The 114461-nt window shown below is 72.3% G+C and carries 106 protein-coding genes, 1 tRNA gene and 1 pseudogene (2 of these 108 cut by a window edge); 50 read left to right on the forward strand and 58 right to left on the reverse strand.

Annotation, left to right across the window (positions count from 1 at the left end):
* Nucleotides 1-145, forward strand: the final stretch of a protein-coding gene (locus KYT88_RS08555; protein WP_043586849.1) for a DNA gyrase/topoisomerase IV subunit B. Its footprint begins 1934 nt before the window's first position; 145 of the gene's 2079 nt are visible here — the last part of the coding sequence; its start codon lies off the left edge, out of view; the stop codon is at nt 143-145.
* Between the two features lie 81 nt (nt 146-226).
* Here KYT88_RS08555 and KYT88_RS08560 read toward each other — a convergent pair whose 3' ends face one another.
* Complete coding sequence (locus KYT88_RS08560; RefSeq protein WP_043586847.1) at nt 227-2773, reverse strand: DNA gyrase/topoisomerase IV subunit A; 2547 nt, start codon at nt 2771-2773, stop codon at nt 227-229.
* 84 nt (nt 2774-2857) lie between these two features.
* On the opposite strand from KYT88_RS08560, the gene KYT88_RS08565 reads away from it, so the two are divergent.
* A complete protein-coding gene (locus KYT88_RS08565) occupies nt 2858-3997 on the forward strand; it encodes an alkaline phosphatase family protein (protein WP_043586845.1) in 1140 nt (379 codons plus the stop codon).
* 54 nt (nt 3998-4051) lie between these two features.
* Here KYT88_RS08565 and sepH read toward each other — a convergent pair whose 3' ends face one another.
* Nucleotides 4052-5242: a septation protein SepH gene (sepH, locus tag KYT88_RS08570; protein ID WP_043586843.1), complete on the reverse strand. Its 1191-nt coding sequence runs from the start codon at nt 5240-5242 to the stop codon at nt 4052-4054.
* A gap of 325 nt (nt 5243-5567) precedes the next feature.
* Here sepH and KYT88_RS08575 point away from each other — a divergent pair, with 325 nt between their 5' ends.
* Entirely contained in the window at nt 5568-5861 is a 294-nt protein-coding gene (locus KYT88_RS08575) for a DUF4193 domain-containing protein (protein ID WP_012038342.1), read from the forward strand.
* Nucleotides 5862-5910: 49 nt separating this feature from the next.
* On the opposite strand, the gene KYT88_RS08580 is transcribed toward KYT88_RS08575, so the two are convergent.
* Entirely contained in the window at nt 5911-6360 is a 450-nt protein-coding gene (locus KYT88_RS08580; protein WP_043586842.1) for a DUF3093 domain-containing protein, read from the reverse strand.
* 38 nt (nt 6361-6398) lie between these two features.
* Between KYT88_RS08580 and dut the strand changes: the two genes are divergently transcribed.
* The 5 genes from dut (at nt 6399) to dxs (ending at nt 13480) form a co-directional block, all read left to right on the forward strand.
* On the forward strand, nt 6399-6869 hold the full coding sequence (gene dut, locus KYT88_RS08585) for a dUTP diphosphatase (protein ID WP_043586840.1): 471 nt from the start codon (nt 6399-6401) through the stop codon (nt 6867-6869).
* Nucleotides 6866-7558, forward strand: coding sequence for a DUF3710 domain-containing protein (locus KYT88_RS08590; protein WP_043586839.1), 693 nt, complete (start codon nt 6866-6868; stop codon nt 7556-7558). The genes dut and KYT88_RS08590 overlap by 4 nt, the downstream gene beginning before the upstream one ends.
* A 2-nt stretch (nt 7559-7560) precedes the next feature.
* Nucleotides 7561-8364: a DUF3159 domain-containing protein gene (locus KYT88_RS08595; RefSeq protein WP_043586838.1), complete on the forward strand. Its 804-nt coding sequence runs from the start codon at nt 7561-7563 to the stop codon at nt 8362-8364.
* A gap of 235 nt (nt 8365-8599) precedes the next feature.
* A complete protein-coding gene (gene acnA / locus KYT88_RS08600) occupies nt 8600-11413 on the forward strand; it encodes an aconitate hydratase AcnA (protein ID WP_043586835.1) in 2814 nt (937 codons plus the stop codon).
* A 114-nt stretch (nt 11414-11527) separates the two neighbouring features.
* Nucleotides 11528-13480, forward strand: coding sequence for a 1-deoxy-D-xylulose-5-phosphate synthase (gene dxs, locus KYT88_RS08605; protein ID WP_043586832.1), 1953 nt, complete (start codon nt 11528-11530; stop codon nt 13478-13480).
* Between the two features lie 63 nt (nt 13481-13543).
* On the opposite strand, the gene KYT88_RS08610 is transcribed toward dxs, so the two are convergent.
* The 7 genes from KYT88_RS08610 to KYT88_RS08640 form a co-directional block, all read right to left on the reverse strand.
* The gene (locus KYT88_RS08610) at nt 13544-15673 is read right to left on the reverse strand and encodes a 3-hydroxyacyl-CoA dehydrogenase NAD-binding domain-containing protein (RefSeq protein ID WP_043586829.1); all 2130 of its coding nucleotides are present in this window, start codon (nt 15671-15673) and stop codon (nt 13544-13546) included.
* Entirely contained in the window at nt 15670-16878 is a 1209-nt protein-coding gene (locus tag KYT88_RS08615) for a thiolase family protein (protein ID WP_043586827.1), read from the reverse strand. The genes KYT88_RS08610 and KYT88_RS08615 overlap by 4 nt, the downstream gene beginning before the upstream one ends.
* A 71-nt stretch (nt 16879-16949) precedes the next feature.
* Nucleotides 16950-18452 (reverse strand): ribonuclease D, encoded by a 1503-nt coding sequence (locus tag KYT88_RS08620; RefSeq protein ID WP_200871155.1) that lies wholly within the window; start codon nt 18450-18452, stop codon nt 16950-16952.
* Nucleotides 18449-19045, reverse strand: a complete 597-nt coding sequence (locus KYT88_RS08625; protein WP_043586826.1) for a DUF3000 domain-containing protein — start codon at nt 19043-19045, stop codon at nt 18449-18451. Before KYT88_RS08625 ends, KYT88_RS08620 begins: the two co-directional genes overlap by 4 nt.
* 94 nt (nt 19046-19139) lie before the next feature.
* Nucleotides 19140-19886, reverse strand: coding sequence for a dihydrofolate reductase family protein (locus KYT88_RS08630; RefSeq protein WP_051629372.1), 747 nt, complete (start codon nt 19884-19886; stop codon nt 19140-19142).
* Nucleotides 19883-20323: a SufE family protein gene (locus tag KYT88_RS08635; protein ID WP_043586825.1), complete on the reverse strand. Its 441-nt coding sequence runs from the start codon at nt 20321-20323 to the stop codon at nt 19883-19885. Before KYT88_RS08635 ends, KYT88_RS08630 begins: the two co-directional genes overlap by 4 nt.
* Nucleotides 20320-21231, reverse strand: coding sequence for a sulfurtransferase (locus tag KYT88_RS08640; RefSeq protein ID WP_043586823.1), 912 nt, complete (start codon nt 21229-21231; stop codon nt 20320-20322). Before KYT88_RS08640 ends, KYT88_RS08635 begins: the two co-directional genes overlap by 4 nt.
* Before the next feature lie 168 nt (nt 21232-21399).
* Here KYT88_RS08640 and zapE point away from each other — a divergent pair, with 168 nt between their 5' ends.
* The 7 genes from zapE (at nt 21400) to KYT88_RS08675 (ending at nt 30207) form a co-directional block, all read left to right on the forward strand.
* Entirely contained in the window at nt 21400-22464 is a 1065-nt protein-coding gene (gene zapE / locus KYT88_RS08645; RefSeq protein WP_043586821.1) for a cell division protein ZapE, read from the forward strand.
* Between the two features lie 252 nt (nt 22465-22716).
* The gene (locus KYT88_RS08650; RefSeq protein ID WP_043586819.1) at nt 22717-24003 is read left to right on the forward strand and encodes an ammonium transporter; all 1287 of its coding nucleotides are present in this window, start codon (nt 22717-22719) and stop codon (nt 24001-24003) included.
* A gap of 208 nt (nt 24004-24211) precedes the next feature.
* Nucleotides 24212-25051 carry an aldo/keto reductase gene (locus tag KYT88_RS08655; RefSeq protein WP_043586816.1) on the forward strand — a complete coding sequence of 280 codons (840 nt, stop codon included), beginning with the start codon at nt 24212-24214 and terminating at the stop codon, nt 25049-25051.
* A gap of 208 nt (nt 25052-25259) precedes the next feature.
* Entirely contained in the window at nt 25260-25691 is a 432-nt protein-coding gene (locus KYT88_RS08660) for a winged helix DNA-binding protein (RefSeq protein WP_043586814.1), read from the forward strand.
* A 68-nt stretch (nt 25692-25759) separates the two neighbouring features.
* On the forward strand, nt 25760-26590 hold the full coding sequence (locus KYT88_RS08665; protein ID WP_237583623.1) for a putative protein N(5)-glutamine methyltransferase: 831 nt from the start codon (nt 25760-25762) through the stop codon (nt 26588-26590).
* Nucleotides 26591-26731: 141 nt separating this feature from the next.
* Nucleotides 26732-28027: an endo-1,4-beta-xylanase gene (locus tag KYT88_RS08670; RefSeq protein ID WP_043586810.1), complete on the forward strand. Its 1296-nt coding sequence runs from the start codon at nt 26732-26734 to the stop codon at nt 28025-28027.
* 170 nt (nt 28028-28197) lie between these two features.
* Nucleotides 28198-30207: an endo-1,4-beta-xylanase gene (locus KYT88_RS08675; protein ID WP_043586808.1), complete on the forward strand. Its 2010-nt coding sequence runs from the start codon at nt 28198-28200 to the stop codon at nt 30205-30207.
* 52 nt (nt 30208-30259) lie between these two features.
* On the opposite strand, the gene KYT88_RS08680 is transcribed toward KYT88_RS08675, so the two are convergent.
* Together KYT88_RS08680 and KYT88_RS08685 are read right to left on the reverse strand one after the other, a co-directional pair.
* Nucleotides 30260-30766: a hypothetical protein gene (locus tag KYT88_RS08680; RefSeq protein WP_043586805.1), complete on the reverse strand. Its 507-nt coding sequence runs from the start codon at nt 30764-30766 to the stop codon at nt 30260-30262.
* Nucleotides 30766-31140, reverse strand: a complete 375-nt coding sequence (locus KYT88_RS08685; RefSeq protein WP_051629370.1) for a PadR family transcriptional regulator — start codon at nt 31138-31140, stop codon at nt 30766-30768. The genes KYT88_RS08680 and KYT88_RS08685 overlap by 1 nt, the downstream gene beginning before the upstream one ends.
* Before the next feature lie 299 nt (nt 31141-31439).
* Here KYT88_RS08685 and KYT88_RS08690 point away from each other — a divergent pair, with 299 nt between their 5' ends.
* From KYT88_RS08690 to ccmA, 7 genes are all read left to right on the forward strand, one after another.
* Nucleotides 31440-31745 (forward strand): hypothetical protein, encoded by a 306-nt coding sequence (locus tag KYT88_RS08690; RefSeq protein WP_043586803.1) that lies wholly within the window; start codon nt 31440-31442, stop codon nt 31743-31745.
* Between the two features lie 80 nt (nt 31746-31825).
* Complete coding sequence (locus tag KYT88_RS08695; RefSeq protein ID WP_043586800.1) at nt 31826-32353, forward strand: hypothetical protein; 528 nt, start codon at nt 31826-31828, stop codon at nt 32351-32353.
* Between the two features lie 32 nt (nt 32354-32385).
* Complete coding sequence (locus KYT88_RS08700; protein WP_156032222.1) at nt 32386-32961, forward strand: hypothetical protein; 576 nt, start codon at nt 32386-32388, stop codon at nt 32959-32961.
* Complete coding sequence (locus KYT88_RS08705) at nt 32958-33887, forward strand: ATP-binding cassette domain-containing protein (RefSeq protein ID WP_051629369.1); 930 nt, start codon at nt 32958-32960, stop codon at nt 33885-33887. Before KYT88_RS08700 ends, KYT88_RS08705 begins: the two co-directional genes overlap by 4 nt.
* Entirely contained in the window at nt 33884-34756 is an 873-nt protein-coding gene (locus tag KYT88_RS08710; RefSeq protein ID WP_043586795.1) for a hypothetical protein, read from the forward strand. Before KYT88_RS08705 ends, KYT88_RS08710 begins: the two co-directional genes overlap by 4 nt.
* A complete protein-coding gene (locus KYT88_RS08715; protein WP_043586792.1) occupies nt 34753-36327 on the forward strand; it encodes a hypothetical protein in 1575 nt (524 codons plus the stop codon). Before KYT88_RS08710 ends, KYT88_RS08715 begins: the two co-directional genes overlap by 4 nt.
* Nucleotides 36314-36964, forward strand: coding sequence for a heme ABC exporter ATP-binding protein CcmA (gene ccmA / locus KYT88_RS08720; RefSeq protein ID WP_051629368.1), 651 nt, complete (start codon nt 36314-36316; stop codon nt 36962-36964). The genes KYT88_RS08715 and ccmA overlap by 14 nt, the downstream gene beginning before the upstream one ends.
* Before the next feature lie 111 nt (nt 36965-37075).
* Here ccmA and KYT88_RS08725 read toward each other — a convergent pair whose 3' ends face one another.
* From KYT88_RS08725 to KYT88_RS08735, 3 genes are read right to left on the reverse strand one after another with little or no spacing between them, the layout of a single operon-like run.
* A complete protein-coding gene (locus KYT88_RS08725) occupies nt 37076-37549 on the reverse strand; it encodes an NUDIX hydrolase (RefSeq protein ID WP_051629411.1) in 474 nt (157 codons plus the stop codon).
* Complete coding sequence (locus tag KYT88_RS08730; protein ID WP_043586790.1) at nt 37546-39633, reverse strand: S9 family peptidase; 2088 nt, start codon at nt 39631-39633, stop codon at nt 37546-37548. Before KYT88_RS08730 ends, KYT88_RS08725 begins: the two co-directional genes overlap by 4 nt.
* Before the next feature lie 39 nt (nt 39634-39672).
* Nucleotides 39673-40452 (reverse strand): SDR family oxidoreductase, encoded by a 780-nt coding sequence (locus tag KYT88_RS08735; protein ID WP_043586788.1) that lies wholly within the window; start codon nt 40450-40452, stop codon nt 39673-39675.
* Between the two features lie 178 nt (nt 40453-40630).
* Here KYT88_RS08735 and KYT88_RS08740 point away from each other — a divergent pair, with 178 nt between their 5' ends.
* From KYT88_RS08740 to KYT88_RS08750, 3 genes are read left to right on the forward strand one after another with little or no spacing between them, the layout of a single operon-like run.
* Entirely contained in the window at nt 40631-40948 is a 318-nt protein-coding gene (locus tag KYT88_RS08740) for a hypothetical protein (protein WP_043586787.1), read from the forward strand.
* On the forward strand, nt 40945-41733 hold the full coding sequence (locus KYT88_RS08745; protein ID WP_043586786.1) for a glycerophosphodiester phosphodiesterase family protein: 789 nt from the start codon (nt 40945-40947) through the stop codon (nt 41731-41733). The genes KYT88_RS08740 and KYT88_RS08745 overlap by 4 nt, the downstream gene beginning before the upstream one ends.
* Nucleotides 41734-41793: 60 nt before the next feature.
* Nucleotides 41794-42159, forward strand: coding sequence for an RNA polymerase-binding protein RbpA (locus KYT88_RS08750; RefSeq protein ID WP_012038371.1), 366 nt, complete (start codon nt 41794-41796; stop codon nt 42157-42159).
* Nucleotides 42160-42246: 87 nt separating this feature from the next.
* Here KYT88_RS08750 and lnt read toward each other — a convergent pair whose 3' ends face one another.
* The 9 genes from lnt to KYT88_RS08795 form a co-directional block, all read right to left on the reverse strand.
* Nucleotides 42247-43749 (reverse strand): apolipoprotein N-acyltransferase, encoded by a 1503-nt coding sequence (gene lnt / locus KYT88_RS08755; protein ID WP_043586785.1) that lies wholly within the window; start codon nt 43747-43749, stop codon nt 42247-42249.
* An 80-nt stretch (nt 43750-43829) separates the two neighbouring features.
* On the reverse strand, nt 43830-46301 hold the full coding sequence (locus KYT88_RS08760) for a DEAD/DEAH box helicase (protein ID WP_043586783.1): 2472 nt from the start codon (nt 46299-46301) through the stop codon (nt 43830-43832).
* A gap of 94 nt (nt 46302-46395) precedes the next feature.
* Nucleotides 46396-47148 (reverse strand): twin-arginine translocase subunit TatC, encoded by a 753-nt coding sequence (gene tatC / locus KYT88_RS08765; protein ID WP_043587860.1) that lies wholly within the window; start codon nt 47146-47148, stop codon nt 46396-46398.
* 54 nt (nt 47149-47202) lie between these two features.
* Complete coding sequence (gene tatA, locus KYT88_RS08770) at nt 47203-47547, reverse strand: Sec-independent protein translocase subunit TatA (protein ID WP_043586780.1); 345 nt, start codon at nt 47545-47547, stop codon at nt 47203-47205.
* 198 nt (nt 47548-47745) lie between these two features.
* Nucleotides 47746-48735 (reverse strand): helix-turn-helix transcriptional regulator, encoded by a 990-nt coding sequence (locus KYT88_RS08775; protein ID WP_043586777.1) that lies wholly within the window; start codon nt 48733-48735, stop codon nt 47746-47748.
* Nucleotides 48732-49739 carry a helix-turn-helix transcriptional regulator gene (locus KYT88_RS08780; RefSeq protein ID WP_043586775.1) on the reverse strand — a complete coding sequence of 336 codons (1008 nt, stop codon included), beginning with the start codon at nt 49737-49739 and terminating at the stop codon, nt 48732-48734. The genes KYT88_RS08775 and KYT88_RS08780 overlap by 4 nt, the downstream gene beginning before the upstream one ends.
* Nucleotides 49740-49787: 48 nt before the next feature.
* Complete coding sequence (locus KYT88_RS08785) at nt 49788-50831, reverse strand: FKBP-type peptidyl-prolyl cis-trans isomerase (RefSeq protein ID WP_043586773.1); 1044 nt, start codon at nt 50829-50831, stop codon at nt 49788-49790.
* Between the two features lie 61 nt (nt 50832-50892).
* Nucleotides 50893-51966, reverse strand: coding sequence for a tRNA (adenine-N1)-methyltransferase (locus tag KYT88_RS08790; protein WP_043586771.1), 1074 nt, complete (start codon nt 51964-51966; stop codon nt 50893-50895).
* Nucleotides 51963-52658, reverse strand: a complete 696-nt coding sequence (locus tag KYT88_RS08795; protein ID WP_043586769.1) for an HAD family hydrolase — start codon at nt 52656-52658, stop codon at nt 51963-51965. The genes KYT88_RS08790 and KYT88_RS08795 overlap by 4 nt, the downstream gene beginning before the upstream one ends.
* Before the next feature lie 92 nt (nt 52659-52750).
* On the opposite strand from KYT88_RS08795, the gene KYT88_RS08800 reads away from it, so the two are divergent.
* Nucleotides 52751-53710, forward strand: a complete 960-nt coding sequence (locus tag KYT88_RS08800) for a PAC2 family protein (RefSeq protein WP_043586768.1) — start codon at nt 52751-52753, stop codon at nt 53708-53710.
* 14 nt (nt 53711-53724) lie between these two features.
* On the opposite strand, the gene mshC is transcribed toward KYT88_RS08800, so the two are convergent.
* From mshC to KYT88_RS08815, 3 genes are read right to left on the reverse strand one after another with little or no spacing between them, the layout of a single operon-like run.
* Nucleotides 53725-55008, reverse strand: a complete 1284-nt coding sequence (gene mshC, locus KYT88_RS08805; protein ID WP_043586766.1) for a cysteine--1-D-myo-inosityl 2-amino-2-deoxy-alpha-D-glucopyranoside ligase — start codon at nt 55006-55008, stop codon at nt 53725-53727.
* Nucleotides 55009-55012: 4 nt separating this feature from the next.
* Nucleotides 55013-55831 carry an undecaprenyl-diphosphate phosphatase gene (locus tag KYT88_RS08810; RefSeq protein WP_043586764.1) on the reverse strand — a complete coding sequence of 273 codons (819 nt, stop codon included), beginning with the start codon at nt 55829-55831 and terminating at the stop codon, nt 55013-55015.
* Between the two features lie 42 nt (nt 55832-55873).
* Nucleotides 55874-57184 carry a M20/M25/M40 family metallo-hydrolase gene (locus KYT88_RS08815; protein WP_043586760.1) on the reverse strand — a complete coding sequence of 437 codons (1311 nt, stop codon included), beginning with the start codon at nt 57182-57184 and terminating at the stop codon, nt 55874-55876.
* Between the two features lie 114 nt (nt 57185-57298).
* Here KYT88_RS08815 and KYT88_RS08820 point away from each other — a divergent pair.
* The 3 genes and pseudogenes from KYT88_RS08820 (at nt 57299) to KYT88_RS08830 (ending at nt 59550) form a co-directional block, all read left to right on the forward strand.
* Nucleotides 57299-57384 (forward strand) — tRNA-Leu (locus KYT88_RS08820).
* A 138-nt stretch (nt 57385-57522) separates the two neighbouring features.
* The gene (locus KYT88_RS08825) at nt 57523-58539 is read left to right on the forward strand and encodes a magnesium and cobalt transport protein CorA (RefSeq protein WP_043586758.1); all 1017 of its coding nucleotides are present in this window, start codon (nt 57523-57525) and stop codon (nt 58537-58539) included.
* Between the two features lie 44 nt (nt 58540-58583).
* Nucleotides 58584-59550: pseudogene (locus KYT88_RS08830) on the forward strand (NAD-dependent epimerase/dehydratase family protein).
* A gap of 8 nt (nt 59551-59558) precedes the next feature.
* On the opposite strand, the gene KYT88_RS08835 reads toward KYT88_RS08830, so the two are convergent.
* On the reverse strand, nt 59559-60899 hold the full coding sequence (locus tag KYT88_RS08835; protein ID WP_043586756.1) for a J domain-containing protein: 1341 nt from the start codon (nt 60897-60899) through the stop codon (nt 59559-59561).
* 250 nt (nt 60900-61149) lie between these two features.
* Here KYT88_RS08835 and KYT88_RS08840 point away from each other — a divergent pair, with 250 nt between their 5' ends.
* Genes KYT88_RS08840 through KYT88_RS08855 form a run of 4 tightly spaced genes read left to right on the forward strand, consistent with a single transcriptional unit; the run spans nt 61150 to nt 64847 of the window.
* Nucleotides 61150-61791, forward strand: a complete 642-nt coding sequence (locus KYT88_RS08840; protein WP_043586755.1) for an ABC transporter permease — start codon at nt 61150-61152, stop codon at nt 61789-61791.
* A complete protein-coding gene (locus tag KYT88_RS08845; protein WP_043586754.1) occupies nt 61784-63073 on the forward strand; it encodes an ABC transporter ATP-binding protein in 1290 nt (429 codons plus the stop codon). The genes KYT88_RS08840 and KYT88_RS08845 overlap by 8 nt, the downstream gene beginning before the upstream one ends.
* A complete protein-coding gene (locus KYT88_RS08850) occupies nt 63070-63837 on the forward strand; it encodes an ABC transporter permease (protein ID WP_043586751.1) in 768 nt (255 codons plus the stop codon). The genes KYT88_RS08845 and KYT88_RS08850 overlap by 4 nt, the downstream gene beginning before the upstream one ends.
* Before the next feature lie 2 nt (nt 63838-63839).
* On the forward strand, nt 63840-64847 hold the full coding sequence (locus tag KYT88_RS08855; protein ID WP_043586745.1) for a glycine betaine ABC transporter substrate-binding protein: 1008 nt from the start codon (nt 63840-63842) through the stop codon (nt 64845-64847).
* Here the strand turns inward: KYT88_RS08855 and KYT88_RS08860 are convergent.
* The 4 genes from KYT88_RS08860 to KYT88_RS08875 all read right to left on the reverse strand — a co-directional run bounded on the left by KYT88_RS08860 (nt 64834) and on the right by KYT88_RS08875 (nt 69614).
* Nucleotides 64834-65328: an HIT family protein gene (locus KYT88_RS08860; protein ID WP_043586744.1), complete on the reverse strand. Its 495-nt coding sequence runs from the start codon at nt 65326-65328 to the stop codon at nt 64834-64836. The genes KYT88_RS08855 and KYT88_RS08860 overlap by 14 nt on opposite strands.
* Nucleotides 65329-65502: 174 nt before the next feature.
* Nucleotides 65503-67311 carry a DEAD/DEAH box helicase gene (locus tag KYT88_RS08865; RefSeq protein WP_043586743.1) on the reverse strand — a complete coding sequence of 603 codons (1809 nt, stop codon included), beginning with the start codon at nt 67309-67311 and terminating at the stop codon, nt 65503-65505.
* 200 nt (nt 67312-67511) lie between these two features.
* Entirely contained in the window at nt 67512-68711 is a 1200-nt protein-coding gene (locus KYT88_RS08870) for an acyl-CoA dehydrogenase family protein (protein ID WP_051629367.1), read from the reverse strand.
* A gap of 51 nt (nt 68712-68762) precedes the next feature.
* Nucleotides 68763-69614, reverse strand: a complete 852-nt coding sequence (locus KYT88_RS08875) for a VOC family protein (protein WP_043586740.1) — start codon at nt 69612-69614, stop codon at nt 68763-68765.
* A 125-nt stretch (nt 69615-69739) separates the two neighbouring features.
* Here KYT88_RS08875 and KYT88_RS08880 point away from each other — a divergent pair, with 125 nt between their 5' ends.
* Nucleotides 69740-70531 carry an SGNH/GDSL hydrolase family protein gene (locus KYT88_RS08880; RefSeq protein ID WP_043586739.1) on the forward strand — a complete coding sequence of 264 codons (792 nt, stop codon included), beginning with the start codon at nt 69740-69742 and terminating at the stop codon, nt 70529-70531.
* A 16-nt stretch (nt 70532-70547) separates the two neighbouring features.
* On the opposite strand, the gene KYT88_RS08885 is transcribed toward KYT88_RS08880, so the two are convergent.
* Together KYT88_RS08885 and KYT88_RS08890 are read right to left on the reverse strand one after the other, a co-directional pair.
* Nucleotides 70548-71762 (reverse strand): D-alanyl-D-alanine carboxypeptidase family protein, encoded by a 1215-nt coding sequence (locus KYT88_RS08885; RefSeq protein ID WP_043586735.1) that lies wholly within the window; start codon nt 71760-71762, stop codon nt 70548-70550.
* The gene (locus KYT88_RS08890) at nt 71759-72568 is read right to left on the reverse strand and encodes a TrmH family RNA methyltransferase (protein ID WP_043586732.1); all 810 of its coding nucleotides are present in this window, start codon (nt 72566-72568) and stop codon (nt 71759-71761) included. The genes KYT88_RS08885 and KYT88_RS08890 overlap by 4 nt, the downstream gene beginning before the upstream one ends.
* A 154-nt stretch (nt 72569-72722) precedes the next feature.
* Between KYT88_RS08890 and KYT88_RS08895 the strand changes: the two genes are divergently transcribed.
* Both KYT88_RS08895 and KYT88_RS08900 read left to right on the forward strand, forming a co-directional pair.
* Nucleotides 72723-73577 (forward strand): Sir2 family NAD-dependent protein deacetylase, encoded by an 855-nt coding sequence (locus KYT88_RS08895; RefSeq protein ID WP_043586729.1) that lies wholly within the window; start codon nt 72723-72725, stop codon nt 73575-73577.
* Nucleotides 73574-74209 carry a histidine phosphatase family protein gene (locus KYT88_RS08900; RefSeq protein WP_043586727.1) on the forward strand — a complete coding sequence of 212 codons (636 nt, stop codon included), beginning with the start codon at nt 73574-73576 and terminating at the stop codon, nt 74207-74209. Before KYT88_RS08895 ends, KYT88_RS08900 begins: the two co-directional genes overlap by 4 nt.
* Before the next feature lie 53 nt (nt 74210-74262).
* On the opposite strand, the gene KYT88_RS08905 is transcribed toward KYT88_RS08900, so the two are convergent.
* Together KYT88_RS08905 and KYT88_RS08910 are read right to left on the reverse strand one after the other, a co-directional pair.
* Nucleotides 74263-75357, reverse strand: coding sequence for a glycosyltransferase family 4 protein (locus tag KYT88_RS08905; RefSeq protein ID WP_043586725.1), 1095 nt, complete (start codon nt 75355-75357; stop codon nt 74263-74265).
* The gene (locus KYT88_RS08910) at nt 75354-76250 is read right to left on the reverse strand and encodes an alpha/beta fold hydrolase (protein ID WP_043586724.1); all 897 of its coding nucleotides are present in this window, start codon (nt 76248-76250) and stop codon (nt 75354-75356) included. The genes KYT88_RS08905 and KYT88_RS08910 overlap by 4 nt, the downstream gene beginning before the upstream one ends.
* Nucleotides 76251-76375: 125 nt before the next feature.
* Here KYT88_RS08910 and treS point away from each other — a divergent pair, with 125 nt between their 5' ends.
* On the forward strand, nt 76376-78109 hold the full coding sequence (gene treS, locus KYT88_RS08915) for a maltose alpha-D-glucosyltransferase (RefSeq protein WP_174239530.1): 1734 nt from the start codon (nt 76376-76378) through the stop codon (nt 78107-78109).
* Nucleotides 78110-78119: 10 nt separating this feature from the next.
* The gene (locus KYT88_RS08920; protein ID WP_043586722.1) at nt 78120-78821 is read left to right on the forward strand and encodes a 3'-5' exonuclease; all 702 of its coding nucleotides are present in this window, start codon (nt 78120-78122) and stop codon (nt 78819-78821) included.
* Between the two features lie 75 nt (nt 78822-78896).
* Here KYT88_RS08920 and KYT88_RS08925 read toward each other — a convergent pair whose 3' ends face one another.
* The 3 genes from KYT88_RS08925 to glgA all read right to left on the reverse strand — a co-directional run bounded on the left by KYT88_RS08925 (nt 78897) and on the right by glgA (nt 81347).
* Nucleotides 78897-79154 carry a type B 50S ribosomal protein L31 gene (locus KYT88_RS08925; RefSeq protein ID WP_043586721.1) on the reverse strand — a complete coding sequence of 86 codons (258 nt, stop codon included), beginning with the start codon at nt 79152-79154 and terminating at the stop codon, nt 78897-78899.
* Between the two features lie 132 nt (nt 79155-79286).
* Nucleotides 79287-80075: an ABC transporter ATP-binding protein gene (locus KYT88_RS08930; RefSeq protein WP_043586720.1), complete on the reverse strand. Its 789-nt coding sequence runs from the start codon at nt 80073-80075 to the stop codon at nt 79287-79289.
* 87 nt (nt 80076-80162) lie between these two features.
* Complete coding sequence (gene glgA, locus KYT88_RS08935; protein ID WP_043586717.1) at nt 80163-81347, reverse strand: glycogen synthase; 1185 nt, start codon at nt 81345-81347, stop codon at nt 80163-80165.
* Between the two features lie 46 nt (nt 81348-81393).
* Between glgA and KYT88_RS08940 the strand changes: the two genes are divergently transcribed.
* A complete protein-coding gene (locus KYT88_RS08940) occupies nt 81394-82635 on the forward strand; it encodes a glucose-1-phosphate adenylyltransferase (RefSeq protein WP_043586716.1) in 1242 nt (413 codons plus the stop codon).
* Complete coding sequence (gene serB / locus KYT88_RS08945; RefSeq protein ID WP_182480715.1) at nt 82632-83330, forward strand: phosphoserine phosphatase SerB; 699 nt, start codon at nt 82632-82634, stop codon at nt 83328-83330. Before KYT88_RS08940 ends, serB begins: the two co-directional genes overlap by 4 nt.
* 21 nt (nt 83331-83351) lie before the next feature.
* On the opposite strand, the gene KYT88_RS08950 is transcribed toward serB, so the two are convergent.
* Together KYT88_RS08950 and fabG are read right to left on the reverse strand one after the other, a co-directional pair.
* A complete protein-coding gene (locus KYT88_RS08950; RefSeq protein WP_043586713.1) occupies nt 83352-84308 on the reverse strand; it encodes a phosphotransferase enzyme family protein in 957 nt (318 codons plus the stop codon).
* Nucleotides 84309-84331: 23 nt separating this feature from the next.
* Nucleotides 84332-85042 carry a 3-oxoacyl-ACP reductase FabG gene (fabG, locus tag KYT88_RS08955; RefSeq protein WP_043586711.1) on the reverse strand — a complete coding sequence of 237 codons (711 nt, stop codon included), beginning with the start codon at nt 85040-85042 and terminating at the stop codon, nt 84332-84334.
* A gap of 119 nt (nt 85043-85161) precedes the next feature.
* Here fabG and KYT88_RS08960 point away from each other — a divergent pair, with 119 nt between their 5' ends.
* The 3 genes from KYT88_RS08960 to KYT88_RS08970 are packed head-to-tail and all read left to right on the forward strand — an operon-like array spanning nt 85162 to nt 86713.
* Nucleotides 85162-85617, forward strand: coding sequence for a DUF3099 domain-containing protein (locus KYT88_RS08960; protein WP_051629365.1), 456 nt, complete (start codon nt 85162-85164; stop codon nt 85615-85617).
* Nucleotides 85614-85871 carry a hypothetical protein gene (locus KYT88_RS08965; RefSeq protein WP_043586706.1) on the forward strand — a complete coding sequence of 86 codons (258 nt, stop codon included), beginning with the start codon at nt 85614-85616 and terminating at the stop codon, nt 85869-85871. The genes KYT88_RS08960 and KYT88_RS08965 overlap by 4 nt, the downstream gene beginning before the upstream one ends.
* Nucleotides 85868-86713 (forward strand): SURF1 family cytochrome oxidase biogenesis protein, encoded by an 846-nt coding sequence (locus tag KYT88_RS08970; RefSeq protein ID WP_043586703.1) that lies wholly within the window; start codon nt 85868-85870, stop codon nt 86711-86713. The genes KYT88_RS08965 and KYT88_RS08970 overlap by 4 nt, the downstream gene beginning before the upstream one ends.
* Nucleotides 86714-86779: 66 nt before the next feature.
* Here KYT88_RS08970 and KYT88_RS08975 read toward each other — a convergent pair whose 3' ends face one another.
* The 6 genes from KYT88_RS08975 to sufB all read right to left on the reverse strand — a co-directional run bounded on the left by KYT88_RS08975 (nt 86780) and on the right by sufB (nt 92678).
* Nucleotides 86780-88378 carry an ABC-F family ATP-binding cassette domain-containing protein gene (locus KYT88_RS08975; protein ID WP_043586702.1) on the reverse strand — a complete coding sequence of 533 codons (1599 nt, stop codon included), beginning with the start codon at nt 88376-88378 and terminating at the stop codon, nt 86780-86782.
* Nucleotides 88379-88602: 224 nt separating this feature from the next.
* Nucleotides 88603-88938, reverse strand: coding sequence for a metal-sulfur cluster assembly factor (locus KYT88_RS08980; protein ID WP_012038415.1), 336 nt, complete (start codon nt 88936-88938; stop codon nt 88603-88605).
* Nucleotides 88935-89705 carry a Fe-S cluster assembly ATPase SufC gene (sufC, locus tag KYT88_RS08985; RefSeq protein WP_043586699.1) on the reverse strand — a complete coding sequence of 257 codons (771 nt, stop codon included), beginning with the start codon at nt 89703-89705 and terminating at the stop codon, nt 88935-88937. Before sufC ends, KYT88_RS08980 begins: the two co-directional genes overlap by 4 nt.
* 13 nt (nt 89706-89718) lie before the next feature.
* Nucleotides 89719-90039: a non-heme iron oxygenase ferredoxin subunit gene (locus tag KYT88_RS08990; protein ID WP_043586697.1), complete on the reverse strand. Its 321-nt coding sequence runs from the start codon at nt 90037-90039 to the stop codon at nt 89719-89721.
* Nucleotides 90036-91259 carry a Fe-S cluster assembly protein SufD gene (gene sufD / locus KYT88_RS08995; protein WP_043586696.1) on the reverse strand — a complete coding sequence of 408 codons (1224 nt, stop codon included), beginning with the start codon at nt 91257-91259 and terminating at the stop codon, nt 90036-90038. Before sufD ends, KYT88_RS08990 begins: the two co-directional genes overlap by 4 nt.
* On the reverse strand, nt 91260-92678 hold the full coding sequence (gene sufB, locus KYT88_RS09000) for a Fe-S cluster assembly protein SufB (RefSeq protein WP_012038419.1): 1419 nt from the start codon (nt 92676-92678) through the stop codon (nt 91260-91262). It lies immediately after the preceding gene.
* Between the two features lie 266 nt (nt 92679-92944).
* Here sufB and KYT88_RS09005 point away from each other — a divergent pair, with 266 nt between their 5' ends.
* A complete protein-coding gene (locus KYT88_RS09005; protein WP_043586694.1) occupies nt 92945-93955 on the forward strand; it encodes a COX15/CtaA family protein in 1011 nt (336 codons plus the stop codon).
* Between the two features lie 207 nt (nt 93956-94162).
* Here KYT88_RS09005 and KYT88_RS09010 read toward each other — a convergent pair whose 3' ends face one another.
* Nucleotides 94163-95083, reverse strand: a complete 921-nt coding sequence (locus KYT88_RS09010; RefSeq protein ID WP_012038421.1) for a heme o synthase — start codon at nt 95081-95083, stop codon at nt 94163-94165.
* Between the two features lie 173 nt (nt 95084-95256).
* Here KYT88_RS09010 and tkt point away from each other — a divergent pair, with 173 nt between their 5' ends.
* The 6 genes from tkt (at nt 95257) to pgl (ending at nt 103550) form a co-directional block, all read left to right on the forward strand.
* Entirely contained in the window at nt 95257-97347 is a 2091-nt protein-coding gene (tkt, locus tag KYT88_RS09015) for a transketolase (protein WP_043586691.1), read from the forward strand.
* A gap of 153 nt (nt 97348-97500) precedes the next feature.
* On the forward strand, nt 97501-98616 hold the full coding sequence (gene tal / locus KYT88_RS09020) for a transaldolase (RefSeq protein ID WP_043586690.1): 1116 nt from the start codon (nt 97501-97503) through the stop codon (nt 98614-98616).
* Nucleotides 98613-100208 (forward strand): glucose-6-phosphate isomerase, encoded by a 1596-nt coding sequence (locus KYT88_RS09025; RefSeq protein ID WP_043586689.1) that lies wholly within the window; start codon nt 98613-98615, stop codon nt 100206-100208. Before tal ends, KYT88_RS09025 begins: the two co-directional genes overlap by 4 nt.
* Nucleotides 100209-100246: 38 nt before the next feature.
* Entirely contained in the window at nt 100247-101788 is a 1542-nt protein-coding gene (gene zwf / locus KYT88_RS09030) for a glucose-6-phosphate dehydrogenase (RefSeq protein ID WP_012299309.1), read from the forward strand.
* Nucleotides 101785-102783, forward strand: a complete 999-nt coding sequence (locus KYT88_RS09035; protein ID WP_043586688.1) for a glucose-6-phosphate dehydrogenase assembly protein OpcA — start codon at nt 101785-101787, stop codon at nt 102781-102783. Before zwf ends, KYT88_RS09035 begins: the two co-directional genes overlap by 4 nt.
* Entirely contained in the window at nt 102780-103550 is a 771-nt protein-coding gene (gene pgl / locus KYT88_RS09040) for a 6-phosphogluconolactonase (protein WP_043586686.1), read from the forward strand. Before KYT88_RS09035 ends, pgl begins: the two co-directional genes overlap by 4 nt.
* A 192-nt stretch (nt 103551-103742) precedes the next feature.
* On the opposite strand, the gene KYT88_RS09045 is transcribed toward pgl, so the two are convergent.
* The 10 genes from KYT88_RS09045 to uvrA form a co-directional block, all read right to left on the reverse strand.
* A complete protein-coding gene (locus KYT88_RS09045; protein ID WP_012038428.1) occupies nt 103743-104111 on the reverse strand; it encodes an RNA polymerase-binding protein RbpA in 369 nt (122 codons plus the stop codon).
* Nucleotides 104112-104122: 11 nt separating this feature from the next.
* Nucleotides 104123-104374 (reverse strand): preprotein translocase subunit SecG, encoded by a 252-nt coding sequence (gene secG / locus KYT88_RS09050; RefSeq protein ID WP_012299313.1) that lies wholly within the window; start codon nt 104372-104374, stop codon nt 104123-104125.
* 142 nt (nt 104375-104516) lie between these two features.
* On the reverse strand, nt 104517-105320 hold the full coding sequence (tpiA, locus tag KYT88_RS09055; protein ID WP_043586680.1) for a triose-phosphate isomerase: 804 nt from the start codon (nt 105318-105320) through the stop codon (nt 104517-104519).
* Nucleotides 105311-106525, reverse strand: a complete 1215-nt coding sequence (locus KYT88_RS09060) for a phosphoglycerate kinase (RefSeq protein WP_043586678.1) — start codon at nt 106523-106525, stop codon at nt 105311-105313. The genes tpiA and KYT88_RS09060 overlap by 10 nt, the downstream gene beginning before the upstream one ends.
* 6 nt (nt 106526-106531) lie before the next feature.
* Nucleotides 106532-107539, reverse strand: coding sequence for a type I glyceraldehyde-3-phosphate dehydrogenase (gap, locus tag KYT88_RS09065; RefSeq protein WP_012038432.1), 1008 nt, complete (start codon nt 107537-107539; stop codon nt 106532-106534).
* A 127-nt stretch (nt 107540-107666) separates the two neighbouring features.
* Nucleotides 107667-108293 (reverse strand): superoxide dismutase, encoded by a 627-nt coding sequence (locus tag KYT88_RS09070; protein WP_012038433.1) that lies wholly within the window; start codon nt 108291-108293, stop codon nt 107667-107669.
* 168 nt (nt 108294-108461) lie between these two features.
* A complete protein-coding gene (whiA, locus tag KYT88_RS09075) occupies nt 108462-109442 on the reverse strand; it encodes a DNA-binding protein WhiA (RefSeq protein WP_012038434.1) in 981 nt (326 codons plus the stop codon).
* A gap of 29 nt (nt 109443-109471) precedes the next feature.
* Nucleotides 109472-110347: an RNase adapter RapZ gene (gene rapZ, locus KYT88_RS09080; protein WP_012038435.1), complete on the reverse strand. Its 876-nt coding sequence runs from the start codon at nt 110345-110347 to the stop codon at nt 109472-109474.
* Nucleotides 110348-110422: 75 nt separating this feature from the next.
* Nucleotides 110423-112351 carry an excinuclease ABC subunit UvrC gene (gene uvrC / locus KYT88_RS09085; protein WP_043586674.1) on the reverse strand — a complete coding sequence of 643 codons (1929 nt, stop codon included), beginning with the start codon at nt 112349-112351 and terminating at the stop codon, nt 110423-110425.
* Nucleotides 112351-114461, reverse strand: partial view of an excinuclease ABC subunit UvrA gene (uvrA, locus tag KYT88_RS09090; protein ID WP_043586673.1) — the 3' portion only. 811 nt of this gene lie beyond the right edge of the window; the window shows 2111 of its 2922 coding nt (coding positions 812-2922); its start codon lies off the right edge, out of view; its stop codon occupies nt 112351-112353. The genes uvrC and uvrA overlap by 1 nt, the downstream gene beginning before the upstream one ends.

Genomic DNA, 114461 nt, shown 5'->3' on the forward strand with positions numbered 1-114461 from the left:
CAACCGCACGCTCCGCCGCGTGCGCGTCGACGACGCCGAGGCCGCCACGCGCATGTTCGAGCTGCTCATGGGCAACGACGTCGCGCCGCGCAAGGAGTTCATCATCGACGGCGCCGGATCCGTGCGGGACCGCATCGACGTGTGATCCACCGCCCCCGTGCCGGATGCGCGGACGGCCGCGGGCCCGACGGGTCCGCGGCCGTCCGCGTGCGTGGCGCCGATGCGCCTACGTCTCGAGCGGAGCCGAGCCGTCCTCGGCCGACGGCTCGACGACGCCCGCGGCCGCGCCGGACGCCGCATCCGGCGCCTCGGCCGGGGTGACCGCCTGGCCGACGCTCCCGATCGCCTTCTCGAGCGGGATGCCCGAGCCGTCGCGCTTCATGCCTGTGGGCGGCAGCTGCCTGACCTCGCCGGCCGGCCCGACCGCGAGAGCGGGCCCGGGGCCGACCCAGGCGAGGGCGAGGTGGTCCTCGCCCTTCAGGTACGCGTGCGCGCGGACCCCTCCCGTCGCGCGTCCCTTGCGCGGGAAGTCGCCGAACGCGCTGACCTTCGCCCGGCCGGGATCCACGCCCGCGATGGTGGCGGACGACGCCGAGACCGTCACGACCTGGGCGCCCTCGGGGGCGACGGAGGAGAAGAACAGCACGCGTGCACCGGCGGCCAGGTTGACGCCGGCGACGCCCCCCGCCTGCACGCCCTGCGGCCGCACGGACACGGCGGGGAAGTGCAGCAGCTGCGCCTCGCTGGTGACGAAGACGAGCTCGTCCGTCTCCGCGCCCTGCCGCGCGCCGACGACCTCGTCGCCCTTCTTCAGCGCGATGACCTCGAACTCGGGCTTCGCGGGCAGCGCCGACGGAGCGATTCGCTTGACGACGCCCTGGCGCGTGCCGAGGGCGATGGCCTCGTCCGTGCCGAGCGCCACGAGCGCGACGACGCGCTCCTTCTTGTCCGTGAGGCCGAGGTAGTCGCGGATCCGGACGCCGGCACCCAGCTGCACGCTCGCGACCGGGACCACGGGGAGGTCGACGGGCGTCATGGTGATGAGCCGGCCGGTGTTCGTGATCGCGCCGATGCGCGTGCGGCTCGTGGTCTCGATCGCCGTGAGCACCGCGTCGTGGGAGCTGCGGCGGACCATCTGGAGGGGCGTGCCCGGCGCGTCGGACGGCAGGTCGACGCGGACCGCGCGGCCCGTCGTCGACAGCAGCACCCGGCAGGGCACGTCCGCGATCTCGAGCACGGGCGCGGCACGGCGGCTCGACGCCCCGGCGACGCTCGGCGCGGCCTCGGTGAGCAGGGTGCGGCGCGGCGTGCCGAAGCGGTCGGCGACCTCCTGAAGCTCGGTCGAGACGAGGGCCCGGAGCCGGCGCGGGTCGGCGAGGATCGCCTCGAGCTCGGCGATCTCGGCCTGGAGCCTGTCCCGCTCCTCCTCGAGCTCGATGCGGCTGAACCGCGTGAGCCGGCGGAGGCGGAGCTCCAGGATGTAGTCGGCCTGCAGCGTCGACAGGTCGAACACGTCCATGAGCCGGGCGCGCGCCTGCTCGGTGTCGTCGCTGCCGCGGATGACCTGGATCACCTCGTCGATGTCGAGGATCGCGATCAGCAGCCCGAGCACGAGGTGCAGCCGCTCCTGCCGGCGGGCGAGCCGGTAGCGCGTGCGGCGCGTCACCACCTCGAGCCGGTGCGCCACGTAGACCTGCAGCAGCTCCTTCAGCCCGAGCGTCTGCGGGCTGCCGTCGACGAGCGCGACGTTGTTGATGCTGAAGCCGTCCTCGAGCGGCGTGTAGCGGTACAGCTGCTCGAGCACGGCCTCGGGGTTGAAGCCCGTCTTGATCTCGATCACGAGCCGGAGCCCGTGCGTGCGGTCGGTCAGGTCGGTGACGTTGGTGATGCCCGACAGCTTCTTGTTCTGGACGCCGTCCTTGATCTTCTCGATGACCTTCTCGGGTCCTACCAGGTAGGGCAGCTCGGTCACGACGAGCCCCGACTTGCGCGGCGTGAGGCTCTCGACGGAGACGCGCGCGCGGGTCTTGAAGCTGCCGCGGCCGGTGAGGTAGGCGTCCTTGACGCCCGACAGGCCGATGATCGTCCCGCCCGTCGGCAGGTCCGGCCCCGGCACGAAGGCCATGAGGTCGTCGAGGCTGGCGTCGGGGTGGTCGATGAGGTGCCGCGCGGCGCCCACGACCTCGATCAGGTTGTGGGGGACCATGTTGGTCGCCATGCCGACCGCGATGCCGCTCGCGCCGTTGACCAGCAGGTTGGGGAACGCCGCGGGCAGCACAGCCGGCTGCATGAACGCGTTGTCGTAGTTCGGGACGAAGTCGACGACGTCCTCGTCGAGTCCCTCGACCATCGCGAGCGCGGACGCGGCGAGCCGGGCCTCCGTGTAGCGGGGGGCGGCCGGACCGTCGTCGAGCGATCCGAAGTTGCCGTGACCGTCGATGAGCGGCACCCGCAGCGTGAACGACTGCGCCATGCGCACCATCGCGTCGTAGATGGCGGAGTCGCCGTGCGGGTGGAGCTTGCCCATGACCTCGCCCGTGACGCGGGCGGACTTCACGTGCCCGCGGTCGGGACGGAGGCCCATCTCGCTCATCTGGTAGAGGATCCGGCGCTGCACGGGCTTGAGGCCATCGCGCGCGTCGGGCAGGGCCCGGGAGTAGATGACCGAGTACGCGTACTCGAGGAACGAGTTCTCCATCTCGGTGGAGACGTCGACGTCCTCGATCCGCTCGGCGGGCTCGTCGGGCGTGGTGTTCGTGGTGGAGGGACTCATGGACTCTCTGGGTCGGGATCGGCGCTGCGTCGATCGGCGTCGTGACGCGGATGCGCGCCGGGCTGCTGTGGCAGACTTGGCCGGATGGCCCCCATGCTACCGGCGCCCGGATCCAGCCGGATGAGCCTCACCGCGGTCATGCCCGGCTGCCTCGCCGCCCTCGCGGGGGAGGAGTCCGACGCCGGCCTCCCTCCCGTCGACCGGGCCGTGGTCGTCCTCGTGGACGGGCTCGGCTCCGCGGCCCTCCGCGTTCGGGCCGGGCACGCCCGCCACCTGGTGCAGGGCTGGCGGAAGAAGGACGTCGTGGACGTGGGGTTCCCCACCACGACGGCGGCCAGCATCACGTCGCTCACCACCGGCGTGCGCGCGGGCGAGCACGGGCTCGTCGGCTACAGCGCCCTCGATCCCGCGCACGACCGCGTCCTCAAGCTGCTGTCCGGATGGGACGCCCGGAGCGTGCCCGAGGAATGGCAGCCCATCCCGACCGCGTTCGAACGGGCGGTCGCCGCGGGCGTCCCCGCGTTCGTGGTCGGATCAGCCCGCTACGCCGGGTCGGGCTTCTCGCGCGCGGCGCTGCGCGGGGCGACCTACGTCGCCGCCGAGTCGATCGCGGACCGATTCGCGACCACGCGCGCGCTCATGGACAGGGAGCCGCGCGCGCTCGTCTACCTCTACGTGCCCGAGCTCGACCAGGCCGCCCACTCGCACGGCTGGGAGTCGGACCGCTGGCTCCGCGGCCTCGAGGAGCTCGACCAGGCGGCGGGGCCGTTCCTCGACCGCCTCGGCTCCCGGGAGGGCGCGCTCATCACGGCGGACCACGGCATCGTCGACGTGCCGGCCGGATCCCAGGTCCTGTTCGACCGCGTGCCTGAGCTGGTCGCGGGCGTCCGTCACGTGGCGGGGGAGCCGCGCTGCCTGCACCTCCACCTGGAGCCGGGCGTGGACTCCGACGCCCTCGCCGACGCCTGGCGCGCCTCCGAGGGGACGCGCGCCCACGTCGCGACGCGCGCCGAGGCGATCGCCGCCGACTGGTACGGGCCGGTCCGGGACGACGTGGCGGGGCGGATCGGCGACGTGGTCGTCGCGACGCGCTCGCGCATCGCGTACTACGACGGCCGGCCGCGGGACCAGGGCGCCCGTCGCATGATCGGACAGCACGGGTCGTTCTCCGACGAGGAGCGGCTGGTGCCCCTCATCCGCGCCGGAGCCTTCGCCCGCGGCTGACCCGCCCGACGACCGCGGGCCGCCTCCGGGCGACCCGTCGGACGGCGGGCGGGATCAGGCCAGGTGGTCGTCGTCGCTGCGCGCGCCGAACACGATCTCGTCCCAGCTCGGCATCGCCGTCCGCCCGCGTCGGCCGGACGGCTTGCCGGATCCGCGACCCTCGCCGGTGCCGGGCGTCCGCAGGCCCTCGTCCTCGGCGTCGTCGCGCGGGCGGTCGCGGCCCGTGTCGACGCGGCCGATGCCGGGGATCACCGCGGATCGCAGCGGCGGCACTGAGCGCTGACCGCCGCGCGGACGGGACAGCGGCTCGTCGCGACGGGCGACGGGAGCGGGAGCGTCATCGGCCTGGTCGTCGCCCTCGTCCTCGCGCGGCACGGACTCGCGCTCGCCCCGGCGGCGGCGCAGCGCCTCGAGCAGGTCGGCGGTCTCGTTCAGCTCGACCTGCGCGACGCGCGCGGGCTGCTGGCTGCCTGCGGGATGGTTGCCCTGCCGCCCGAGGTGCGAGACGGACGCGCCCTCGTCGCGGCGCGGCATCTCCCACGGCTGGGGAGCGGTATCCTGCGTGCTGGACGCGCTCGGCTCGGGCAGGCGGAACGCCCCGCTGTCGAAGCGCGTGACGCCGGCCTCCTCGTGCGTGTCCGCGGCCTCGGGCGGCAGCGCCCGGAGCCGGGGGATGAGGGCGCCGCGGATCTCGCCCTGCTGCGAGAGCGTGATCGCCTCGTTGTTGGCGGGGGAGAGCGCGTGCTTCTTGGCGTCGTAGGACCAGCGCGCGTCGTGCTCGATCTCCTCGCTCGTGAAGGCGACCTTCACGACCCAGCCGCCGAGCTGCTCCTTCCAGCTGCTCCAGCGCACCTCCTGCGCGCCGAGGGACTCGAGGCGCTCCTCGATGACCTGGCCGAAGAGCGTGCCCTGGCCCATCGGGTCGACCTCGATGGCGGTGTGGACGGGCACCTTCATCGCGCTGCGAACGACGTGCTCGCGCTCGGCGACGACGGGCCCCTCGAACTTGCGCACGTACTCCACGGACGCGCCGGTCTCCCGCGCGACGTCCTCGGCGCTCATGCCCTGGCGGATGAAGGACTGGATGATGCGCGGCGCGACCTTGCGCGTGGCACCGCCGTCGGCGGACTGGCGGCGCAGCGCGGAGCGGAAGGAGTCGTCCATCACGAGACGGTGCCGTTCACCGCCCGCGGCCTCGACGACGAGGGCGCCGTCCTCGACTCCGACGATTTTCAGATCCTGCATGGGTTCCACGCCTCTCGCGCTCACTGGACGATTCACGATCGCACGACTCGGCCCCTCTTCCGGGGAATACGCGTGGCGCGCCGCGACTTGGGTCCGACGAGAGCGCCGGAAGGCGAGATCGCGGGCCCCGAGCGCAGGTTGTTCGTGCGCGAACGGTGTACCGTGTGAGTCCGCATCCGCGGCCCGATGACGGGCCGGCTCCCCGCATCCAAACCGCCGATCAGGAGCCCCGACAGGGGCCTCAGGACGGTTTGCTATCCGGATGCGATTCATGCAAACTGTGCCCGCCGATTCCGTTCGGCGGTTATTCGAGAAGTGGACAGGAATGGCAACTGATTACGACGCCCCGCGCAAGACGGAGGACGACTCCGACTCGATCGAGGCTCTGAAGGAGCGCGTCCCGGACCGCATGTCCGGGGTCGTGGACGTCGACGATGCCGACAACCCCGGGAGCTTCGACCTCGCGGGAGCGGACCTCTCCGACCTCGAGCTCGAGACGGTGGTGCTCCCGCCCCAGGCGGACGAGTTCACCTGCGTGAGCTGCTTCCTCGTGAAGCACCGCTCGCAGATCGACCACCAGGAGAAGCTCGGACCCATCTGCCAGGAGTGCGCCGCCTAGAGCGACGCCGGGCGATGGCCCCCTCGGAGGCCCTGAGCCCCACCGCACGTCATGATCGCCGCGATCCCCGGATCGCGGCGATCAGTCGTTCCGGGGTCCGCGTCGAGAGCAGCCAGTAGGGGGCCGGGTCCGTCGCGTCCAGGAGCGGCACCTTGACCACCGGATCCACCCATCCGCGGATGACGAGGTACGCCCGCGCATGCAGGCGCGTGCCGCGCTCCGCCGTCGCCTGCGCGCCGCGGAACCCCTCGGGCTCGCCCAGCTGATCGACGTCGATGGACGCACGGCCGGCCCGCAGGCGCCCGTCGACCACCTCGATGACCGGGCTCGTGAGCACCAGCGTCGCGACGACGCCCGCGTACAGCACGATCGCGACGATCACCCCGGCGACGACGCTGATGGGGAGGAACACGAGCAGGCTCGCGGGGATGACCAGGGCGGTGGCGACGAAGAGCCAGGGAGCCGGCCACAGCCGCTCGCTGTAGGGGGATGCGGGCATGCGCCTATTCGATCAGATTCCTGCACTAGCCTCGGACCGTGCCCGATCCCGTCGACGTCCTCATAGCGGGCGACGCCCCGATCCCGGCCTACGCGCACCCCGGTGACGCGGGTGCCGACCTCACGGCCGCGGAGGCAGTCCGCCTGGAGCCCGGCCAGCGGGCCACCGTCGGCACGGGCGTCTCGATCGCCCTCCCGGACGGGTACGCCGCGTTCGTGCTGCCCCGGAGCGGACTCGCCGCGCGCCACGGCATCACGATCGTGAACGCACCCGGCACCGTCGACGCCGGCTACCGCGGGGAGATCCGCGTCACCCTCCTCAACACCGATGCCGACGCCGCGTACGATGTCGCGGTCGGCGACCGCATCGCGCAGGTCGTCGTCATGCCGGTCAGCCGGGTGCGATTCGTGCCCGTCCAGAAGCTGCCCGGGAGCCACCGCGGCGCGGGGGGCTTCGGCTCCACGGGCACCGGCGCCCTCCCCGCCCGAGATCCAGGAGACCGAACATGACCGACGAGAACGCGAACCAGCCGGACGACGCCGCCCTCGCGGACGACGCCGAGGACGTCCTGGACGCCAAGTCCGCGCCCGACGACCGGGCCGACGAGGGCCCGCTCGACGAGACCGAGGCCAACCCCGTGCGTCCGTACGTCGACCTGGGTGGGATCAAGATCCTGCCGCGAGAGGGCCTGCACCTCCGCCTCGAGGTCGCGGAGGGCACCCAGCAGGTCGTCGCGATCGGCCTCGACTTCGCCGAGTCCAGCCTCCAGGTGCAGCCGTTCGCCGCTCCGCGCTCGAGCGGGCTGTGGCACGAGATCCGCACGACCATCGGGGAGCAGATCCAGCGGCAGGGCGGCACCACGCGCCTCGCCGACGGTCCGTTCGGCCCCGAGCTGCACGCCGTGATCCCCGTCGTGCAGCAGCCGGGGCAGCCCGCGGCCAGCACCCGGGACGCGCGCTTCATCGGCGTCGACGGCCCGCGCTGGTTCCTGCGCGGCGTCATCACCGGCCGCGCCGTGACGGATCCCGAGGCCGCCGCCGCCGTCGAGGACCTGTTCCGCAGCGTCGTCGTCGTGCGCGGATCCTCGCCCATGCCCCCGCGGGACCTCATCCCGCTCAAGATGCCCGCCGCCCAGGTCGGCACCACCCCGGGCGCGGCTCCGGCCGGCGAGAGCCCGGCACCCGCGCTGGGCTCCTGACCGTGTCGGGCGAGGGTCCGCTCGAGCGGGACCCGCAGCGCCCGGCGCCGGGGGACGACGCGTCCGCTTCCCCGACCGACGGCGCCCCGGCCGGATCCGCGTCCGCACCCGCCCCGGGTGAGGCGATCGGCGCGAGCATGGCCCAGGCCGCGGAGCGCGCGGGCCTCGGGCAGGCGGCGCGCGGCGAGACGATGACGGCCGCGGCCCTCCTCGCCGCGATGGGCGGCGTCCGCGGCGTGCTCGAGGCGATCGTCCCCGGGCTCCTCTTCCTCGTGGCGTTCACCATCACGCGCGACGTCGTGCTCTCCGTCGCGGTGCCGGTCGCCGTGGCGGTCGCGGCCGTCCTGGCCCGGCTCGTGCAGCGCTCGGCCGTCGCACCTGCGGTGGGCGGCCTCGTCGGCATCGTCATCTCCGCGTTCCTGGCGCTCCGCTCCGGGGAGGGCCGCGACTTCTACGCGCTCGGGCTCTGGACGAACGGTGCCTACTTCGCCGTGCTCCTGGTCTCCGTCGTGGTGGGCTGGCCGCTCGTCGGCGTCGCCGTCGGCTTCCTCATGGGCGACGGCACGGCCTGGCGGCAGGACCGCAGGAAGGCCAGGGCGCTCCGCCTGCTCACCCTCGTGTGGGTCGGCTTCTTCGCGCTCCGCCTCGCGGTGCAGCTCCCGCTCTACCTCGCCGACGCGATCGACGCGCTCGGCGTCGCGCGCCTCGTGATGGGGACGCCGCTCTACGGCGTGCTCCTCGTCCTGTCGTGGCTCTTCGTGCGCGCCGTGTACGCCAAGGACCCGACGGCACGGGTCGCCGGCTGAGTCGCCGCTCCCCGTCGACGGCGACGGCGACGCGCGGGGCACCGCGTGCCGCGGCGTCCCTGACGGCGTCGCGATGCTAGATTCATCTCGACGTCGAGATACATCGGCGCCGTCCCGCCTCGCGTCGGCGTGCCCGATCAGGGTCGCCTTACTGGACCCGGCCGCGGCGGGCGACCAAGATCGGATGACGGGCGGAATCGACTTCCGCGCCCATCCAGCGAGGGAAGAGGGCCACGTGTCTGCAATCAACAGCTTCGGCGCGAAGGACACACTCCGCGTCGGGGACACCGACTACGAGATCTACCGCATCGACACCGTGGCGGGCCACGAGCGTCTCCCGTTCAGCCTCAAGGTGCTGCTGGAGAACCTCCTCCGCACCGAGGACGGCAAGAACGTCACCGGCAGCCAGATCAGCGCCCTCGGCGACTGGGCTCCCGACTCCGAGCCCGACACCGAGATCCAGTTCACGCCCGCGCGCGTCGTGATGCAGGACTTCACGGGCGTCCCCTGCATCGTCGACCTCGCCACCATGCGCGAGGCCGTGGGCGAGCTGGGCGGCGACCCCACCAAGATCAACCCGCTCGCACCCGCTGAGCTCGTGATCGACCACTCGGTCATCGCCGACCTGTTCGGCACCGAGGACGCGCTCGAGCGCAACGTCGACATCGAGTACGAGCGCAACGGCGAGCGGTACCAGTTCCTCCGCTGGGGCCAGACGGCGTTCGAGGACTTCAAGGTCGTCCCGCCCGGCACCGGCATCGTCCACCAGGTCAACATCGAGCACCTCGCCCGCGTCACCATGACGCGCGAGGTGGGCGGCTTCCTCCAGGCGTACCCCGACACCTGCGTCGGCACCGACTCGCACACCACCATGGTCAACGGCCTGGGCGTGCTGGGCTGGGGCGTCGGCGGCATCGAGGCGGAGGCGGCCATGCTCGGCCAGCCCGTGTCGATGCTCATCCCCAAGGTCGTCGGCTTCAAGCTCTCCGGCGAGATCCCCACGGGCGTCACCGCCACCGACGTGGTGCTCACGATCACGCAGATGCTGCGCAAGCACGGCGTCGTCGGCAAGTTCGTCGAGTTCTACGGCACCGGAGTCGGCGCCGTCCCGCTGGCCAACCGCGCCACCATCGGCAACATGAGCCCCGAGTTCGGCTCCACCGCCGCGGTCTTCCCCATCGACGACGTCACCCTCGAGTACCTGCGCCTCACCGGACGCAGCGAGGAGCAGGTCGCGCTCGTCGAGGCGTACGCCAAGGAGCAGAAGCTGTGGCACGACGCGGACGTCGAGCCGGCGTTCAGCGAGTACCTCGAGCTCGACCTCTCCACGGTCGTCCCGTCCATCGCCGGCCCGAAGCGCCCGCAGGACCGCATCGAGCTCACCGACGCGAAGTCGCAGTTCGAGCGCGACCTCAACGACTACGCCCAGGTCGACCACGACATCGTCGACCTCACGACGGCGATGAGCTTCCCCGCGTCCGACCCGGGCGAGCTGCAGCCCGAGGACGAGCACTCGATGCACGAGCACCACCACGCGTCGCAGAGCCCGTCCTCCGTCACGAAGCCCACGCGCGTCACCCTCGAGGACGGACGCGGCTTCACCCTCGACCACGGCGCCGTCGCCATCGCGGCCATCACGTCGTGCACCAACACGTCGAACCCGTCGGTCATGCTCGCGGCCGGGCTCCTCGCCCGCAACGCCAGCAAGAAGGGCCTCAAGGCCAAGCCGTGGGTGAAGACCACGCTGGCGCCCGGATCCAAGGTCGTCACGGACTACTACGAGAAGTCCGGCCTCACCACGTACCTCGAGGACCTCGGCTTCTACACGGTCGGCTACGGCTGCACCACCTGCATCGGCAACTCGGGCCCGCTGCTCGACGAGATCTCCACCGCGGTGCAGGACAACGACCTCGCCGTGACGGCCGTGCTCTCGGGCAACCGCAACTTCGAGGGCCGCATCAACCCGGACGTGAAGATGAACTACCTCGCGAGCCCCCCGCTCGTGATCGCCTACGCGCTGGCCGGGTCGATGAACTTCGACTTCGACTCCGACGCGCTCGGCACCGACACCGAGGGCAACGACGTCTTCCTCAAGGACATCTGGCCCGACGCGGCCGAGGTCCAGTCGACCATCGACAGCTCCATCGACACGGGCATGTTCACGCACCAGTACGCCGGCGTCTTCGACGGCGACGAGCGCTGGCGCTCGCTCCCCACCCCCACGGGCGCCACGTTCGAGTGGGACGCGGAGTCCACGTACGTCCGGAAGCCCCCGTACTTCGAGGGCCTCACGATGGAGATCACGCCCGTCTCCGACATCCAGGGCGCGCGCGTCCTCGCGAAGCTCGGCGACTCGGTCACGACCGACCACATCAGCCCCGCCGGCTCGATCAAGGCGGACAGCCCCGCGGGCCGCTACCTCGACGAGCACGGCGTCGGCCGCAAGGACTACAACTCCTACGGCTCGCGCCGCGGCAACCACGAGGTCATGATCCGCGGCACGTTCGCGAACATCCGCCTCCGCAACCAGCTGCTCGACGGCGTCGAGGGCGGCTACACGCGCGACTTCTCGCAGGAGGGCGGCCCGCAGTCGTTCATCTACGACGCGTCGGAGAACTACCAGGCGGCGGGCACCCCGCTCGTGATCCTCGGCGGCAAGGAGTACGGCTCCGGCTCGTCGCGCGACTGGGCGGCCAAGGGCACGAGCCTGCTGGGCGTGAAGGCGGTCATCACCGAGAGCTTCGAGCGGATCCACCGCTCCAACCTCATCGGCATGGGCGTCGTCCCGCTGCAGTTCCCGGCGGGGGAGTCGTGGGCCTCGCTCGGGCTCGATGGCACAGAGGAGATCAGCATCTCCGGGCTCGAGGAGCTGAACTCGGGCACGACGCCGCGCACGGTGCACGTCGTCGCGGCGCCGACGGCCGACTCGCCCGCGGGCAAGGAGACGGTGGAGTTCGACGCGGTCGTGCGCATCGACACCCCCGGCGAGGCGGACTACTACCGCAACGGCGGGATCCTGCAGTACGTGCTGCGCAGCCTCGTCGCGTAACAGCAACCTGAGGGGGCCGGGCGGCGACGCCCGGCCTCCTTCGTGCATGCAGGGCCCTGCGTACACTCGAAGAGGCGGGTGCCTGCACATGGCGCCCGATGGAAGGCGGTCAGCATGGGAATCCTCGAGACGATCACGGGACCCCGGGACCTCGACCGGCTGAGCCGCGAGCAGATGCTCGCGCTCGCCACCGAGATCCGGCAGTTCCTCGTCGCCGAGGTCTCCAAGACGGGCGGCCACCTCGGGCCGAACCTCGGCGTCGTCGAGACGACGCTCGCCATCCACCGGGTCTTCGACTCGCCGAAGGACCCCATCGTCTTCGACACCGGCCACCAGTCCTACGTGCACAAGCTGCTCACGGGGCGGCAGGACTTCTCCCGGCTCCGCGAGTCCGGCGGGCTCGCCGGCTACCCGCAGCGCGCGGAGTCGGAGCACGACATCGTCGAGAGCTCGCACGCGTCGAGCTCGCTGAGCTGGGCGGACGGCATCTCGCGCGCGTTCGAGATCACCGGCCAGGACGACAGGCACGTGGTCGCGGTCGTGGGTGACGGCGCCCTCACGGGCGGCATGACGTGGGAGGCGCTCAACAACATCTCCGACGACAACACGCGGAAGCTCATCATCGTCGTCAACGACAACGGCCGCTCCTACGCGCCGACCATCGGCGGCATGGCCCGGTTCCTCAACACCGTGCGCACACGCCGCACCTACCGGGGCCTCTACGAGACGAGCCAGCGCGTGTTCGGCGTCTTCGGGGCGCCGGGCGACAGCCTCTACCGCGGCCTCCGCGGCGGGCTGCACGGGTTCCTCACGCGCGTCACCGACAACGAGGCCCTGTACTCCAACCTCGACATCAAGTACCTGGGGCCCATCGACGGGCACGACCAGCAGGCGATGGAGGAGGCCCTCGAGCAGGCGCGCGACTACGGCGCGCCCGTCATCGTGCACGCGATCACGGAGAAGGGCCGCGGCTACGCGCCCGCGCGCCGGGACGTCGCGGACCAGTTCCACGCCGTCGGGCAGATCGACCCGGAGACGGGGGAGCCGATCGACCCGTCGCAGGCCGTCAGCTGGACGAGCGTCTTCGCGGACGAGATCCTGGCCCTCGCCGACGAGGATCCGCGCATCGTCGGCATCACCGCGGCGATGCTGCGTCCGGTGGGCCTGCACAGGTTCGCCGCGAAGCACCCGGATCGCGTGCACGACGTCGGCATCGCCGAGCAGCACGCCGTGACGAGCGCCGCGGGACTCGCCTACGGCGGCCTCCACCCGGTCGTCGCCCTCTACGCGACCTTCGTCAACCGCGCGTTCGACCAGGTGCTCATGGACGTCGCGCTGCACCGCGCCGGCGTGACCTTCGTGCTCGACCGGGCGGGCGTCACCGGCCCCGACGGGCCGAGCCACCACGGCATGTGGGACCTCGCGCTGCTGCAGATCGTGCCCCACATCCGCCTCAGCGCCCCGCGCGACGCCACGCGCCTCCGCGAGGAGCTGGGCGAGGCCGTCAAGGTCGACGACGGGCCCACGGTCGTGCGCTTCTCCAAGGGCAACGTCGGGGACGAGATCGAGGCGCTGCGCCGTCTCGACGACGGGGTCGACGTGCTGCACGAGTCGGTGTCACGGGACGTGCTCATCGTCACCGTGGGCCCCATGGCGGCCATGGGCATCGAGGTGGCCGAGCGCCTCGCCGCGCAGGGCATCGGCGCGACCGTAGTGGATCCGCGCTGGGTCGTGCCCGTGCCACGCAGCGTCGTCGAGCTCGGCGGCAGCCACCGCCTCGTCGTGACGATCGAGGACGGGGTCGTGGTCGGCGGAATCGGCACGCGGATCCGCCAGGACCTCCGCGAAGCCGGCATCGACACGGGCGTGACGGAGCTGGGCCTCCCGGACGAGTTCCTCGACCACGGCACGCGCTCGCAGATCCTCGAACGCGTGGGCCTCACCCCGCAGCACATCGCCCGCGACGTCGTCGCCCAGGTGCTCGGCAGCCGCGTGCCGTCGGCACGGCCGCTGCCCGAGGACGTCGATCGCGTCGCCATGCGCGCGGAGGACGACGAGCAGGCCTGACCGCCCGTCGCACGGAGGAGGGCCCGGCCGATTCGGCCGGGCCCTCCTCATGTGCAGACGGTGCTACTCCACGCCGCGGATCGGCGGGTGGTGGAACGTGTCGCCGAAGGCGCGGTCGCTCGCCCCGACGCGGTCGAGGTACGGCGTGAGGCCGCCCATCTGGAACGGGTAGCCGGCGCCGAGGATGAGGCACAGGTCGATGTCCTCGGCCGCGTGCACGACGTCGTCCTCGAGCATGCGGTGCACCTCGTCCGCGAGGCCCGTCTCGACGCGCTCACGGATCTCGTCGCTGGACATCGGATCGGTGCCGCCCTTCACGATGCGGACGGCCTCCTTGTCGAAGCCCGTGGGGCGGCCCTTGGCGTCGCGGGAGTAGATCCGCCCGAGGTCCGCCAGCCGGTGCAGGTTGGGGCTCTCGAAGAACCGGTCGGGGAACGCGGCGTGATGCGTGTCGAGCACGTGAGCACCCACCTTGAGTCCCACGAGCTCGAGCAGCTCGAACGGCGTCATCGGCAGGCCGAACGGCGCGAGCGACCGGTCGACGACCTCGAAGGGCGTGCCCGTGTCCACCGCGTGCATGGCCTCACCCAGCACCTTGGCCAGGATCCGGTTCACCACGAAGCCCGGCGTGTCCCGCGTGATGACGGCGTTCTTCCTCAGCGTCCTGGCGACCTGCATGGCCGTCGCGAGCGTCTCGTCCGTCGTCTGGGGCGTGCGCACGACCTCGATGAGCGGCATGACGGCCACGGGGTTGAAGAAGTGGAACCCGACCAGGCGCTCCGGGTTCGCGAGCCGCTCCCCGATGCGCTCGACGGAGAGGCTCGACGTGTTGGTCGCCAGGATCGCCGTCGCGGAGACGTGCTGCTCGATCTCGGCGAACACCTGCTGCTTCACGCCCAGCTCCTCGAACACGGCCTCGATGACCCAGTCCGCGTCGGCGAAGTCGGCCTTGTCGGTCGTGCCCGTGACGAGCGTCTGGAGCCGGTTGGCCTCGTCGGGGGAGATGCGCCCCTTCTCGGCGAGCTTCCGGATCTCGCCGTGGATGCCGGCCACGCCGGTGTCGACGCGCGCCTGGTCGAGGTCCGTGATGACCACGGGCACCTGGAGCCTGCGCACGAACAGCAGCGCGAACTGCGACGCCATGAGGCCGGCGCCGACGACCCCGACCTTGGTGACCTTGCGGGCGAGCGCCTTGTCGGGCGCTCCCGCCGGTCGCTTCGCGCGCTTCTGCACGAGGTCGAACGCGTAGATGCTGGCGCGGAACTGGTCGCCCGAGATGAGGTCCGCGAGGGCCTCGTCCTCGGCGGCGAAGCCCTCCTCGCGCGACGTGGTCCTGGCGGCCTTGAGCAGCTCGAGCGCGCGATACGGCGATTGAGCGACCGTGCCGATGCGCTGCTCGAGCGACTTGCGGGCGATCCCGACGGCGATGTCCCACTTGGCGATGCGCTCGAGGCGGCCCGGTGCGTTGGGGCGCTTCACCTCGACGGCGCCGGAGATGACGCCGTCTGCCCAGCGGATCGACTGCTCGAGGAACGACGCGGACGGGAAGGACGCGTCGGCGATGCCGAGCTCCATCACGTCGGCCGCCTTGAGCGTGCGGTTGTTCTTGAGCGGGTTCTCGATGATCACCTTGAGCGCGTTCTCGATGCCGATGAGGTTCGGCAGCAGCCACGCTCCGCCCCAGCCGGGGATGATGCCGAGGAAGACCTCGGGCAGCGCGATGGCGGGGACGGACTCGTCCACCGTGCGGTAGTCGGAGTTCAAGCCGATCTCGAGCCCGCCGCCGAGCGCGAGCCCGTTGATGAAGGTGAACGACGGCACGCCGAGGCGGTGCATGCGCCCGAGGGTGTCGTGACCGAGCTGCGCCATCTGGCGGCCGACCTCGCGGCTGGGGATCTCGCCCACCTTGCTGAGGTCCGCGCCCGCGGCGAGGATGAACGGCTTGCCCGTGATCGCGACGCCGCGGATCTCCCCGGCGGCCGCCCGGGCGACCAGGCCGTCCAGCGCGTCCGAGAGCTCCAGCAGGGTGGCGGGCCCGAGCGTGGACGGACGCGTGTGGTCGCGCCCGTTGTCGAGCGTGACGAGCGCGAGCACCCCGCCCGAGGGCAGCGGCACGTCGCGGACGAACGAGTGCGTGACGACCTCGTCGGGATCGAGCGCCACGAGCTCCCGGAAGCGGCTGGTGTCGGTCACTTGGTCCTCTTCCTCTTGCCGGTGAAGTGCGGGTTCTCCCAGATGACGCTGCCGCCCTGGCCGAGGCCGACGCACATCGCCGTGAGGCCGTAGCGGACCTCCGGGTGCTGCTCGAACTGGCGCGCGAGCTGGTTCATGAGCCGGACGCCGCTGGACGCGAGCGGGTGGCCGACGGCGATCGCGCCGCCGTACTCGTTGACGCGCGGGTCGTCGTCGTCGATCCCGAAGTGGTCGAGGAGGCTGAGCACCTGGATGGCGAACGCCTCGTTGAGCTCGAAGAGCCCGATGTCGTCGATCGTGAGCCCGGCCTTGCGGAGCGCCTTCTCGGTGCTCGGCACGGGGCCGATGCCCATGATCTCGGGCTCGACGCCCGCGAACGCGAAGGAGACCAGGGTCATCTTCGGCGTGAGGCCGAGCTCCTTCACCGCGTCGCCGCTCGCGAGCAGGGCGGCCGTGGCGCCGTCGTTGAGGCCCGACGAGTTGCCGGCCGTGACGCGACCGTGCGGGCGGAACGGGGTGCGGAGCCCGGCGAGCCCCTCGAGCGTCGTCTCGGGGCGCATGGCCTCGTCGCGCGTCGCGAGCCCCCAGCCGCTCTCGGAGCGCGTCGCGACGGGCACGAGGTCCGGCTGGATCTCGCCGTTCGCGTACGCGAGGGCTGTCTTCTGCTGGCTCGCGAGCGCATAGCGGTCGGCGCGCTCGCGGGTGAGCGACGGGAAGCGGTCGTGGATCCGCTCGGCCGTGCTGCCCATGTTGAGGGCGTCCTGGCTCACGAGCCGCTCTGCGAGGAAGCGCGGGTTCGGATCGGCGTCGAAGCCCATCGGGTGGCGGCCCATGTGCTCGACGCCGCCCGCGATCGCGAGGTCGTATGCGCCGAACGCGATGCCGCCCGCGGTCGCCGTGACGCTCGTCATGGCGCCGGCGCACATCCGGTCGATGGCGAAGCCGGGCACCGAGCGGGGGAGCCCGGCGAGGAGCGCGGCCGTGCGGCCGAGGGTGAGGCCCTGGTCGCCCGTCTGGGTCGTGGCCGCGATGGCGACCTCGTCGATCCGGTCCTTCGGCACCCGAGGGTTCCGTTCGAGCAACCCGATCATGGCCTTCACGACCAGATCGTCGGCGCGGGTCCGCCAGTACATGCCCTTCTCGCCCGCTCGTCCGAACGGGGTGCGGACCCCGTCCACGAAATGGACTTCGGCTCTCTCGACCACTGACGCCTCCTCGCATCGATTTCCCCCACCCTAGGAAGAAGCCGTACGGGAGCCGAATCCGTTGACTGTTCCTACGAGGCCCCGTCGTCGCTCGCGTCGTCGGCTTGGTCGGCATCGACAAAGGCCGCCGCCACCGGAGCGGCCGTCGCCTCGATCTGCCAGGGGCGCGCACCCCACGACTCGAGCGCCGTCGCGACGGCCTCGGGTGCGAGGTCGTCGGGCGGCGTCCACGCGACGCGACGCAGCACCTCGGGCGTGAGGAGGTTCTCCTGCGGCACGCCCATCTCGGTCGCGACCTCCTGCACGACGACGCGCGCCCGCTTGAGGCGGCGGTCGGCAGCGGGGTCCCTGTCGGCCCAGGCCTTCGGCGGCGGCATGGTCTCACCCGTGCCGCGCAGCTGCGGGAACTCGGTCGCGGCGAGGCCCCGCTCCACCGCGGCCCACCAGCGGTCGATCTCGCTGCGGCTCGCGCGGCCCGAGAACTCGCGCACCGCGGCGAGGTCGCGCTTCGTCTGCGGCAGGACCCGCGCGACCGCGACGAGCGAGCCGTCGGGGACGAGGCGGCCGGGGCTCGTGTCGACCTCGCGCGCGTAGGCGTCGCGGGCCTCCCACAGCTCCTTCGCGACCGCGAGGTTGCGGCCGCCGCGGATGCCGTGCAGGCCGCTGAGACGACGCCACGGCTCCACCCGCGCGGGCTTCGCCTCCTTGGCGATGGTCGCGGCGAACTCCTGCTCCGCGATGCCGGTCTTGCCCTGCTCCTCGAGGCGGCGGGCGATCTCGTCGCGCACGTCGACGAGCAGCTCCACGTCGAGCGCGGCGTAGACGAGCCAGGCGCGGGGGAGCGGGCGGGTCGACCAGTCGGCTGCGGAGTGCTCCTTGGCCAGGTGGATCCCGAGCAGCTCCTCCACGACCGTGCCGAGGCCCACGCGGGGCAGGCCGAGCAGTCGCGAGGCGAGCTCGGTGTCGAAGATCCGCTGCGGGTCGAGGCCCACCTCGCGGAGGCAGGCGAGGTCCTGGCTCGCCGCGTGCAGCACCCACTCGACGTCGCGGATCACCTCGTCGAGCTCCGAGAAGTCGCCCACGGCGGGCGGGTCGAACAGGAACGTGCCGGCACCGCGGCGGAAGACCTGGATGAGGTACGCGCGCTGGCTGTAGCGGAAGCCGGATGCGCGCTCGGCGTCGACCGCGATGGGACCGGTGCCTGCGGCGATCGCCTCGACGGCGCGCAGGTACTCCTCGCGCGTGTCGATGACGGTCAGGTCGCCCGTGGCGGCGGCCTCGCGGAGGGGCTTCCGAGCGGGGGCTGCGGTCTCCGCGACCCGCGCGCGAGCGGGTGCGTCGACGGGCGCGGAGTCGGGTGCCGGCGCGGAGATCGGCGCGGCAGCCGCGGCGGCCGCGGTCCGCCGGGTGCGCGTCCGGCTCCGGGCGGCGACCGCGTCGGTGGCGGTGGATCCCGGCACGTCGGAGAACAGGGACGCGCCCATGGCCGGGCGGCTCAGACCGGCGGGAGTCGGCGGGACGGCGGCGTCGCCGCCGGTCGCGTCGGGGTCGGGGATGTCGGACGGGGCGTTCACGTCCGGGTGCGTCGCGCTGATAGCAGTGTCACTCCTTCGCCCGCGGGAGGGAGCCCTGCGAGCATGCACAGTAGTTCCCCCCAGCCTTCCACATGGGCGGTCACGTCGGCGTCCGCCGGTGTCCACGAGGCGCGCAGCTCGATCTTGGCGCCGCTGCCCTGGCGGGCCAGCTCGCCGTAGCCGGTCGAGATGATCCGGGTGGCGGTCCCGGACGGCGAGGAGTACCGGGCACCGCGGGAGGCGAGGCCGTCGACCAGCCACGACCAGGCCACGTCGGCGAGGAACGGATCCGTCCCCATGTCGGTCTCGAGCGGCGCCTGCGCGAAGCAGACGACGCGGAACGCGCCGCCCCATGCCTCCGGCTCCTCGGGGTCGTGCAGCAGGATGAAGCGGCCGGTGCCGAGCTCCGAGTCGGAGGCGTGGCCCGAGGGCGACACGTCGGCGGCGAGGGCGACGGCGTACGGCGCCAGGTTGCTCGAGGGCGACGGGATCTCGGTCAGCACGAGCTCGGATCGGGTGGTCGCGCGCCGCAGCGCGTCCAGCGCCGCGCGGAACTCGGGCGGATCCTCGGCGCTGTCACGGGTGTCTACCACGTGTGCAGACTATGGTCCGCCTCGCTCCGGCCCGGGAGCCACGCCGCGACGGTTCCGCGTGGGGGCCGCCCTCGATGGCCGCGCGACCAGGGGATCAGCCCCGCCGCATCGCCCAGCGCGCGTAGGTGCGGTGGTCGTCGTCGACGAGCAGCTGGTCGAGCCGCATCGGCGCGTGGACGCCGGAGCCCGCCGGCACGAGCGGCGTCAGCGGCGTCACGAGCTCGGGCGAGGTGGTAAGGCAGAGCTCGTCGACCCGTCCCGCGGCGATGAGGGACGCGGCGAGCGCCGGCCCGCCCTCGCACACCACGTGGGTCAGGCCGCGACCGCGGAGCGCGTCGACGACGTCATCGCCGGACATGCGCCCGTCGGCCGCGGCGCCCAACGGCACGGACACGATCTCCGCCGGCACGCCGCCGAGCGTCGCGATGGCGCGGTCGCGCGCCTCGGGCGGGCAGAGCACGAGGAGGCGGCCCTCGGCGGCGTCCGGGTCGAAGCGGTGACCCTCCAGATCGCCCGACGAGGTGGCGACGGCGAGGGGCGTCCGGCGGGGGAGGACGTAGCGCTCGGCGCGCACCGTGCCGGCCCCCACCAGCACGACGTCGGCGAGCTCGCGGATGACGCCGAGGATCCGCCGGTCGACGACGCTGGAGAGGCTGTCGGACGTGCCGTCCGCGCCGATCACGCTGCCGTCGACCGACGCCACGAAGTTGAGGCGGACGTGGTCGGCGGATCCCGGACGGTAGAGGTCCTCCAGCCACTCCCTCGTCCCGTCGTCGTCCAGCCCGCGTGGCGCGGACTCGTCGCCCGGCCCCGGCACGGGGAGGACCCGCGTGATCCTCATCCGGCGAGCCGCTCGCGCACCTGCCGCTTGACCCGCCCGAGCATCGCCGTCATGCCGCGCATGCGCAGCGGCGACACGGCGGCGTCGAGCCCGATGGTGGACGGGTAGTCGTCGGGCACGGCGAGCACCACGTCCGCGGGGAGCCCATCGAGGCCCTGCGCCAGGATCGACGCGAACCCGCGGCTCGTCGGCGCCTCGGCCGGCGCCTGGGCGTGCACGTGCACGTCGCCGTCGACGACCTCCACGAACATGAACACGGGCGACTGGCACTCCTCCACGCGCTCGAGGAGGTCCGGGTGGTCGGCGTACCGCGCCGGCAGCTCGGGCAGCTCGTTGCTGAAGTCGAGCAGGAGGAGGAGCCGGTCGCGCTGCTCCAGGGCGAGGAAGTCGTCGCGGATCTCGGCGAGCGCCGCGGGCAGCTCTGGGGATCCGGTCATCGGGCGGGCAGCTCCCCGGGCTCGGCGCCCTGGACGATCGGGACGCGCACGGCGGAGCCCCACTCGGTCCAGGAGCCGTCGTAGTTGCGGACGCCCTCGAAGCCCAGCAGGTGCGTCAGCACGAACCACGTGTGGCTCGAGCGCTCGCCGATGCGGCAGAGGACCACGACGTCGTCGCCGTCGCCGAGGCCGGCGCCCTCGCGGTACACCGCGTCGAGCTCGGCGCGGGTCTTGAAGGAGCCGTCCTCGGCCGCGGCCTTCGCCCACGGGACGTTCTTCGACGTGGGGATGTGGCCGGCGCGGAGCGAGCCCTCCTCGGGGTACGCCGGCGCGGTCGTGCGCTGTCCCGTGTACTCCTCGGGGCTGCGGACGTCGATGAGCGGGTTCCCGAGGTGCGCGAGCACGTCGTCCTTGAACGCGCGGATCTCCTCGTCGCGGCGCTCGACGACGGGGTACTCGACCGGGGCGACCTCGGGGCGGTCGGTCGTGGTCGGGCGACCATCGGCGATCCACTTGTCGCGGCCGCCGTCGAGCAGGCGCACGTCCTCGTGGCCGAACAGCGTGAAGACCCAGAGGGCGTACGCGGCCCACCAGTTGCTCTTGTCCCCGTAGATGACCACCGTGCTGTCGCGCGCGATGCCGCGCTCGGACATCAGCTGGGCGAACCGCTCGCCGTCCACGTAGTCGCGCTGCACGGGGTCGTTGAGGTCGGTGTGCCAGTCGAGCTTCACGGCGCCGGGGATGTGGCCCGTCTCGTAGAGCAGCACGTCCTCGTCGGACTCGACGACCACGAGACCGGGCGTCAGGGCCCCGTCGGCGAGGCGCTCCTGGAGCCAGTCGCCGCTGACGAGCCGCTCCGGGTGGGCGTACTCGGCGAACCTGGGGGTGGTGTCCGGCTCGACGGCCATGGGGCTCTCCTGATCTCGCGGCCGGAGGGGCCGCGCTGGGTGGGACGCGGATTAGTCTGGTGGGTGTTCCGCGGGCACCAAGCGCCGCGCGTCGACCACCGTCAACGGTAACGGTTCGGCCCGCGCGGGACTTCCCTGCACCGCCACATGACAGCCGGAGACCCACCTGTGACGAACGCCGAGATCGGATCGCCGAGCCACGACGCGGAGGGCACCGCACCGGGCGCGCTCGTCGGCCGCTCCCCGAGCATCACCGGCCAGGAGATCGCCGCGCACCTCGTGCCGCCGCGCCAGTTCGACGACGCCCGGTTCGACACCTACCGGCCCGACCCCGAGTACGACACGCAGGCGCAGGCCGTCGAGGTGCTTCGCGCGTTCTCGGGCGACCGCGCCGGATCCCGCGGCGGCCTGTTCTCGCGCAGGAAGGCGCCCGCCCTGAAGCCCGGCGTCTACCTCGACGGCGGGTTCGGCGTCGGCAAGACGCACCTCCTCGCGTCGCTCTGGCACGCCATGCCGGGACCCAAGTACTTCGGCACGTTCATCGAGTACACGGCGCTCGTCGGGGCTCTCGGCTACCAGGGCGCCGTCGGGATCCTCCGCGGAGCGACGCTGGTGGCCATCGACGAGTTCGAGCTCGACGACCCGGGCGACACCATGATGATGACGCGCCTGCTGTCCGACCTCGTCGCCGACGGCACGCGCATCGCGGCGACGAGCAACACGCCGCCGAACGCGCTGGGGGAGGGGCGCTTCGCGGCGGCCGACTTCCTGCGCGAGATCCAGGCGATGAGCGACCGGTTCGACACCATCCGCATCGACGGGCTCGACTACCGGCGCCGCGCCTTCGAGGGCCACGCGATCACGGTGGGGCCCGACGACCTCGACGCGCGGGCGGCGGCCGCGCAGTCCGCGGGCCGGTCCGTGACCGCCGACGGGTTCCCCGAGCTCGTCGCGCACCTCTCGCGCCTGCACCCCTCCAAGTACGTCAAGGTCATCGAGGGCGTCGACGTCATCGCGCTCCGCGACGTAACCCAGCTGCAGGGCCAGACCGACGCGCTCCGCTTCGTCGCCTTCGTCGACAGGGTCTACGACGCGCAGATCCCGCTGCTCGCGTCGGGCACGCCGTTCGACGAGGCGTTCTCCGCCGAGATGCTCGCGGGCGGCTACCGCAAGAAGTACCTGCGCGCGATCTCCCGGCTCATCTCGCTCACCGCGGCCGGACGCGACATCTAGTCCACCGCGCTCCGACGTCCCTGGATCGGGGGCCGTCGTGGGCATCCCCGCCGCGCCCGGAAACACGATGTTCACACGCGCGCCACCCGTGTAACGCGCCGGAAACACGTCCGGCGAGCCGGCGAAACCTCGCCCCCCGACACTGGACGCGTACCCGGCATCCGGCTCGCGCCGAACCACCCGACCACACGGGCGGCCGCTCGCCTCCAGTCCGGTGCGACCCCCTGCACGATCTACGAGAGGTGAAACACCATGGATCAAGGCAACACCGCCTTCCTCCTGATCGCCGCGGCGCTGGTCCTCCTGATGACGCCGGGTCTGGCGTTCTTCTACGGCGGGCTCGTCAAGGCCAAGAGCGTCATCAGCATGATGATGATGAGCTTCGGGGCCATGGGCCTCATCGGGCTGCTCTGGGTCCTGTACGGCTACGCCATCGCGTTCGGCAACGGGCCGGACGGCGCTGCGGGCAACCCGCGCTTCGTCGGCATCGACGGCGTCCTCGGCATCGACCTCGGCCAGCTCGGCCTCGGCGACGCGTACACCGCGGCCCTCGGCGACCAGACGTCGGCGTACCCGACGCTCGCCTTCGCCGCCTTCCAGGCCACGTTCGCCATCATCACGGTCGCCCTGATCTCCGGGGCCATCGCCGACCGCGCCAAGTTCGGCGCGTGGATGGTGTTCGCGGGCGTGTGGGCCACGGTCGTCTACTTCCCCGTCGCCAGCTGGGTCTTCAACTTCACGCTCGCCGACGGCGCCACGGTCGACGGCGGATGGATCGCCTACAACGTCGGCGCCATCGACTTCGCGGGCGGCACGGCGGTCCACATCAACGCGGGTGCCGCGGCGCTCGCCCTCTCGCTGGTCCTCGGCAAGCGCGTCGGGTTCGCCAAGGGCATGCACGTGCCGCACAACCCGCCCTTCGTGCTCCTCGGCGCCGGCCTCCTCTGGTTCGGCTGGTTCGGCTTCAACGCCGGCTCCGAGCTCGCGGCCGACGGCATCGCGGCCATCGCGTTCCTCAACACCATCGCCGCACCTGCCGCCGCGATCCTCGGCTGGCTCGTGGTCGAGAAGATCCGCGACGGCAAGCCGACCTCGGTGGGCGCCGCATCCGGCGCGGTCGCGGGACTCGTCGCGATCACCCCGGCCTGCGCCGCGCTCTCGCCGACCTGGGCCATCGTCCTCGGCCTCGTCGCCGGCGCGGTCTGCGCCGTCGCCATCGAGCTGAAGTTCAAGCTCGGCTTCGACGACTCGCTCGACGTGGTGGGCATCCACCTCATCGGCGGCCTCATCGGCACGCTGTACATCGGCATCTTCGCCACGAACGTCGGCCTCATCTACTCGGGCTCGCTCGAGCAGCTGGGCAAGCAGGCCCTCGCCGCGTTCGCCGTGCTGATCTACTCGTTCGTGCTCTCGTACGTCATCGGCACGATCATCCAGAAGACCATGGGCTTCCGGGTGAAGAACGAGGACGAGATCGCGGGCATCGACACGATCGTCCACGGCGAGGAGGGCTACGTGCTGGAGACCTCCGGCCGCTGACCCGCCCAGCCGATCCACCACGACGGGCGCCGCACCTCGCGAGAGGGCGGCGCCCGTCCGTCGTCCGGCCGCTGTTCGCCCTCCGCGGAGAGCCGTCCCCGACGGGCGGCGGGATGGCGACCCCGGCGTACGGTGGGAGGGAGCGGTCGGGCGCGCACCTAGGCGCCGCCGCATCCCGTGACCATCGAGACGAAGAAGACGAGAGCACATGGCATCCCCCCTCATCACCCTGAACAACGGCGTCACCATCCCGCAGCTGGGCTTCGGCGTCTTCCAGACCCCGCCCGCCGAGACGCAGCAGGCCGTGGAGCGCGCCTTCGAGGCCGGCTACCGCCACATCGACACCGCCGCCGGCTACTACAACGAGGAGGGCGTGGGCGCCGCCATCGCGGCGACGGGCATCCCCCGCGAGGAGCTCTTCATCACCACGAAGCTCCGCAACGGCGACCAGGGCGCGGACAGCGCCCGCAGCGCGTTCGAGGACAGCCGGCGCAAGCTCGGCGTCGACGCCGTGGACCTCTACCTCATCCACTGGCCCTACCCGAAGCACGGCCTGTACGTCGAGACCTGGAAGACGTTCGAGGCGCTGCACGCCGAGGGCCTCATCCGTGCGATCGGCGTCTCCAACTTCCTCCCGGAGCACCTGGAGAAGCTGGCCGAGGAGTCGGACGTCGTCCCGGCGGTGAACCAGATCGAGGTGCACCCGACGTTCCAGCAGCACGACCTCTCGACCTTCTCGGTCGAGCGCGGCATCGAGGTCGAGGCGTACAGCCCGCTCGGCCAGGGCGCCGACCTGGAGTCGGAGATCGTGACGCGCCTCGCGAAGGAGCACGACGCCACCCCCGCGCAGATCGTCCTCGCGTGGCACCTCGCGCAGGGTCGCATCGTGATCCCGAAGTCGGTCACCCCGGAGCGCATCGTGCAGAACTTCCAGAGCATCGAGGTGGAGCTCACGGTCGAGGAGCTCGCCGAGATCGACACCCTCGAGACCGGCACGCGCCTCGGCGCCGACCCGGCGACGGCGGACTTCACGCAGTTCCCGTCCTGATCCACCCGCCGGCCTGCCGGCAGCACGACGCCCGCCCGGCGCATCGCCGCGGCGGGCGTCGTCGCGTCGGGACGTCGTCGCGTCGGGGCTCCCACGAGGCCGCCCTCGTGCCTGGGGCCCGAGGGGGCTAGCGTGAGCGACACGACGCCCCCTCAGGCCGGAGGCGAGAGCCTCGGACCCGCCGGAGCGGCCCACCGTCAGGAGCATCGTGATCGATCCCACCGTCCCGCATGCCCGCCTCGCCGACGCGCTCAGCTCCGTGTCCGAGCGCATCGACGCGTCCGTCGACGCGAGCTGGGACGGGCTCACGGGAGTGCAGATCCTCATCCTCCGACGGCTCGCCGGCACCGAGCGCATGGACCGGGCGTCGCTCGCGCTCGACACCCGGACCGCTCGCGCCGCCACCGTGCCGAGCCTCGCGTCGCTCATCCAGAAGGGGTTCGTGCTGGAGTCCGAGGACCCGGTGGGCTCGTACCTGCACCTCTCCGACGGGGGACGGACGCTGCTGCTCGGCGTCCGCGCCGGCCGAGCCGAGTGGCTGGAGCGGGCGGCGCTGCGGGCGAATCCGCCCGTGCACGGTGACGACCTCCTGCGCGCGGCGGCTCTGCTGGAGCACCTCGAGGCCACGGAGCGCATCTGAGCGGGCACGCCGCGATCGACGGCGGTCGCTTCGACGACCTGGTCACCCGGCTGAGGGTCGCCGGTTGCGTGTTCGCGGAGGAGGAGGCCGCCCTGCTCGTCGCAGAGGCGGCGGACCGCCATCCCGACGACGGCCCGGGACGCGGGGGAGACGCCCGCGCGGCGGAGCTCCGGCGGATGACGGCGGCACGCGTCGACGGGGCGCCCCTCGAGACCGTCCTCGGCTGGGCCGCGTTCGCGGGGCGCCGGATCGTCGTGCGACCCGGGGTGTTCGTGCCGCGCCGGCGCACCGAGCGGCTCGCCCGGGCCGCCGTCGCCGCGGCGCGCGGGACCGACGGACCGGTGGTCGTCGACCTGTGCTGCGGATCGGGCGCGATCGCCGCCGTGCTCGCGGACGACGTGCCGGGCGCGGTCGTGCACGCCGCCGACGTGGACCCGGTCGCGGTCGCCTGCGCCGCGGAGAACCTCGTGCCGCGCGGCGTCGGCGTGCACCGCGGCGACCTGCTCCATGCCCTGCCCGGCGACCTCCGCGGGCGGATCGACGTCCTCGTCGCCAACGTGCCCTACGTGCCGCACGCCGCGCTCGACCTCATGCCGCCCGAGGCGCGCCTGCACGAGCCCGAGGCGACGCGCGACGGCGGCTCCGACGGGCTCGACGTGCTCCGGCGGGTGGCGCGGGGGAGCGGCTCCTGGCTCGCGCCCGGCGGCCTGCTCCTCGTCGAGGTCGCGGACGCGCAGGTCGACGCCGCCCTCGGCTCACTCGCGGCCGCCGGTCTGGACGCACGCCTCGCGCCGGCCGCGGCGAGCGCGCGCGACCACGACGACGAGGACGACGACGACGGGGACGACGACGGGGACGGGGACGACGGCACGCGCGTCGTCACCGGCCGGATGCGCTGACCGGCGTCGGACCGCACGGCGAGGCGAGGAGGCGATCCGCGCGCTGCCGGGGATCTCGTTGCCTCCTGTCCACAACCCGCTCGGCGGCCGGACGGACCTCCCTAGGGTCGCCGTGTCCCATCCACCGTACGAGAGGCACCAGTGACCTTCACCCCACCCCGTCCCGACGCGTCCGAACGCACGACGCCGTCCCTCCCGAACCGCGACGCCCGTCGTCGCCCCCGTCGCGGCCTCGCCGCCCTCGCGTCGGCCGCCGCCGTCCTCACCGCGGTCGCCATCGGCGTCCCCGCTGGCTCCGCGTCCGCCGCCGCACCCAGCACGCCCGTCCCCGGCATGCAGGTCCCCGCGCTCAAGGACGTCCTCGGTGCCGCCGGCATCGAGCACGTCGGCGTGGCGATGGGCAGCGGCGAGGTGCAGGGCACCTCGGCCGACCTCATCGCCCGCCACTTCAACGCCATGACCCCGGAGAACGAGGGCAAGGCCGACGCCATCCAGCCCGTCGAGGGCCGGTTCGACTTCTCGGGCATCGACAAGCTGCTCGACTTCGCCGACGCGCACGGCATGAAGATGTACTTCCACGTGGACTTCTGGATGCCGCAGACGCCCGCCTGGTTCTTCCTCGACCACGGCCGCCCGCTGACGAACAGCCCCGCCGACCAGGCGCTGCTCAAGGCGCGCATGGAGGCCCACGTCAAGGCGATCTCCGACCACATCGCGTCCCGCTACCCGAAGGGGAACAGCCCCATCTGGGCCATGGACGTCGTCAACGAGGTCATCGACGACGGCCCCAACGCCAACCCGCACCACATGAAGGACACCCGCTGGTTCCAGGTGCTGGGGGAGGGCTTCGTCGACGAGGGCTTCCAGCTCGCGAAGAAGTACTTCCCGGGCGTCAAGCTCTTCATCAACGAGTACAACACCGACTCGCCGAGCAAGCGCACCGACTACCTCGGGCTCGTCTCCGACCTCCTGGATCACGGCATCCCCGTCGAGGGCGTGTCGCAGCAGAGCCACATCGGGCTCCACAGCGACATCGAGGAGCTGAGGAACACGATCCACGCGGTGAAGGCGCTCGACCCGAACCTCCTCCAGGCCATCTCCGAGCTGGACGTCGGCGCCTCGCAGGCAGCCGCGACCGGCGACAGCCAGAACCGGGCCCACACCGCGCCGATCTACTCGAACCCGGACGACACCGCCGCGGCCGTGGGCTGGGTCTACAAGGACCTGTTCACGATGGTCCGGCAGGAGGCCGCGAACCTCGAGTCGGTCACCTTCTGGGGCTCCGACAACTCGCGGACCTGGCTGCACAGCCCGTCGATCGACCAGCCGTGGGACCAGCCGCTCCCGTTCGGGACCCATCAGGAGGCCATGCCCGCGTACTGGGGCATCGTGGACGCGTCGAAGCTCCCGCCGCGTCCGCCGCTGCCGAAGGGCTGATCACCGCACGCTGCACGACCGCGGCCCCCGTCCTCACCGAGGACGGGGGCCGCGTCGCGTTGGTTGCCTAACACAACAAAGGTTTTCGAATACCTTGCTCCCCGCAGGGGAGGGTGCCTACGGTGCGAGCATCCGACAGCGAAGTCGGAACACATGAGAGGTGTTCGACGATGAGCATTCCCCGCACCAGCCCGTCCGCGCTCGCGGACGTCAGCCCTCCGAGCCCGGACCGCAGCAGGTCCGCCGGCAGCCGTTCCGTCGGCACCCGTCCCGCCCGGCGCCGGGGCATGGCGGCGATCACCGCGCTCGGCCTCGTCGTGGGTGCCGGTGCGCTCGCGGCGCCGTCCGCACAAGCCGCCGACGCAGCCGCTCCCGCGGGCATCGGATCGGGCTTCGAGTCCGGAACGGACGGCTGGGCCCCGCGCGGCGACGGCGTCGCGATCGCGCCCAGCACCATCGCGCGCACCGGATCCGGCAGCCTGCTCGTGACCGATCGCACCCAGGAGTGGCACGGCACCGCCCTCGACGTGACGAGCGCCCTCGCCGTCGGCCAGCAGGTCGATGTGACGGTGTGGGCGCGCCTGGCCGCGGGGGAGGAGCCCGCGTCCCTCAAGGTCTCCGTGCAGCGCGACACCGGGGGCGGCAGCGGATACGACGGGGTGGCGGGAGCCGCGGCGCGCGTCACCGCCGACGCGTGGACCGAGCTCACCGGCACGTACACGCTCGGCGGCCCGGTCGACCGGGCGCAGGTCTACGTCGAGGGCACCGTCGGCGCCGACTTCCTCCTCGACGACTTCCAGCTCGGCGAGGCCGTGGCCACGCCCGTCCAGACGGACATCCCCGCGCTCAAGGACGTCCTCGGCGCCCGCGGCATCGAGCACGTGGGCGTCGCCGTCGACGGCCGCGAGACCGTCGGCGCCGGAGCGGATCTCGTGAGCCGCCAGTTCGACGCGTTCACGCCGGAGAACGCCGGCAAGCCCGAGAGCGTCCAGCCGGAGGAGGGGCGCTTCACCTTCACCCAGCTCGACCAGCTGCTCGACTACGCCGACCGAACCGGTACGGAGGTCTACTACCACGTGCTGTTCTGGCACTCGCAGACGCCCGCGTGGTTCTTCCTCGACGGCGACCGCCCGCTCACCGACAGCCCCGCGGATCAGGCGCTGCTGAAGGCGCGCATGGAGGCGCACGTGAAGGGCATCTCCGACCACATCGCCGCGCGCTACCCGAACGGGGGCAGCCCCATCTGGGCGATGGACGTGGTCAACGAGGTCATCGACGACGGCCCCAACGACAACGCGCACGACATGCGCGACAGCCGCTGGTACCAGGTGCTGGGCGAGGGCTTCGTCGACGAGGGCTTCCGCCTCGCCCGCGCGTACTTCCCGGGCGTGAAGCTCTTCATCAACGACTACAACACCGAGCTGCCCACCAAGCGCGCCGACTACCTCGAGCTGATCTCCGCGCTCGTCACCCGCGGCGTGCCGATCGACGGCGTCGGGCACCAGGCGCATGTCGACTTCGCCCGGCCCGTCTCGTGGCTGCGCGACTCCATCCGCGCGGTCGAGCGCATCGACCCGCGCCTGCTGCAGGCGATCACCGAGCTCGACGTGAACGCGTCGAACCAGAACGAGGGCGCCGACGTGAGCGGCGCGCCGCAGGATCCGTACACGCCGGTCTACGCGGACGACGCGCAGGCGAGTGCGGAGGTCGGGTACTACTACCGCGACCTCTTCGCCATGATCCGCCAGCAGGCGGCGTCCATCGACTCCGTCACCTTCTGGGGCGTGAGCAACGCGCGCAGCTGGCTGCGCACGTGGCCGATCGCGCGTCCGTGGGAGCAGCCGCTGCCGTTCGACGACGACCTGCAGGCAGCTCCGGCCTACTGGGGGATCGTCGATGCGAAGCGACTCCCCGCCCGTCCGGCCGACCTCTCGGCGCCGCGCATCGCGGACGTGGACGACATCACGGCGGTCGCGACGAAGGCCGCGGGCGTGCGCGTGCCGTACGCCCTGCCGTCGGCGATCGACACGCGCGACGGGAACGTGCGGGTGGTGTGCGCGCCGCCCCGCAGCGGGATCTTCCCCGTCGGCACCACCACGGTCACCTGCACCGCGAAGGACCGCGCCGGCAACGTCCGCACGAGCACCTTCGACGTGATCGTGACGCACGCCGGCAGCTGACTGCCGCTCTCAGATCCCGCGCCCTCCTCCCGGACGGCGCGGGATCCGTGCGTCAGCGCAGCGCGGAGATGACCAGCACCAGCGCTGCGAAGCCGACGATCGTCCACGGCATGGCCAGCAGCACCGTCGAGGCGAGCCGCCAGCGCCGGTCCGCCTCGCGGGAGAGGCGCTCTCGCAGCGCCTCGGCGACGGCCTGCCGCGACAGGGAGACGGACAGCGCCGCTGCAGCCACCAGCAGGCCCGCCCCGCTCGCGATCGCGGCCGGCGCCATATCGGCGCTGCCGTCGATCCAGGCTGACCCGGTGAGGGCCACGAGGACGAACGTGGCGATGAGCGCGAGGACGATGAGCACCGGGGCCCCGGCGGGGGCCTCGTCGTCGGGATCCGCGATGGCCGCGGCGTAGACGACGGGGTCGCCGAAGGCCGTCCCGGCGTCGCCCCCGGCCTCCCGCACGTGCTGGCGCACGGTGTCGACCGCCTCCTCTATCCGATCGGGGGCCATATGCCTCCTGTCCAGCTCGGTGCCGAACTCGTCGATCCACCTGTCGGTCGTGTCCATCAGCTGCTCCTGTCGATCTCGTTGAATGCGTTCGCCGTCACCGTGAAGCGCGTCCATGCCTCGCGGAGCCGTGACGCGTGCGCGTGGCCGTCCTCCGTGAGGATGAAGTACTTGCGGCCAGGACCCCCGTCGCCCGGGCGCCATTCCGTCGCGACGAGCTGCCGGCGCTCCAGCCGCGCGAGCAGGGGGTAGAGGCCGCTGCCGGTCACGCCCCGGAACCCGGCCCGTTCGAGCCGCGTCAGCATGGCGTAGCCGTAGGACGGCCCGTCCCTCAGGGAGGTGAGGACGAGGAGGGGGAGGAGGGCCCTGACCCACTCGCCGCTCGCCTCCAGGGCGGGCGACGTCACCGCGTCGTGCCCGTCGTCGTGATCCATGACTAGATCGTGTCCCGTACTAGTCGGTCTCGATACCGACGAAGGTATCGACCTGCGGGATGGGGCTCCTCGGCCGTCGTTGCGCCTCGTCCCCGCCGACCCGGCGCCGAGCGTCCCCGCAGGGCGCGTTCCGGGACATCCCATCGGACCGCCGCGAGTAGACGTACGTCATCCCGCGCTGACCGTGAGTAGGCCGCCCCCGAGAGCGGCCCTGCCTAGCGTTGGGCGTGCACCAGGCATCGAGCACCCGCACCTGCCACGGACGGGTCCACCTGGCGCCGGATCAGGAAGTTGTCACCATGAGCACCATCAGCACGGACATCACCGACTCGAGCCGCACGTCCACCTGGAAGGTGGCGGCCGTCGGGGCCGCACTCGCCTTCGCCGTGGTCGGACTCGTCGTCACCGGCTTCGACCCCATGTGGATCGCCGGGTCGCTCGGCATCAGCGCCGCTGCCGCGAGCCAGATCGTGGCGGCCATCAAGGCCGGCCGGACGGCCGTGACGGTCGTCGCCGCGATCGCGGGCGCGGGAGTCGCGTCCGCCATCACCGCGACCATCGCCTTCATCGCGATCAGCTGGGCCGCCGGTCCGGCCATCGCCTGACGATCGCACCACCGGGGGTCGGACGTCAGGTGCGTCCGACCCCCTCTCCTCACCCAGAGCATCAGAGATCGAGGCCATTCATGTCGTCCACCTCCCTGGAGCACCGCTCCGCCGCCCGCCCGACGACCGTGACGGCGGCGTTCTGGCTCGTCCTCCTGTCCGCAGCGGTCGCGGCCGTCTCCGCGTTCCTCGCCATCCAGACCCTCCTCTCGGCCCAGGGGTCGGAGGAGCTCCGCAGGACGATCGAGGCGACACCGGAGGCCGCGGGAGGCGACATCGACATGGATTCGCTGGTGGGCATCGCACGCGCGACCGCGGTCGCCATCCAGGTCCTCCTGATCGTGGTGTCGATGGCGATCGCCCTGTGGATCGCGTTCGCGATGCGGTCCGGCCGCGCGTACATCCGCGTCGTCGCGGTCGTCCTGTCCGTGTTCCAGGCGGTGGGCACCGTGACGGCCCCGTCGCCCGCATCCGTCGTCAGCCTGGCTCTCATCGTCGCCGCGCTCGTGCTCATCTGGGCTCCGGCCTCCAGCCGCTACGTCGCGCGGCGCACGGCCGGGAGACGCCGTCCGCAGGACCCCGCGCGCGAGCCGTCGTTCGTCGGATGACGACCATCCCGGCCGTGCGGAGGGCCGCCGCCGTGCCCCCTCCCCACCCGAAGGCCTACCTGCTGTCCGCGTCCGTCGTGCTGGTGCTCGCGGGAGCGGGCTCCGCCGCCGGCGCCGTGGCGATGACGGGCATCGCGATCCCCGGCGCGGTCGGGGTCCGCACCGGGCTGGCGGGGAGGAGCGGATTCGACGAGACGCTCCTCGGCGTCCTGGGCGCGAACATGCCGGTCGCCGCCTCCCTCGCCGCCGGCCTCGTCACCTTCGGCGCGGTCTCGGCCCTCTTCGCCGTGCTGCTCGGCGTCTACCTCGGCGCGACGGTCACCGGATCGGTCAACACCGTCGGCGCCGGGCCCCTGCTCGACTCCGTGGGCGCCTACGTGGGCCTGGAGATGCTGGGCCTCCTCCTCGCCGGCGTCGCCGGCATGCTGCCCGCCGCGCACGTCGTGCTCGGGAAGAGGGGCGTGCGCAGCAGCGCGTGGCGCCGGTACCTCTCGGCCCTCGCGCCCGCCGCGGTCCTGCTCGGGATCGGCCTCGCGCTGCTGGCGGTCGGAGCGGTCGTCGAGGCGACGGTCATCACGACGAGCGGATCCGGGCTGGGCGAGCGGTGATCGACGTCACGGGAGCGCGGAAGGCCTACGGCCCGGTCGCGGCCCTGCACGACGTGGAGCTCCATGCGCGCGCGGGCGCCGTGACCGCCGTGGTCGGCCCGAACGGCGCGGGGAAGTCGACGCTGTTCCGCGCGATCCTCGGGCTCGAGCGGCTCGACGGCGGCAGCGCCCTGGTGGACGGCGCCCCCTTCGCCCTGGCTGCGGCGCCCCAGCGGGTGGCGGGCGCGGTCATCGACTCGTCGTCTTTCCACCCGCGCCGTCGCGCCGTCGACGAGGTCCGGATCGCCGCGGCCGCCGGAGGCATCGGACGGCGTCGGGTCCCGGAGGTCCTGGAGGAGGTCGGCCTGGCGCACTCCCAGCGCAAGCAGGTGCGGGCCCTGTCGATGGGCATGCGGCAGCGGCTGGCCATCGCGGTGGCGCTCCTCGGTAGACCGCGGAACCTGATCCTGGACGAGCCCCTCAACGGCCTCGACGTCGACGGCATCCAATGGGTGCGGGAGCTCCTGCTCGCGAGCGCCTCCGCCGGTAGCACCGTGCTCATCTCCTCCCATGTCCTCACGGAGGTGGAGCGCGTCAGCGACGACGTCCGCATCCTCGTGGGGGGCCGGATCGCGTCCCGCGACCGCTCCGTCACCTCCGCCGCGGGGGCTCCGCCCATGGAGGTCCTCGTCGTCACCGACTCGCCCGTGGAGCTGGGAGCGCTGCTACGACGGCACGGGGCGACGGTGGAGGGCGAGGGGAGGAGCCTGCGCGTGCGCGGCATGCGCTCCCGCACCGTCGCGGAGCTGGCCTTCCGCGACCGGATGCTCGTGGAGACCCTGTGCGAGTCGACGGAGTCGCTCGAATCCGAGTACCTCCGCGTCCTCGCCGACGCGCGGCCCGGCCCCGACGCGTCCCGGCGCCCTCTCGAGGGGCGGCCGGCGTGATCGGGGAGCACGAGCCCACGCTGCGGACGCGGCGACGCCAGACGGCGGGTGACGTGCTGCGATCAGAGCTCCTCACGGCCTGGACCCTCGGTTCGCAGCGGATCCTGTGGATCGCGGCGCTGCTCGGGGGGCTGGTGGGGACGGGGACGGCGCTCGTCTTCGTGGAGGTGCTCGCCGCAGTCGGAGGCGCGGCCGCCTCCGAGGTGGACGGCCTCATCAGCCGCGCCTCCGTCAGCGGAGCCGCGACGGTGGCCATGCTCCTGGGCCTCTCGTCCATCCACCTCTCCGCCGGGCAGCGGTCCACCGGTCGGCAGCGCCTCACGCACCAGATGGTCCCCGCGACGAGCCGCACGTTCGTCGCGCGCGTCGCCGTGGCCGGCGGCATCGCGACGTGCGTGGCGGTCGCCGCCTTCCTCACGGGCGCGATCCTCGTGGTGGGGGTGTGCGCGCTGACGGGGCGGACCGCGGACGCCCTCTCCGCCCGGGGGCTTGGGATCGTCGCCTGCACGACGGCCGGCGTCACGCTGACCGTGGTGCTGGCCGCGGCGGTCGGCCTCGTCGCCCGACACGGCGTCGTCGGGGCCACCGCGTTCCTCGGGATCATGGTGATCGGCCCCGCCGCGCTGGGCACGGTCGGCGCGACCGCTTCCGTCGAGGCCCTCTCCTGGGCGGCGACCGCGCTCCCGGCGGGCCGCCTGGGCGCCGTCGTCGAGTCCGCCGCCGCCGGTGACGCGGAGGGCGCGCTGGCGGCGCTGGCGGCGCTGCTGGCCTGGGCCGCTGCTGCTGTGGGGCTTGCCTATGCCGCCTGGCGGGCCGAGGGCCACACGCGGACCAGCCGAGGACAGGCGACACAGGGGCACCCGCGATGATCGCCGAGACGCGGACGTCCGCGATCATCGCGGCATCGACGTCGACCCGGCGGTGGCGGAGGTTCGTCGCCGTCCCCGTGCTCACCCCCCGGCTCGGCCTCGCCACCGTGGGCCTCGGCGCAGCAGCGTGGACGGGAGCGGGCGTGTGGGCGGGCTTCGTCGTCGTGGCCTTGGGCGTCGGCGCGGGGACCGTCCTCCCGACGGCGACGGTGCTCGTGCTCCTCGCCGGCGTCGGGGCCGGCTCCCTCTGGGCGGAGGTCCGAGCGGCCCTGGCCGAACCGCGCAGCTGGTCGTTGTACGCGCAACTGGGGACGAGGCCGCGCACCTACCTGATAGGCCGCCTCCTGGTGACCCGGGCCTCACGGCTCGGAGCGGCATGCTGCGGCGCCCTCAGCGTCTGCGCGACGGTGTCCCTCCTACGCCCCGAAGCCCTCACCCCGGCCCACTGGGCGCTCATACCCCTCGCCGCGGGGGGTGGCCTCTCCGTGGGCGTCCTCCACACGACCGTCCGCCTGGAGAGCATCCGAGGGGCATCGCCGACGCGTGCCGTGCTCCTGCCGATCGCTGTCGTCGGGGCGCTGAGCGCGTCCTGCTGGTGGTGGGCGGCCTCCTGGCTGCCGGTTCCGGTCGAGGCGCTGCTGGCCGGCGCGACGCTGGACGCCCTCCCGGCCGTGCCCTGGCCGCGGGCGGCGGCCCTCGGGGCAGCGTGCATCGCGAGCGCGGTCCTGGCCGCGGCGCGCTTCCACCGCGCAGGCGCTCTGACATGGGCCACGGTGACGACGCGATCCGACCTGACGGGTCCCCGCGCACCCCGCCGACCCGCACGCTCCGGGGGCGCGCGTGTCCTCGTCGAGGTCATGCTGCTCGACCTGCGCCGCGCGACGCGAGCGTTCGAATGGCGCGTCCGTCCGGCGGCGTACCTGCTCCTCTCCCTCGCCGTCTCCGCCGCGCTGCTCGGCGCGCTGGCCTCCTGGCTCCTGGGCGACGGAGCCGAAGCGCTGCTCGCGAGCGACGTGGGGGCGACGCTGGCCGGGGGAGTGACGGCGGGATACGTACTGATCATCTGGACCACCGCCTCCGCGTGGTCGTCCCTCGACTCCGACCGGGGCGGGACCGTCCTCATGCGGTCGCTCCCGCACGGCATCCGAATCCTCGCCGCGGCTCGAGCCGCCTCGGGAGCGTTCGTCATCGGCGCCGCCGGACTCCTGCTCCTCGGCGTGCTCTGCGCCTTCGCGCCCCTCGGGCCCCGCGCCGTCGGCACGGCGGCGTCCGCCTGCGCGACAGTGGCCCTCCTGGCACCGACCCTCGGATGCTGGGTGTCGCTCCGCCACCCGCACACCGAGTGGAAGGAGGTGGGTGAGATCGGCCGACACGGCTGGGCGCGCTCGGGCATCACCTACCTGCTGGGTGGCGGCATGGCCCTCACGACCGCCGTGGCATCGGGACGCGACTGGACCGCGCCGGAGGCCACCGCGATCGCCCTCGCGTCGGCGATGCTCACGCCGCTCGTCGCCGCCGGCGTCACCGCCACCCTCCCCACGAGAATCGGAGTCGGACATGCTCGAGGTTGATGCCGAGATCGGGTACGCGCGCGGCGCGGCCATCCAAAGGGTGCGGCTCGTCGTCGCACCGGGGGAGTTCGTGCTCGTGCGCGGTGCCAACGGCGTGGGCAAGTCCACGCTGCTGGGTACTGTGGCGGGGATCCGCGCCCCCCTCGCCGGCACGGTCACCGTGGCCGGACGCCCCACGCAGTCGTCCCGTGCACGGCACGACATCGGCTACGTCACCGACCCGCCGAACTTGTTCGAGGAGCTCACCCCGGCCGAGCACCTGCGTCTGGCGATGTCGCTGTGGCGCGCCTCACGACTGCCGGTGACAGGGACGACCGCGGCCGCAGGCGTGCTCGAGGGGACGCCGGAGCTGCCGGCGACCATGCTCTCCCTGGGGCAGCGGAAGCGGTTGGGCATCGCCCTGGCGGTGCTGCACGGTCCGCGGCTGTGGGTGCTGGACGAGCCGTTCAACGGGCTGGACGACGCGAGCTGTCGCCGGCTCCGGGCATCCATCGACGAGCACCTGGGGCAAGGAGGCGCCGTCGTCTGCGCGACCCACGACGTGGGCGCGCTGGACCGTCCTGACGCGACGGTCGTGGTGCTGTCCAGAGGGAGCGAGGCGGTCTCGCACCAGGCGCGCGGGGCGACTCGAAGGTGACGATGAGCCCGCGGTCGCCGAGTGGAGGCGCCCCTTGCTGTCATTCACATGACATAATGTGCATTATCGGCGCATAGCCAGGCGACCGAGAGGGGCCACGATCGAAGGCCCTCAGGGCTCCCGCGACAGCACCTCGCGCGCGACGTCCACGAGCTCCGCCGGCTCGAACGGATCGTCCGTCGCGGCCAGCTCGTCGAGCGCGAACCAGCGGTGCGCGTGGATGTCGTCGAACTCGTCGGGCATCCAGTTGTCGGACACCGGCGCGAACCCCGTCGTGCGCACCAGGTAGAACGTCGAGTGGCCGGTGTCGAGGTCGCCGTCGATGCGCTGTCGCGCGTAGTCGTGCTCCCAGACCGGATCGCCGACGGACTCGACGCGCAGGCCGGTCTCCTCGAACAGCTCGCGGCGGGCCGCCTGGGCGGGCGACTCCCCCGGGTCGATCCCGCCGCCGGGCGTGAGCCAGCGCGGCGGCAGGTCGATGTCCGTGGAGTAGTTCGTGAGGAAGAGCAGCAGCCGGTCGCGCTCGTCGACCAGCAGGATCCGTGCCGTGTCGCGGGCGTGCCGCACGACCTCGCCGTCGGTCATCGCGCGCCGCCGGCGACCGGGAGGTGCCTGCCCCACCAGTCGAGGATCGCCTCGAAGCGCTGCACGCGGTGGCGCGGCCGGCCGGATCGGCTGAGCTCGTGGTCCTCGCCCGGGAAGACGAGCATCTCGGTCTCGACGCCCGCGCGCACGAGGGCCAGGTGGTACCGCTCGGCCTGCGACAGCGGGCAGCGGAGGTCGTCCTCGGAGTGGACGACGAGCGTCGGCGTGCGCACCTGGTGCGCGAACGCCTGCGGGCTCTGCGCGCGACGCGTCTCCTCGTCGTGGCCCGTGTACTCCTCGCCGAAGAACGTGCCGATGTCGCTCGTGCCGGTGAACAGCTCCGGGTCGAGGAACCCGCGCTCGACGATGGCGCCCTGGAAGCGGTGCTCGTGCGCGATGGTCCACGCGGTGAGGTAGCCGCCGTAGGAGCCGCCCATGATGCCGGCGCGGGATCCGTCGATGGTGTCGTGCACCGCGATCGCGCCGTCGAGGAAGTCGAGCACGTCGTCCATGTCGACCGTGCCCATGCGCTCCTTGATGACGCGGCCGTGCTCCTGGCCGTAGCCGGCGGCGCCGCGCGGGTTGCACAGCAGCACCGCGTAGCCGGCGTCGGCGTAGACCTGCGCCTCGTCGAAGAGGTGGACGCCGTAGGCGGCGTAGGGCCCGCCGTGGATCACCAGGAGGACGGGGTGCGGCCCCTCCCCCTCCGGCAGCACGACCCAGCCGTGCACCGGGTAGCCGTCGCGACCCTCGACCACCAGCTCGTGCAGCGGTCGGATCCCCTCGTCGCGCAGCGGCGCGGAGAAGTCGGTGAGCGGGACGAGCGCGGATCCGCCGTCGGGCGCGCGATCGGTGCGGACCAGCGCCACGTCGCCGTGCGTGCGCGGGTCGGTGAGGGCGACGACGACGGCCCCTCCCCCGACGCCGACGCCCGTGACCTCCACCTGGTCGTCGACGAGCGCCTCGACGGCCCCGTCCGCGGTCACGCGCAGCAGCTGCACGGTGCCCCGCGATCCGTTGAGCACGAGGACGGCGTCGCGGTCCTCGACCGTGATGCCGCTGCCGCCGAGGTCGACGGTCTCGGCATCCGTGAGGACGCGGGGCGCGGCGTCGTCGGCATCCCGCACGTACAGCGCGGTGTTGCGGGCGACGAAGTCGACACCCGTCTCCCCCAGCTCCTGCGCCAGCAGGTAGATCCGGCCGCCCTCGACGGACGCGACCTCCGCGATCCCGAGCCCGGCCTCGTGGGAGACGACGGTGCGGACCTCGGGCACGCCGCTCGAGGTGTCGCCGGGAGCGGGCACGGCGACCGCGTATGCACCCGAGAGCAGGTCGTCGTCACGGCCGTCGTGGCGCGAGGCCACGAACAGGACCTCGGAGCCGTCGGCGGAGAAGCGGGGCGCGTCGTGGTCGACGGGCTCGTCGGTCAGGCGGACGACCGGCGGCACGCCCGCCCGCTCGGCGGCGGAGGGCTTCGCGTCAGCGCCGTCGCCGCGCACCGCGGGGTCCACGGCGTCGGGGTAGCCGGACGCGACGGCAGCCACGAAGGGCTCCGCGTCCAGCGCCGGCAGATCGACGAGGAACAGCTGGGTGTGCCGGTCCGTGGACCAGCCGAGGCCGTTCGCGAGGTACTTCGTGGTGGTGATGCGGCGGGCGGGCTCGGCAGCGGCCGACACGCCCTCGACGCTCCCGTACCGCCCGGGCTCGGCCACGCGCGAGGCGTAGACGATGCGCGAGCCGTCGGGCGACCAGTCGAACGCGCCGACCCCGAGCAGCTCGTCGGTGAGGGCGACCGGCTCGCCGCCGGCGTACCGGACGACGTGCAGCTGCGGCGGCCCCTTCGGCTCCGCGCGGATGAACGCGATGACCGACCCGTCCGGCGAGAGCCGCGGCGCCGTGTCTCGGAAGCCTCGCGTGATGCGGCGCGGCGGCGCGGATCCGTCGGTCGTCACCTCCCACAGCTGCCCGGTGTACGCGTCGGCGTGCACCCGCGGGCGCGTCACCGACACGACGGCCAGACGGCCGTCGGGCGATACGGCGGGGCGGGAGACGGAGGTGAGGAGGTCGAGATCCGTGGTCTTCATCGGATCGAGCCTAGCCCCGGGTCGTCGCCCGGCCCCGGGTCACTCGGGGCGGAAGCTGCTCGTGTCGCCGACGAGCCGGAGGTGCTCGGCGGGGATCGGGTCGACGACCGCGCGCGCGACCTCGGCCGCGAACTGCGAGACGTTGTAGAGGCCGCCCGACGCCTCCTTGCGCTCCTGGATGGCCTCCGGGTTCATGCGGCTGAGGAGCGTGGCCGTGATCGTGCCCTCGATCATGTCGCCGGAGACGACGACGAAGCCGATGCCGCGCTCGTCCAGCTCCGGGATGAGCTCGCGCAGGGCGTCCTCCCCCGCGCGCTTGCTGCGCGCGACGGCCTCGTACTCGGGCATCGTCTCGGTGGTGCGGATGAAGTGGGCCTGGTGGCTCGTGACGAAGACGACCCGGCCGCCCTCGGTCAGGAGCGGGAGCGCGCTGCGCAGGACGTTCAGCTGCGCGTCGCGGTTGAGGGTCATGGCGTAGTCCTCGGCCATGCCGCTCTCCATGCCGCCGGACGCGTTGAGCACGAGCACGTCGAGGCCGCCGAGCTCGGCGCGGACGGTCTCCATGAGGCGGTCGACGGACTCGGCATCCGTGAGGTCCGCCCCGACCGCGATGGCCTTCGTGCCGCCCTCGACCAGCTTCGCGACGAGCTTCTCGGCGCGCGCGGCCTTGTTGCGGTAGTTGACGACGACGTCGGCGCCCGCCTCGGCGAGGTACGCGACCGTGTCGGCGCCGATGCCGCGAGACGAGCCCGTGACGAGCGCGCGTCGGCCGCGGAGCTCGTCGGGGGCGAAGGGGCGGATCTCGTCGACGGTGCTCACAGGGGTACTCCTCCAGGGGTGCGCGCCGTTCGCGCGCGACGGGTCGTCCGGCGAGGGACGGATCGGGACGGGCCGCGCGGGCGGGACACCACGCTGACGGCCAGGAGAGCCTATCGCCCGCCGTCCGGGCGGTGGGCTAGGTTCGGGTCATCCGGTCCACGGAGCGAGGGAGCAGCGGGTGACTGTCCTCCTCGACGACCACGCGTGGATCGCCTGGCTCGCCCTCATCGTCACGGGGGTCGTCGTGGAGATGCGCCGACTCGAGCTGACGGGGCTCTGCGGCGGCGTCGCGGCGCTCGCGGCCCTGCTGTCCGGACTCGTGGGCGCGCCCTGGTGGCTGCAGGCGGTCGTCGCCCTCGTGGCCGCGGCCGCTCTGATGGGATCCGTTCGACCGGCGCTGCTCCGCGCCCTCCCCGTCGAGGACCGTCGGGAGCGCGAGGACCTCGGACAGGGCGAGCCGTCTGCCGTGGACGACGACGACGACCGGCCCGCATGACGCGCGGCGCCTGGTTCGACGGCGCCGTGCCCCGCGTGCTCGCGCACCGCGGGTGGACCGGATCCGGTGCCGTGGAGAACACCCTCGACGCCTTCCGCGCGGCGTGGGAGCTCGGCGTGACCCACCTCGAGACGGACGTGCACGTGACCGCCGACGGCGCCTGCGTGCTCTGGCACGATGCCGACCTCCGACGCCTCACCGGCCGCCCCGGTCGCGTCCGCGACAGGACGCTGGCGGAGTTGCGCGCCATCGACCTCGGGTCCGGCGCGCGCGTCGCCACGCTCGGAGAGCTGCTCGCGGCCCTGCCCGACGCGCGCCTGAACGTCGACGTGAAGGGCCGGGACGCGCCCGCCGCCGCCGCTCAGGCGATCCGCGACGCCGACGCCGTCGACCGCGTGCTCGTCACGTCGTTCTCGGGCTCCCGGCGACGCCGCGCGCTGGCCCTGCTCCCCGGCGCTGCCACGTCCGCCGACGCGGGTCGCCTCGTCCTCGCGGTCCTCGGCGCGCGGCTCGCGCTCGCGCCGGTCGTGCGCCTCGCCCTCCGCGGCGTCGACGCCGTGCAGATGCCCTGTCGGGTGATCGGGATCCGCACGGTCTCCCCCGTGATGGTCCGCCGGCTCGCGCGCGCCGTCCGCGAGGTGCACGTCTGGACGGTGGACGACCCTGACGAGGTGATCCGCCTGGTCAGGGCCGGGGTGCACGGCATCGTGACCGACCGCGCCGACCTCGCGCTCGCCGCCATCGGCGACAGGGACTGGGATTCGCCTGGGAACCGGGTGTCCTGAGAAAGGATCCTCACAGCCGCACGGTTTACAACGGGGAGTGCATCGCGAGAGGAGACCACCATGGCAGATCGCAGCTTGCGCGGGATGCGGCTCGGGTCCACGAGCCTGCAGAGCGAGGAGGGCGTCAGCTTCTCCCCCCGGCAGAGGAAGACGTACCGCACGACCGACGGCACCACGTTCGAGGTCGTGTTCTCGGCCGACGCCGAGGTCCCGGAGGTCTGGGAGTCGCCGAAGAGCGGCTTGGAGGGACGCCTCCTCGACGCCGAGGGCGCGCCCGTCGCCCACGACGAGGTCGAGGCGAAGGTCCCCCGGAGCCACTGGGACATGCTGCTCGAGCGCCGGACGCGCGCCGAGCTGGAGGAGCTCCTCGAGGAGCGCCTCGCCACCCTCCGCGCGCGGCGCGGTCAGCACCGCATCGGCGCCTGACCCGACCCCTCCGCTCGCGAACCGGACACAGGAGCACCCCTCGGCATCGCCGCGGGGTGCTCCTCTGCGTGCGGGCGGTGCTGCCCGTCAGCGCGCGGCTCGGCGGCCGCGGCGCCCGAGCGCGATGCCGGAGACGGCCAGGGCGCCGAGGCCGAGGCCCGAGACAAGCCACTCGATGTCGCGCCCCACGAGGATCGCCGGCGTGACGACGTCCGCGGTCGGCACGTCGACCACCATCGACCCCGCGGTGAACCAGGGCAGCCGGTCGATGTCCCTCCCGTCCGGCCCGACGATCGCGCTGGTGCCGACGGTCGAGATGTTGACGACGCTGCGTCCCGTCTCGAGCGCCCGCATCCGGGCGATCGCCAGCTGCTGCACGCTCTCGTCGGTGCGGCCGAAGTCGGCGTTGTTCGACTGGGCGAGGATGAGGCCGGCGCCCTCGTGGACCATGTCGGTCGTCAGTTGGTCGTCGACGATGTCGAAGCAGATGGCGATGCCGGCGGTGACCCCCGCGACGTCCATCACCTGGTCGGTCGTGCCGGGTGTGTACTCGCGCTGGATGAGGCCGATGAGGTCGGGCGCGAACGGCTCCCAGAACGCGCGGTCGGGCACGTACTCGCCGAAGGGGACGGGGTGCTTCTTGTCGTAGTGGTCGGTCGCCCCTCCCCCGGTCCAGACGAGCGACTCGTTGTAGTAGCGGCCGTCGCGCTCGGTGACCGTGCCCACGACGAGCGGGGCGCCGAGGCGGGCGACCACGCGGTCGAGCGCGGCTGCCGAGCCGGGGTCCCGCAGCGGATCCGCGTCCGCCGCGTTCTCGGGCCACACCACCATGTCGACGCCGGCGTCCGACGGGATCTCCGCCGTCGCGGCGAGGTGCGCGCGCAGGATGTCGCCGTAGCGCGCACCGTCGAAGTACCCGGCCTTCGCGTTCCCCTGCACGGCGGCCACCCGCGTGGTCCCCGTCGTCGTCACGGGGAACGCCGGGACGACGAGCGCCAGGGCGACGGCGATCCCCGCGACGAGCGCTCGGGACGCGCGCCGCACGCGCTCCTCCGCGGCGAGCTCGAGCAGCAGCGCGACGAGGAGCACGAGCACGAAGGACAGGCCGGAGAGGCCGAGCCAGGTCACGAGGTGCGCGAAGGGGCTCTCCGACTGGGACAGCGACACGCGTCCCCAGGCGAAGCCGCCGTAGGGCCAGACCGCGGAGATCGCCTCGCGCGCGGTCCACAGCCCGGCGATCGCGACCGGCAGCAGCACCACGCGGCCGGCGACCGTGGGGAACGCGCGCGGGATCCAGCGCGTCGCCGTGGCGATGGCGACCGCTCCGGTCGCGACGAAGAGCGACTCCAGGGCGGACAGGGCGATCCACGGCACCGGCCCGAGGTACAGCGACGCCCACTCGATGTGCGTGAGGTAGAAGGCGAGTCCGGCCACGAGCCCGATGGCGAACGCCGGCCCGGGGCGCCTGCCGAACAGCGCGAGGAGCACGAGGGCGATGCCGGGGAACACGAGCGGCCACAGCCCGCGGTCGGGGAACGCCGCGTCCATGACCGGACCGGACGCCGCGGCGGCGAGGAGCGCGCCCCACATCGGCAGCGGAGGACGTACGGGCTCCGCGGGCGGCGCCACGGGGACGGAACGCTCCCGACGGGGAGCCCGGGCGAGCGCGGTCACACCGAGGAGTACGCGACGATGCCGCGCCGGATGCTGTCGAGCGCCGTGCGCGCGTTCCGGGAGACGGGTCCGTCGGCCACGACGGACAGCTGGTCCAGGAGGTCGATGGTCTGCTTCGTCCAGCGCACGAAGTCGCCGGCCGCGAGGTCGGCCTCGTCGAGCACGGCGTCGAGGCTGCCGCCGCGCGCCCAGCGGTGCATCGGCGCGCACAGGCCGGTCGAGAGCGGATCCGTCGTCGGCAGTCGGCGCTCGCGCTCCACGTCGTCGAGGCGCGACCAGATCTCCTCCGTGCGCTCGAGCGCCGCGCGGAACGCTCCTCGCGGCAGGTTCCGGTCGTTGCGATCGCCCTCGTCACGGCGCGGCTGGTAGACGAGAGAGGCGGCCATGGCGGCGAGGGCCGCGGGATCGAGGTCCACCCAGACCTGCGTGCGCAGGCACTCCGCGATGAGGAGGTCGCGGTCGCCGTAGATGCGCTTGAGCATCCGGCCGTTGGGCGTCGGCGCGACCTGGCCGTCCGTGGCGCGCTTGAGGTAGCCGAGCGAGAGCAGCAGCTCGGTGACGCGGTCGAAGACCTTCGCGACCGCGTTGGTGCGGGTGCGGATCTGCTGGCCGAGCGCATCCGTCTGCCGCTTGAGGCGCCACCAGCGCTCCGCCCAGCGCGCGTGGGACTCGCGGTCCTTGCAGGCGTGGCAGGGGTGCGCCTTCATCCGGCGACGGAGGTCGGTCAGCTGGCGCTGCCGCTTGTCGCGCTCCCCGTGCTGGCCCGGCTGCTGCATGTCGGCGCGGGCCGCGGTCGCGCGCTCGAGGTCGCTGAGCTCGCGGCGGAGGCCCGAGTACTCGCGGAAGTCGCCGAGGTGGCAGACCATCGCCTTCTCGTACCCCGCGAGCGACTCCTCCTGCGTGCGCACCTTGCGCGCGAGGTCGACGACCGCGCGATCGGCCTGGAACTGCGCGAACGACGACTCGAGCACCTCGCGGGTCCGCTCACGACCGAACTGGTCGATGAGGTTGACGGCCATGTTGTAGGTGGGCCGGAAGCTCGAGTTGAGCGGGTAGGTGCGCCGCGACGCGAGGGAGGCGACGGCCTGGGGATCCAGCCCGTCCTTCCACTGGATGACCGCGTGGCCCTCGACGTCGATGCCGCGTCGGCCCGCGCGTCCCGTGAGCTGCGTGTACTCCCCCGGCGTCAGCGGCACGCGCGCCTCGCCGTTGAACTTCTCGAGCTGCTCGAGCACGACCGTGCGCGCGGGCATGTTGATGCCGAGCGCGAGCGTCTCCGTGGCGAACACGGCCTTCACGAGCTTGCGCTGGAAGAGCTCCTCGACGACCTCCTTGAACGCCGGCAGCATGCCCGCGTGGTGCGCGGCGACCCCGCGCTCCAGGCCCTCGAGCCACTCCCAGTAGCCGAGGACGGCGAGGTCCTCGTCCCGGAGGGTTCGGCAGCGTTCCTCCACGACGGCGCGGATCTCGTCGCGCTCGTGCGCGTGCGTGAGACGGACGCCGGCGCGCAGCACCTGCTTGACGGCCGCGTCGCACCCCGCGCGGCTGAAGATGAAGAAGATGGCGGGCAGGAGGTTCCGCTCCTCGAGGAGGGCGACGACCTCGGGACGGTCCATGCGGCCGCGGTCCCAGGGGCCGGGTGCCCGCTTGCCGGATCCGCCGACCGCCCCCGTCCGGCCCCGGGAGTGACCCTGGCCGCCGCGCACACGGACGGCCTCGCGACCTCCGCCGTGCGTCATGCGGACGAGCTCGGGGTTCACGCGGTGCGTCGCCGCGAGGCCCGACGAGTCGAAGAGGTCGACCATGCGGTGCCGCACGATGACGTGCTGCTCGAGGGGCACAGGTCGCTCCTCGGAGACGATGACGTCCGTCTCGCCGCGGACGGCCTGCAGCCAGTCCCCGAACTCCTCGGCGTTGGACACGGTCGCGCTCAGCGAGATCATCCGGACGGTCTGCGGGAGGTGGATGATGACCTCCTCCCACACGGCGCCGCGGAAGCGGTCGGCCAGGTAGTGCACCTCGTCCATGATCACGAAGGCGAGGTCGCGGAGCAGGTCGGAGTCCGCGTAGAGCATGTTGCGGAGCACCTCGGTCGTCATGACGACGATGCGCGCGCGGCTGTTGACGTTGGTGTCGCCCGTGAGCAGGCCCACCTCGTCCGGCCCGTACTCGGCCACGAGCTCGGCGTACTTCTGGTTGCTGAGCGCCTTCATCGGCGCCGTGTAGAAGATCTTGGCGCTCGGCCGCTGCATCGCGAGGTACACCGCGAACTCGGCCACGATCGTCTTCCCCGCGCCCGTCGGCGCCGCGACGAGGACGCTGCGCCCGTTCTCCAGCGACTCCGCGGCGGCGCGCTGGAAGGGGTCGAGGTCGAAGCGCAGGCCGCTCGCGAACGACTCGAGGAGCGGGAGGCTGCGGCGGGTGCGGGAGGCCGCGTAGCGTTCGGCGGGCGAGAGCTGGTCTGTCACGATGTCGCCATCCTAGGCTCCGGATCCGCGCGCCGGCCGGGGGCGCACGCGACGACGCCCGCCCCTCGCGGGACGGGCGTCGGAGCCGAGCGGATCAGGACAGCAGGTCGTCCGTCATCGCGGCGGCCTTGCGCGCGCGGCGCCGGTCGTTGAGCAGCGCGATGCCCGCGGCGACGAGGTACAGCAGCGTCATCGGGACGGCCAGCAGGAACATCGACATGACGTCGGCGGCCGGGGTCGCGATGGCGCAGAACAGGATGATCAGCAGGATGGCGATGCGCCAGGACCTGATGATCGTCGCGCCGCTGAGGATCCCCATGAAGTTGAACAGCACGAGGAACACCGGCAGCACGAACGCGATGCCCACCGCGAAGACGAGCTTCAGCACGAAGTCGAAGTACTCGCGGGCCGTGATGAACGACGAGTCGCCCGCCCCAGCGAACTGCGTGAGGAGCGCCACGATGTGCGGCAGCACGAACCATCCGGCCGCGCATCCCGCGAGGAAGAGCGGCACGGCGGAGAAGAAGAAGCCGAACGTGTAGCGGCGCTCCGTCTTCGTGAGGCCGGGTACCAGGAACGCGAACACCTGGTAGAGCCACACCGGGCTCGAGATGATGAGGCCCACGTAGAGCGCGATCTGCAGGCGCAGGTCGAACGCCGACGTGATGGTCGGGAAGTTGAGGCTGGCGTTGCGCCCCTGCTCCGCGTTGATGGTCTCGATCGGCTGGCGCAACGCCTCCAGGACGAACGAGGAGAGGAACCAGCCCACGACCATCGCCAGGATGATGGCCACGCCTGCGATGAACAGGCGCTTCTTGAGCTCCAGCAGGTGCTGGACGAGGGACATGCGTCCCTCCGCGTCGCGCTTCTTCTGGCGGGGACGCTCGGTGGTGCTCACGGATCAGGCGCTGGGGCGGGAGTCCCCGCCGTCGCGCGGGGAGTCGTAGCGCGGGGCGTCGTAGCGGGGCTCGTCGACGCGGGCCTCGCCCGGGCGGACGTAGTCGCGAGGGGCGGCGTCGCGGTCATCCGAGCGGTAGCGCTCCTCGTCGCGGCGGCGGTTCTCGTCACGCGTGTCGTCGCGGCGGTCGGATCCGCTCTCCTCCTTCATGGTCTTCACCTCGCCCTTGAAGATGCGCATGGACTGGCCCACGCTCTTGGCGAGGGCGGGCAGCTTCGTGGAACCGAAGAGCAGCACGATGACGACGAGGATGATGACGAGGTGCCATCCGGTCAGGTTTCCGAGCATGTGGTTCACGTTCCTTCAGGTCGGGGGGCCGGACAGTCGTTGTCGGGATCCACGACGAGTCTACCGTCGCGACCCGTCAGGACACCCTGCGCGGCATTGCGGTTCACCCGGATTTCCCTGCGCGGACCACTGGTCCGCGCGGCGTCCTCCCGATGCCGGGTCTTCGGAGCCCGGCACCGTGCCGCTCGGTGCCGCGGCTCAGTCGGCGTCGTCGTATGCGGCCTCGGCCCGCCCGGCCCACTCGGCCACCGCAGCCCGCGCCTCCGGCGGCGAGGTGACGACGACCACGCCGGCCATGCCCGCGACCAAGCGCACGAGGCCCTGGTAGTGGGCGACGCGCACGGTGACGGCGACGCGTCCGGGTCGGCCGGCGACCGGTACGGGCCGCTCGTCGCCCACGAAGTCCCCGAGGAGGGGCAGCGCCGACTCCTGGACCTCGAGCGTGACGCGGAGGTCGTCGGGGCTCGGCTCGAAGAGGGTGTCGCCGAGGACCACGTCCTGCGGCCGGTGCTCGGGCGGGAGGTCGGTGACCACGAGCTCGTCGAGGCGGTCGAGGCGGAACGTGCGGACGGCGCCGCGGGCCAGGTCCCAGCCGCGCAGGTACCAGTCCTCGTCCATCGACTCGAGGCGGAGCGGATCCACCACGCGACGCTCCGTGCCGCCTCGGGGGCTCCGGTAGTCGAACTCGACCCGGCGCTCCTCCGCGATGGCGCGACGGAGGTCGTCACGGGTGCCGTCGCCCGCCCCGGCCGCGACGGCGACCTGGCTGGGGCTCGCCGAGGATCCGCGCGCGAGCTTCGCCATGAGCTGGCCGACCAGGTCGAGGTCGCTGGCGTCCGCCTGGGAGGAGACGTACTGGAGGCCGGCGATGAGCGCGGCCGCCTCCCGGGCCGAGAAGCGCGGCGAGTCGTCGATGGCGACCATGTGCGTGATGACGATCTGGTCGTTGTCCTCGAAGTCGTCCCACGCGATGTCGAACAGGTCGCCGTGCTGGTACGAGGAGGTGGAGCCGGGGACGCCGGACACCGCGATGAGGCGCACGGCCTGCCGGATCTGCTCGGGCGGAACGCGGAAGTGCGCGGCCGCCTGGCTGACGCTGACGCGCCCGTGGTCGGTGAGGTACGGCACGAGGGCGAGCAGGAACGCCAGCTTGTCCTGCGCGTGGAGCGGCGCGGCGCGGTCGGTCATGATGCGTCCTCCCGGTGGGCGGCGACGGTCTCGGCGAGCCGGGCGCGCACGGCGTCGCGCAGCTTCGGCGGCGCGATCACCCGCGCCTCGGGGCCGAAGCCCGCGACCTCGTCGGCGAAGAGGTTGGTGTCGGAGTAGTGCACTCGGAGGCGCCCGTCCCCGAGGTCATCCGTGCCGCGCCGACGGCGCAGGCGGATCTCCGCGTCGGATCCGGGGGCCACAGTGACCTCCCCGACGCCGTTCGCCCATACGCGGTCGAGGTCGGCGAGGGCCCGCTCGGCATGGTCCTCCCCCTCGGGGACGAAGGCGCGGCTCGTCACGCGCACGCGGTCGACGATGCGCGACAGCAGGAACGTGCGCGGTCCGTCGGCGTCCTGGTCGATGCCGTGCAGGTGCCAGCGGCCCTGGTGCTGCACGAGCGCGAGCGGCGCCACCGTGCGGATCCTGGCCGCGCGCTCCCCCGGCTTGAGGTAGCCGAAGGAGACGAGGACGTGCCGCTCGAGCGCGACGCTCAGGGGCGCGAACGCGGCCTCGCGCGTGCGCAGGCGGGGTGCGTAGCCGATGACCGGGTCGTCGGACTCCACGCCGAGCGAGCGCAGCTTGATGAGCGCGCGGCGCGACTCCCCCGAGAGCGAGCCCTCGCGCCACACCATGGCCGCGAGGTTGAGGAGCGTCGTCTCCTCCGGCGTGAACGACAGGTCGGCGGGGAGCTCGTAGGCGCCGCGCGGGATCCGGTAGCGCAGGAGCTGGTTGTTGCCCTCCTGGCCCGGCGCCTCGACGGTCTCGAGCGGCACGCCGAGGTCGCGGATGTCGTCCTTGTCGCGCTCGAACTGGCGCTCCAGGTTGGCGTTGTCGCCGCCGGCGCGGTACCTCTGCCGGTACCCCTGGACGCTCGAGAGGACCTCGTTCTTCGTCAGGCCCTGCTCGGTGGCGAGCAGCGCCAGCACGAGGCTGAACAGGCGCTCCTCGACGGGCACGGTCGGTCGGCGGGATGTCTCGGGCACGCGGTGGTCCTCACGTCGGTGCAGCCCCCGGCCGGTGGCGATGCGTCGTTACTTGGTGGTGCTGGTCCCGAGGATATCCACCACGTAGACGAGCGTGGACCCCGCGGGCACCTTGGCGGAGCCCTGGTCGCCGAACCCGTCGGCCGGCGGGACGACCGCGATGACCTGGTCGCCGACGTGCTTGCCGACGAGGGCCTTCGCGAGGCCCGGCGTCACGACGAGCGAGGAGGCCGCGCCGGTGGAGGGCGCCGCCGTGGTGGCGGTCGCGGGCACCTGGAGGGGGCCGCCGCCGGTCCAGCTGGATCCGAAGACGGCCTGCTTCTCGGCCGACGTGCTCGTGCCCCAGACGACGCCGGTGTACTGGAGCGTGACGGTGTCGCCGTCCCCGACCTCGGCGCCGTCGCCCGCGCGGAGGAGCGCGTCGCGGTACTCGGTGGGCGGCGTGCTCGGCGGGATGGTGATCCCCGGGACGCCGTCGTCCGTCGTGACGACGGACGGGAAGCCGGCCTGGGCGGGCCGCGGCTCGCCCGTGGCCTTCTCCGGGAAGGACGAGGTGATGTCGACGATGAGGACGAGGCCGTCGGTCGCGTCGAGGCCCTGGGACGAGAGGTCCTGCCCGGGGAAGACCGTGGACACGGGGACCGTCACCGCGACACGCGAGCCGACGGGCATGCACGTCATCGCGTCCTCGAGGTACGGCAGCGACTCGTGCAGGGACGCCGGGGTGAACAGCGGCGAACCGGTCGTGCGGGCGTTCGGCGCGATGCGCGCGTACTCCGCGAGGTCCTTGCCGGTCTTGCCGTCGACGATGGAGGCCGCAGCGGTGATGCCCTGGTGCGGCTGCACGGGCGCGCCGTCGCCCTCGACGAGCGTGGACACCTCGACGCCCGTCGGCTTGAGCGGCGTGGGGAACGCGACCGAGGCGGGCGCGCTGCCGACGTCGCCCGTGGCGGTGACCGTGCTCGACGACGTGCCGGGCTGGGCGAGGGGCGTGCAGCCCGCCGCCGCACCGGATCCGGAGCCGGAGGGGCTGCATGCGGCGAGCGTCAGGACGAGTCCTGCGCAGACGGTGAGCGCGGCGGAACGGCGCACGTGACTCCTCTTTCGATGGTGGGGGCGGCCGGCACGCACCCGCGTGATCGGCCCTGTCATCCTAGGCGGTGGGGTCGCCGGGCTCCGGCGCATCGGCCGCGTCGTCCGCATCGTCGGGGACGACCCCGTCGCCCGCCTCTGCCAGGTCCCGGGCGCCCGCGAGCTCCGCGCCGTGCTCCGCGATGCGGACGCGCTTGCGCAGGACCTTGTCGCTCACCCTTCGCTCGCCGAGCGATCCGGGGGTCCAGGCCTCCATGTCCTCGTCGCTGAAGTCGGACTTCGACGCCCGGCGCTTGAGCTGCGGCAGGACGGATCCGGGTGCCAGGCGGCGCGCGGTGATGAGGAAGCCGGTGTGCCCGATCATGCGGTGCTCGGGACGGACGGCGAGGCCCTCCACGTGCCAGCCGCGGATCATGGTCTCGCTCGCGTCGGGGTTCGTGAAGAGCCCGGAGTCGCGGAGCGCCTCCGCCACGCGCGACAGCTGCGTGACGGTGGCCACGTAGCAGAGCAGGACGCCGCCGGGCGTGAGCGCATCGGCGACGGCGTCGACGCACTCCCACGGCGCGAGCATGTCGAGGATCACGCGGTCGACGGAGTGCGGCTCGGTGACGGTCGGCAGCGCATCGGCCAGGTCGCCGAGGGTGATGGACCAGTTCTCCGGGCTGTGGCCGAAGTAGCTGGAGACGTTGCCGCGGGCGACGTCCGCGAACTCCTCGCGGCGCTCGAAGGAGAGGAGCGTGCCGGTCGGCCCGAGGGCGCGCAGCAGCCACATCGAGAGGGCGCCGGATCCGACGCCCGCCTCCACGACGGTGGCGCCGGGGAAGACGTCGGCGAGGCCGAGGATCTGCGCGGCGTCCTTCGGGTAGATGATCGCGGCGCCCCGGGGCATCGACATGACGACGTCGGAGAGCAGCGGCCGGAGGGCGAGGCACTCGATCCCCGCGCTGTTCTTCACGACGCTGCCGTCGGGCAGGCCGATGAGGTCGTCGTGGTCGATCATGCCGCGGTGGGTGTGGAACACCTTGCCGGGCTCGAGCAGGATCGTGTTGAGCCGGCCCTTGGGGCCCGTGAGCTGCACGCGGTCGCCCGCGCGGAACGGTCCGCTGAAGCGGGCGGCGGCGGTGTCGACGGTCACGCGTCCACCTCGTCGCGGATCGGGGCCGCGGCCCGGCGGTCGGCGTGGGCCGCCTCGAGGTCGGCGAGCGTGCGGCCGGCGAGGGTGTCCCAGAGCACGTAGGCGTCGTCGGCCGGCAGCGGCACGTGGTGCGGCACCGCGACGACGGTCGCGCCCGACGCAGTGGCGGAGGCGACGCCGGGAGCGGAGTCCTCGATGGCGACGCAGTCGCGGATGTCCACCCCGAGCAGGTCGGCGGCGGCGAGGTAGGCCTCGGGGTGCGGCTTGCTGCGGGCCACGTCGTCGCCGGCGACGACGTGGTCGAAGGCGTCGAACGGCACGGCGTCGGCGACCTGGCGCGCCATGCGGCCGATGCTCATGGTGACGAGCGCGGTGGGGACGCCGGCCTCGCGGATCTCGCGGAGGAGCTCGCGCGCGCCGGGACGCCACGGCACCTCGACGAGGATCTGCTCCATCACGCGGTCGCTCAGCCGGTCGATGATCTCCGCGGCGGGCAGGTCGACGCCCGCCTCCTGGAGGATGCGAGCCGAGTCGTCCAGCCCGTTGCCGACGAGCCGGAGCCCGTCCTCGTGGGTCCACGTGCCGCCGAAGGAGCCGACCAGCGCCTCCTCCGCCACCATCCAGTAGGGCTCCGTGTCCACGATGGTGCCGTCCATGTCCCAGAGGACGGCCGCGGGTCTGTTGCTGATCACGGGGAGCGAGTCTACCGGCGGGGCGGTGCGTCCTAGGATCGTACGATGACCGCCGGCCGGGCGGCCAGAGGGCGAGACGGAACGGGAGTCACGTGGCGGATGCCGAGAGGTTCGTGAGCGGACGGCTGCTGGTCGTCGCCTTCGAGGGCTGGAACGACGCGGGCGAGGCCGCCAGCGGAGCGGTCCGGGCGCTGAAGGACCTGCTCGACCTCGAGGCGGTGTCGTCGGTGGATCCCGAGGACTACTTCGACTTCCAGTTCAACCGCCCCACCATCGGCTTCGCGGAGGACGGCACGCGCGAGCTCGAGTGGCCGGGCGCCACGCTCTACGGCCCGAAGGACCCGCGGCGACCCGCGCAGGACCTGGCGGCCGACGCGCAGCTCGGCGTGAGCGGCGACAACGGCGGCAGCATCCACCTCCTGCTCGGCGTCGAGCCGTCCCGGCACTGGACGGCGTTCACCGCCGAGGTGCTCGACGCGGCGCGCGCGGCCGGCGTCGAGGGCGTCGTGCTGCTCGGGGCGCTGCTGGCCGACGTGCCGCACACGCGGCCCATCTCCGTCTACTCCACGAGCGAGAACGCGAGCGTGCGGGCGGAGCTCGGCATCGAGCGGAGCACGTACGAGGGGCCCGTCGGGATCCTCAGCATCATCGCGCAGCGCGCCGAGGAGATGGGCATGCCCACCGTCTCCCTCTGGGCCTCCGTGCCGCACTACGTGCACAGCGCGCCGTCGCCCAAGGCCACGCTCGCGCTCATCGACAAGCTCGAGGAGATGGTCGACGTGGTGATCCCGCGCGGCGAGCTCATCCAGGAGGCCGCGACCTGGGAGGCGGGCATCGACCAGCTCGCGGGCGAGGACGAGGACATGGCGTCCTACATCCAGCAGCTCGAGCAGGCCCGCGACACGGTGGACTCCCCCGAGGCGAGCGGCGAGGCCATCGCGCAGGAGTTCGAGAGGTACCTGCGCCGAAGCGACGGGCCGCGCGGACGCGGCGACGACCGGCCCGAGGAGCCGTGGCGGCCCAAGGACCCCAAGGACCCGAAGGACCAGTAGCCCGCGCCTCCGGGTCAGGCCGCCGGGCCCCCGAGACGCACGCCGAGGAGCGCGTCGACCGCGTCCAGCTCGACGGGGGTCGCCGGGATCCCCGTGGCGACGCGGAGGTCGAGCAGCAGGATCGCGCCCGGGGTGTCGAGGTCGTCGGCGAGGCGCTCGCGGACGAGCTGCACGAGCTCGCCCGGCCGCCCCGCGTCGGCGCCGGCGTCCGCCGACGCATCGGCGGCCCACGCGTCCCACGCGGCGAGACGCGCGACGGACTCCGCGAGGAGCGCGTCCGTCCACTCCCAGTCCGCGCGGTAGTGCTGCGCGAGGAGCGCGAGGCGGATGGCGCGCGGATCCACGCCAGCCGCCCGCAGGCGCGACACGAGCACGAGGTTGCCGAGCGACTTGCTCATCTTCTCGCCCTGGTACGCGACCATGCCGCTGTGCGCGTAGACGCACGCGAAGTCCTCGCCCGTGAGGGCTGCCGCGTGGCCGGCCGACATCTCGTGGTGCGGGAATATCAGGTCGGACCCGCCGCCCTGCACGGTGACGGGCCGGTCGAGCTTCCGGAGCGCGATGACGGCGCACTCGATGTGCCAGCCGGGTCGGCCGCGGCCGACCGCGCTGTCCCACGCGGGTTCGCCCGCGCGCTCGGCGCGCCACAGCAGCGGATCCAGCGGGTCGCGCTTGCCGGGCCGCTCGGGGTCGCCGCCGCGCTCGGCGGAGAGGGCGGCCATGGTGTCGCGGTCGTAGCCGCTCTCGTCGCCGAGGGCCCAGGGGCCGTCCGCGCCGGCGCGGGCGACGTCGAAGTAGAGGTCCCGGGCTCCGGCCTCGGCGGCGTCGGGCGTGGCGACCGGGTAGGCCGTGCCGCGCCGGACGAGCTCCGCGACCGCGGCCGCGACCTCGTCGACGACCTCGGTGACGCCCACGTAGGAGTCGGGCGGCAGGATCCGCAGCGCCTCCATGTCGGTGCGGAACAGCTCGACCTGCGATGCGGCGAGGTCACGCCAGTCGACGCCCGTGGCGGTCGCGCGCTCGAGCAGCGGGTCGTCGACGTCGGTGACGTTCTGCACGTAGGCGACGTCGTACCCGCGGTCGAGCCAGACGCGCTGCAGCGTGTCGAAGGCGAGGTAGGTGGACGCGTGGCCGATGTGGGTCGCGTCGTAGGGCGTGATGCCGCAGACGTAGAGGCCCACGCGGCCGTCCCCCGTGCACTCTGCGGGGCGGACGGATCCGGCGCTGGTGTCGAACAGGGTCGGGACGGGGGGCTCCCCCGCGACGGCGGGGACGGCGGGGCGTGGCCAGGCGCGCACGGGATCAGGCCGCGATCGCGCCGGTGCCGAGGAGCACCAGGAGCACGACGCCGAGGGCGACGCGGTAGACCACGAAGGGCATGAACGTGCGGGTGGAGATGTACCGCATGAGGCCCGCGATGACCGCGAGGCCCACGATGAACGCGATGAGCGTCGCGACCGCGGTCTGCCCTGCGCCGGCCTGGCCGGTCTCGTCGAAGCTCTTCACCAGCTCGTACAGGCCGCTGCCGAACACGGCGGGCACGGCGAGGAGGAACGAGTACTCCGCCGCGACAGGTCGGGAGTAGCCGAACGCGCGCGCGGCCGTGGTGGTCGCGCCCGAGCGCGAGACGCCGGGGACGAGGGCGAGCGCCTGGGCGATGCCGATGCTCACGCCGTGCCCGTAGGTCATGTCCTTCTCGAGGCGGTCGCTGCGGCTGTAGCGGTCGGCGAGGCCGAGCAGGATGCCGAAGACGATGAGCACGATCGCGACGATCCAGAGCGAGCGGAACGTGGAGCGGATCGTGTCCTGGAAGAGGTAGCCGGCGATGCCGATGGGGATGGTGCCGATGATGACGAGCCAGCCCATGCGCACGTCCGGGTCGCCCTTCGGCATGCCGCCGCGGAGCGAGCGGGTCCAGGCCGAGAGGACCTTGCCGATGCGCCTGCGGAAGAAGACCACGACCGCGAGCTCGGTGCCGAGCTGCGTGATGGCGGTGAACGTGGCTCCCGGGTCGCCGCCCATGAACAGCCCGGCGATCCGGAGGTGCGCGCTCGAGGAGATGGGCAGGAATTCGGTCAGACCCTGGACGAGGCCCAGGATGATCGCCTCGAGATAGCTCAAGCGTGCGCTCCAAGTGTCGGATGGCCCACCTGGGGCTCGGATCTAGTAGTTCAGGAGGAGGTCGCGGAGGACCTGCCTCCCGAAGACTAGTGCGTCGAGCGGGACCCTCTCGTCGACGCCGTGGAACATCGACGGGAAGTCCATGGACGCCGGCAGCTTGAGCGGCGCGAACCCGTATCCGGTGATCCCGAGCAGGCTGAGGGCCTTGTTGTCCGTGCCCCCGGAGAGCATGTAGGGCAGGACCTCGGCCTCGGGGTCGTGCGCGCCCAGGGTGGCGACCATGGCGTCGACGAGCGGCCCCTCGAAGGGGTTCTCGAGGCCGACGTCCTGGTGCACGATGCGCACCTCGACGCCCTCTCCCGCGAGCTCGCGGACGCGGGCGAGCACCTCGTCCTCCTCGCCGGGCAGGACCCGGATGTCGATGAGCGCCTCGGCCGTGTCGGGGATCACGTTGTGCTTGTAGCCCGCGTGCAGGAGCGTCGGGTTCGTGGTGGTGCGCAGCGTCGCGGCGATGAACTTCGAGGCTGTGCCGGTGGCGATCGCGAGGTCGTCCGGAGTGACCTGCGTCGGGTCGGCCCCGACGATGCGGGCGATCTCGTCGAGGAGCTGCCGCGTCGTGTCGGTGAGGTGGACGGGCCACTCCTCCATCCCGATCCGCGCGACCGCTCCGGCGAGCCGGGTGACGGCGTTGTCGCGGTTGACCTGCGAGCCGTGGCCCGCGGTGCCGGTGGCGACGAGGCGGATCCAGACGAGGGCCTTCTCGCCCGTCTGCAGCAGGTACGCGCGCTTGCCGGCGAGGTCGATGGAGTAGCCGCCGACCTCGCTGATCGCCTCCGTGGCACCCGCGAACCACTCGGGCCGGTTCTCGACGACGTAGGCGGAGCCGAGCACGCCGCCCGCCTCCTCGTCGGAGAAGAAGCCCATGATCAGGTCGCGCTCGGGGGCGCGGCCCGACGTGATGATCTCCTGCAGCGCGGTGATCATCATCGCGTCCATGTTCTTCATGTCGACCGCCCCGCGGCCCCAGAGCATGCCGTCCTTGATGACGCCGCCGAACGGGTCGACCGACCAGTTCGCGGGGTCGGCGGGCACGACGTCGAGGTGGCCGTGGACGACGAGCGCCGGCTTGTCCCGGTTCCGGCCAGGGATGCGCGTGAGGACGCTCGTGCGACCGGGCGCGGCGTCGATGAGCTCGGGCTTCAGCCCGAGGTCCTTCAGGTGCTCCTCGACGTACACCGCGGCCTCCGTCTCCCCCTCCGACCTGCCCTCGCCGTGGTTGGTGGTGTCGAACCGGATGAGGTCGCGAGCGATCCGTGCGGTGGCGTCGAGGTCGTCGGGGAGCGTGTCGGTCATGGGTCCACGCTATCGAGGCCGGACGCGGGCGTCCTGCCGCCGCGTGGTCGGGGAGCCTCCCGGGCCGTGCTAATGTCGTCTCTCGGCAGCCGGAGACGGCGGGCCGCACATCCTGTCCGGATGGCGGAATTGGTAGACGCGCTAGCTTGAGGTGCTAGTGCCCGTATTAGGGCGTGGGGGTTCAAGTCCCCCTTCGGACACACACGAGAGCCGGTCGGATCCACGAGGATGCGACCGGCTCTTCCTCGTTCCGGCCCCGCTCCCCTCTTCTCGCGGCGGGCCCGGCTACAGTCGCACTCGGCCCGCGCGCGGGTCCCCCGACCCGAGAGCGAGATCCGATGACCGTCGTCGACAGCGCCGTGTACGTGCAGGGGGTCCGCACCGCGGATCCCGAGAGCCTCGACGAGACGTTCGAGGTGATGCGGGAGCGCCAGGGCCTCGCGTGGATCGGCCTGTACCGGCCGGACCCGGAGGAGCTGCACCGCGTCGCCGACGAGTTCGGCCTGCACCCGCTCGCCGTCGAGGACGCGCTCAGCGGGCACCAGCGCTCGAAGATGGAGCGCTACGGCGACACCTGGTTCGTGGTGCTCCGCCCCGCGCGCTACCTCGACGCCGACGAGCGCGTCGAGTTCGGGGAGCTCCACGTCTTCGTCGGGCCCGACTTCGTCGTCACGATCCGCCACGCCGAGTCGCCCGACCTCGCCGCCGTCCGGCACCGCCTCGAGGAGGACCGCGAGCTCCTCGCGCTCGGGCCGCGCGCCGTCATGTACGCGATCCTCGACCAGGTCGTCGACGAGTACGGGCCCGTCGCGGCGGGCCTCGAGGACGACGTCGACGAGATCGAGGACCAGATCTTCGGCGCCGACCCCGACGTCTCCCGCCGCATCTACGCGCTGATGCGCGAGATCACCGCGTTCCAGCGGGCGACGGCGCCGCTCGGCTCCATCCTCGACGACCTCCGCCAGCGCGCCGAGGAGCACGAGGTGGACCTCGAGCTCCGTCGCGGCTTCCGCGACGTGCACGACCACGTCATCCGGGTCGCCGAGCGCGCCGACGCCTTCCGCACGCTGCTGCAGAACGCGCTCACCGTGCACACGACGCTCGTCGGCCAGCGCCAGAACGACGAGATGAAGAAGCTCACCGAGACGAGCCTCGCCCAGAACGACCAGGTGAAGCGGATCTCCTCCTGGGCCGCCATCCTGTTCGCGCCCACGCTCGTCGGCACCATCTACGGGATGAACTTCGTCAACATGCCGGAGCTGAAGTGGACCTACGGGTACCCGCTCGCGCTCGGCCTCATGGTCCTGATGGGCGTGATCCTCTACGCCGCATTCCGGAAGCGCGGCTGGATCTGATCCCCGGGCGGGTCGGCCGTCCGGCGCGGCGCTAGGGTGACGGGATGCGCGTCGTCGTCATCGGAGCCACCGGCCACATCGGGACCTTCCTCGTCCCCCCGACTCGTCGAATCCGGGCACGACGTCGTCGCCGTGAGCCGCGGCACGCGCGAGCCGTACCGCGAGTCGCCCCTGTGGGATCGCGTCGAGCGCGTGCGCGTCGACCGCGACGCCGAGGACGCCGCCGGCACCTTCGCCGACCGGATCGCCGCCCTGTCCCCCGAGGTCGTCGTCGACCTGGTCTGCTTCACGCCGGAGTCCGCGCGCCACCTCGTCGAAGGGCTCCGCGGCCGCGTGCGGCACCTCGTGCACATCGGCAGCATCTGGACCCACGGCCTCAGCACCTCCCTGCCGCTGCGGGAGGACGACCCGAAGGAGCCGTTCGGCGAGTACGGCGTGCAGAAGGCGGAGATCGAGCGCTACCTGATCGCCGAGTCGCGGTCGGGTGGCGTGCCGTGCACGGTGGTGCACCCGGGCCACATCAGCGGCGGCGGTTGGCCCGTTATCACGCCCCTGGGCAACCTCGACCCCGCGGTGTGGACAACGCTCGCGACCGGCGGGCCGCTCGCCGTGCCGGGATCGGGCAGCGAGACGATGCACCACGTGCACGCCGACGACGTCGCGCAGGTCGTGCAGCTCGCGATCGCCAACCGGGAGACGAGCGTCGGCGAGAGCTTCCACGCCGTCTCGGACCGCGCGCTCTCGGTGCGCGGCTTCGCCCGGGCGGCGGCCGCATGGTTCGGCCGCGAACCCGAGCTGGAGCACCTCGACTGGGACGGGTTCCGCGCCCGCACCGAGCCGGATCACGCCGACGCCAGCTGGGAGCACCTCAGCCGCAGCCACGTCGCGAGCATCGACAAGGCCCGCGACGTCCTCGGCTATGCGCCGCGGTTCACGAGCGAGGAGGCCGCGCGCGAGGCCGTCGAGTGGATGGTGCGCGCGGGCGACCTGGACGTGCCGCTCCCCCGCTGACCCGGACGCTAGACGAAGCGCGCGTCGAGCACGAGGCGCGTGCGGACCGCCAGCAGGCGCTCCGGATCCATCGCGTGGAGGCCAGGCAGACCCGCGGCGACGTGGTCGGCGAGGAGCGTGCGGGCGACGGCGTAGGCCGGGAGCGCGTGCGGGTCGTCGGCCGCGTGCAGGACGACGGGCGCGGCGCCGAGGACACCGGACGGCAGCGAGAGCACGAGGCCGACCACGGGCACGTCCATCTCGCGGGCGAGCGCACGGGCGCGGGCGTCGAGTCCGCGGAGCGCGGCGTCGCGCGCCGACGGATCCGTGGCGGCGGCCGATCCCGCGGGCACCGACTCGACGGCGACGAGCCCCTGCGGCCCGAGCACGAGGTGGTCGATCGCGTCGCCGGAGCGCGGCACGGCCACGCCGTTCCAGAACGCGTAGGACGGCCCGAGCTCCATCAGCTCGCGCGCGGTCTCCTCCTGGGCGACGGCGGCCCGCAGCGCCTCGGAGGCGGCCGCGGGCACCTCGGCGACGAGGTCGGATGCGTATGCGTCGGCCTCGAAGCGTCGGCGCAGCCCCTCGAGGCGGGCGAGTCGCGCGCTGTAGGCGGCCATGAGGTCGGGGTAGGCGCGGAGGGCCCGCTCGTGCGCGATGGCCTCCTCCTGCAGCCGCTGCGCCGCGCGGCGTCGCGGTTCCTCGGAGCGGTGCCAGGCGCGTCCGATCGGCCCCGCGGCGGCGAGGCCGGCGGCCGCGCCCAGGACGAGACCCACGGCGGCGGCCAGCGCGCCCAGGCCGGAGACGAGCAGGATCAGGGCGAGCAGGACCCCGAGCACGGGCGGTGCGATCGCGCGCGCACGCCGGACGTAGGGCTCGGGCCGGTCGGACAGCGCCGCGCCCCCGCGCGGCGGGACCGGGGCCGCGGGCACGGACGGCTCCGCGGGATCCGCCAGCCACTCGCGCACGAGGGCCAGGTAGCGGAGCCGGGCGAAGCCGCCCGGGTGCCCGAAGCTGCGCGTGCGCGCGGCGGGACGGGCACGCGGCGCGCCGGGACGTCCGCGGCGGGACGCCGGGTCCCACGCCTCGCCGGCCGAGGTGGAGCCCGGGGAGGCGGGGTGCGCGCGGCCGACGGGGTCCTCGGGGGCCGGGGCATCGCGGAGCGTGCGCTCGTAGCGGGCGCGGCTCTCGGGATCTCCCACCGCCTCGAACGCATCGCGGACGGCCTGGAACGCGTCGGCGCTGCCGCCCATGTCGGGGTGGGCGTCGCGCACGCGACGGCGGTAGGCGCGGCGGATCTCGTCCTGCGACGCGGACGGCTCGACGCCGAGCACGGCGTACGCGTCGGCGTCGCGTGACGGGACGGGCATCGGTGGCTCCTCGCGGGAACCGGTCGGGCGGCTCCCAGGATCACGAGCGTATGCGAGCGCGCCTGGACGACCCCCGAGCGCGCGTCCGCCGTGGGCGGTACAGCACGACAGCGCGCGCGCCCGCCCGCGGCGCGCGCGTGATACCACCGGAGGGCGGCCGTTGGCGAACTTCGCGCATCCGGGTCGCCTGCGTAAGGTGAGCCACCGCCGATGCCCCTCCCGGTGACCGACACATCCTGAGGAGACCGACATGTGGGACTTCCTGTCCTCCCGCGCCGACCAGATCGCGTTCTCCGCGTGGCAGCATCTCAGCCTCGTGGTGCAGTGCCTCGTGCTCGCGACCGTGATCGCCGTGGGGATCGCGGCGCTCGTCTACCGAAGCCGACCGCTGAGCTCGCTGGCCAACAGCGTCTCGGCGATCGGGCTGACGCTCCCCGCGTTCGCACTGGTGGGGCTTCTCATCGCGCCGCTCGGGTTCGGCGTCGCGCCGGCCGTCGCGGTCGTCACGTTCTTCGCCGTGCTGCCCATCCTGCGGAACGCGGTGGTCGGGCTCACGGGCATCGACCCCGCGATCGTGGAGTCGGCGCGCGGGATCGGCATGGGCCGCGTCCGCACGCTGCTGCGCGTCGAGCTGCCCCTCGCCTGGCCCGTCATCCTCGGCGGCATCCGCGTGTCCGCCCAGATGGTCATGGGCATCGCCGCCGTGGCCGCCTACGTGCTCGGCCCCGGGCTCGGCGGCTTCATCTTCTCCGGGCTCTCCCGCCTCGGCGGCGCGAACGCGACCGAGTCCGTCCTCACGGGCGTCATCGGCGTCGTCCTGCTCGCCCTCCTGCTCGACCTCGTCCTCGTCGGCATCGGCCGGCTCACCACTCCGAGAGGCATCCGTGTCTGAGACAACCACCACCCCCGAGATCAGCGGCCGCTCGATCCTGCTCGACGGCGTCACCAAGCGGTACCCGGGACAGGCGAAGCCCGCCGTCGACGGCATCACGCTGGAGATCCCCGCCGGCAAGATCGTCATGCTCGTCGGCCCGTCCGGCTGCGGCAAGACCACCACGCTGAAGATGATCAACCGGCTCATCGAGCCCACGGAGGGCCGCGTCGTCCTCGGCGACGAGGACGTCACGGGCATCGACGGCGACGAGCTGCGGCGCCGCATCGGCTACGTGATCCAGGCCGGCGGGCTCTTCCCGCACATGACCGTGGCGGCGAACATCGCCGTGGTGCCCAAGATGCTCGGCTGGGATGCCGCCCGCATCCGCGCCCGCGTCGACGAGCTGCTCGAGCTGGTCTCGCTCGACCCCGAGCAGTACCGCGACCGCTACCCGAAGGAGCTCTCCGGCGGCCAGCAGCAGCGCGTCGGCGTGGCCCGCGCGCTCGCGGCCGACCCGCCCGTGCTGCTCATGGACGAGCCGTTCGGCGCGGTGGACCCGATCACCCGGCAGCGCCTGCAGGACGAGCTGATCCGCATCCAGGCCGAGCTGCAGAAGACGATCGTCATCGTCACGCACGACTTCGACGAGGCCGTGAAGCTCGGCGACTGGATCGTCGTCTTCGCCGAGGGCGCGCGCATCGTGCAGTACGACACCCCCGAGCGGATCCTCGCCGAGCCCGCCGACGCGTTCGTCGAGGAGTTCATCGGCTCGGGCGCGGGCCTCAAGCAGCTGACGCTCCGCCGCGTGGACGAGGTGCCCCTCGCGGACGCCGTCATCGCGCACCCCGGCGACGCCGCGCGCGACGTGCTCGCGCGGATGGACGAGGTCGGCCACCAGCACGCGGTGGTCGTCGACGCCAGGAAGCGCCCGATCCAGTGGCCGTCGCGCCGCCAGCTCGGCCGGATCGACGTCGTCGGCGGAGTCCCCGAGCCGCGGCTGCCGGTGATCGGCAACCGCGCGACCCTCAACGACGCGCTCGACACCATGCTCGTCTCGAGCGCGGGCGCCGCGCTCGTCACCGGGCGCGGCGGGGCCTTCCTCGGCGTGATCGACGTCGAGACGGTCATGGACGCCATCACGAGCGCCCGGGCCTCGGCGGCCGGCGGCGTCGTGGGCGCTCCCGTCGGCACGAACACCGGCACGATCGGCACCGTGGGCGCCGACGCCGCGCGGGCCGAGCAGGCCGCCGGATCGCCCGCCGCCGACTCCCCCGCCGCGCAGGACGGGCTTGCCGGATGAGCGCCGTGACCGATGCCCGCACCGACGCCGTCGGCGGCGCGCAGGGCTGGCGCGGGCTCATCGCGCAGCCCGTCGCGATCGCGGCGGTCCTCGCGGGGTACCTCGTGTGGCTCGCCGTCGCGCCGCTCACCGCGGTCGAGCGCACCACGCTCGCGCCGGGCGCGCTCGGCAAGGCGACCCTGGAGCACCTGGGCCTCACCTTCTCCGCGGCCGTCATCGTGCTGGTCATCGCGGTCCCGCTCGGCGTCCTGCTCACCCGCGGTCGCTTCCGCGGCTACTCCGCGCCCGTCCTCGCGGTCGCGAACTTCGGGCAGGCAGCTCCGGCGATCGGGCTCGTCGTGCTGCTCAGCATGGTGATCACCGGCAGCGGCTTCGCGGCGAGCCTCGTCGCCCTCGTGCTCTACGCGGCACTCCCCGTGCTGCGCAACACCATGATCGGGATCCGCGGCGTCGACGAGCGCCTCGTCGAGGCCGGCCGAGGCATGGGCATGAGTCGCGCGTCCGTGCTGTTCCGCATCGAGCTCCCGCTCGCCGTGCCCGTCATGCTCGCCGGGATCCGCACCGCCCTGGTCCTCCTCGTCGGCACCGCGGCGCTCGCGGCGTTCGTCAACGGCGGCGGGCTCGGGATCCTCATCACCACCGGCGTCAACCTCTACCTCTACCCCGTGCTGATCTCGGGGGCGCTGCTCATCTCGCTGCTCGCGCTCGCCATCGACTGGCTCGGCCGCGTCGTCGAGCACGTCGCCCGCCCGAAGGGACTCTGACCGTGACGACCCTCCCCCGCTCCGCCCGCCTGCGCCGCGCGCTCGGCGTGCCCGCGCTCGTGACCGCTGCCCTCGCGACGCTCACCGGCTGCGGCCTCCAGCCCGCGACGGCGTACGTCCCGGACACCGCGCCCGGCTCCATCCAGCCCCTCGACCTGCCCGCCGGCGCGCAACTCACCGTCACGTCGAAGAACTTCACCGAGCAGCTGATCCTCGGCAAGATCGCCGTCATCGCGGCGAAGGCGGCCGGGTTCGACGTCACCGACCAGACGAACGTGCCCGGCAGCGTGCCGGCCCGCGAGCTCATGACGAGCCACGGCGCCGACATGACCTGGGAGTACACGGGCACGGCGTGGCTCAGCTACCTGGGCGAGCCGAAGGGCATCCCGGACCAGCGCGCCCAGTACGAGGCCGTGCGCGACGCCGACGCGGCCAACGGGCTCACCTGGCTGACGCCGGCGCCGCTCAACAACACGTACGCGCTCGCCATCCGCAGCGAGGAGGCCGACGAGCTCGGCATCACGAAGCTCTCGCAGATCAAGGACCTGCCCGTGGATCAGCGCACGTTCTGCGTGGAGGCGGAGTTCAACTCCCGCTCCGACGGCCTGTCGCCGCTGCTGGAGACCTACGGCATCCCGCGCGGATCAGCGGACGGCGTGCCCGACGGCAACGTGTCGATCTTCGACACAGGCGCCGTCTACACGGCGACGGATCGCGGCACGTGCGAGTTCGGCGAGGTCTTCACGACCGACGGCCGCATCGACAAGCTCGGCCTCACGATCCTCCAGGACGACCTCGGCTTCTTCCCGGCCTACAACGTCGCGCCGGTGCTCGACTCGGCGACCCTCGCCGAGTACCCGGGGCTGAAGGACGTGTTCGACCGGATCTCCCCCGTCATCACCGACGACGCCCTCCGCGACATGAACCTCCGCGTCGACGACCAGGGCGAGGAGCCCGCGGACGTCGCCTACGAGTTCATGGTCGACCACGGGTTCGTCACGGCGCCCTGACCTCGACCGACTGGTCCTGGGCGAGCTGCCGCAGCTCGTCGCGGATCCGCACGCGCAGCTCGTCGTGCGCGTCGCCGAGCGCGGTCGCGAGGTCGTGCCACCGCTCGGCGGGGTGGAGCCAGACCGGTCGCACGACGAGCTCCGCCGGCTCCCAGGAGTAGCGGGGCCAGATGTGCGCGTGGATGAAGGCGTCGGCGTTGCCCAGCACCTCGATGTTCACGCGACGGAAGCCGGGCACGAGGTCGCGGCACGCCCGCTCGACGGCGGAGGCGAGGAGGTCGGCGTCCGCGAGGAACCGCACGCGCTCGATCCGCGGCATCTCCGCGAGGGCCGTGGCGGTCGGGTCCGTGCCGAGCAGCACGCAGTAGCCCGGGAGGAACTGCACGTCGCCGATGACGGCGTACCCGGCGCCCAGCTCGGCGAGGACGGTGGGGTTCTCGCCCCTCCTGGCTGATCCGATCCGGTCCTCGCGCCAGTCCATGGGCGACACCGTAGCCGCCCGTCCCCCGGCCGCGTCAGCTGCGCATCCACCTGCGGAGCTGCCCCGATCCACCCGAGCGCGTCAGCTGCGCATCCACCTGCGGAGCTGCCCCGATCCACCGAGCGTGTCAGCTGCGCATCCACCTGCGGAGCTGCCCCGATCCACCCGAGCGCGTCAGCTGCGCATCCACCTGCGGAGTTGGTCGATGCGCTGCTGCAGCTGCGTGACGCTGCACTGGCCGACCGCGGGCCCGCCGCACACACGGCGGAGCTCGGCATGGACGAGGCCGTGGGGCTCGCCGTGCAGCTTGGCGCGCATGCCGACGAGGCTGTTGAGGAGCTGCCGCTGCTCCTTGAGCGTGCGGTACAGCGGGATGTCGTCGGGGTCCTTGGGGGCGCCGCTCTCGGCCTGCTTGCGCTCGCGCTCGCTCGCGTGCCTCGACTGCCGGTGCTGGCGCTGGGCGAGGAGCTCGCGCACCTGCTCGGGCTCGAGGATGCCGGGGAGCCCGATGAACTCCTCCTCCTCGAGGCTGCCGACGTCGGCCATCTGCCCGAACTCGGCGCCGTCGAAGAGCACCTTGTCGAACGTGGCCTCGGATCCCATCGCCTCGAACGAGAACTCGCTGAGCAGGGAGTCGGACCCCTTCTCGCTGCGGTTCGCCTCGCCCATCATGGCGTCCTCGGGGTTGTAGAGGTCGCCCTCCTTCGAGGAGTCGCGGTCGAGGGCGTGGTCGCGCTGGCGCTCGAGCTCGTTGGCGAGCACGAGGAGGTTGGGGACGCTGGGCAGGAAGATCGACGCCGTCTCTCCGCGGCGGCGGGCGCGCACGAAGCGGCCGATGGCCTGCGCGAAGAACAGCGGGGTGGACGCGCTGGTGGCGTAGACGCCGACGGCGAGCCGGGGCACGTCGACGCCCTCGGAGACCATGCGCACCGCGACCATCCAGCGCGACGTGCTCGCGGAGAAGCGGTCGATGTTGGCGCTCGCCTCCACGTCGTCGGAGAGCACGAGCGTGACGGGCTGCCCGCTGATCCGCTGCAGGATCGCCGCGTAGGCGCGCGCGGTCGTGTGGTCGGTCGCGATGACGAGGCCGCCGGCGTCGGGGATCGACTGCCGCACCTCGCTGAGGCGCCGGTCGGCGGCGGCGAGCACCTGCGGGATCCACTCGCCGTCCGGGGCGAGGGCCGTGCGCCACGCCTGAGACGTGATGTCCTTCGTGTTGCCCTCGGCGAGCTGGGCCTCCATCTCGTCGCCCATCTTGTTGCGCCAGCGCATGCTGCCGGCGTAGGCGAGGAAGATGACGGGCCGCACGACGCCGTCCGCGAGGGCCCGCGAGTACCCGTAGTCGTAGTCGGTCTGCGAGAGGCGGACGCCGCGGTGGTCGCGGAGGTAGCTGACGAACGGGATGGGCGCCGTGTCGGAGCGGAACGGCGTCCCCGTGAGCGACAGCCGGCGGGTCGCGCGCTCGAACGCCTCGCGGATGGCGTCGCCCCAGCTGAGCGCGTCGCCGCCGTGGTGGACCTCGTCGAGGATCACGAGGGTGCGGCTCGACTCGGTCATCGTCTTGTGCAGGTAGGGGTTCGCGGCGACCTGCGCGTACGTCACGGCGGCCCCGTGGTAGTGCCTGCCGAGGGCGCCGGAGCTGTTGCTGTACATGGGGTCGAGGCGGACGCCCGCGCGCGCGCCGGCGTCGGCCCACTGCTTCTTGAGGTGCTCGGTGGGCGCGACGACGGTGATCCGGTCGATGGTCTTCCGGTGGAGGAGCTCGGACGCGAGGCGGAGGGCGAACGTGGTCTTGCCGGCGCCCGGCGTCGCGTTGGCGAGGAAGTCGCGCGGCTCCTTCTCGAAGTACGCGGTGAGGGCCTCCTCCTGCCAGGCCCGCAGCTTGCTGACGGTGCCCCAGGCGGCGCGCTCCGGGAAGGCCGGCGAGAGGTGCTCGGCCGCGGCGGATCCGACGTGCGGTGGAGGGGTCGGGATGGTGCTCACTCGACCTCACGATACCCGCACCCGGCGACGCTCCCGTCGGCCGCGCAGCCGTCCCGGCACGTCGCGGCGAGCGGATCCGCGTCGTCCACGGCCTCCCGTCGGCGCGGCGCGCGACGGGCGGATCCGCGCGTGCGAGACGGTCCGGGCGCGTCGCGGCGCGAGGCGCCCGGATCGGCTGCCACCTTCCGTCGAGCGGTCCCTCAGGACGCGCGCGGGACCGGGCCGAGCAGCGTCGTCGCGATGGTCTCGGCGGCCTGCCGGTCGCTCGACGGGTGGAAGCCTCCGGCCAGCACGTCGCGGTACAGGCGGCCGAGCTCGTCGCCCGTGCGGAGGGATCCGCCGCCCGCAACCGCGATCGCGCGCTGCACTACGTCGGCCGCGGTGCGGGTCGCCCGGACCTTCGCCCCGACGAGGAGCGACGCCCAGCGGTCGCCATGGCCCGCTCCGCGGTCGACGTCGTCCGCGAGCGCCGTGAGCTGAGGGAGGAGCGCGTCCTGCGCGAGGGCCGCCTCCGCGACGAGGTGCCGGATCCCGGGGTCCGCCGCGAGCGCGGCGCCGCCGGCCGCGCGCGAGGTGCGGCGGAGCGCCGACTCGACGGCGATGTCGAGCGCGCGCTGTCCGAGCCCGGCGTACACGGCGGCGATGAGCAGCTCGAACGCCTGCAGCACGGCGAGCGCGAACGGGTCGTCGCGGCGGCCGTGCTCGCGCCGGCGGACGACGTCGGCGGGCTCCGCGCGCACGTCGCGGAGGATCACCGTGTGGCTCTGCGTCGCCCGCATGCCCAGCGTGTCCCAGTCGGGCACGATCTCGAGGCCGGGCGCGTCGCGCGGCACGAACGCGTGCACGAGGAGCGGGTGCTCCGGATCCCGGTCGTCCCGTCCGAAGAGCCCGAGCCGGGTCCACGCGGGCGCCATGCTCGACGTCGACTTGGTGCCCGTGAACCGGTACCCGCCGTCCGCGTCGGGCTCGGCCCGGGTGAGCGCGTCGGCGAGGGCCTGGTCGTTGCCGGGCTCGCTGATCGCGAAGGCCAGCAGCTCGTCGCGGCCCGCGTCCTCGAGGACGCCGCGGAGCGAGTCGTCGCCGCGGTCGGCGAGGATCCGGGCGACAGCCGTCCAGACGAGGTGCATGCCCACGCCGAGCGCCGTGGCGGGCGCCGCCTGCGCGAGGAGGTGCTGCGCGCGCACGGCGTCGGCGAGGGAGGCCCCAGACCCGCCGAGCCCACGAGGCACGAGGAGCCGGAGGTAGCCGGCGGCGCGCAGCTCGTCGAGGTCCTCCGCGAAGAACGCGTTGCGGGCGTCGTAGCCGGGGGCGCGGGAGCGGATCCGGTCCAGGAGCGCCTCGTCGAGGTGCCCGAGCGGGTCGAGCGGGTCGGGCAGGTCGGCCGGGGCGTCGGGCGTCATGCGCCCAGTCTCCCCCGCGCGCCCGTCGTGCGACCCGCCAGGTGCCGGCGCTCAGGCGGCGGACAGCACCAGGGCGTTGCCCCACGGGTCCTCGAAGGCGAGCTCCCGTCCGTCGTCGCGCGTGGGGACGCCGGCGGCGCGGAGGCGCGCGTCCACCGCCTCGACCTCGTCGCGCGTGGGCACCTCGATGCGCACGGTGCCGAGCCCGAGCGTCGCGGGACGCCGGCCGGCGCCCCTGCTGTTCCACGTGTTCATGGCCATGTGGTGGTGGTACCCGCCCGCCGAGACGAAGATCGCGGATCCGTGCCAGCCGGCGACGAGCTCGAAGCCCAGCGTGTCGACGTAGAAGGCGGACGCCTGCTCGGTGTCGCCCACCTGCAGGTGCACGTGGCCGATGCCGGCCGCGTCGGACGCGGCGTCGGAGACGGGCGCGAGCTCGTCCCGGAGGAACGCGTTCGGGTCGAGCCGGAGCGAGTCCATGAGGATCCGCCCGTCGTGCCACGTCCACTCGTCGCGCGGACGGTCGGTGTACAGCTCGACGCCGTTGCCCTCCGGGTCGGTGAAGTAGAACGCGCGGCTCACGAGGTGATCCGCGCTGCCGGTGAAGGTGCCGGGCGCGCGCTGGGCGAGCGAGGCGACGGAGCGGGCGAGCGCGGCCGGCTCGTCGAAGAGCACGGCCGTGTGGAAGAGGCCGGCGTTCCCGGGGCTCGGGAGGTCGAGGCCGCTCGCGGGTTCGAGCACCACCGCGGGCACTCCCCCGCGCCCGAGCGTCGTGGACTCGGTGCCCTCGCGCAGCTGCTCGAGGCCGACGGCGTCGCGGTAGTAGGCGGTCATCCGGTCGAGGTCGCCGACCAGGAGGGTCACGGGGCCCATGGTCGTGTCGGCGGAGAGCAGTTCGGGCATGGGTCCTCGTTCCTCGGGTGGTGCATCCTATTGCTTGAATGCTCAACAAACGGAGGCGAGTTGGCATTCCCGGGGCTGCCCGAGGGCGTTCCTATGATGGGAGCGACCCACCCGGAAGGACCCGCATGACCCAGCCCCACCCCTGGCGCCGCTACGTCGCCCTCGGCGACTCCTTCACGGAGGGCATCGGCGATCCCGAGCCGGGCAGCCCCGGCGGGCACCGCGGCTGGGCCGACCGGGTGGCCGAGGTGCTGGCCGGCCAGGTCGACGGCTTCTCCTACGCGAACCTCGCCATCCGCGGCCGGCTGCTCGGGCAGATCGCCGACGAGCAGGTCGAGCCCGCGCTCGCGCTGCACCCCGACCTCGTCTCGCTCTCGGCGGGCGGCAACGACATCCTCCGGCCCGGCGCCGACCCCGACCGCCTCGCCGAGCGCCTGGACCAGATGGTCGCCCGGCTCTCCTCCGAGGGCGCGACCGTGGTGCTCTTCACGGGCACCGACGTCAAGTTCTCCCCCGTGTTCGGGCGGCTCCGCGGCAAGGTCGCGATCTACAACGAGGACATCCGCGCGGTCGCCGCCCGGCACGACTGCATCGTGGCCGACCAGTGGTCGCTCACCGAGATCCAGGATCCGCGCATGTGGGACGTCGACCGGCTGCACCTCGCGCCGCTCGGCCACCACACCGTCGCGCGCATGGTGCTGCAGGCGCTCGCCGTCGAGAACGACCTCGAGCCGCTGAAGCCCGAGCCGCTGCCGCCGCGCACCTGGAGCCAGGCGCGCGCGGGCGACATCGACTGGGCGCGCTCGTACTTCGTGCCGTGGGTGCTGCGGCGCCTGCGCCACCAGTCCTCGGGCGACGGCCGCACGGCCAAGCGGCCGGACGCGTCGCCGTGGACGCGCGTCGACGCAGGGAGCTGAGGACCCGGCGAACGCGTCAGCCGAGCAGCTCGCCCGGGTTGCCGAGGCGCCACCAGCCGTCGGGGCCCGGGATCGCGCGGTCGAGGGCGAGCGGCACCCGCACCGTCTCCTGTCCGGCCGTGACCGTCGCCGTGCCGACCTGGGTCCCCGCGGCTGCCTCCCCGGATCCGGAGGCCTCGACGGTCGTGGTGACAGGCGTGTCGCCCCACACCAAGAGCGACTCGTCCTCGGTGGCGACGGCCTGCGCTGTCGCACCCCACGCAGTGGTGTAGTCGGCGAACGGCTCCCCCGCGGAGGCCACCTGCACCACGTGCAGGTTCGCCGAGACCGTGGGCAGCAGCGCGGTCACCTGCCGCGCGAGCTCCGCGTGGTCCTTCGCGCCGAGCGTCACGCCGACGAGGGTCACGTCGCGGTCGCCCACCTTCGTGTCCACCGCCCAGAGCAGGCACTTGCCCGCCTGCTCGAGCGTGCCCGTCTTGATGCCGCGGAATCCCGGGACGCCCGCCAGCTGATTGCGGTTCTCGACCTCGCCCACTCCCGCCACGTCGGCGCTCCGCTGGTCGACGATGCCCGAGAGCACGGGGTCGGCCAGCACCATCTCGCCGATGCGGACGAGGTCGGCAGTCGTGCTCACGGTCTCGGGCGACAACCCCATCGCGTCGGCGACGTGCGTGCCCGTGAGGCCCTGCTCGGCGAGCCACGCGTTCGCGGCCGCGACGAAGGCGTCGTTCGAGCCGTAGGCCCAGACCCCGAGCGCCGCCGCGTAGTTGTTGGCGCTCGCGAGCAGCGCGCCCTCGAGCAGGTCCCGCTGCGAGAGGCTCGTGCCGGGGACCGCGGGCTCGACGATGCCGTCCTGCTTGAGGATCTCCCCGCGGAGCGCCTCGTCCTCGGCCGTGAACGTGACCTGCGGCCCGTCCTCCCCGGGCGCGAGCGGCTTCGCCTCCAGCACGACGAGGGCCGTCACGGTCTTGGTGATGCTCGCCATCGGCCGGGACACGGGCGTGGCCTCGTTCGTCGCGAGGACGCCGTCGAAGCCGGTGGCGCCGACGGCGGAGACGCCCTCGGCCGGCCAGCTCTCGGGCGTGGGGACGTTGACGACGGGCGACGGCGCGTCGACGTGCGCGACCGCGGCGGGCGGATCCGCCGTGAGGGTGACGGGGACGTACACGCCCGCCGAGACGACGAGCGCCGCGGCGACGCCGGCCAGCGTGAGGCGGCGGGCGCGGCTCACGCGGGGACCCGCAGGGCGTAGAGCGCGACGGCGCTGGCCGCGGCCACGTTCAGCGAGTCCACGCCGTGAAGCATCGGGATCACGACCGTCGAGTCCGCGTGGCGCAGCGCGTGGCGGCTGAGGCCGTCGCCCTCGGTGCCGAGCACGAGCGCGATCCGCTCGGGCGGATCAGCCGCGAAGGCGTCGAGCGTGACGGCGTCGTCCTCGAGGGCGAGCGCGGCGAGGTGGAAGCCGGCCTCGTGCAGCAGCGGCGCGGCCTCCGACCACTCGGGCAGCCGCGTCCACGGCACCTGCAGCACGGTGCCCATGCTGACGCGAACGCTCCGGCGGTAGAGCGGGTCGGCGCAGCGCGGGGTGATGAGCACGGCGTCGGCGCCGATCCCGGCCACCGCGCGGAAGATGGCCCCGACGTTCGTGTGGTCGACGATGTCCTCCAGCACGACGACCCGGCGCGCGTCGCGCAGCACGTCGGCGACCGCGGGCAACGGCGGACGGTGCATCGCGGCGAGCGCCCCGCGGTGCAGGTTGTACCCGGTGAGCCGCTCGAGCACGGCGGCCGCGCCCACGAACACGGGGACGTCCGGGAAGCCCTCGAGGAGCGGGGCGACGTCGTCGAGCCACTGCTCCTGCACGAGGACCGACCGCGGCACGTGACCCGCGGCGAGCGCGCGGCCCATGACCTTGGTCGACTCGGCGATGTAGAGGCCGCCCGCGGGCTCGCTCACCCGGCGGAGGGCCACGTCGGTGAGGCGCGAGTAGTCCTCGAGGCCCGGGGATGAGAGGTCCTCGATGCGGTGGATGTGCACGCCGGTCCTCTCTCGGTCCGCCGGGAGGGATGCGGAGCCACTTCGCGCGGAGCCGTCGCGGGGATGCGCTGTCTAGACTCGACAGGACAATGATGCCCTGCCCCGTCGCCGCCCGCCGACACGGCGGGGCGCCAGCTCGGCACCGGGAGGCCCCATGAGCACCGCTCTCCGTGACGATCCCCGACCCCCCGCGGGGTCCACGATCGCCGAGGCGGTCGAGCTGATGCGCGGCCGCCGCACCGCCGTCCTCACGGGCGCCGGCCTCAGCACCGACTCGGGCATCCCCGACTACCGCGGCGAGGGCGCCCCGAAGCGCAACCCCATGACGTTCCAGCAGTTCCGCAGCGAGGGCGACGACTTCCGCCGCCGCTACTGGGCGGGCGGGCACCTCGGCTGGAAGGCCTTCAGCTCCGCACGGCCCAACGACGGGCACGCGGCGCTCGCCGACCTCGAGGCGGCCGGGGTCGTCGGGGGCCTCGTCACGCAGAACGTCGACGGCCTGCACGAGCGCGCGGGATCCCGCCGCGTCGTGGACCTGCACGGCTCGCTCGACCGCGTCCTCTGCCTCGACTGCGGACAGGCGTACGCGCGCTCCGCGATCGCCGATCGCATCAGCTCCGAGAACCCCTGGCTCGACCTGCCCGACGCGGTGGAGCTGAACCCCGACGGCGACGCCCAGGTGCACGACGTCGACCGGTTCCGGATCCCCGTCTGCAGCGTCTGCGGCGGCATGCTGAAGCCCGACGTGGTCTTCTTCGGGGAGCTCGTGCCCACCGAGCGCTTCCGCGAGGCGGGCGCCATCGTCTCCGACGCGGACGTGCTGCTCATCGCCGGCTCGTCCCTCGCGGTCAACTCCGGGATCCGCCTGCTCGAGATCGCCCGGAGGAGCCGCATGCCGATCGTGATCCTCAACCGCGGCACCACCAAGGGCGACACCCGCGCCACGGTGCGCCTCGAGGGCGGCACCAGCGAGATCCTCCGCGCCATCGCGACGGAGCTCGCGTCGTGACGCGGATCGTGCTCGTGCGCCACGGCCGCACCGCGTGGAACGTGGAGCGGCGCGTGCAGGGGTCCAGCGACATCCCGCTCGACGACACCGGCCGCGCGCAGGCCGCCACAGCTGGTGCTCTGCTCGCCGCCGCGGTCGCGGGCGGCGCGGGCTGGGACGCGGTGCACGCGAGCCCGCTCAGCCGCGCCTTCGAGACCGCCTCGATCATCGCGGAGCACCTCGCGCTCGGCGGCGCGCCCACGACGGGCCCGCTGCCGGAGCCGGCGCTCGCCGAGCGCCGATACGGCCTCGCCGAGGGGCTCACGCACGCGGAGATCGAGGCGCGCTTCCCGGACGGCGACGTGCCCGGCCGCGAGACCGTGGAGTCCGTCACCGAGCGGGCGGGCGCGGCGCTCCTGCGCCTCGCGGAACGGCACCCAGGCGGGTCCATCATCGCGGTGTCGCACGGCGGCGTCATCGCGGCGCTGGCCCGCAGCCTCGACGCGTCGCTCGTGGGACGCCCGGGGCCCATGATCGAGAACGGCTCGGCGCACACGTTCGGCGTGGTCGACGGCGAGCTGTCGCTGCTCCGCTTCGGCGGAGTGGCCGACCTCGGGGCGATCGCGGACCTCGATCCGGCGCGCCGGGCCTGATCCGGGTCCGCCGCACCCGAGCGGACGACGTCCGTCCGGCGACCGCCTCGGCTTCAGGCCCCGCGACGCCCCGTCCGCGCGACCTGCTCGAGGAGGTCGCCGAGCGCCTCGGCCGACCGGTCCCAGTCGTACTCGGCGGCGCGGGCGATGCACGCCGCGGAACGCCGTCGCCACTCGTCCGGGTCCTCCAGCGCGCGCACGGCGGCCGCGAACCCCTCGGCGTCGTCCGGGTCCACGTACACGGCCGCGTCGCCGCCGATCTCGCGGAAGATCGGGATGTCGCTGACGACCACGGGCAGGCCGACGCTCATCGCCTCGATGACGGGGATGCCGAACCCCTCGTCCCGCGACGCGGTGAGGAGGGCCGTCGCCCGCCGGAGCGTGGACGCGTACTCGGCGTCGGTCGCGCCGTCGCGGAAGACGAGCCGCGCCCCGTCGGCGATCGCCTCGAGCCGCTCGCGCTCCGCCTGGCCGACGCGGCTCATGAGGTGCAGCTCGTGGTCGGGCAGGTCGTCGGCCGCGCGCACGAGCGTCTCGACGTTCTTGTAGGGCATGTGCGAGCCCATGTAGACGAGCGTGCGCTCGGCGGGTGCGTCGCGCGGCCCGTCCGGGCGGCCGTCGGGGGCGGGCGCGAGCTCGGCCGCGTTCGGCACGACGACCACGGGCCGCGTGGTCAGCCGGTGCGCGCGGATGAGGCCGCGCGTCGTCTCGCTCACGGTCACGATCGCGTCGGCCCGGTCGAGCAGCAGCCGCTGCGGCCACCACGCGAGGTGGAAGGCCCGCCAGAGCGCGCGCACGGGCGCGGGCAGGTCACGCGGCGGACGCCGGTGCCGGTAGTAGATGAGGTCGTGCAGCGTGAGCACGAGCGGGTACGTGCGGCCGCGCGACCCCATCGTCTGCATGGGGCTGTAGACGACGTCGGGCCGCATCCGCGACACGCGCCGCGCGACCCACGGCTCGCGCGGCCCGGTCGGCGAGCTGACCAGCTGCCACGGCAGGTCGGGCAGGAGCGCGAGCTGGCGGTGGTCGCTGATGAGCATGGTCACGTCGAAGCGCGCGCCCAGCCGCGCGACGAGCTCGGCGCCGTAGCGGCTGATCCCGTCGTGCCGGCCGATGCGCGTGTACCTGCAGTCGAACACGAGCCTCATGACGCGCTCCCCTCGTCCAGGAACCGGCGGATCGACGCGGCCGCCTCCCGGGGCGTCTCGTAGTGGATGAGGTGCCCGACCCGCGGGATCACCTCGAGCTGCGCGTCCGCGAACAGGCGCTGCAGCCGGTGCTGCGCGGCCACGGGCGTGATGTCGTCGCGCTCGGCGGCCACCAGCAGCACGGGCACGGCGACGCGGGGCGCGTAGGTGCTGGCGTCCGACGACACCGACGCGCGGAACGCCTCGAGCACGACGCGGCGGTCGCTGAACGCGCTGAAGAAGCGGTCGTGCTGGTCGTTGATCCACCGGCGGAGCGAGCGGTCGCGCGTCTTCGCCATGGCCTCGCTCATCACGCGCACGATGGCCCGGTTGCGCAGCAGGCCGAATCCCGCGCGCTCCGGCAGCAGGGCTGCGGCGCGGTAGTACAGCACGGCGAGTCGGGTGAGGATCCCCCGCGGACCCTCGAGCGCGGGCGCGGCGATCGGGTTCACGAGGATCGCGCGCGGGCTCGGCAGGCCGTCAGCCAGCGCGGCCGCGACGACGATCGACCCGAACGAGTGCCCCAGCGCGGTGGCGTCGCGCGTGCCGGTCGCGTCGACGAACGCCCGCAGCCACGCGGCGTAGCCGGGGATGTCGTGCCGGGCGTCGACGAGCGGCGTCGAGTCCCCGAAGCCGGGCAGATCGGGCGAGAGGATCCGCACGCCCGGCAGCTGCGCGACGACGGGCTCCAGCCCGTGGTGGTCCCCGCGGAACCCGTGCACGACGACGAGCGTCTGCGGGGCGTCGGCTGGCCCGTACTCCCACCAGGCGGTGCGGCTCCCGAGGAGGTCGACGGTGCGTCGGACCACGGGGATGCGGTCGAGCTGGGCGGCGTAGGGCGAGGGGACGGTCATCGGGGACGAGTCTACGAGCGGGCGCGGCGCGGGCCCCCGGGCGCGCCGGGCTCCGCCCGCCCGGCCTTCCGCGCCTAGAGTTGCGACGAGCCTTCCCGCCCCGAGTCGACGCCCCCGTCGCGCCCATGAGGAGAACCGTGAGCTTCACCGCCCCCATCACCCTGCCCGGACTCACCCTCGACAAGCAGTGGTACAAGCGCTCGGTCTTCTACGAGGTGATGATCCGCTCGTTCGTCGACTCGAACGGCGACGGCACCGGCGACATCCAGGGCCTCATCTCCAAGCTCGACTACCTGCAGTGGCTCGGCATCGACGGCCTGTGGATCCCCCCGTTCTTCCAGTCCCCGCTCCGCGACGGCGGCTACGACATCAGCGACTACATGTCGGTGCTGCCCGAGTTCGGCACGCTCGACGACTTCAAGGAGCTCGTCACCAAGTCGCACGAGCGCAACATGCGCATCGTCATCGACCTCGTGATGAACCACACCTCCGACCAGCACGAGTGGTTCCAGCAGTCCCGGTCGGACCCCGACGGCCCCTACGGCGACTTCTACGTCTGGAGCGACACGGACGAGAAGTACGAGGACATCCGCGTCATCTTCGTGGACACCGAGGAGTCCAACTGGACCTTCGACCCGGTGCGCCGCCAGTTCTTCTTCCACCGCTTCTTCTCGCACCAGCCCGACCTCAACTTCGACAACCCGAAGGTGCACGAGGCCATCTACGGCGTCATCCGCCACTGGCTCGACATGGGCGTCGACGGCCTCCGCCTCGACGCGATCCCCTACCTCTACGAGACCGAGGAGGGCAACGGCGAGGGCGAGCCGGCCACGCACGAGTTCCTCAAGCGGCTGCGCGCCATGGTCGACGAGGAGTACCCGGGCCGGATCCTCATCGCCGAGGCGAACCAGTGGCCCCGCGAGGTCTCCGCGTTCCTCGGCACCGAGGAGGAGCCCGAGTGCCACATGGCGTTCGACTTCCCGATCATGCCGCGCATCTTCTACTCCCTCCGCTCGCAGACCGCGGACGAGCTGAAGCGGATCATGAGCGAGACGTTCGAGATCCCCGAGGCGGCCGCGTGGGGCGTCTTCCTCCGCAACCACGACGAGCTCACGCTGGAGATGGTGAGCGAGGAGTACCGCCAGGCCATGTACGGCTGGTACGCCTACGACCCGCGCATGCGCGTCAACATCGGCATCCGCCGCCGCCTGGCGCCTCTCCTCGACAACTCGCGCGCCGAGCTCGAGCTCGTGCACGCGTTGCTGTTCTCCCTCCCCGGCAGCCCGTTCCTCTACTACGGCGACGAGATCGGCATGGGCGACAACATCTGGCTGCCGGACCGCGACGCCTCGCGCACGCCCATGCAGTGGACCCCCGACCGCAACGCCGGCTTCTCGACCGCAGACCCGGGCAAGCTCTACCTCCCCGTCGTGCAGTCGCTCGTCTACAACTACGCGCAGATCAACGTCGAGTCGCAGCTGGCGCAGTCGCGGTCGCTGCTGCACTGGGTGCGCAACGTGATCCACGTGCGGAAGGCCCACCCGGTGTTCGGCCAGGGCACCATCCGCGTGCTCCCGACCGACCACGAGAGCGTCCTCGCGTTCGTCCGCTCCTACGAGGGCAGCGGGACGCACTTCGGCGACCGCGCGGAGGACGTGCTCTGCGTCTTCTCGTTCGCGCACAACCCCGTCTCGGTCACGATCGACGCGTCCGACTTCGCGGGATCCCAGCTCTACGACCTCTTCGGCGGCGGCGTCTTCCCGACGGTCGGCGACGACGGCCGGCTCACGCTGACGCTCGCGACGCAGAGCTTCTACTGGCTGCACATGGGTGCGCCCGCCATCGGCGGTCGCCCGTAGCATCTACAGGATGACCTCCCGCTGGCACGACACCCTGGCCTCGTTCGACCTCGAGACGACGGGGGTGGACGTCGAGACCGCGCGCATCGTCACGGCGTGCATCGTCGTCCTCGACGCGCAGGGCGAGGTCCTCGAACGACACGACTGGCTCGCGGATCCCGGCGTCGAGATCCCCGCGGGCGCGGCCGCCATCCACGGCGTCACGACGGAGCGCGCCAGGGCCGAGGGACGCGACGCCGCGGTGGTCGTCCTCGAGATCGTCACCACCATCCGCGAGATGTTCGCCCGCGGCCTCGCGCTCGTGGTCTACAACGCGCCCTACGACCTCACGCTGCTCAACCGCGAGGCCGTGCGTCACGGCGTGGAGCCGCTGCGCGACACCGGCCCCGTGATCGACCCGCTCGTCATCGACAAGGCCGTGGACACCTACCGCCGCGGCAAGCGCACGCTGTCCGTCGCGGCCGAGCACTACGGCGTCCGACTCGACGACGCACACGACGCCGGCGCCGACGCCATCGCCGCCGGTCGAGTCGCCCAGGCCATCGCCGGCCGCTACGCCGACCAGCTCGACATCCCCGTGCTGGACCTGCACGACCGCCAGGTCGACTGGTCGCGCGTGCAGGCGGAGAGCTTCCAGGACTACATGCGGCGCACGCGCGATCCGGCGTTCACCACATCCGGAGCCTGGCCGGAGCGACACGTCGGAGCCTGACCCCGCTCCCCCGCCCGGGACGACGAAGGGCGCCCGGCCGGAGCCGGGCGCCCTTCGTGCTGCAGCGGGAGGCTGCTACTTCTTCGTGCCGAAGCCCGCGTAGCGCGAGTTGAACTTCTCGACGCGGCCGGCGGAGTCCATGATGCGCTGCTTGCCCGTGTAGAACGGGTGCGAGGCGCTCGAGATCTCGACGTCGATGACGGGGTACGTGTTGCCGTCCTCCCACTCGATGGTCTTCGCGCTGCCCACGGTGGAGCGCGTGAGGAACGTCTCGCCCGAGGCGAGGTCGCGGAAGACGACGGGGGCGTACTGGGGGTGGATGTCGGTCTTCATCGGGGGTGTCCTTCGTCGGTTCGAGTTTCTGCGTGGGAAGCATGTGTGCCCGGGATGATCACCGGACCAGTGGACGAGCCTACCAGACGGGTGCCGCGAACGGGCAGGCGCGCCGGGGGCCGATCGATGGGGTCAGGAGCGCACGGCGCGCGCCGTGAAGCGGCCGTCGTCGTGGGTGACCTCGAGCGCGAGGCCGAAGGCCCGGCCGAGGTTGTCCGCGGTGATGACGTCCGCGAGCGGACCGGCCGCGACGACCGCTCCCTCGCGCAGCAGCAGGCCGTGCGTGAAGCCGCGCGGGATCTCCTCGACGTGGTGCGTGACCATCACGATGCCCGGGGCTTCGGGCGCCGACGCGTAGCCTCCGAGGAGCTGCAGCAGCTCCTCGCGAGCGCCGAGGTCGAGGCTCGCGGCCGGCTCGTCGAGGAGCAGCAGCTCGGGGTCGGTCATGATCGAGCGCGCGATCTGCACGCGCTTCTGCTCGCCGTCGCTCAGCGTGCCGAACCTCCGCTGCTCGAGGTGGCCGAGGCGCCACTCGGCGAGCACGCGCTGGGCGCGGCGCACGTCGATGTCCTCGTAGTCCTCGTTCCAGCGGCCCGTGACCGAGTAGGCGGCGGTGAGCACGACGTCGAGCACGGTCTCGTCCGCCGGGATGCGGCGGGCCATCGCGGTGGATGCGAAGCCGATGCGCGAGCGCAGCTCGAACACGTCGACCCGGCCGAGCTCGTGGTCGAGGACCGTAGCGGTGCCGGAGGACGGGTGGGCCATGGCGGAGGCGATCTGCAGGAGGCTCGTCTTCCCGGCGCCGTTCGGGCCGAGGACGACCCAGCGCTCGTCGCCGTCCACCGTCCACTCCACCTGGTCGAGGATGGTCGTCCCGTTCCGGACGAAGGACACTCCGGACAGGGAGAGGACGTGGCTCATGGGAACCAGTCTATCGGCCCGTGCCGCGCGCCCCGCCCGGCCGTGGGGAGCGCCGGGTCGACCTCGCCGGGGCGGGCGCCTGGTCGCTCAGCGCAGGATCGACGCGTAGATCGCCTCGGTCTGGCGGGCGATGCGGTCCCAGCCGAACTCGCGCTCGGCGCGCACGCGACCGGCCTCGCCCATGCGGCGGGCGGCGTCGGGATCCGCGACGACCTCCGTCAGCGCGGCCGCGAGATCCCGGACGAAGCGCTCGGGGTCGGTGGGCGTGCCCGTGCCGTCCGTGGCCTGGTCGATGGGGACGAGACGGCCGGTGACGCCGTCGTCGACGACCTCGGGGATCCCGCCCGTGGCGGTGCCGACGACGGGCGCGCCGCACGCCATGGCCTCGAGGTTCACGATGCCGAGCGGCTCGTAGACGGACGGGCAGACGAAGACGGTGCCGGCCGTGAGGACAGCCGAGAGCTCGCGACGCGGCAGCAGGCGGTCGATCCACACGACGCCCGAGCGCTCCTCCTGCAGGCCGCGGACGAGGGCCGTGACCTCCTCCATGATCTGCGGGGTGTCGGGCGCGCCCGCGCACAGCACCATCTGCACGTCGGCGGGCAGCAGCGCGGCGGCGCGGAGGAGGTAGGGCAGGCCCTTCTGGCGCGTGATCCGGCCGACGAACACGACCGAGGGACGCGACGGGTCGATGCCGAGCGAGCGCACCAGCTCGTCGTCGTGCACGGGCGCCCAGGTCTCGAGGTCGATCCCGTTGTAGACGATGTGCACCCGCGCCTCGTCGAGCGCGGGGTACGAGCGGAGGATGTCGCGCTTCATGCCGTCGCTGACCGCGATGACGGCGTCGGCCGCCTCGTACGCGGTGCGCTCGATCCAGCTGGAGACGCGGTAGCCGCCGCCCAGCTGCTCGGCCTTCCACGGGCGCAGCGGCTCGAGGCTGTGCGCGGTGACGACGTGCGGGATCCCGTGCAGCATCGACGCGACGTGGCCCGCGTGGTTCGCGTACCAGGTGTGCGAGTGGACGACGTCGGCGCCCGCGACGTCGCTCGCGATCGCCAGGTCGACGGCCATCGTCTGCAGGGTCGCGTTCGCGCCCGCGAGCTCCGACGGGACGGGATAGGAGAACACCCCGGGCTCGTCACGGGGCGCACCGAAGGCCCGGACGACGACCTCCGTCTGCTGCCGCATCGCCTTGACGAGCTCCGTGACATGGACCCCGGCACCTCCGTAGACCTCGGGCGGATACTCCTTGGTGATCACGTCTGCTCGCATTGGTCGAACGCTAGTACATGCCCCGACGTGCATCTACGCTGGGGCAATGGCATCGAAGAAGATCTTTGGAATCGTGCTCGCCGGCGGCGAGGGCAAGCGCCTCATGCCGCTCACCGCGGACCGGGCGAAGCCCGCCGTCCCGTTCGGCGGGCAGTACCGGCTCATCGACTTCGCGCTCTCCAACCTCATCAACTCGGGGCTCACGCAGATCGTCGTGCTGACGCAGTACAAGTCGCACTCGCTCGACCGCCACGTGTCGCAGACCTGGCGCCTCAACCAGATGCTCAACTCCTACATCGCGTCGGTGCCCGCGCAGCAGCGCCTCGGCAAGCGCTGGTTCAGCGGCTCGGCCGACGCCATCCTGCAGAGCCTCAACCTCATCAACGACGAGAAGCCCGACATCGTCGTCGTGGTCGGCGCCGACCACGTGTACCGCATGGACTTCAGCCAGATGATCGAGGCGCACATCGCGTCCGGCCACGGAGCCACGGTCGCGGCGATCCGGCAGCCCATCGAGCTCGCGGACCAGTTCGGCGTCATCGACGTGGACCCCGCGAACCCGTACCAGATCCGGGCGTTCCTGGAGAAGCCGAAGGACCCGCAGGGCCTCGACGACTCCCCCGGCGAGGTGCTCGCGTCCATGGGCAACTACGTCTTCGACACCGACCAGCTCATCGACGCGGTGCGCCGCGACGGCGAGAACGCGGAGTCCGCGCACGACATGGGCGGCGACATCGTGCCGTGGTTCGTCGAGCAGGGGAACGCGGGCGTCTACGACCTCAACCGCAACGAGGTCCCCGGCGCCAACGACCGCGACCGCTACTACTGGCGCGACGTCGGCACCATCGAGTCGTTCTTCGACGCGCACCAGGACCTCATCTCGGCGCTGCCGGTGTTCAACCTGTACAACAAGGACTGGCCAATCTTCAGCCAGCAGCTCAACAGCCCGCCGGCCAAGTTCGTCCGCGACGCGCAGGGCAACACGGGCACCATGATCGACTCCATCACCTCGCTCGGCGGCGTCATCAGCGGCGCCCACGTCGAGCGCAGCGTGCTCGGGCCGTGGGTCATCGCGGAGTCGGGTGCGCGGATCGTCGACAGCATCGTGTTCGACAAGGTGCACATCGGGGCGGGCGCCGTGGTCACGCGCGCCATCCTCGACAAGGACGTGGAGGTCGAGCCCGGGGCCACGGTCGGCGTCGACCACGATCGTGACCGCAAACGCGGCTTCACCGTCACCGACGGCGGCATCACCGTCGTGGGCAAGGGCGTGCGCGTCACCCCGTGAGCGCCGCCAGCCCGCTGACGCCGCCCGCCCCGTCGGCGCCGCCCGTCGACCCTGTCCTGCCGCGCATGCTCGTGGTGCTCGACGTCGACTCGACCCTCATCGAGGACGAGGCCATCGAGCTGCTCGCCGCCGAGGCGGGCTCCCTCGACGAGGTCGCCGCCGTCACCGACCGGGCGATGCGCGGCGAGCTCGACTTCGCGGAGAGCCTCCGCTCACGGGTCGCCACGCTGGCCGGGCTGCCCTGCTCCGTGCACGCGACGGTGGGGGCGCGGATCCGCGTCACGCCGGGTGCCGAGCGCATGATCCAGGGTCTGCACGACGCGGGCCACGTCGTCGCCGTCGTGTCGGGCGGGTTCCACGAGCTGCTGGATCCGCTCGCCGAGCGACTCGGGCTCGACATGTGGCGCGCCAACAGGCTGGAGACCGCCGAGGGGCGTCTCACGGGACTCGTCACGGGGCCGGTCATCGACGCCGCAGCGAAGCGCGCCGCCGTGGAGGAGTGGAGCCGCGAGCTCGGGATCCCGCTCGCCCGCGTCGTCGCGGTGGGCGACGGGGCCAACGACCTCGAGATGATGGCCGTGGCCGGGCTGTCGGTGGCCTTCGACGCGAAGCCCGCCGTGCGCCGGAGCGCCGACGTGTGCGTCGACCGCCGCGACCTCGCGCAGGTGCTCGCGCTCCTCGGCCTCCCGCGCTGACGCGGCGCCCGGGTCCGCGCCTCAGCCCGTGACGACCGCCCGGGCGATCGCCGCGAGCTGCGCGATGTTCGCGGGCATCCGCTCGCGCTCCGAGGGCAGGCTCGCGAGGTGCGTGACGTTGTCGAGGTACGCCAGGAAGATGAACGCTCCGAAGCGCTCGTCGGGGACGCCCGTGCTGCCGCCCGCCGCCGTGTACGCGCGGTGGAACTGCGCGCGCTGACGGGGCGCGAGGTACATGATCGCGGCGGCCACGTCGAGGCCGGCGGGCCCCAGGCCGCACCGGTCGAAGTCGATGACGGAGACGCCGGTCGGCCCCTGGATCAGGTTCCCGGGGTGGTAGTCGCCGTGCACCATGATGGGCGGCCCGGCTTGCGCGAGCGTCGCGCGGAGCTCCTCGATCGCGCCGGCCAGCGCGTCCGCGGTGGAGCCGTCGGACATGATGCCGGGATAGCCCTCGACCAGGCGCTCCAGGCGGATGGTCGCGTAGTCCGCGTCGTATCGGCGACGCTGGCCCGCGAGCCCGACGGCGATGGGATCCGCGCCGGCCGCATGCAGGGCGGCCAGCGTCTCGGCGAACGGGCCGGCGTCTGCCGATGCGGGGAGGCTGCTCAGCATCTCGCCGTCGTGCCAGGTGAGCAGGCTCGCGAGGCGCCGCTCCACGCGTCCGCCCGAGGCGCCGACCACCGCACGGCGGAGGCCGATCTCGTCGTCGTCCGGGACGGCGACCTCGACGGTCGCCGTCCAGGAGCCGTCGCGCGTGCGCTGCGGCACCGGCACGGACGGCCCGCCGCGCGCGGCGAGCACGTCGAGCCAGCCGAGCTCCAGGTCGATCTCGCGCTGCTTCCGGCGCGCGACGTGCAGGCGCAGCAGGTAGCGGGATCCGTCGCCGACGTCGACCCGGTACGCGTGGTTGTGCGTGGCCCCCAGCTCGGTGAGCGCGGCGGGACCGATGTCCCAGGCCGCCAGGAGATCGGACACGGCGCTCTCCCCGACGGTCGGCGTCAGTGGCCCATGCCGAGGCCGCCGTCGACCGGGATCACGGCGCCCGAGATGTACGCGGCCTCGTCCGAGGACACCCACGCCACGACGCCCGCGACCTCGGCGGCGGTGCCGTAGCGGCCGGCCGGGATGGACTTCTTGTACTCGGCGGCGGTCGCCTCGGGCAGCTCCGCGGTCATGTCGGTCTCGATGAAGCCCGGCGCGACGACGTTCGCCGTGATGCCGCGGCCGCCGAGCTCGCGCGTGACGGAGCGGGCGAGGCCCACCAGCCCGCTCTTCGACGCCGCGTAGTTGACCTGGCCACCCGAGCCGTACAGCCCGACGACGCTGGAGATGAGGACGATGCGGCCGAAGCGCGCCTTGAGCATGCCCTTCGACGCGCGCTTGACGACGCGGAACGCGCCGCCCAGGTTCGTGTCGACCACCTCGGTGAAGTCGTCGTCGCTCATCCGCATCATGAGGGTGTCGCGCGTGATGCCCGCGTTGGCGACCACGACCTCGACCGGTCCGTACGCGGCCTCGACCTCGGTGAACGCGGCGTCGACGGACGCGGCGTCGGTCACGTCGGCGCGCACCGTCAGGCTGCCGTCGGGACCCTGGCCGGAGCGCGCGGTGACGGCGACGCGGTGGCCGCGGCGCAGCATCTCCTCGGCGATCGCGTACCCGATCCCCCTGTTGCCTCCGGTGACGACGACGGTGCGTGCGGTGCTCATGGGGGACCTTCCATTACGGCTCGGCGGGGGCTCGCGGACGCGGACGAGCCTATCGGTGGCGCGGCGTACCCTGGTCTCGATGGGGAGCGCGACGCTCCCCCGAAGGACGCCATCCACGCATGCCAGCTCCGCAGCAGTCGGTCACCAGCCTCCCCCGATCCCCGGAGGAGGACCGCCATGCCCGCATGGTGAAGTACACCATCGCCATGACCATCCGCATGGTCTGCATCCTGTCGTGCCTCTTCCTGCAGGGGTGGTGGTTGGCCGTGGCCGCCATCGGCGCCATCGTGCTGCCGTACTTCGCGGTCATCCTGGCCAACGTCGGCGGCAACCAGGGCACCGCGGTCGAGCGCCCCGGCGGCGTGGTGGTCGTGTCCGCCCGCCACTCCGGCTTCCCGCCGCCCGCCGAGCCGTACGTGCCCTCTGAGCCCTTCCGCGCGTCGGAGCCGTCCACCACGCCGGAGCCGTTCACGACCTACGAGACCGGTCGCGCGCCCGAGCCCCCGCGCGCCTCCGACGTCCGTCCGACGACCGCGGGCGGCACGGCCGCGCCCGACACCCCGACCGACGCGTGAGCGGGCTCGCCTCCTGGGGCCTCGGATCCGCCGGACCGTCCTCCGACGCCGTCGAGTGCTCGCGCGCGGGCTGCCGCGTCGACGCCGCCTGGCGGGTCGAGTGGCGCAACCCCCGCATCCACACGACGGACCGCGTCAAGACGTGGACCGCGTGCGACGAGCACGTCGGCTTCCTGCGCGACTTCCTCGCCGGTCGCGACTTCCCCGTGCGCGTCGCCGCGATCGACGCGCCCGTCGCGGGAGCGATCGCGTGAGCCGCTGGCGCTTCGTCCTCAACCGCAGGTGGGCCGGCTACCTCGCCGTCGCCGTCGTCTTCGCCATCGCGTGCGTGCTCCTCAGCCACTGGCAGTTCGCGCGACGCGACGAGGCCCTCGCCGAGATCGCCAAGGTCGAGGACAACTGGGATCGTGCTCCGCAGCCCGTCGACCAGGTGCTCGGCGACACCTCGGCGTACGTCGACACCCAGAAGTGGACCCCGGTCACGATGACCGGCACCTACCTCGTCGACGATCAGCTGCTCGCGCGCAACCGGCCCTTCAACGGCCAGCCCGGCTTCGAGGTCCTCACGCCCCTGCGCCTCGATGACGGGCGGGTGTTCGTCGTCGACCGCGGCTGGGTGCCCATCGGCAACTCGCAGGACTCCCCCGACTCCGTCCCCGCCCCGCCTGCGGGCGAGGTCACGGTGACCGCGCGGCTGAAGGCCGGCGAGCCGGAGCTGCCGGGGCGTTCCGCTCCCGAGGGGCAGATCGCCACCGTCAACCTGCCGGACATCGCCCAGCGCGTGGGGTCACCCACGTTCACGGGCGCGTACGGGCTGCTGATCTCGGAGGATCCCGCGCCCGCCGACGCCGCGCCGTTCGCGACCCCGCGCCCGGAGGAGGACGAGGGCCCGCACCTCTCCTACGCGTTCCAGTGGCTCGTGTTCGCCGTCATCGCGTTCGTCGGCCTCGGCGTCGCCGTCCGCAACGAGTACCGCATCATCAACCAGGACGACCCCGAGGAGCAGGACCGCGAGCGCGCCCGGCAGGCCAAGCGCGCCAGGAGGCAGCCGTCGGACGCGGACGTCGAGGACCGTATCCTCGACGACGCGCGCTGAGCCGGCGTCCCGAGGCGGCCGCGTGGACCGCCTCGGTGTGACCCGGCAGGGCCGGGCCGACCCGGGTCAGGCCAGCTCGATGAGGTCCATGTAGTCGGGGCTCCAGTGGTCCTCGGTGCCCTCCGGCATGATGAGGACGCGCTCCGGGTTGAGGGCCTCGACCGCGCCCGAGTCGTGGCTGACGAGCACCACTGCGCCGGAGTACGTGTTGAGCGCGCCGAGGATCTCCTCGCGGCTCGCGGGGTCGAGGTTGTTGGTGGGCTCGTCGAGCAGCAGCACGTTGGCGCCCGACACGACGATCATCGCCAGCGCCAGGCGGGTCTTCTCGCCGCCGGACAGGACGCCGGCGGGCTTCGCCGAGTCGTCGCCCGTGAAGAGGAACGAGCCGAGGACGCGGCGGGCCTCCATCTCCGAGATGTCGGGCGAGGAGGAGACCATGTTCTCCAGCACGCTGCGCTTCACGTCGATGGTCTCGTGCTCCTGCGCGTAGTAGCCGATGCGCAGGCCGTGGCCGGGCTCGAGCCGGCCGGTGTCGGGCTGGTCGACGCCCGCGAGGATCCGCAGCAGCGTCGTCTTGCCGGCGCCGTTGAGGCCGAGGATCACGACCTTGCTGCCGCGGTCGATCGCGAGGTCGACCGCCGTGAAGATCTCGAGCGAGCCGTAGTTCTTGCTGAGGTCGCTCGCCATGAGCGGCGTGCGGCCGCAGGCCACGGGCTCGGGGAAGCGCAGCTTGGCCACGCGGTCGACGGCGCGCACCTCCTCGAGGCCGGACAGCATCTTCTCCGCGCGTCGCACCATCTGGTGCGCGGCGGCGGCCTTGGACGCCTTCGCGCCGAACTTCGCGGCCTGCAGCTGGAGGACGCCCGCCTTCTTCTCGACGTTGGCGCGCTCCTTCTTGCGGCGTTCCTCGTCGGCGGCGCGCTGGCGCTGGTAGTGCTTCCAGCCCATGTTGTAGATGTCGATGACCATGCGGTTCGCGTCGAGGTAGAAGACGCGGTTGACGGTGTCGCCGACGAGCTCGACATCGTGGCTGATCACGATCAGGCCACCCTGGTAGCCCTTGAGGAACTCGCGCAGCCAGGTGACGGAGTCGGCGTCGAGGTGGTTGGTGGGCTCGTCGAGCAGCATCGTGTCGGCGCCGGAGAACAGGATGCGCGCGAGCTCGATGCGGCGGCGCTGGCCGCCGGAGAGGGTGCTGAGCGGCTGGTCGAGGATCCGGTCGGGGAGGCTGAGGTTGCTCGCGATGGACGCGGCCTCCGCCTCGGCCGCGTACCCGCCGAGCGCGACGAAGCGCTCCTCGAGCCGGCCGTAGTCCTTCATCGCCTTCGCGGAGACCTTGTCGTCCGTGGACGCCATGTCGAGCATCGCGCGCTGCATGTCGAGCGACAGCGTGCCGAGCCCGCGGGCGTCGAGGATGCGCGTGCGCGCCAGGTCCTCCGGGTTGCCGGAGCGCGGGTCCTGCGGGAGGTAGCCGATCTCGCCGGAGCGGTCGATCCGGCCGCCCGTGGGCTGGCCCTCGCCCGCGAGGATCTTGGTGAGCGTGGTCTTGCCCGCGCCGTTGCGGCCGACGAGGCCGATCTTGTCCCCCGGGCTCACCCGGAACGAGACGTCCTCCATGAGGACGCGGGCGCCGACGCGCAGCTCCAGTTCGTGTACAGCGAGCACGGTGAGAGGTCCTTCTGTTGAGCGGATGTCCCACGGTCCGTGGGAGAGGGGCGACCCGCAGCAGAGGGGGTCGAGCCCGGTCGGTCGAGGGCGTCCATCGGACCCGACCGGTCCAGTGTACGAGACGCGGGGCCGGCGGCCCCTCCCGACGACCGCCGGGCGACGCGACGACGGCCCCACCCGGAGCGGGTGGGGCCGTCGTCGAGGAGCGGTCGGGCGGAGGATCACATGGAGAAGCCGAGCGCCCGCATCATGTCGCGGCCGTCGTCGGTGATCCGGTCGGGACCCCACGGCGGCATCCACACCCAGTTGATGCGGAACGCGTCGACCACGCCATCGAGCGCCTCGGCGGTCTGCTCCTCGAGCACGTCCGTCAGCGGGCAGCCAGCGGACGTCAGCGTCATGTGGATGATGAGCGCGTCGTTCTCGTCGTCCCACGCGAGGTCGTAGATGAGCCCCAGGTCGACCACGTTGATCCCGAGCTCGGGATCCATGACGTCCTTGAGCGCCTCCTCGACCTCGTCGAACTTCTGCGGGGTCAGCGTGCTCTGCGTGCTCACGCGTCCACCGAGGTGGAGGGCGTCAGGAAGCGGTCGTAGCCCTCCTCCTCGAGGCGGTCGGCCAGCTCGCGGCCACCCTGCTCGGCGACGCGGCCCGCGACGAACACGTGCACGAAGTCGGGCTGGATGTAGCGGAGGATGCGCGTGTAGTGCGTGATGAGGAGGAGACCGAGGCCCGTGTTCGCCTTGGCGCGGTTGACGCCCTCGGAGACGATCTTGAGCGCGTCCACGTCGAGGCCGGAGTCGGTCTCGTCGAGCACGGCGAACTTGGGCTTGAGCAGCTCGAGCTGCAGGACCTCGTTGCGCTTCTTCTCGCCGCCCGAGAAGCCCTCGTTGACGTTGCGCTCGGCGAACGCGGGGTCCATCTTGAGCGCCGCCATGGAGGAGCGGACGTCCTTGATCCAGCCGCGGATGGCCGGGGCCTCGCCGTCGATCGCGGTCTTGGCGGTGCGCAGGAAGTTGGTGGTGGTGACGCCGGGGATCTCGACCGGGTACTGCATGGCGAGGAACAGGCCCGCGCGGGCGCGCTCGTCCACCGTCATGTCGAGGACCTCGACGCCGTCGAGCGTGATCGAGCCGGAGTCGACGTGGTACTTCGGGTGACCCGAGATCGTGTACGCCAGCGTGGACTTGCCCGAGCCGTTGGGCCCCATGATGGCGTGGATCTCGCCCTCGTTGATCGTGAGGTCGACGCCCTTGAGGATCTGCTTGCGACCCTGCTCGGTGTCGACGCTGACGTGCAGGTCGGTGATGGTGAGAGTTGACATGCGTGCGGTTCCTCTAGCTCTTCGGGGTGGTGTCGATGTGGATGTCGCCGTCCACGATCGACACGGGGTAGACGGGGACGGGCTCGTAGGCCGGCAGCGTGCGCGGCTTGCCCGTCTCGAGGGAGAACTTCGACCCGTGGGCCCAGCACTCCAGGGTGTCGCCCTCGACGAAGCCCTCGGCGAGCGAGATGTCGCCGTGCGTGCAGGTGTCGCCGATGGCGTGCACCGTGCCGGAGGAGTCCTTGACGATCGCGATGGCGAGGCCCTCGACCTCGACGCGGAGGGCCTCGTTCACGTCGAGGTCGTCGACGCCGCAGATCCGGACGGCGGTCATCGGGCGACCGCCGCGGACGGGCTGGCGGACGGGCTGGCAGAGAGCTCGGCCTCGATGGCGGCCTGCAGCCGCTCCTCGAGGTCGGGGACGCCGATCTGCTGCACGATCTCGCTGAGGAAGCCGCGGACGACGAGGCGACGCGCCTCCTCCTCCGTGATCCCGCGGGCCTGCAGGTAGAACAGCTGCTCGTCGTCGAATCGGCCCGTGGCGCTCGCGTGGCCGGCGCCGGCGATGTCGCCGGTCTCGATCTCGAGGTTCGGGACCGAGTCGGCGCGCGTGCCGTCCGTGAGGACGAGGTTGCGGTTCTGCTCGTAGCTGTCCGTGCCGGGCGCGGAGCGGCGGATGAGGACGTCGCCGATCCACACGGTGCGCGCGCCCGTGCCCTGCAGCGCACCCTTGTAGGTGACCCGGCTGCGGGTGTTGGGGGCGTCGTGGTCGACGTACACCTGCTGCTCGAGGTGCTGGCCCGCGTCGGCGAAGTAGACGCCGAGGAGCTCGCCGTCCGCGCCCTCGTTCGAGAGGTGGGCGGAGGGGTTGACGCGCACGATGGATCCGCCGAGCGTCACCACCACGTGCTTGAGCTTGGCGTCGCGGCCGACGACGGCCTGGTGCGCCGCGAGGTGACGCGCCTCGTCGTCCCACTGCTGCACGGTGACGACCGTGAGCTCGGCCTGGTCGCCGACGACGATCTCGACGTTCTCGGCGAGCGACGCGGATCCGGCGTTGTCGAGGATGACGACGCCGCGGCTGAACGGGGCGGCCGTGATGACGGTGTGCGCGGCGCGCGGGGCGGACCCGAGCTCGGAGCGGCCGACCGTGACGGTGACGCGCTCCTCCCCCGTGACGTCGATGGCGAGCGCCTCGCCGAAGGACGTCCAGGCGTTGGCCTGGGCGCGGTCCTCGGGAGCACCTGCGGTGCCGATGCGCGCGTCGTCCCGGGGGATCCACGAGACGGACGTGCCGGCCGCCTCGGTGCTGGTGAAGGGGTACCTGGAGCCGTCGAGCTCGCCGGAGATGAGGTCGTCGATCCTGCGGACGGGCGTCAGCTTCCAGACGGCCTCACGGCCGGTGACGGCGTCGAACGCGTCGACGTCCGTGGACGTGAAGCGCTCGGAACGCGTCTGGATGGGGACTGTGGCCCACCCTCCGTCGGTGTGCGCCCGGTTGCCGTGCTGGTCGGCGGGGACGGGGGCTTCTGTGGTGGCGAGTGGGGTCGTCATCTAGCCGACGGATCCTTCCATGCCCATCTCGATGAGCTTGTTGAGTTCGAGCGCGTACTCCATGGGGAGCTCGCGGGCGATGGGCTCGATGAAGCCGCGGACGATCATGGCCATGGCCTCGTCCTCGGGCATGCCCCGGCTCATCAGGTAGAACAGCTGCTCCTCGCTCACGCGCGAGACCGTGGCCTCGTGCCCGAGCTGGACGTCGTCCACGCGGATGTCGATCGCGGGGTACGTGTCGGAGCGGGAGATGGTGTCGACCAGCAGCGCGTCGCAGCGGACGGTGTTGGCGGAGTGGTGCGCAGCCGCGTCCACGCGGATCTCGCCGCGGTAGCCGGCCCGGCCGCCGCCGCGCGCGATCGACTTCGAGACGATCGACGACTGCGTGTACGGCGCCATGTGCACCATCTTCGCGCCGGCGTCCTGGTGCTGGCCGGGGCCGGCGAAGGCGACCGACAGGGTCTCGCCCTTGGCACGCTCGCCCATGAGGTAGATGGAGGGGTACTTCATCGTGACCTTGGAGCCGATGTTGCCGTCGATCCACTCCATGGTCGCGCCCTCGGCCGCCGTCGCGCGCTTGGTGACGAGGTTGTAGACGTTGTTCGACCAGTTCTGGATGGTCGTGTAGCGGACGCGGGCGTCCTTCTTCACGATGATCTCGACGACCGCGGAGTGCAGCGAGTCGGACTTGTAGATGGGGGCGGTGCAGCCCTCGATGTAGTGGACGTAGCTGCCCTCGTCCGCGATGATCAGCGTCCGCTCGAACTGGCCCATGTTCTCGGTGTTGATGCGGAAGTACGCCTGGAGCGGGATCTCGACGTGCACGCCCTTGGGGACGTACACGAACGAGCCGCCGGACCAGACGGCCGTGTTGAGCGCGGCGAACTTGTTGTCGCCCGCGGGGATGACGGTGCCGAAGTACTCCTTGAACAGCTCCGGGTGCTCGCGCAGCGCCGTGTCGGTGTCCATGAAGATGACGCCCTGGTCCTCGAGCTCCTTCTGGATGGAGTGGAAGACGACCTCGGACTCGTACTGGGCCGCGACGCCGGAGACGAGGCGCTGGCGCTCCGCCTCGGGGATGCCGAGCCGCTCGTACGTGTTCTTGATGTCGTCGGGCAGGTCCTCCCACGTCTGGGCCTGCTTCTCCGTGGAGCGCACGAAGTACTTGATGTTGTCGAAGTCGATGCCGGAGAGGTCGGCGCCCCAGGTCGGCATGGGCTTCTTGCCGAAGAGCTCGTAGCCCTTCATGCGGTTGGCGAGCATCCACTCGGGCTCGCTCTTGCGCCGCGAGATGTCGGCGACGACCTGCGGGGAGATGCCGCGCTTGGCCGAGGCGCCGGCGACGTCGGAGTCGGACCAGCCGAACTCGTACTGCCCGAGGCTCTCGAGCTCGGGTCGGTCGATGAGCACATCTGACATGGCTACCTGCTTTCCTGACGATCTGGGCGTATCAGCGCCGTATCGGCATTCACCCCCCGCACGGCGACGCCGCTTCGGTGACGAGAGGAAGACTGTGGGTGTCCGGGATGCGGCGGCTTGACGCCTCGCACCCCTCTTAGGATGAACACGAACGCGGGTGGACTTGTTCCCGCCGTCCTCGCTGACGTGCCGGATGCCGCAAGGCCCGACGTGTTCCATGAACCACCCGATTCTACGGGCAATCCAGCGGGCACGGAAGGCAGGCAGTGACTCACGGCACCGATGCGGGGCAGTCTCCCAGTGGGAGCGTGCTAGGTCAGACCCTCATGGTCACCAGGCGGCTGCGGGAGCGGCTGCCGGACGGGATCACCCGCGCCACGCGGATCCTCGTCTGGACCACGCTCGTCGTGCAGACGCTCGTCGTCGGCACCGGCGGGCTCGTCCGGCTCACGGGCTCCGGGCTGGGGTGCCCGACGTGGCCCAGGTGCACCGCCGACTCCTTCGTCTCGACGCCGGAGATGGGCGTGCACGGGATCATCGAGTTCGGCAACCGCCTGCTCACCTTCGTGCTCGTGATCGTCGCCATCGCCACGTTCCTCGCCGTGCTGCGGCTGCGGAACCGCGGACGCGGCCTCTTCTCCCTCGCGCTCGCGATCGGCCTCGGCATCCCCGCGCAGGGGGTCATCGGCGGCATCACGGTGCTGACCGGCCTGAACCCGTACATCGTCGGGTTGCACTTCGTCGTGTCCGTGGTGCTCGTCGTGCTGTCGACCGTCCTGGTATGGCGCACCTACCACCCGCTCGACGAGGCCGAGCGGTCGGTCCCGTCGTCCTTCCTGACGCTCGCGCGCATCACCTCCGTGGTCGTCGGCATCACGATCCTCGTCGGCATCGTCGTCACCGGATCCGGCCCCCACGCCGGCGACCAGGGCGCCGCGCGCAACGGGCTCGACCCGGAGCTGCTGCAGCACGTGCACAGCTGGCCGGCCTACACGACCTTCGGCCTCACGATCGCCCTCGTCGTCATCGCGGCCCGCAACCGGTGGACGGCCGTCTCGCGCTGGACCCGGGTGCTGCTCGCGGTCGAGCTCGTGCAGATCGCCGTGGGCCTCATCCAGGCGCGGACGGGCCTGCCCGAGTTCCTCGTGGGGCTGCACATGGTGCTCGCGTGCCTGCTCGCGTCCGCGATGACGGCCACGCTGCTGAGCACCACCCGACGGGCGGACACGCTCCGGCTCACCCCCGCCGAGGTGCGGCGCTCCGCCCACGTGGGCTGATCCCCGCCCATCCCGCCGACGCCCGCCCGAGCACCGCTCGCGGCGGGCGTCGTCGCGTGCGGCGCCTCCGCAGACCGGGCGCAGCGGGCTCGTGCGTGGGCCGGATCCGCATCTCGCGGCTCGCGTGGCATGGGTTCGGGCACGGCAGCGCACGGGCGGATCGACTCGGCCGCGCGACGCACGCCCCGCGACACGGGACCGCGCGGATCAGAAGGGGAGGAGAGGGTCGATGCCGACCGCGAGGAACAGCAGCGAGAGGTACGAGATGGACGCGTGGAAGACGCGCATCGGCTTGATGGGCTCGTGGCGCACGGCGAGGTCGTACAGGCGGTGCGTCTCGTAGACGAACCAGCCGCCACCCGCGAGCGCCGCCAGCGTGTAGACGAGCCCCATGCCCGCGACGGGGATGAGCAGCAGCGAGCAGGCGAGCGTGGCCCACGCGTACAGGATGGTCTGCAGGCCGACGGCCGCGCGACCGCGCACGACGGCGAGCATGGGCACGTTGACCGAGGCGTAGTCGTCCCGGTACTTCATGGACAGCGGCCAGTAGTGCGGCGGGGTCCAGAGGAACACGATCATGAACAGGATCACGGGCGCCCAGGAGATGTCCCCCGTGACGGCGGCCCAGCCGATGAGGACCGGCATGCAGCCCGCGGCCCCGCCCCAGACGATGTTCTGCGGCGTGCGGCGCTTGAGCCACAGCGTGTAGACGAAGACGTAGAAGAGGATCGCCGCGAGCGAGAGCGCGGCGGCCAGCCAGTTGGAGATGACGCCGAGCCAGACGATGCTGGCGACGCCGATGATCCAGGCGAAGACGAGGGCCTCGCGATCCGTCAGCTCCCCCGTCACCAGCGGCCGGCGCTGCGTGCGCTTCATGACGCGGTCGATGTCGCGGTCGATGTAGCAGTTGAACGCGTTCGCGCTGCCCGCGCTGAGCGTGCCGCCGACGAGGACGCCGAGGATCAGCCAGGGGTTCGGCCATCCGCCCTGGGCGAGGATCATGACGGGCGCGGTGGTCACGAGCAGGAGCTCGATGACGCGCGGCTTCGTCAGTGCGACGTACGCCTTGGTCTTCCTCGCCACGCCGATCGTCTCCCGATCGACCCGACTCTGCACCGCAACGTTCATCGCACCTCTAACTCGCCGGACATTCCCTCCCCATGGTAGGCCACGGCCCCTGCGAGCCGAGCCGCGGGGCCCCGCCGGGACGGGCTCGGAACACCTGGGGCGAGGTGGGTGTTCCATATACTGATAGGCGGTCCGGCTGGGCCTCCCCCCATCTTCAGAAGGGCTATAACCAAGTGGCAGCATTGCAATGGGACCCCATCGACAGCAAGGCGGTCGACACCGCACGGATCCTCGCCGCGGACGCGGTGGAGAAGGTTGGAAACGGTCACCCCGGCACCGCCATGAGCCTGGCCCCGGCGGCCTACCTCCTGTTCCAGAAGGTCATGCGCCGCGACCCCTCCGACAGCACCTGGATCGGTCGCGACCGGTTCATCCTCTCGGTGGGCCACAGCTCGCTCACGCAGTACACGCAGTTCTTCCTCGGCGGCTACGGCCTCGAGATCGAGGACCTCCAGGCCCTCCGCACGTGGGACTCCAAGACCCCGGGCCACCCGGAGTACGGCCACACCGACGGCGTCGAGATCACCACAGGCCCCCTCGGCCAGGGCCTCGCCTCCTCCGTGGGCTTCGCCTACGCCGCCCGCTACGAGCGCGGCCTCTTCGACCCCGAGACCCCGGCGGGCGAGAGCCCGTTCGACCACTTCGTGTACGTGATCGCCGGCGACGGCGACATGCAGGAGGGCATCACCTCCGAGGCCTCCTCCCTCGCGGGGCACCAGGAGCTCGGCAACCTCATCGCGATCTACGACAGCAACCAGATCTCCATCGAGGACGACACCGACATCGCCTTCACGGAGGACGTGGCCGCGCGCTACGAGGCCTACGGCTGGCACGTCCAGCACGTCGACTGGAAGAAGACGGGCGAGTACGTCGAGGACGTGCAGGAGCTGTTCGACGCCGTCGAGGCCGCCAAGGCCGAGACGCGCAAGCCCTCGCTCATCATCCTCAAGACGATCATCGGCTGGCCCTCCCCGAAGAAGCAGAACTCGGGCAAGATCCACGGCTCCGCCCTCGGTGCCGAGGAGCTCGCGGCCGTGAAGCAGATCGTCGGGTTCGACCCCGAGAAGAGCTTCGAGGTGCCGGACGGCGTCCTCGAGCACACCCGCCAGGCCGTCGAGCGCGGCCAGCAGCAGCACCGTGAGTGGGACGAGAAGCTCGCCGCGTGGGCCGAGGCCAACCCCGAGCGCAAGACGCTGCTCGACCGCGTCCTCGCCGGCGACGCCCCCGAGGGCCTCGATGAGGCGCTCCCCGTGTTCCCCGCGGGCAAGGACGTCTCGACGCGCGCCGCGTCCGGCAAGGTCATCAACGCCATCGCCGAGGTCATGCCCGAGCTGTGGGGCGGCTCCGCCGACCTCGCCGAGTCGAACAACACGACCATCGAGTCGGCTCCGTCGTTCGTGCCGGCCGAGCGCTCGACCGACATGTGGAAGGGCGACCCCTACGGCCGCGTCCTCCACTTCGGCATCCGCGAGCACGCCATGGGCGCGATCCTCAACGGCATCGTCCTGCACGGCAACACGCGCCCCTTCGGCGGCACGTTCCTCATCTTCAGCGACTACATGCGCCCGGCGGTCCGTCTCGCCGCGCTCATGAAGGCGCCGTCGATCTTCGTCTGGACGCACGACTCCGTCGCCCTCGGTGGCGACGGCCCGACGCACCAGCCGGTGGAGCAGCTCGCCAGCCTCCGCGCCATCCCGGGCCTCGACGTCATCCGCCCCGCGGACGCCAACGAGACCGCGCAGGCGTGGAAGACGATCCTCACGCGTCGCATGGGCCCCGCGGGCCTCGCGCTCTCGCGCCAGAACCTCCCGGTCCTGGAGCGCGGCACGGGTGACGCCACGGCCACCGAGTTCGCCTCGGCGGCCGGCGTGGCCAAGGGGGCGTACATCCTGGCCGACACCGAGGGCACGCCCGACGTGATCCTCATCGCCACGGGCTCCGAGGTCCAGTTCGCCGTCGAGGCCCGCGAGGCCCTCGCCGCGGACGGCGTCCAGGCCCGCGTCGTCAGCGCCCCGAGCCTCGAGTGGTTCGAGGAGCAGGACGCGGCGTACAAGGAGCACGTGCTCCCCGAGGCGGTCGCCGCGCGCGTCTCCGTCGAGGCGGGCATCTCGCTCTCCTGGAAGCAGTACGTCGGGCACCACGGCCGCAGCATCTCGATCGAGCACTTCGGCGCGAGCGCCGAGTACGAGGTCCTGTACCGCGAGTTCGGCATCACCACGGAGGCCGTCGTGAAGGCGGCCAAGGAGTCCATCGCCTCCCTCTAGAAGCTGACGAGGAGCGGGGCGGCCGAGCTGCTCCGCTCCCCGCCGGCCCGCCCTGACCGGCATGCCTGCGAAGGCGGATCGGTCGGGTACACGGGAGGGGCGCACGCGTGCGCCCCTCCCCCAGAACCTCACAACCAGCGAGAAGAAGGCAACATGACCGACACCACTTCCCCCACCGCGCAGCTCTCCGCCGCGGGCGTCAGCATCTGGCTCGACGACCTGTCGCGCGAGCGCATCGATGCCAAGGGCATCGAGAAGGTGATCGCCGAGCGCGACGTCGTCGGCATCACGACGAACCCCACCATCTTCGCGTCGGCCCTCGCCAAGGGCGAGGCGTACGACGCCCAGGTCCGCGAGCTCGCGGCCGACGGCGCCGACGTCGACCGCGCGGTCTTCGAGATCACCACCCGCGACGTCGGCGAGGCCGCGCGCATCTTCCGCCCCGTCTACGACCGCACCGCCGGCTTCGACGGCCGCGTCTCCATCGAGGTGTCCCCCGACTTCGCCAACGACACGCAGGCGACCATCGACGAGGCCCACAAGCTGTGGGACAAGATCGCCGAGCCCAACGTCATGATCAAGATCCCCGCGACCCGCGAGGGCCTCGAGGCCATCACCGAGGTCATCGGCGCCGGCATCAGCGTCAACGTGACCCTGATCTTCAGCCTCGAGCGCTACCGCGAGGTCATCAACGCGTACCTCACCGGCCTCGAGAAGGCGAAGGCGGCGGGCATCGACCTGTCGACAATCCACTCGGTCGCCTCCTTCTTCGTGTCGCGCGTCGACACCGAGATCGACAAGCGCCTCGACGCTCTGGGCACCGACGAGGCCACCGCGCTGAAGAGCAAGGCCGGCGTCGCCAACGCGCAGCTCGCCTACCAGGCCTTCGAGCAGTCCTTCGCGTCCGAGCGGGCCCAGGGCCTCCTCGGCGCCGGCGCCAACAAGCAGCGCCCCCTCTGGGCCTCGACCGGTGTCAAGAGCCCCGACCTGCCCGACACGCTCTACGTGACGCAGCTCGTCGCCGCGGACGTCGTCAACACGATGCCCGAGAAGACGCTCGACGCCACGTTCGACCACGGCGTCATCGAGGGTGACACCATCACCGGCTCCTATGACGCCGCGAACGACGTCCTCAACCGGGTGGACGCGCTCGGCATCTCCTACAAGGAGGTCACCGAGCTCCTCGAGCAGGAGGGCGTCGAGAAGTTCAAGGTGTCGTGGAGCGAGCTCATCGAGACCGTCACGACCGCCCTGGACGGCGCCAAGTGAGCGTGCGCATCGCGCTGAGCGGCGCGGCGGCCACGGCCGTCGAGACCCACGTCCCCGCGCTCGTCGAGGCGCACGTCGCCTCCGGCATCACCGGGCTGGACGGCACGCTGTGGGGACCGGACGCCGAGTCAGAGGCCACCAAGCGCCTCGGCTGGACGCAGGCGGTCTCCGTCTCCCGTCCGCTCGTCGCCGAGATCACGGCGCTCCGCGAGGAGCTCCGCGGCCAGGGCGTCGACCACATCGTCCTCGGCGGCATGGGCGGATCCTCGCTCGCACCCGAGGTCATCACCCGCACCGCGGGCGTCGAGCTCACGGTCCTCGACTCGACCGACCCGGGCCAGGTGCTCGCCGCGCTCGGCGACCGCCTCGCCACCACCGCGGTCGTCATCTCCTCGAAGTCGGGATCCACGCTCGAGACGGACAGCCAGAAGCGCGTCTACGAGAAGTCGTTCCGCGAGGCGGGCATCGACCCGACCACGCGCATCGTCATCGTGACCGACCCGGGCTCTCCGCTCGACCAGTCGGCCCGTGCCGACGGCTACCGCGTCTTCAACGCGGACCCCGACGTCGGGGGCCGCTACAGCGCGCTGACCGCGTTCGGCCTCGTGCCGTCCGGTCTCGCCGGCGCCGACATCGGCGGCCTGCTCGACGAGGCGGAGGCCGCGTCCGCGCAGCTCGCCGTCGACGACGTGTCGAACCCGGGCCTCGTGCTCGGCGCCGCCATCGCCGGCACCTCGCCGCTCAAGGACAAGCTCGGCATCGTCTCCGACGGCACGCACATCGTGGGCTTCGGCGACTGGGTCGAGCAGCTCATCGCGGAGTCCACCGGCAAGCTCGGCACGGGCCTCCTGCCCGTCGTGCTGCCGATCGACGCCCCCGAGCTGGGCCTCGGGCTCGCCGACCTGCAGATCGCGCGTCTCGTCGCCGACGTCGACGCGCACGACGCGGCCGAGGGCGAGATCGTCATCAGCGGCACGCTCGGCGCGCAGATCCTCACGTGGGAGTACGCCGTCGCCGTCGCGGGCCGTCTGCTCGAGATCAACCCCTTCGACCAGCCCGACGTGGAGGCCGCCAAGGTCGCCGCGCGCGGACTGCTCGACGACCGTCCCGCTCCCCAGGCCCCCGTCGTCACGACGGACGGCATCGAGGTGCGCGGCACGAGCGAGGTCACCGACGGCGCGACCGACGTCTCCTCCGCCATCGACGCCCTGCTCACGCAGGTCGGCCCCACGGGCTACGTCGCCGTGCAGGCCTTCGTCGACCGCCTCGCGCTGCCGGAGCTCGAGAGCCTGCGCGACGCGGTGGCCCGCAAGGTCGGCCGCCCCGTCACGTTCGGCTGGGGCCCGCGCTTCCTCCACTCCACGGGGCAGTTCCACAAGGGCGGCACCCCCGTCGGCGTGTTCCTGCAGATCACCGCGGACGCGGCCGAGGATCTCGAGATCCCCGACCGCCCCTTCACCTTCGGGCAGCTCATCCAGGCGCAGGCCGCCGGCGACGCCACCGTGCTCGCCGAGCACGGCCGTCCCGTCCTGCGACTGAACCTGACCGACCCCACCACGGACGCCCGGGCCCTGCTCTCGACGCTCGAATGACCGCATCGCCGGATCCGTCCGGCAGATCGAGGAGTTACATGTCGCCGGTGGATATCACCCCGGAATTCAATCCACTGCGGATCCCGTCAGACCGACGGCTGAACCGCATCGCGGGGCCGAGCAGCCTCATCATCTTCGGCGTGACGGGTGACCTGTCGCGCAAGAAGCTGATGCCGGCCGTCTACGACCTCGCCAACCGGGGGCTCCTGCCCCCCGGCTTCGCGCTCATCGGCTTCGCCCGGAGGGACTGGGAGGACCAGGACTTCGAGCAGGTCGTGTACGAGGCCGTCAAGCAGTACTCGCGCACCAAGTTCGACGAGGACGTCTGGCGCCAGCTGGCGCAGGGCATCCGCTTCGTGCAGGGCACCTTCGACGACGACGAGGCGTTCCAGACGCTGAAGGACATCACGGAGGAGCTCGACCGCGAGCGGGGCACGATGGGCAACCACGCGTTCTACCTGTCGATCCCGCCGAAGTCCTTCCCGCTGGTCACCGAGCAGCTCCGCCGCTCGGGCCTGGCGGATCAGAAGGAGGGCCACTGGCGCCGCGTCGTCATCGAGAAGCCCTTCGGGAGCGACCTCACGACGGCGCGCGAGCTCAACGCCGTCGTCGAGTCGGTCTTCCCGCCGGACTCGGTGTTCCGCATCGACCACTACCTGGGCAAGGAGACGGTCCAGAACATCCTGGCGCTGCGCTTCGCGAACCAGCTCTACGAGCCCCTGTGGAACGCCAACTACGTGGACCACGTGCAGATCACCATGGCCGAGGACATCGGCGTGGGCGGCCGGGCCGGCTACTACGACGGCATCGGCGCGGCGCGCGACGTGATCCAGAACCACCTCCTGCAGCTCCTCGCCCTCACGGCCATGGAGGAGCCCGTCGCGTTCGACGCGTCGAGCCTCCGGGACGAGAAGGAGAAGGTGCTGTCCGCGGTGCGCCTGCCGAAGGACCTCTCCACGGCCACGGCACGCGGGCAGTACGCCGGCGGCTGGCAGGGCGGCGAGGAGGTCGTGGGCTTCCTCGACGAGGACGGCATGGACCCCGAGTCCCTGACCGAGACCTACGCGGCCATGCGGCTCGACATCAACACGCGTCGCTGGTCGGGCGTCCCGTTCTACCTGCGGGCGGGAAAGCGCCTCGGCCGCCGCGTGACGGAGATCGCCGTCGTGTTCAAGCGCGCGCCGCAGAACCTGTTCGCGGAGGACCAGACGTCGGCCCTCGGGCAGAACGCTCTCGTCATCCGGGTGCAGCCCGACGAGGGCGTCACCATCCGCTTCGGCTCCAAGGTGCCGGGCGCGGGGATGCAGGTGCGCGACGTCACCATGGACTTCGGCTACGGCCACGCCTTCACCGAGGCGAGCCCGGAGGCGTACGAGCGGCTCATCCTCGATGTGCTGCTCGGCGACCCGCCGCTCTTCCCCCGCCACCAGGAGGTCGAGCTGAGCTGGAAGATCCTGGACCCCATCGAAGAATTCTGGCGCACGCAGGGCCAGCCCGAGCAGTACCGTCCGGGCACCTGGGGGCCGGCCTCGGCCGACGAGCTCCTCGCCCGCGACGGACGGACCTGGAGGCGGCCATGAGAGTCGATCTGCCGAACACCACCACCGCCAAGATCTCGAAGGCGCTCGTCAAGATCCGCGAGGAGGGCGGCGCCGTCGCCCTCGGCCGCGTCCTGACGCTCGTGATCTCCACCTCGCTCGGCAGCGAGGAGGAGGCCATCGAGGCGGCGAACGACGCCTCGCGCGAGCACCCGATGCGCGTCATCGTGATCTCCACCGAGCGCGGTGCCGCCGCCGAGACGACCACCGAGAAGGCGCGCGTCGACGCCGAGATCCGCGTGGGCGGCGACGCCGGCGCGAGCGAGGTCGTCGTGCTGCGCGTCTACGGCGCGGCCGCCGAGGACGAGGAGAGCCTGGTCACGGGCCTCCTCCTCCCCGACGCGCCCGTCGTGGCCTGGTGGCCGCACGATGCTCCCGCGGTCGTCAGCCAGTCGCCGCTCGGCCGCATCGCGCAGCGCCGCATCACGGACTCGTCCACGAGCAGCAACCCGCGCCTGGCCCTGCAGCACCTCGCGGCGACGTACGCCCCGGGCGACACGGACTTCGCCTGGACGCGCCTCACGCTCTGGCGCGCGCTGCTCGCCGCGGTGCTCGACCAGCCGCCGTACGAGCCCGTCACGCAGGTGGAGGTGTCCGGCGCCGCCGACTCCCCCAGCACCGTGCTGCTCGCCGCGTGGCTCGGTCTGCAGCTGCAGGTGCCCGTGCTCCACGAGGTCACGACGCGTGCCACCGGCTCGAGCGGGATCCACGGCGTGCGGCTCCACCGCGCGTCGGGCGTCATCGACCTCGACCGGCCGATCGCCAACGTGGCGACGCTGAAGCAGCCGAACCAGCCGACGCACGATGTGAGCCTGCCCCGGCGCAGCCTCCGCGACTGCCTGGCCGAGGAGCTGCGGCGCCTCGACCCGGACGCGCTCTACGGCGACGTGATCCGCCACGGTCTCGAGCGCTCGAACGCCGGCCACGGGTACATCCCCGCGTCCACCACCGCACGGAAGGACTCGGGAGACCGATGACGAACGACCGCAGGGTGCTCGTGCACCCCGACAAGAAGGCCATGACCGGCTCGGTCGCCGCGCGCTTCCTCACGAAGCTCGTCGACATCCTGGACGAGGAGGAGACCGCAAACGTCGTCCTCACCGGGGGGACGGTCGGCCCGAGCATCCTCGCGGCCGTCAACGAGTCCGCGGCGCGCGACAGCGTCGACTGGACCCGCGTGCACTTCTGGTTCGGCGACGAGCGGTGGCTGCCCCAGGGCGACCCCGAGCGCAACGACACCACGGTGCGCGCGGCCCTGCTCGATCACATCGAGCTGCCCGCGGAGAACGTCCACGCCATGGGCGCGAGCGATGCGGGCCTGAGCCTCGACGAGGCCGTCGCCGCGTACACGGCGGAGCTCGCCGCGCACGCCAACGGCGACACCGCGCTCCCCCGGTTCGACATCACGTTCCTCGGCGTCGGTCCGGACGGGCACGTGGCGTCGCTCTTCCCCGACAGCGACGGCATCCGCACCATGGACGCCGCCGTGATCCCCGTGCGCAACTCGCCGAAGCCGCCGGCCGAGCGCATCTCGCTCACCCTGCCCGTGCTGAACTCGTCGCTGCGCATCTGGATGGTCCTCGCGGGTCCCGACAAGGCGTTCGCGCTCGGTCTGGCTCTCGCGGGCGCCGACCGGACCGAGGTGCCCGTCGCGGGCATCAAGGGCCGCAAGCGCACGGTGTTCTTCATCGATCGCGAGGCCGCCGCCGACGTCCCGGAGAACCTCCGGCTGTCGTCGTACTGATGCGGTAGCCGGCGCGAACCGGCGCTCGACACGACGGGCGGGTCCTCCGGGGCCCGCCCTTCGTCGTCCCCGCGGGGAAGCGCCTCGGCTGTGGACGCGCAGGCGTCGATGGCGGCACCCGCCGGGCTTCCCGGAGACGCAGAACGCCCCCGTCCTCGGACGGGGGCGTTCGACGTTCGGATGAGGTCGGGGCTACTTCGTGGCCTTGACCGTGCCGCGGCGGGCGCGGAGCTGCTCCAGCGCCTCCTCGAGGAGCTGGCTCGCCTCCTCCTCGCTGCGACGCTCCTTCACGTACGCGAGGTGCGTCTTGTACGGCTCGAGCTTCGCGACGGACGGCGGGTTCGCCTTGTCGCGCCCGGCCGGCAGACCCGACTGGGGCGAGTCGATCGTGACGGGGATCTCCTCCTCCGGCAGGTTCGCCGCGAAGTGCCGGACGGTCTCGTTGCCGAGGGCGTCCCAGTACGAGATCGAGATGCGCTCCGCGTGGAAGCCGCGGTCCTGCTCGCCCATGGGGCCCGCGCCGACGCGCGAACCGCGGATGGCGCTTCCTCCTGATGCCATGTGGCTGCTCCCTACAATCCGGTGTCGAACTTGGTGATGAGCCCCAGGACCACGATGCACGTGACCCAGATGAGGCCGAGGATGACGGTGATGCGGTTCAGGTTCCGCTCGGCCACGCCGGACGAGCCGAGGCTCGACGTCGTGCCGCCCCCGAACATGTCGGACAGACCGCCGCCCCGCCCCTTGTGCAGGAGGATGAGCATGGTCAGCAGGAGGCTGGTGATTCCCAGAACCACCTGCAGGACTACCTGGAGGATTTCCACGTGCGGCCTTTCGGGTGCGTGGTGCTGTGGCCGAGACCGACCGGTGAACGGCCGATGGGCCGTTGTCGATTATAGCGGGCGGCTGAGTGCGACGAGCCGCCCGCGCCCGGATGGACGCGAGCGGCTCGAGGGTATTGGCGGATCAGACGCCGACGTGCGAGCGGAATCGCGCGATCGCGGAGAACTCCTGCACGTCGAGGCTCGCGCCGCCGACGAGGGCTCCGTCGACGTCCGGCTCGCGGAGGAAGCCCGCGATGTTGCCGGACTTGACCGAGCCGCCGTAGAGGATGCGCGTGGCCTTCGCGGCCTCGTCGCCCAGGAGCTCGGCGACGACCGCGCGGAGCGGGGCCGCGACCTGCTGCGCCTGCTCCGGCGTCGCGGCCTGGCCGGATCCGATCGCCCAGACAGGCTCGTAGGCGACGACCACGTCGGCGCCCTTCGGCAGGCCCTGGAGCGCGACGCGCAGCTGGGCCACGGGGACGGCGCTGGCGCCGTGCTCCTCGAGGTCCGCCGCGGTCTCGCCCACGCAGATCACCGGGACGATGCCGTGCTTCACCGCGGCAGCCGACTTCGCGGCCACCTGCTCGTCGGTCTCGCCGTGCAGCGTGCGCCGCTCGGAGTGCCCGACGATCACGTAGCGGCAGGCGAGCTGCGCCAGGAACGCCGCGGAGATCTCCCCCGTGTACGCGCCCGACTCCTGCTCGGAGACGTCCTGAGCGCCGTAGGCCAGCTCGAGCTTGTCGGCCGAGACGAGCGTCTGAACGCTGCGGATGTCGGTGGCCGGCGGGAACACCGCGACCTCCGCCTCCGCGTAGTCGTGCTTGGCGTCCTTGAGGCTCCACGCGAGCTTCTGGACGAACGCGATGGCCTGGAGGTGGTCCAGGTTCATCTTCCAGTTGCCCGCGATGAGGGGCGTGCGCCCCTGCGGGCGATCGGTCACTGCCATCCGAGGACCTCCAGTCCCGGCAGGCGCTTCCCCTCGAGGAACTCGAGGCTCGCGCCGCCTCCGGTCGAGATGTGACCGAAGCGGTCATCATCGAATCCGAGCGCGCGGACGGCCGCAGCGCTGTCGCCGCCGCCGACCACGGAGAGCCCCTCGACGCGTGTGAGCGCATCGGCGACCGTCTTCGTGCCGGCCGCGAACGGCTCCAGCTCGAAGACGCCCATGGGCCCGTTCCAGAACACCGTGGTCGATCCGCGGATGATCGTCGCGAACGCGTCGGCGGTCTCGGGGCCGATGTCGAGCCCGAGCCCCTTGGCGCCCGCCGGCGTGCCCTCGATGGCGTCGGCGCGCGTCACCTCGTGGGCGGCGTCGGCGGAGAACCCGTCGGCGACGACCACGTCGGTGGGGAGCACGATCTTCACGCCGCGCTCCTCGGCCTCGGCCAGGTAGCCCCTGACGGTCTCGACCTGGTCCTCCTCGAGGAGGCTCGCGCCCACCTCGTGACCCTGGGCCTTGAGGAACGTGAAGAGCATCCCGCCGCCGATGAGCAGCGAGTCGACGTGCGGCAGCAGGTGTCCGATCACGCCGAGCTTGTCCGACACCTTGGATCCGCCGAGGACGACCGTGTACGGCCGCTCCGGGTTCTCCGTCAGGCGGTCGAGGACCGTGAGCTCGCTCGCGATGAGCGAGCCGGCGGCGCTGGGGAGCACCGACGCGAGCTCGAACACGCTGGCCTGCTTGCGGTGCACGACGCCGAAGCCGTCGGACACGAACACGTCCCCGAGCTCGGCGAGCGACTCCGCGAACCCGCGGCGCACCGTCTCGTCCTTGCTCGTCTCCTCCGCGTGGAAGCGGAGGTTCTCGAGCACGACGACGTCGCCGTCGCCGAGGGCCTCGACGGCCTCGCGTGCGGAGTCGCCCACGGTGTCGGTGGCGAAGGCCACGTCCGTGCCGAGCAGCTCGCCGAGGCGGGACGCCACGGGACGCAGGCTGTACTTCTCATCCGGCGTGCCGTCGGGACGGCCGAGGTGCGAGATCACGACGACGCGGGCACCGGCCTCGCGGAGACCCGTGAGGGTCCCCAGCGAGGCGCGGATGCGCCCGTCGTCACCGATGACGCCGTCCTTCAGCGGGACGTTGAGGTCGCAGCGCACGATGACGCGGCGGCCCCGGAGATCCCCGAGGGAGTCGATGGTGCGGAGTGCCACGGCCGGTTACAGGCGATCGGCGACGTACTCGGTGAGGTCGACGAGGCGGTTGGAGTAGCCCCACTCGTTGTCGTACCACGACGCGACCTTGACCTGGTTGCCGATGACCTTCGTGAGGCCGGCGTCGAAGATCGAGGAGTGCGGGTCGTTGACGATGTCGCTCGAGACGATGGGGTCCTCGGTGTACTTGAGGATGCCCTTGAGGGGGCCGTCGGCCGCTGCCTTGTACGCGGCGTTGACCTGCTCGACCGTGACGTTCGCCGAGGTCTCGATGGTGAGGTCGGTGATCGAGCCGGTGGGCACGGGCACGCGGAGCGCGTAGCCGTCGAGCTTGCCGACGAGCTCGGGGATCACGAGGCCGAGCGCCTTCGCGGCACCCGTCGACGTGGGGATGATGTTGACCGCGGCGGCGCGCGCGCGACGCAGGTCGCTGTGCGGGCCGTCCTGCAGGTTCTGGTCCGCCGTGTAGGCGTGGACCGTCGTCATGAGGCCGCGCTCGATGCCGAACTCGTCGAGGAAGACCTTGGCGAGGGGCGCGAGGCAGTTCGTGGTGCAGGACGCGTTGGAGATGACGTCGTGCGTGGCGGGGTCGTAGGTGCCCTCGTTGACGCCGAGGACCAGGGTCGCGACGTTGTCGCCCGTGGCGGGCGCGGAGACGAGGACCTTCTTGGCGCCGGCGGTGATGTGCTTGCGCGCGTCCTCCGCCTTCGTGAAGCGGCCGGTGGACTCGATGACGATCTCGACGCCCAGCTCGCCCCAGGGGAGGTTCGCGGGGTCGCGCTCCTCGAGCACTCGGATGGCCTTGCCGTTGACGACGATGTTGTCGCCGTCGAGCTCGACGGTGGCGTCGAGGCGGCCCGTGATGGAGTCGTACTTGAGCAGGTGCGCGAGCGCCTTGTTGTCGGTGAGGTCGTTCACCGCGACGATCTCGATGTCGCTGCCCTTGGCGAGCGCGGCGCGGAAGTAGTTGCGGCCGATGCGGCCGAAGCCGTTGATGCCGATCTTGACGGTCACGTGTTCTCCTGATGTTCTGCGCGCTCGGGGGCGGCGGTGGGTGATGGAGGTTCTGGGTGCGCGGGAGTCCTGGCGTGCGGGATCCGCGGGCGGCCGGGGTCTCCCCGCCGGCCGCCCGCGGATGCGGCTACGAGAGGAGGAAGAGGCCCTGCGTCTTCGTGCGGGCGGCGTCGAAGCGCGCCTGCACGTCGGCCCAGTTGACGATGTTCCAGAACGCCTTCACGTAGTCGGCCTTGACGTTGACGTAGTCGAGGTAGAAGGCGTGCTCCCACATGTCGAGCAGCAGGATCGGGACGGTCGCCGCGGCGAGGTTGCCCTGGTGGTCGTACAGCTGCTCGATGATGAGCTTCTGGCCGAGCGAGTCCCACGCGAGGATGCTCCAGCCCGAGCCCTGGATGCCGAGGGCGGAGGCCGTGAAGTGGGCCTGGAACTTGTCGTACGAGCCGAAGAACTCGTCGATGGCCGCGGCGAGCTCGCCGGTGGGCTTGTCGCCGCCGTCGGGGCTGAGGTTGTTCCAGAACACCGTGTGGTTGACGTGGCCCGCGAGGTTGAACGCGAGGTCCTTCTGCAGCTTGTTGACGAAGGTCAGGTCGCCGGCGTCGCGCGCCTCCTGCAGCTTGACGAGGGCGGTGTTCGCGCCGTCGACGTAGGTCTTGTGGTGCTTGTCGTGGTGCAGCTCCATGATGCGGCCGCTGATGCTCGGCTCGAGCGCCGAGTAGTCGTACGGGAGGTCGACGAGAGTGTAGTCAGCCATAGGTGTATCTCCTCTTCATTGCCCGGGGGCTCCCGGCCAGAGGCCGGGGGTGGGTGACGGATCGAGTCTAGTCCGGCGGCCCTCCGCGCCACCTGGCCGGATGACGCCCGGCGTCGGGCGGATCACCGGCCGTGGCGGCGCGCGCGACGCCCGTGGACGCGACGCGGATCAGACGTCGTCGAGGTCGGCGGGGAGGTTGGCGTCGGTGCCGGGGAGGCCCTCGTCGACGGCCTTCTTGTCGGCCATGGCCAGGAGACGGCGGATGCGTCCCGCGACGGCGTCCTTCGTCATCGGCGGATCGGCGTGGTGGCCCAGCTCGTCGAGGCTGGAGTCGCGGAAGCGCAGGCGGAGGTCGCCCGCGTACTTGAGGTGCTCGGGGATGTCCGGGCCGAGGATCTCCATGGCGCGCTCGACGCGCGCGCACGCCGCGACGGCGGCCTGGGCGGAGCGGCGGAGGTTGGCGTCGTCGAAGTTGACGAGGCGGTTGGCGGTGGCCCGCACCTCGCGGCGCTGGCGCATCTCCTCCCAGTTGACGACCGTGCCCTGCGCGCCCATGACGCGGAGCATCTGCCCGATGGCATCGCCGTCGCGGATGACGACGCGGTGGACGCCGCGCACCTCGCGCGCCTTGGCGCTGACGTCGAGGCGGCCGGCGGCGCCGACGAGCGCCATCGCGGCCTCGTTTCCGGGGCAGGTGACCTCGAGGGCGGCCGAGCGGCCGGGATCCGTCAGCGTGCCCGCGGCGAGGAACGCCCCGCGCCAGACGGCGGCGATCTCCTCGCGCGAACCCGTCGTGAGGCGGTTCGGCAGGCCGCGGATGGGGCGGCGGCGGGCGTCGAGCAGGCCGGTCTGGCGGGCGAGCGTCTCGCCGCCCTCCATCACCCGGACCAGATAGTGGGTGGCGCGGCGCATGCCGGACGCGGGGATGACGGAGATGTCGCTGCGCACCCCGTAGAGCTCGGCCAGGTCCTTGCGGACGCGACGGGCGAGGAGCGGGGTGTCGAGCTCGGACTCGACGGCGATGCGGTTCGAGATGAGGTGCAGCCCGCCCGAGAACCGCAGGATGGTCGCCAGCTCGGCGGCCCTCACCGTGGTCTTGCTGACCTCGACGCGTGACAGTTCTTCCTTGACGTCCGAGGTCAGAGGCAAATGCTTACTCCCTTGATGAGATGGGTGCCCTACTCCCGGCCGAGGTCGCGGTGCTTGGTGCTGACAGCGACGCCGGGAAGGGCGCGGAGGAGGCTGGAGAGCTCCTCGGAGACGGCGACCGAGCGGTGCTTGCCGCCGGTACAGCCGATAGCGATCGTAGCGTGTCTCTTGTTCTCCCGCTGGTACCCCGCGAGCACCGGCGCGAGGGCCCGGGCGTACGCGTGGACGAACTCCTCCGCGCCCTCCTGGCCCAGCACGTAGTCGCTGACCGCCTTGTCACGACCCGTGAGCGGGCGGAGCTCCGGGGTCCAGAACGGGTTGGGCAGGAAGCGCATGTCGGCCACCATGTCGGCGTCCGCCGGGGTCCCGTACTTGAACCCGAAGCTCATCACGGTGACGCGCACGCCGGCGTCGTCCGCGCCGCTGAACTGCTCGGTGATGGTGGTGGCGAGCTGGTGGATGTTCAGCTCGGAGGTGTCGATGACGAGGTCGCTCGCCTCGCGGATCTCGATCATCCGCGCCCGTTCGGCCGCGATGCCGTCGAGCAGCGTGCCGTTGCCCTGGAGCGGATGCGGGCGGCGCACCTGCTCGAAGCGACGGACGAGCGCGGCGTCGGTGGCCTCGAGGAACAGGACGCGCAGGCGCGGCCCGGTGCCGAAGGTCTGGAGGATGTCGCGCAGCTCGGAGAAGAAGTCGCCGCCGCGGACGTCGACCACGGCCGCGATCTTCGGCAGCGACGTGCCCGCGCGGCCGGCCAGCTCCACGAGCGGCTTGAGCATCTGCGGCGGGAGGTTGTCGACCACGTACCAGCCCAGGTCCTCGAGCGCGTTGCCGACGGTGGAGCGGCCCGCGCCGGACATCCCCGTCACGATCATGACGTCCTGCTGGGGGATCTCCACGCTCATGCGGGCATGCACCTCTCGTCGCGCTGTCGGTGGATCCAGTCTAGGTGCGACCCGCGACATGCGATCGGGCGGTGGTCACGAGCGGAGCCGCTCGTAGACGGCCTGCGCGAGCGTCGGCCCGATGGTGCGGACGGCCGCGATCTCCTCGACCTCCGCCTGCTTGAGCTTGGCCACGGACCCGAACTGCTGCAGCAGCCGCTGCACGCGCGACGGCCCGAGCCCCGGGATCTCGTTGAGCACCGACGTGATGTCGCGCTTCCGGCGGGCCCGCTGGTGCGTGATGGCGAACCGGTGGGCCTCGTCGCGGATGCGCTGGATGAGGAAGAGCGCGTCGCTGTTGCGCGGCAGGATGACGGGGTAGTCGGAGTCCGGCAGCCAGATCTCCTCGAGCCGCTTGGCGATGCCGGCCAGCTGGATCCCCGTCACGCCCGACTCCTGGAGCGCGCGCTGCGCGGCGGCGACCTGCGGCTGACCACCGTCGACGATGAGCAGGTTGGGGCTGTACGAGAACCTGTTCACGGGCGGCGCCTCGCCGAGCTCGGGCGGCGCGGCGTCGGCGGGGACCTCCGCCTCCTTGCCGAGGTAGGCGAGCCGGCGCGTGATGACCTGGTGGATCGACTCGGTGTCGTCCGTGGAGTCGGCGATGTTGAAGCGGCGGTACTGGTCCTTGCGCGGCAGGCCGTCCTCGAAGACGACCATGGACGCGACGATGTTGGTGCCGCTCAGGTGCGAGACGTCGTAGCACTCCATGCGCAGCGGGGCGTCCGGCATGCCGAGCGCCTCCTGGATGTCGGCCAGCGCCTTCGACCGGGTGGTGAAGTCGGAGCTGCGGCGCGTCTTGTAGAGCATGAGCGCGTTCTGCGCGTTGGTGGCGGCGGTGTGAGCGAGCGCCGCCTTGTCGCCCCGCTGCGCGACCCGGAGGTCGACCTGCCAGGAGCTCGGGCGGCCGCGGCGCACGGTGCCGTCGTCCTCCCCCGCCGCCCGGCGCTGGCTGAGCCAGAGCTCGAGCTCCGCGGCGTCCGCGGGCAGCTCGGGGACGAGGACCTCCCGCGGAGGGTGCGCCTCGTCCTCGTAGGCGTTGTGGAGCACGGTCTCGACGAGGTCGCCGATGCCGATGTCGAGCTCCTTGTCCACCACCCAGGTGCGCGTGCCGCGGATGCGCCCGCCGCGGACCATGAACTGCTGCACCGCTGCGGCCAGCTCGTCGGCCGCGATGCCGAAGACGTCCGCGTCGACCCGGTCGTCGAATACGACGGCGGTCTTGGAGAGGGCGGCCTCGAGCGCGCCGATGTCGTCGCGGTGGCGGGCGGCGGCCTCGTAGTCCATCTCCGCGGCGGCGTCCTTCATGCGCTGCGTGAGCTGGCCCACGTACTTCGAGTCGTTGCCGGCCATGAAGCTCACGAAGTCGTCCGCGATCTCGCGGTGCTCCTCGTCTGAGACGCGCCCGACGCACGGCGCGGCGCAGCGGCCGATGTCGCCGAGCAGGCACGGCCGGTTCGTCTGGCGGGCGCGCTTGAACGTGCTCTCGGAGCAGGACCGCATCGGGAACACCTTCAGCAGGTGGTCGACCGTCTCGCGGATGGCCCAGACCTTGGTGTACGGGCCGAAGTACTTGGCGCCGCGGATCTTCCGGTTGCGCGTGACCATGACCCGCGGGTAGTCCTCGCCGAGCGTGACGGCGAGGTAGGGGTACGACTTGTCGTCCCGGAACTTGACGTTGAAGGGCGGGTCGAACTCCTTGATCCACGTGAACTCGAGCTGGAGCGCCTCGAACTCGCTGCCGACCACGGTCCACTCGACGCCTGCCGCCGACGTGACCATCCGGCGCGTGCGCTCGTGCAGGCTCTCCAGCGGCGCGAAGTAGTTCGCGAGCCGCGCGCGGAGGTTGTTGGCCTTGCCCACGTAGAGCACGCGGTCCGCGGCGTCGCGGAAGCGGTACACGCCCGGCGACGTGGGGATCTCCCCCGCCGCCGGGCGGTAGCCGACGGTGTCGGTGCGGGCCATCAGCCGGCCGCGCGCTCCTCGCGCGCGCGCTGGGAGGCGACCGCGGAGGCCGCGGCCTCGGCGTCGAGGACCTCCTTGAGGAAGCCGCCCGTGTAGCTCTCCGGCACGGTGGCCAGGTGCTCCGGCGTGCCCGTGGCGAGCACCGTGCCGCCGCCCGCGCCACCCTCTGGACCCATGTCGATGAGCCAGTCGGCGGACTTGATGACGTCGAGGTTGTGCTCGATGACGATGACGGTGTTGCCCTTGTCGACCAGCCCGTTCAGCACGAGGAGGAGCTTCCGCACGTCCTCGAAGTGGAGGCCCGTGGTCGGCTCGTCGAGCACGTAGATGCTCCGGCCGTTCGACCGGCGCTGCAGCTCGGTGGACAGCTTGACGCGCTGCGCCTCGCCGCCGGAGAGCGTCGTGGCGCTCTGGCCGAGCCGCACGTAGCCGAGGCCGACGTCGACCAGCGTCTTCATGAAGCGGTGGATGGCCTGGATGGGCTCGAAGAACTCCGCGGCCTCGCTGATGGACATGTCGAGCACCTCGGCGATGCTCTTGCCCTTGTAGTGGACGCTGAGGGTGTCGCGGTTGTACCGCGCTCCCCCGCAGACCTCGCACGCCACGTACACGTCGGGCAGGAAGTTCATCTCGATCTTGATGGTGCCGTCGCCCGAGCACGCCTCGCAGCGGCCGCCCTTGACGTTGAAGCTGAAGCGGCCGGGGAGGTACCCGCGGGCCTTGGCCTCGGTCGTCTCGGCGAAGAGGTTGCGGATGCGGTCGAACACGCCCGTGTAGGTGGCCGGGTTCGAGCGCGGGGTGCGGCCGATGGGGTTCTGGTCGACGTGCACGACCTTGTCGAGGTTCTCCAGCCCGGTGACGCGGGAGTGCTTGCCCGGGACCTTGCGGGCGCCGTTGAGCTCGTTGGCCAGCACGCGGTAGAGGATGTCGTTCACGAGCGACGACTTGCCGGATCCGCTGACGCCCGTGACGGCCGTGAGCGTGCCGAGCGGGAACGTCGCGGTCACGTTCTGCAGGTTGTTGGCGCGCGCGCCGACGACCTGGATCTGCCGCTTCCTGTCGATCTTGCGGCGCTTCGCGGGCGTCGCGATGGCGCGGCGACCGGCGAGGTAGTCGCCCGTGAGCGACTCGCGGTTCTCGATGAGGCCCTCGTAGGAGCCCGAGTGGACGACCTTGCCGCCGTTGACGCCGGCGCCTGGCCCGATGTCGACGATCCAGTCGGCGGTGCGGATGGTGTCCTCGTCGTGCTCGACGACGATGAGCGTGTTGCCGAGGTCGCGCAGCTTGACGAGCGTCTCGATGAGGCGCCGGTTGTCGCGCTGGTGCAGGCCGATGGACGGCTCGTCCAGCACGTAGAGGACGCCCGTGAGCCCCGAGCCGATCTGCGTGGCCAGGCGGATGCGCTGCGCCTCGCCGCCGGAGAGGGAGGCCGCCGCACGCGCGAGGTTGAGGTAGTTCAGGCCGACCTCGATGAGGAACTCGAGGCGCACGCGGATCTCCCGCAGCACCTGCGCGGCGATGTGCGCCTCGCGGTCGGTGAGCTCGAGCTGGGCCATGAACTCCTGCGCGTCCGAGAGGCTCATCTCCGCGACGTCGGCGATGTTCGCGCCGTGCACGAGGACCGCGAGGACCTCGGGCTTCAGGCGCTTGCCGTCGCAGACCGGGCAGGGGATCTCGCGGAGGTACTCGCCCCAGCGCGCACGCTGGTTGTCGGTCTCCGCCTGCGCGAACTGGCGCTCGATGTAGGGCATGACGCCCTCGAAGCCCGACGAGTAGGTCATCTCGCGTCCGTAGCGGTTCTTCCACTTGACCTGGACCTCGAAGTCGTTCCCCCGGAGGACCGCCTCGCGTACCTCCTCCGACAGCTTCCGCCAGGGCGTCGTGAGGGAGAACTTGAGGTCGCGCGCGAGGCCAGCCAGCAGCTTCTCGTAGTACTGGAAGAGGCCCTTGCCCTGCGTGGTCCACGGCAGGATGACGCCGTCGGCGATGCTCAGCGACTCGTCGCCGATGAGCAGCTCCTGGTCCACCGACATGCGCGTCCCGAGACCCGAGCACTCCGGGCAGGCGCCGAAGGGCGCGTTGAACGAGAAGGTGCGCGGCTCGATCTCGG

Origin of the sequence: Clavibacter sp. A6099 (assembly GCF_021919125.1) — a bacterium.
Classification (GTDB): domain Bacteria; phylum Actinomycetota; class Actinomycetes; order Actinomycetales; family Microbacteriaceae; genus Clavibacter; species Clavibacter seminis.

Bases quoted from the DNA above. Each gene is read 5' to 3' on its own strand.
- KYT88_RS08560 (WP_043586847.1), bottom strand. From the start codon at position 2,773: ATGAGTCCCTCCACCACGAACACCACGCCCGACGAGCCCGCCGAGCGG.
- KYT88_RS08565 (WP_043586845.1), top strand. From the start codon at position 2,858: ATGGCCCCCATGCTACCGGCGCCCGGATCCAGCCGGATGAGCCTCACC.
- sepH (WP_043586843.1), bottom strand. From the start codon at position 5,242: ATGCAGGATCTGAAAATCGTCGGAGTCGAGGACGGCGCCCTCGTCGTC.
- KYT88_RS08575 (WP_012038342.1), top strand. From the start codon at position 5,568: ATGGCAACTGATTACGACGCCCCGCGCAAGACGGAGGACGACTCCGAC.
- KYT88_RS08580 (WP_043586842.1), bottom strand. From the start codon at position 6,360: ATGCCCGCATCCCCCTACAGCGAGCGGCTGTGGCCGGCTCCCTGGCTC.
- KYT88_RS08590 (WP_043586839.1), top strand. From the start codon at position 6,866: ATGACCGACGAGAACGCGAACCAGCCGGACGACGCCGCCCTCGCGGAC.
- dxs (WP_043586832.1), top strand. From the start codon at position 11,528: ATGGGAATCCTCGAGACGATCACGGGACCCCGGGACCTCGACCGGCTG.
- KYT88_RS08630 (WP_051629372.1), bottom strand. From the start codon at position 19,886: ATGAGGATCACGCGGGTCCTCCCCGTGCCGGGGCCGGGCGACGAGTCC.
- KYT88_RS08635 (WP_043586825.1), bottom strand. From the start codon at position 20,323: ATGACCGGATCCCCAGAGCTGCCCGCGGCGCTCGCCGAGATCCGCGAC.
- KYT88_RS08640 (WP_043586823.1), bottom strand. From the start codon at position 21,231: ATGGCCGTCGAGCCGGACACCACCCCCAGGTTCGCCGAGTACGCCCAC.
- KYT88_RS08650 (WP_043586819.1), top strand. From the start codon at position 22,717: ATGGATCAAGGCAACACCGCCTTCCTCCTGATCGCCGCGGCGCTGGTC.
- KYT88_RS08655 (WP_043586816.1), top strand. From the start codon at position 24,212: ATGGCATCCCCCCTCATCACCCTGAACAACGGCGTCACCATCCCGCAG.
- KYT88_RS08675 (WP_043586808.1), top strand. From the start codon at position 28,198: ATGAGCATTCCCCGCACCAGCCCGTCCGCGCTCGCGGACGTCAGCCCT.
- KYT88_RS08680 (WP_043586805.1), bottom strand. From the start codon at position 30,766: ATGGACACGACCGACAGGTGGATCGACGAGTTCGGCACCGAGCTGGAC.
- KYT88_RS08685 (WP_051629370.1), bottom strand. From the start codon at position 31,140: ATGGATCACGACGACGGGCACGACGCGGTGACGTCGCCCGCCCTGGAG.
- KYT88_RS08690 (WP_043586803.1), top strand. From the start codon at position 31,440: ATGAGCACCATCAGCACGGACATCACCGACTCGAGCCGCACGTCCACC.
- KYT88_RS08695 (WP_043586800.1), top strand. From the start codon at position 31,826: ATGTCGTCCACCTCCCTGGAGCACCGCTCCGCCGCCCGCCCGACGACC.
- KYT88_RS08715 (WP_043586792.1), top strand. From the start codon at position 34,753: ATGATCGCCGAGACGCGGACGTCCGCGATCATCGCGGCATCGACGTCG.
- ccmA (WP_051629368.1), top strand. From the start codon at position 36,314: ATGCTCGAGGTTGATGCCGAGATCGGGTACGCGCGCGGCGCGGCCATC.
- KYT88_RS08725 (WP_051629411.1), bottom strand. From the start codon at position 37,549: ATGACCGACGGCGAGGTCGTGCGGCACGCCCGCGACACGGCACGGATC.
- KYT88_RS08730 (WP_043586790.1), bottom strand. From the start codon at position 39,633: ATGAAGACCACGGATCTCGACCTCCTCACCTCCGTCTCCCGCCCCGCC.
- KYT88_RS08745 (WP_043586786.1), top strand. From the start codon at position 40,945: ATGACGCGCGGCGCCTGGTTCGACGGCGCCGTGCCCCGCGTGCTCGCG.
- KYT88_RS08750 (WP_012038371.1), top strand. From the start codon at position 41,794: ATGGCAGATCGCAGCTTGCGCGGGATGCGGCTCGGGTCCACGAGCCTG.
- lnt (WP_043586785.1), bottom strand. From the start codon at position 43,749: ATGTGGGGCGCGCTCCTCGCCGCCGCGGCGTCCGGTCCGGTCATGGAC.
- tatC (WP_043587860.1), bottom strand. From the start codon at position 47,148: ATGTCCCTCGTCCAGCACCTGCTGGAGCTCAAGAAGCGCCTGTTCATC.
- tatA (WP_043586780.1), bottom strand. From the start codon at position 47,547: ATGCTCGGAAACCTGACCGGATGGCACCTCGTCATCATCCTCGTCGTC.
- KYT88_RS08775 (WP_043586777.1), bottom strand. From the start codon at position 48,735: ATGACCGACCGCGCCGCGCCGCTCCACGCGCAGGACAAGCTGGCGTTC.
- KYT88_RS08815 (WP_043586760.1), bottom strand. From the start codon at position 57,184: ATGACCGACACGCTCCCCGACGACCTCGACGCCACCGCACGGATCGCT.
- KYT88_RS08825 (WP_043586758.1), top strand. From the start codon at position 57,523: ATGACCGTCGTCGACAGCGCCGTGTACGTGCAGGGGGTCCGCACCGCG.
- KYT88_RS08835 (WP_043586756.1), bottom strand. From the start codon at position 60,899: ATGCCCGTCCCGTCACGCGACGCCGACGCGTACGCCGTGCTCGGCGTC.
- KYT88_RS08840 (WP_043586755.1), top strand. From the start codon at position 61,150: ATGTGGGACTTCCTGTCCTCCCGCGCCGACCAGATCGCGTTCTCCGCG.
- KYT88_RS08850 (WP_043586751.1), top strand. From the start codon at position 63,070: ATGAGCGCCGTGACCGATGCCCGCACCGACGCCGTCGGCGGCGCGCAG.
- KYT88_RS08860 (WP_043586744.1), bottom strand. From the start codon at position 65,328: ATGGACTGGCGCGAGGACCGGATCGGATCAGCCAGGAGGGGCGAGAAC.
- KYT88_RS08870 (WP_051629367.1), bottom strand. From the start codon at position 68,711: ATGACGCCCGACGCCCCGGCCGACCTGCCCGACCCGCTCGACCCGCTC.
- KYT88_RS08875 (WP_043586740.1), bottom strand. From the start codon at position 69,614: ATGCCCGAACTGCTCTCCGCCGACACGACCATGGGCCCCGTGACCCTC.
- KYT88_RS08880 (WP_043586739.1), top strand. From the start codon at position 69,740: ATGACCCAGCCCCACCCCTGGCGCCGCTACGTCGCCCTCGGCGACTCC.
- KYT88_RS08895 (WP_043586729.1), top strand. From the start codon at position 72,723: ATGAGCACCGCTCTCCGTGACGATCCCCGACCCCCCGCGGGGTCCACG.
- KYT88_RS08905 (WP_043586725.1), bottom strand. From the start codon at position 75,357: ATGAGGCTCGTGTTCGACTGCAGGTACACGCGCATCGGCCGGCACGAC.
- KYT88_RS08910 (WP_043586724.1), bottom strand. From the start codon at position 76,250: ATGACCGTCCCCTCGCCCTACGCCGCCCAGCTCGACCGCATCCCCGTG.
- treS (WP_174239530.1), top strand. From the start codon at position 76,376: ATGAGGAGAACCGTGAGCTTCACCGCCCCCATCACCCTGCCCGGACTC.
- KYT88_RS08920 (WP_043586722.1), top strand. From the start codon at position 78,120: ATGACCTCCCGCTGGCACGACACCCTGGCCTCGTTCGACCTCGAGACG.
- KYT88_RS08925 (WP_043586721.1), bottom strand. From the start codon at position 79,154: ATGAAGACCGACATCCACCCCCAGTACGCCCCCGTCGTCTTCCGCGAC.
- KYT88_RS08930 (WP_043586720.1), bottom strand. From the start codon at position 80,075: ATGAGCCACGTCCTCTCCCTGTCCGGAGTGTCCTTCGTCCGGAACGGG.
- glgA (WP_043586717.1), bottom strand. From the start codon at position 81,347: ATGCGAGCAGACGTGATCACCAAGGAGTATCCGCCCGAGGTCTACGGA.
- KYT88_RS08940 (WP_043586716.1), top strand. From the start codon at position 81,394: ATGGCATCGAAGAAGATCTTTGGAATCGTGCTCGCCGGCGGCGAGGGC.
- fabG (WP_043586711.1), bottom strand. From the start codon at position 85,042: ATGAGCACCGCACGCACCGTCGTCGTCACCGGAGGCAACAGGGGGATC.
- KYT88_RS08960 (WP_051629365.1), top strand. From the start codon at position 85,162: ATGCCAGCTCCGCAGCAGTCGGTCACCAGCCTCCCCCGATCCCCGGAG.
- sufC (WP_043586699.1), bottom strand. From the start codon at position 89,705: ATGTCAACTCTCACCATCACCGACCTGCACGTCAGCGTCGACACCGAG.
- KYT88_RS08990 (WP_043586697.1), bottom strand. From the start codon at position 90,039: ATGACCGCCGTCCGGATCTGCGGCGTCGACGACCTCGACGTGAACGAG.
- sufD (WP_043586696.1), bottom strand. From the start codon at position 91,259: ATGACGACCCCACTCGCCACCACAGAAGCCCCCGTCCCCGCCGACCAG.
- sufB (WP_012038419.1), bottom strand. From the start codon at position 92,678: ATGTCAGATGTGCTCATCGACCGACCCGAGCTCGAGAGCCTCGGGCAG.
- KYT88_RS09010 (WP_012038421.1), bottom strand. From the start codon at position 95,083: ATGAACGTTGCGGTGCAGAGTCGGGTCGATCGGGAGACGATCGGCGTG.
- tal (WP_043586690.1), top strand. From the start codon at position 97,501: ATGACCGACACCACTTCCCCCACCGCGCAGCTCTCCGCCGCGGGCGTC.
- zwf (WP_012299309.1), top strand. From the start codon at position 100,247: ATGTCGCCGGTGGATATCACCCCGGAATTCAATCCACTGCGGATCCCG.
- KYT88_RS09035 (WP_043586688.1), top strand. From the start codon at position 101,785: ATGAGAGTCGATCTGCCGAACACCACCACCGCCAAGATCTCGAAGGCG.
- pgl (WP_043586686.1), top strand. From the start codon at position 102,780: ATGACGAACGACCGCAGGGTGCTCGTGCACCCCGACAAGAAGGCCATG.
- KYT88_RS09045 (WP_012038428.1), bottom strand. From the start codon at position 104,111: ATGGCATCAGGAGGAAGCGCCATCCGCGGTTCGCGCGTCGGCGCGGGC.
- tpiA (WP_043586680.1), bottom strand. From the start codon at position 105,320: ATGGCAGTGACCGATCGCCCGCAGGGGCGCACGCCCCTCATCGCGGGC.
- KYT88_RS09070 (WP_012038433.1), bottom strand. From the start codon at position 108,293: ATGGCTGACTACACTCTCGTCGACCTCCCGTACGACTACTCGGCGCTC.
- rapZ (WP_012038435.1), bottom strand. From the start codon at position 110,347: ATGAGCGTGGAGATCCCCCAGCAGGACGTCATGATCGTGACGGGGATG.
- uvrC (WP_043586674.1), bottom strand. From the start codon at position 112,351: ATGGCCCGCACCGACACCGTCGGCTACCGCCCGGCGGCGGGGGAGATC.